80 protein-coding genes and 24 pseudogenes are annotated in these 110,866 nt (G+C 71.2%); 51 read left to right on the forward strand and 53 right to left on the reverse strand.

The annotated features are described in order from the left end of the window. From BM536_RS40750 to BM536_RS07775, 4 genes are all read left to right on the forward strand, one after another. On the forward strand, window positions 1-272 hold a 272-nt coding region (locus BM536_RS40750; RefSeq protein WP_158086511.1), incomplete at its 5' end, for a hypothetical protein. 393 nt (window positions 273-665) lie between these two features. Then, a complete protein-coding gene (locus BM536_RS07765) occupies window positions 666-1,250 on the forward strand; it encodes an NADPH-dependent FMN reductase (RefSeq protein WP_094102737.1) in 585 nt (194 codons plus the stop codon). Between the two features lie 181 nt (window positions 1,251-1,431). Beyond that, complete coding sequence (locus BM536_RS07770; RefSeq protein ID WP_245873320.1) at window positions 1,432-2,172, forward strand: alpha/beta hydrolase; 741 nt, start codon at window positions 1,432-1,434, stop codon at window positions 2,170-2,172. Next, entirely contained in the window at window positions 2,169-3,488 is a 1,320-nt protein-coding gene (locus tag BM536_RS07775) for an MFS transporter (protein WP_079275160.1), read from the forward strand. Before BM536_RS07770 ends, BM536_RS07775 begins: the two co-directional genes overlap by 4 nt. A 19-nt stretch (window positions 3,489-3,507) precedes the next feature. Here the strand turns inward: BM536_RS07775 and BM536_RS07780 are convergent, their stop codons facing one another. Then, the gene (locus BM536_RS07780; protein ID WP_073497238.1) at window positions 3,508-3,975 is read right to left on the reverse strand and encodes a nuclear transport factor 2 family protein; all 468 of its coding nucleotides are present in this window, start codon (window positions 3,973-3,975) and stop codon (window positions 3,508-3,510) included. A 285-nt stretch (window positions 3,976-4,260) separates the two neighbouring features. Here BM536_RS07780 and BM536_RS07785 point away from each other — a divergent pair, with 285 nt between their 5' ends. The 4 genes from BM536_RS07785 (at window position 4,261) to BM536_RS07800 (ending at window position 7,083) form a co-directional block, all read left to right on the forward strand. Then, entirely contained in the window at window positions 4,261-4,710 is a 450-nt protein-coding gene (locus BM536_RS07785) for a Clp protease N-terminal domain-containing protein (RefSeq protein WP_073497240.1), read from the forward strand. 122 nt (window positions 4,711-4,832) lie between these two features. After that, window positions 4,833-5,900, forward strand: coding sequence for an aromatic ring-hydroxylating dioxygenase subunit alpha (locus BM536_RS07790; protein WP_073497241.1), 1,068 nt, complete (start codon window positions 4,833-4,835; stop codon window positions 5,898-5,900). Further along, window positions 5,897-6,148, forward strand: a complete 252-nt coding sequence (locus tag BM536_RS39385) for a hypothetical protein (protein WP_073497243.1) — start codon at window positions 5,897-5,899, stop codon at window positions 6,146-6,148. The genes BM536_RS07790 and BM536_RS39385 overlap by 4 nt, the downstream gene beginning before the upstream one ends. Next, on the forward strand, window positions 6,145-7,083 hold the full coding sequence (locus BM536_RS07800) for a PDR/VanB family oxidoreductase (protein ID WP_073497246.1): 939 nt from the start codon (window positions 6,145-6,147) through the stop codon (window positions 7,081-7,083). Before BM536_RS39385 ends, BM536_RS07800 begins: the two co-directional genes overlap by 4 nt. On the opposite strand, the gene BM536_RS07805 is transcribed toward BM536_RS07800, so the two are convergent. After that, the gene (locus BM536_RS07805; protein ID WP_073497248.1) at window positions 6,998-7,861 is read right to left on the reverse strand and encodes an IclR family transcriptional regulator domain-containing protein; all 864 of its coding nucleotides are present in this window, start codon (window positions 7,859-7,861) and stop codon (window positions 6,998-7,000) included. The two genes, BM536_RS07800 and BM536_RS07805, sit on opposite strands and share 86 nt — an antisense overlap. A gap of 156 nt (window positions 7,862-8,017) precedes the next feature. On the opposite strand from BM536_RS07805, the gene BM536_RS07810 reads away from it, so the two are divergent. From BM536_RS07810 to BM536_RS07825, 4 genes are read left to right on the forward strand one after another with little or no spacing between them, the layout of a single operon-like run. After that, window positions 8,018-8,998 carry an ABC transporter substrate-binding protein gene (locus BM536_RS07810; protein WP_073497250.1) on the forward strand — a complete coding sequence of 327 codons (981 nt, stop codon included), beginning with the start codon at window positions 8,018-8,020 and terminating at the stop codon, window positions 8,996-8,998. Continuing rightward, complete coding sequence (locus BM536_RS07815) at window positions 8,995-9,768, forward strand: ABC transporter permease (protein ID WP_073497252.1); 774 nt, start codon at window positions 8,995-8,997, stop codon at window positions 9,766-9,768. Before BM536_RS07810 ends, BM536_RS07815 begins: the two co-directional genes overlap by 4 nt. Further along, the gene (locus BM536_RS07820) at window positions 9,765-10,544 is read left to right on the forward strand and encodes an ABC transporter permease (RefSeq protein WP_073497254.1); all 780 of its coding nucleotides are present in this window, start codon (window positions 9,765-9,767) and stop codon (window positions 10,542-10,544) included. The genes BM536_RS07815 and BM536_RS07820 overlap by 4 nt, the downstream gene beginning before the upstream one ends. 29 nt (window positions 10,545-10,573) lie before the next feature. After that, the gene (locus tag BM536_RS07825) at window positions 10,574-11,473 is read left to right on the forward strand and encodes an ABC transporter ATP-binding protein (RefSeq protein WP_079275161.1); all 900 of its coding nucleotides are present in this window, start codon (window positions 10,574-10,576) and stop codon (window positions 11,471-11,473) included. A gap of 39 nt (window positions 11,474-11,512) precedes the next feature. Here BM536_RS07825 and BM536_RS07830 read toward each other — a convergent pair whose 3' ends face one another. Continuing rightward, window positions 11,513-12,178 carry an MmyB family transcriptional regulator gene (locus tag BM536_RS07830; RefSeq protein WP_094102738.1) on the reverse strand — a complete coding sequence of 222 codons (666 nt, stop codon included), beginning with the start codon at window positions 12,176-12,178 and terminating at the stop codon, window positions 11,513-11,515. A 228-nt stretch (window positions 12,179-12,406) separates the two neighbouring features. On the opposite strand from BM536_RS07830, the gene BM536_RS07835 reads away from it, so the two are divergent. Beyond that, window positions 12,407-13,057: a helix-turn-helix domain-containing protein gene (locus tag BM536_RS07835; RefSeq protein WP_073497256.1), complete on the forward strand. Its 651-nt coding sequence runs from the start codon at window positions 12,407-12,409 to the stop codon at window positions 13,055-13,057. Window positions 13,058-13,098: 41 nt separating this feature from the next. Beyond that, window positions 13,099-13,629: a toxin-antitoxin system, toxin component gene (locus BM536_RS07840; RefSeq protein ID WP_073497268.1), complete on the forward strand. Its 531-nt coding sequence runs from the start codon at window positions 13,099-13,101 to the stop codon at window positions 13,627-13,629. 80 nt (window positions 13,630-13,709) lie between these two features. On the opposite strand, the gene BM536_RS07845 is transcribed toward BM536_RS07840, so the two are convergent. Then, window positions 13,710-14,735 (reverse strand): alpha/beta fold hydrolase, encoded by a 1,026-nt coding sequence (locus BM536_RS07845; protein WP_094102739.1) that lies wholly within the window; start codon window positions 14,733-14,735, stop codon window positions 13,710-13,712. A gap of 240 nt (window positions 14,736-14,975) precedes the next feature. Here BM536_RS07845 and BM536_RS07850 point away from each other — a divergent pair, with 240 nt between their 5' ends. After that, entirely contained in the window at window positions 14,976-15,215 is a 240-nt protein-coding gene (locus tag BM536_RS07850) for a hypothetical protein (protein WP_073497258.1), read from the forward strand. A gap of 245 nt (window positions 15,216-15,460) precedes the next feature. Here BM536_RS07850 and BM536_RS07855 read toward each other — a convergent pair whose 3' ends face one another. Further along, entirely contained in the window at window positions 15,461-16,150 is a 690-nt protein-coding gene (locus tag BM536_RS07855; RefSeq protein ID WP_073497260.1) for a 4'-phosphopantetheinyl transferase family protein, read from the reverse strand. Further along, a complete protein-coding gene (locus tag BM536_RS07860; protein ID WP_094102740.1) occupies window positions 16,147-17,007 on the reverse strand; it encodes a metallophosphoesterase family protein in 861 nt (286 codons plus the stop codon). The genes BM536_RS07855 and BM536_RS07860 overlap by 4 nt, the downstream gene beginning before the upstream one ends. 266 nt (window positions 17,008-17,273) lie before the next feature. Here BM536_RS07860 and BM536_RS07865 point away from each other — a divergent pair, with 266 nt between their 5' ends. Beyond that, window positions 17,274-18,404: an ATP-grasp domain-containing protein gene (locus BM536_RS07865; protein WP_073497262.1), complete on the forward strand. Its 1,131-nt coding sequence runs from the start codon at window positions 17,274-17,276 to the stop codon at window positions 18,402-18,404. A gap of 467 nt (window positions 18,405-18,871) precedes the next feature. On the opposite strand, the pseudogene BM536_RS39390 reads toward BM536_RS07865, so the two are convergent. Next, window positions 18,872-19,003: pseudogene (locus tag BM536_RS39390) on the reverse strand (alpha-L-fucosidase); the annotation flags it as partial. Between the two features lie 273 nt (window positions 19,004-19,276). Between BM536_RS39390 and BM536_RS07875 the strand changes: the two are divergent. The 6 genes and pseudogenes from BM536_RS07875 to BM536_RS07900 all read left to right on the forward strand — a co-directional run bounded on the left by BM536_RS07875 (window position 19,277) and on the right by BM536_RS07900 (window position 29,048). After that, window positions 19,277-20,563 carry an ABC transporter substrate-binding protein gene (locus BM536_RS07875; protein ID WP_094102742.1) on the forward strand — a complete coding sequence of 429 codons (1,287 nt, stop codon included), beginning with the start codon at window positions 19,277-19,279 and terminating at the stop codon, window positions 20,561-20,563. Then, complete coding sequence (locus BM536_RS07880) at window positions 20,563-21,525, forward strand: carbohydrate ABC transporter permease (RefSeq protein WP_073496148.1); 963 nt, start codon at window positions 20,563-20,565, stop codon at window positions 21,523-21,525. Before BM536_RS07875 ends, BM536_RS07880 begins: the two co-directional genes overlap by 1 nt. A gap of 14 nt (window positions 21,526-21,539) precedes the next feature. Next, window positions 21,540-22,406, forward strand: coding sequence for a carbohydrate ABC transporter permease (locus BM536_RS07885; protein ID WP_073496150.1), 867 nt, complete (start codon window positions 21,540-21,542; stop codon window positions 22,404-22,406). Next, window positions 22,403-25,429 (forward strand): glycoside hydrolase family 2 TIM barrel-domain containing protein, encoded by a 3,027-nt coding sequence (locus BM536_RS07890; protein ID WP_073496152.1) that lies wholly within the window; start codon window positions 22,403-22,405, stop codon window positions 25,427-25,429. Before BM536_RS07885 ends, BM536_RS07890 begins: the two co-directional genes overlap by 4 nt. Window positions 25,430-25,469: 40 nt before the next feature. Continuing rightward, window positions 25,470-27,296, forward strand: coding sequence for a LamG-like jellyroll fold domain-containing protein (locus BM536_RS07895; RefSeq protein WP_073496162.1), 1,827 nt, complete (start codon window positions 25,470-25,472; stop codon window positions 27,294-27,296). A gap of 80 nt (window positions 27,297-27,376) precedes the next feature. Continuing rightward, window positions 27,377-29,048 (forward strand): annotated as a pseudogene (locus BM536_RS07900) (PHP domain-containing protein). Window positions 29,049-29,265: 217 nt separating this feature from the next. On the opposite strand, the pseudogene BM536_RS07905 reads toward BM536_RS07900, so the two are convergent. The 4 genes and pseudogenes from BM536_RS07905 to BM536_RS07920 form a co-directional block, all read right to left on the reverse strand. Continuing rightward, window positions 29,266-29,720: pseudogene (locus BM536_RS07905) on the reverse strand (MaoC family dehydratase). A gap of 40 nt (window positions 29,721-29,760) precedes the next feature. After that, the gene (locus BM536_RS07910) at window positions 29,761-31,434 is read right to left on the reverse strand and encodes an acyl-CoA synthetase (RefSeq protein WP_245873321.1); all 1,674 of its coding nucleotides are present in this window, start codon (window positions 31,432-31,434) and stop codon (window positions 29,761-29,763) included. Between the two features lie 12 nt (window positions 31,435-31,446). After that, window positions 31,447-32,322 (reverse strand): amidohydrolase family protein, encoded by an 876-nt coding sequence (locus BM536_RS07915; protein WP_073496178.1) that lies wholly within the window; start codon window positions 32,320-32,322, stop codon window positions 31,447-31,449. An 11-nt stretch (window positions 32,323-32,333) separates the two neighbouring features. Further along, the gene (locus BM536_RS07920) at window positions 32,334-33,251 is read right to left on the reverse strand and encodes an SDR family NAD(P)-dependent oxidoreductase (protein WP_073496166.1); all 918 of its coding nucleotides are present in this window, start codon (window positions 33,249-33,251) and stop codon (window positions 32,334-32,336) included. 248 nt (window positions 33,252-33,499) lie between these two features. Between BM536_RS07920 and BM536_RS07925 the strand changes: the two genes are divergently transcribed. The 3 genes from BM536_RS07925 (at window position 33,500) to BM536_RS07935 (ending at window position 36,378) form a co-directional block, all read left to right on the forward strand. Continuing rightward, entirely contained in the window at window positions 33,500-33,925 is a 426-nt protein-coding gene (locus BM536_RS07925; protein WP_073496180.1) for a MarR family winged helix-turn-helix transcriptional regulator, read from the forward strand. Between the two features lie 165 nt (window positions 33,926-34,090). Further along, a complete protein-coding gene (locus BM536_RS07930; RefSeq protein ID WP_094102743.1) occupies window positions 34,091-34,837 on the forward strand; it encodes an IclR family transcriptional regulator in 747 nt (248 codons plus the stop codon). 131 nt (window positions 34,838-34,968) lie between these two features. Beyond that, window positions 34,969-36,378, forward strand: a complete 1,410-nt coding sequence (locus BM536_RS07935) for a glycoside hydrolase family 16 protein (RefSeq protein ID WP_094102744.1) — start codon at window positions 34,969-34,971, stop codon at window positions 36,376-36,378. Between the two features lie 28 nt (window positions 36,379-36,406). Here the strand turns inward: BM536_RS07935 and BM536_RS07940 are convergent. After that, window positions 36,407-37,299, reverse strand: a pseudogene (locus BM536_RS07940) (helix-turn-helix transcriptional regulator). A gap of 155 nt (window positions 37,300-37,454) precedes the next feature. Here BM536_RS07940 and tkt point away from each other — a divergent pair. From tkt to BM536_RS42560, 6 genes and pseudogenes are all read left to right on the forward strand, one after another. Further along, window positions 37,455-39,503: pseudogene (tkt, locus tag BM536_RS42550) on the forward strand (transketolase); the annotation flags it as partial. A 111-nt stretch (window positions 39,504-39,614) separates the two neighbouring features. Beyond that, window positions 39,615-40,766: pseudogene (tal, locus tag BM536_RS42555) on the forward strand (transaldolase); the annotation flags it as partial. Between the two features lie 11 nt (window positions 40,767-40,777). Beyond that, window positions 40,778-42,306 (forward strand): annotated as a pseudogene (gene zwf / locus BM536_RS07950) (glucose-6-phosphate dehydrogenase). Continuing rightward, window positions 42,303-43,238 (forward strand): glucose-6-phosphate dehydrogenase assembly protein OpcA, encoded by a 936-nt coding sequence (gene opcA / locus BM536_RS07955; RefSeq protein WP_073496174.1) that lies wholly within the window; start codon window positions 42,303-42,305, stop codon window positions 43,236-43,238. The pseudogene zwf and the gene opcA overlap by 4 nt, the downstream one beginning before the upstream one ends. Beyond that, a pseudogene (locus BM536_RS07960) lies at window positions 43,231-43,452 on the forward strand (glucose-6-phosphate isomerase); the annotation flags it as partial. The gene opcA and the pseudogene BM536_RS07960, both read left to right, overlap by 8 nt. 1 nt (window position 43,453) lies before the next feature. After that, window positions 43,454-43,549 (forward strand): annotated as a pseudogene (locus BM536_RS42560) (6-phosphogluconate dehydrogenase); the annotation flags it as partial. Window positions 43,550-43,924: 375 nt separating this feature from the next. Here BM536_RS42560 and BM536_RS07970 read toward each other — a convergent pair. Then, window positions 43,925-45,740, reverse strand: a pseudogene (locus BM536_RS07970) (bifunctional sugar phosphate isomerase/epimerase/4-hydroxyphenylpyruvate dioxygenase family protein). Window positions 45,741-45,963: 223 nt separating this feature from the next. Then, on the reverse strand, window positions 45,964-46,839 hold the full coding sequence (locus BM536_RS07975) for a shikimate dehydrogenase (RefSeq protein ID WP_094102862.1): 876 nt from the start codon (window positions 46,837-46,839) through the stop codon (window positions 45,964-45,966). Between the two features lie 208 nt (window positions 46,840-47,047). Here BM536_RS07975 and BM536_RS07980 point away from each other — a divergent pair, with 208 nt between their 5' ends. Both BM536_RS07980 and BM536_RS07985 read left to right on the forward strand, forming a co-directional pair. Continuing rightward, window positions 47,048-47,713 (forward strand): TetR/AcrR family transcriptional regulator, encoded by a 666-nt coding sequence (locus BM536_RS07980; RefSeq protein WP_073497097.1) that lies wholly within the window; start codon window positions 47,048-47,050, stop codon window positions 47,711-47,713. Between the two features lie 311 nt (window positions 47,714-48,024). Beyond that, a complete protein-coding gene (locus tag BM536_RS07985) occupies window positions 48,025-49,380 on the forward strand; it encodes an MFS transporter (protein WP_073497099.1) in 1,356 nt (451 codons plus the stop codon). Between the two features lie 223 nt (window positions 49,381-49,603). Here the strand turns inward: BM536_RS07985 and BM536_RS07990 are convergent, their stop codons facing one another. Beyond that, the gene (locus BM536_RS07990) at window positions 49,604-50,050 is read right to left on the reverse strand and encodes a TIGR03618 family F420-dependent PPOX class oxidoreductase (protein WP_073497100.1); all 447 of its coding nucleotides are present in this window, start codon (window positions 50,048-50,050) and stop codon (window positions 49,604-49,606) included. Between the two features lie 580 nt (window positions 50,051-50,630). Here BM536_RS07990 and BM536_RS07995 point away from each other — a divergent pair. Next, window positions 50,631-51,859: pseudogene (locus BM536_RS07995) on the forward strand (serine hydrolase domain-containing protein). Here BM536_RS07995 and BM536_RS08000 read toward each other — a convergent pair. From BM536_RS08000 to ribA, 4 genes and pseudogenes are all read right to left on the reverse strand, one after another. Continuing rightward, entirely contained in the window at window positions 51,849-53,018 is a 1,170-nt protein-coding gene (locus BM536_RS08000; RefSeq protein WP_094102746.1) for a saccharopine dehydrogenase family protein, read from the reverse strand. The pseudogene BM536_RS07995 and the gene BM536_RS08000 overlap by 11 nt on opposite strands. Next, window positions 53,011-54,071, reverse strand: a pseudogene (locus BM536_RS08005) (saccharopine dehydrogenase). Before BM536_RS08005 ends, BM536_RS08000 begins: the two are co-directional and overlap by 8 nt. Further along, window positions 54,068-55,216: an NAD(P)/FAD-dependent oxidoreductase gene (locus BM536_RS08010; RefSeq protein WP_073497102.1), complete on the reverse strand. Its 1,149-nt coding sequence runs from the start codon at window positions 55,214-55,216 to the stop codon at window positions 54,068-54,070. Before BM536_RS08010 ends, BM536_RS08005 begins: the two are co-directional and overlap by 4 nt. A gap of 348 nt (window positions 55,217-55,564) precedes the next feature. Continuing rightward, the gene (gene ribA / locus BM536_RS08015; RefSeq protein WP_073497104.1) at window positions 55,565-56,224 is read right to left on the reverse strand and encodes a GTP cyclohydrolase II; all 660 of its coding nucleotides are present in this window, start codon (window positions 56,222-56,224) and stop codon (window positions 55,565-55,567) included. Between the two features lie 38 nt (window positions 56,225-56,262). Here ribA and BM536_RS08020 point away from each other — a divergent pair, with 38 nt between their 5' ends. After that, entirely contained in the window at window positions 56,263-57,051 is a 789-nt protein-coding gene (locus BM536_RS08020) for a creatininase family protein (RefSeq protein ID WP_073497106.1), read from the forward strand. Between the two features lie 173 nt (window positions 57,052-57,224). On the opposite strand, the pseudogene BM536_RS44305 reads toward BM536_RS08020, so the two are convergent. From BM536_RS44305 to BM536_RS08045, 5 genes and pseudogenes are all read right to left on the reverse strand, one after another. Continuing rightward, window positions 57,225-57,965, reverse strand: a pseudogene (locus BM536_RS44305) (lysylphosphatidylglycerol synthase transmembrane domain-containing protein); the annotation flags it as partial. A 331-nt stretch (window positions 57,966-58,296) separates the two neighbouring features. Beyond that, window positions 58,297-59,331, reverse strand: coding sequence for a class I SAM-dependent methyltransferase (locus BM536_RS08030; RefSeq protein ID WP_107439565.1), 1,035 nt, complete (start codon window positions 59,329-59,331; stop codon window positions 58,297-58,299). Continuing rightward, window positions 59,328-60,512, reverse strand: coding sequence for a glycosyltransferase family 4 protein (locus BM536_RS08035; protein WP_073497111.1), 1,185 nt, complete (start codon window positions 60,510-60,512; stop codon window positions 59,328-59,330). The genes BM536_RS08030 and BM536_RS08035 overlap by 4 nt, the downstream gene beginning before the upstream one ends. After that, window positions 60,509-60,907, reverse strand: coding sequence for a 6-pyruvoyl trahydropterin synthase family protein (locus tag BM536_RS08040; protein ID WP_073497113.1), 399 nt, complete (start codon window positions 60,905-60,907; stop codon window positions 60,509-60,511). The genes BM536_RS08035 and BM536_RS08040 overlap by 4 nt, the downstream gene beginning before the upstream one ends. Window positions 60,908-61,023: 116 nt before the next feature. Further along, on the reverse strand, window positions 61,024-62,004 hold the full coding sequence (locus BM536_RS08045) for a zinc-dependent alcohol dehydrogenase (protein WP_073497115.1): 981 nt from the start codon (window positions 62,002-62,004) through the stop codon (window positions 61,024-61,026). A gap of 107 nt (window positions 62,005-62,111) precedes the next feature. Between BM536_RS08045 and BM536_RS08050 the strand changes: the two genes are divergently transcribed. After that, window positions 62,112-62,957, forward strand: coding sequence for a CDP-alcohol phosphatidyltransferase family protein (locus BM536_RS08050; RefSeq protein ID WP_079275153.1), 846 nt, complete (start codon window positions 62,112-62,114; stop codon window positions 62,955-62,957). 514 nt (window positions 62,958-63,471) lie between these two features. Here the strand turns inward: BM536_RS08050 and BM536_RS08055 are convergent. The 3 genes from BM536_RS08055 to BM536_RS08065 form a co-directional block, all read right to left on the reverse strand. Further along, entirely contained in the window at window positions 63,472-64,617 is a 1,146-nt protein-coding gene (locus BM536_RS08055; protein WP_094102748.1) for an acyl-CoA dehydrogenase family protein, read from the reverse strand. A 63-nt stretch (window positions 64,618-64,680) separates the two neighbouring features. After that, the gene (locus BM536_RS08060) at window positions 64,681-65,958 is read right to left on the reverse strand and encodes an aminotransferase class III-fold pyridoxal phosphate-dependent enzyme (RefSeq protein WP_094102749.1); all 1,278 of its coding nucleotides are present in this window, start codon (window positions 65,956-65,958) and stop codon (window positions 64,681-64,683) included. 112 nt (window positions 65,959-66,070) lie between these two features. Then, entirely contained in the window at window positions 66,071-67,060 is a 990-nt protein-coding gene (locus tag BM536_RS08065) for a 3-oxoacyl-ACP synthase III family protein (RefSeq protein WP_073492486.1), read from the reverse strand. Window positions 67,061-68,145: 1,085 nt separating this feature from the next. Here BM536_RS08065 and BM536_RS08075 point away from each other — a divergent pair. Continuing rightward, entirely contained in the window at window positions 68,146-68,709 is a 564-nt protein-coding gene (locus tag BM536_RS08075) for a leucine-rich repeat domain-containing protein (RefSeq protein WP_425444615.1), read from the forward strand. A gap of 760 nt (window positions 68,710-69,469) precedes the next feature. Here the strand turns inward: BM536_RS08075 and BM536_RS08085 are convergent. From BM536_RS08085 to BM536_RS43915, 3 genes and pseudogenes are all read right to left on the reverse strand, one after another. Next, complete coding sequence (locus tag BM536_RS08085; protein ID WP_073492484.1) at window positions 69,470-70,069, reverse strand: lysozyme family protein; 600 nt, start codon at window positions 70,067-70,069, stop codon at window positions 69,470-69,472. 604 nt (window positions 70,070-70,673) lie between these two features. After that, on the reverse strand, window positions 70,674-70,955 hold the full coding sequence (locus tag BM536_RS43910) for a hypothetical protein (RefSeq protein WP_281258560.1): 282 nt from the start codon (window positions 70,953-70,955) through the stop codon (window positions 70,674-70,676). Between the two features lie 172 nt (window positions 70,956-71,127). Next, window positions 71,128-71,520: pseudogene (locus BM536_RS43915) on the reverse strand (class I SAM-dependent methyltransferase); the annotation flags it as partial. 401 nt (window positions 71,521-71,921) lie between these two features. Here BM536_RS43915 and BM536_RS08100 point away from each other — a divergent pair. From BM536_RS08100 to BM536_RS40755, 3 genes are all read left to right on the forward strand, one after another. Next, complete coding sequence (locus BM536_RS08100) at window positions 71,922-72,110, forward strand: hypothetical protein (RefSeq protein WP_094102750.1); 189 nt, start codon at window positions 71,922-71,924, stop codon at window positions 72,108-72,110. Between the two features lie 54 nt (window positions 72,111-72,164). Continuing rightward, window positions 72,165-72,443: a hypothetical protein gene (locus tag BM536_RS08105; protein ID WP_073492482.1), complete on the forward strand. Its 279-nt coding sequence runs from the start codon at window positions 72,165-72,167 to the stop codon at window positions 72,441-72,443. Window positions 72,444-72,608: 165 nt separating this feature from the next. Further along, window positions 72,609-73,040: a DUF5958 family protein gene (locus tag BM536_RS40755; RefSeq protein WP_073492480.1), complete on the forward strand. Its 432-nt coding sequence runs from the start codon at window positions 72,609-72,611 to the stop codon at window positions 73,038-73,040. A gap of 349 nt (window positions 73,041-73,389) precedes the next feature. Here the strand turns inward: BM536_RS40755 and BM536_RS08120 are convergent, their stop codons facing one another. The 3 genes and pseudogenes from BM536_RS08120 to tpg form a co-directional block, all read right to left on the reverse strand. Beyond that, window positions 73,390-74,964: a sodium:solute symporter family transporter gene (locus BM536_RS08120; RefSeq protein WP_094102751.1), complete on the reverse strand. Its 1,575-nt coding sequence runs from the start codon at window positions 74,962-74,964 to the stop codon at window positions 73,390-73,392. Beyond that, a complete protein-coding gene (locus BM536_RS08125) occupies window positions 74,961-75,299 on the reverse strand; it encodes a DUF485 domain-containing protein (RefSeq protein ID WP_073492478.1) in 339 nt (112 codons plus the stop codon). Before BM536_RS08125 ends, BM536_RS08120 begins: the two co-directional genes overlap by 4 nt. A 236-nt stretch (window positions 75,300-75,535) precedes the next feature. Further along, a pseudogene (tpg, locus tag BM536_RS08130) lies at window positions 75,536-75,981 on the reverse strand (telomere-protecting terminal protein Tpg). 33 nt (window positions 75,982-76,014) lie between these two features. Between tpg and BM536_RS08135 the strand changes: the two are divergent. Continuing rightward, on the forward strand, window positions 76,015-76,611 hold the full coding sequence (locus BM536_RS08135) for a dienelactone hydrolase family protein (RefSeq protein WP_425444616.1): 597 nt from the start codon (window positions 76,015-76,017) through the stop codon (window positions 76,609-76,611). Window positions 76,612-76,668: 57 nt separating this feature from the next. Here BM536_RS08135 and BM536_RS08140 read toward each other — a convergent pair whose 3' ends face one another. After that, on the reverse strand, window positions 76,669-77,058 hold the full coding sequence (locus tag BM536_RS08140) for a hypothetical protein (RefSeq protein WP_073492476.1): 390 nt from the start codon (window positions 77,056-77,058) through the stop codon (window positions 76,669-76,671). A gap of 70 nt (window positions 77,059-77,128) precedes the next feature. On the opposite strand from BM536_RS08140, the gene BM536_RS08145 reads away from it, so the two are divergent. Continuing rightward, window positions 77,129-77,635 (forward strand): DNA ligase-like domain-containing protein, encoded by a 507-nt coding sequence (locus BM536_RS08145; RefSeq protein ID WP_094102752.1) that lies wholly within the window; start codon window positions 77,129-77,131, stop codon window positions 77,633-77,635. Window positions 77,636-78,113: 478 nt separating this feature from the next. Here BM536_RS08145 and BM536_RS08150 read toward each other — a convergent pair whose 3' ends face one another. Then, the gene (locus tag BM536_RS08150) at window positions 78,114-79,373 is read right to left on the reverse strand and encodes a poly(ethylene terephthalate) hydrolase family protein (RefSeq protein WP_094102753.1); all 1,260 of its coding nucleotides are present in this window, start codon (window positions 79,371-79,373) and stop codon (window positions 78,114-78,116) included. Between the two features lie 529 nt (window positions 79,374-79,902). Between BM536_RS08150 and BM536_RS08155 the strand changes: the two genes are divergently transcribed. Beyond that, entirely contained in the window at window positions 79,903-80,190 is a 288-nt protein-coding gene (locus tag BM536_RS08155) for a hypothetical protein (RefSeq protein ID WP_073492469.1), read from the forward strand. A 247-nt stretch (window positions 80,191-80,437) separates the two neighbouring features. Here the strand turns inward: BM536_RS08155 and BM536_RS42580 are convergent. Then, window positions 80,438-80,521 (reverse strand): annotated as a pseudogene (locus BM536_RS42580) (GNAT family N-acetyltransferase); the annotation flags it as partial. Between BM536_RS42580 and BM536_RS08160 the strand changes: the two are divergent. From BM536_RS08160 to BM536_RS08175, 3 genes and pseudogenes are all read left to right on the forward strand, one after another. After that, window positions 80,514-80,844, forward strand: a pseudogene (locus tag BM536_RS08160) (GNAT family N-acetyltransferase); the annotation flags it as partial. The pseudogenes BM536_RS42580 and BM536_RS08160 sit on opposite strands and share 8 nt — an antisense overlap. Window positions 80,845-81,218: 374 nt before the next feature. Continuing rightward, complete coding sequence (locus BM536_RS08170) at window positions 81,219-81,629, forward strand: RidA family protein (protein WP_073492490.1); 411 nt, start codon at window positions 81,219-81,221, stop codon at window positions 81,627-81,629. A 299-nt stretch (window positions 81,630-81,928) separates the two neighbouring features. Then, on the forward strand, window positions 81,929-83,197 hold the full coding sequence (locus BM536_RS08175) for an alpha/beta hydrolase family protein (RefSeq protein ID WP_073492467.1): 1,269 nt from the start codon (window positions 81,929-81,931) through the stop codon (window positions 83,195-83,197). Between the two features lie 139 nt (window positions 83,198-83,336). Here the strand turns inward: BM536_RS08175 and BM536_RS08180 are convergent. Next, window positions 83,337-83,672 (reverse strand): annotated as a pseudogene (locus BM536_RS08180) (IS30 family transposase); the annotation flags it as partial. Window positions 83,673-83,822: 150 nt separating this feature from the next. Beyond that, entirely contained in the window at window positions 83,823-84,503 is a 681-nt protein-coding gene (locus BM536_RS08185; protein ID WP_143650854.1) for a hypothetical protein, read from the reverse strand. A 727-nt stretch (window positions 84,504-85,230) separates the two neighbouring features. Between BM536_RS08185 and BM536_RS08190 the strand changes: the two genes are divergently transcribed. From BM536_RS08190 to BM536_RS40260, 3 genes are all read left to right on the forward strand, one after another. Then, window positions 85,231-85,791, forward strand: coding sequence for a PadR family transcriptional regulator (locus tag BM536_RS08190; protein ID WP_073492463.1), 561 nt, complete (start codon window positions 85,231-85,233; stop codon window positions 85,789-85,791). Window positions 85,792-85,861: 70 nt separating this feature from the next. Then, window positions 85,862-87,586 carry an acyl-CoA dehydrogenase family protein gene (locus tag BM536_RS08195; RefSeq protein ID WP_073492461.1) on the forward strand — a complete coding sequence of 575 codons (1,725 nt, stop codon included), beginning with the start codon at window positions 85,862-85,864 and terminating at the stop codon, window positions 87,584-87,586. A 311-nt stretch (window positions 87,587-87,897) separates the two neighbouring features. Next, on the forward strand, window positions 87,898-88,290 hold the full coding sequence (locus tag BM536_RS40260; RefSeq protein WP_143650856.1) for a hypothetical protein: 393 nt from the start codon (window positions 87,898-87,900) through the stop codon (window positions 88,288-88,290). A 136-nt stretch (window positions 88,291-88,426) separates the two neighbouring features. Here the strand turns inward: BM536_RS40260 and BM536_RS08205 are convergent, their stop codons facing one another. Beyond that, entirely contained in the window at window positions 88,427-89,161 is a 735-nt protein-coding gene (locus BM536_RS08205) for a hypothetical protein (RefSeq protein WP_073492459.1), read from the reverse strand. A gap of 274 nt (window positions 89,162-89,435) precedes the next feature. Between BM536_RS08205 and BM536_RS08210 the strand changes: the two genes are divergently transcribed. Further along, the gene (locus tag BM536_RS08210) at window positions 89,436-89,819 is read left to right on the forward strand and encodes a hypothetical protein (protein WP_245873322.1); all 384 of its coding nucleotides are present in this window, start codon (window positions 89,436-89,438) and stop codon (window positions 89,817-89,819) included. An 88-nt stretch (window positions 89,820-89,907) separates the two neighbouring features. Here BM536_RS08210 and BM536_RS08215 read toward each other — a convergent pair whose 3' ends face one another. The 8 genes and pseudogenes from BM536_RS08215 to BM536_RS08255 form a co-directional block, all read right to left on the reverse strand. Next, a complete protein-coding gene (locus BM536_RS08215) occupies window positions 89,908-90,153 on the reverse strand; it encodes a DUF2283 domain-containing protein (RefSeq protein ID WP_073492458.1) in 246 nt (81 codons plus the stop codon). Between the two features lie 53 nt (window positions 90,154-90,206). Next, a pseudogene (locus BM536_RS08220) lies at window positions 90,207-90,531 on the reverse strand (IS5/IS1182 family transposase); the annotation flags it as partial. Between the two features lie 1,570 nt (window positions 90,532-92,101). Further along, window positions 92,102-92,407 (reverse strand): hypothetical protein, encoded by a 306-nt coding sequence (locus BM536_RS08225; protein ID WP_094102755.1) that lies wholly within the window; start codon window positions 92,405-92,407, stop codon window positions 92,102-92,104. Beyond that, window positions 92,380-93,222: an AMP-binding enzyme gene (locus tag BM536_RS08230; RefSeq protein ID WP_158086512.1), complete on the reverse strand. Its 843-nt coding sequence runs from the start codon at window positions 93,220-93,222 to the stop codon at window positions 92,380-92,382. Before BM536_RS08230 ends, BM536_RS08225 begins: the two co-directional genes overlap by 28 nt. Before the next feature lie 721 nt (window positions 93,223-93,943). Next, window positions 93,944-95,299, reverse strand: a pseudogene (locus BM536_RS08240) (GH1 family beta-glucosidase). A gap of 56 nt (window positions 95,300-95,355) precedes the next feature. Further along, entirely contained in the window at window positions 95,356-96,195 is an 840-nt protein-coding gene (locus BM536_RS08245) for a carbohydrate ABC transporter permease (protein WP_073492450.1), read from the reverse strand. A 28-nt stretch (window positions 96,196-96,223) separates the two neighbouring features. Beyond that, a complete protein-coding gene (locus BM536_RS08250) occupies window positions 96,224-97,216 on the reverse strand; it encodes a carbohydrate ABC transporter permease (RefSeq protein ID WP_073492448.1) in 993 nt (330 codons plus the stop codon). Between the two features lie 16 nt (window positions 97,217-97,232). Next, window positions 97,233-98,549 carry an extracellular solute-binding protein gene (locus BM536_RS08255; protein ID WP_073492446.1) on the reverse strand — a complete coding sequence of 439 codons (1,317 nt, stop codon included), beginning with the start codon at window positions 98,547-98,549 and terminating at the stop codon, window positions 97,233-97,235. A 201-nt stretch (window positions 98,550-98,750) separates the two neighbouring features. Here BM536_RS08255 and BM536_RS08260 point away from each other — a divergent pair. After that, window positions 98,751-100,066, forward strand: a pseudogene (locus BM536_RS08260) (ROK family protein). A gap of 6 nt (window positions 100,067-100,072) precedes the next feature. On the opposite strand, the pseudogene BM536_RS08265 reads toward BM536_RS08260, so the two are convergent. From BM536_RS08265 to BM536_RS08295, 6 genes and pseudogenes are all read right to left on the reverse strand, one after another. Beyond that, window positions 100,073-102,549 (reverse strand): annotated as a pseudogene (locus BM536_RS08265) (glycoside hydrolase family 3 C-terminal domain-containing protein). Between the two features lie 88 nt (window positions 102,550-102,637). Next, complete coding sequence (locus BM536_RS08270; RefSeq protein ID WP_073492444.1) at window positions 102,638-103,714, reverse strand: DUF1996 domain-containing protein; 1,077 nt, start codon at window positions 103,712-103,714, stop codon at window positions 102,638-102,640. Window positions 103,715-103,802: 88 nt separating this feature from the next. Then, window positions 103,803-105,976: pseudogene (locus BM536_RS08275) on the reverse strand (discoidin domain-containing protein). A 258-nt stretch (window positions 105,977-106,234) separates the two neighbouring features. Then, complete coding sequence (locus BM536_RS08280; protein WP_094102758.1) at window positions 106,235-108,430, reverse strand: discoidin domain-containing protein; 2,196 nt, start codon at window positions 108,428-108,430, stop codon at window positions 106,235-106,237. 991 nt (window positions 108,431-109,421) lie between these two features. Further along, complete coding sequence (locus BM536_RS08290; protein ID WP_073492437.1) at window positions 109,422-109,724, reverse strand: hypothetical protein; 303 nt, start codon at window positions 109,722-109,724, stop codon at window positions 109,422-109,424. Window positions 109,725-109,923: 199 nt separating this feature from the next. Beyond that, window positions 109,924-110,549: pseudogene (locus BM536_RS08295) on the reverse strand (class I SAM-dependent methyltransferase). Between the last annotated feature and the right edge of the window lie 317 nt (window positions 110,550-110,866).

The following is a 110,866-nucleotide window of genomic DNA, read 5'->3' on the forward strand; positions in this document are numbered from 1 at the left end:
GCCCCGCCCCCGCCCTGCTGACGGTGCTGGTCGACACCGGCCCCGCCGTGCCGCTGGCCGTCCGGGACCAGTCGCTGATCGCGGCCGGGGGCATCGGCGTGGCCGCCCTGCTGGCCGGTGCCGCGGCCGGGGTGCGCCGGCCGGCGGGACGCGCCGCGGTGCTCGCACGGCGGCCGGTGTGGCGTTCGGCGTGGCGTCGGTCCACGTCAAGGTGGTCGTGGACGGCTGGGCGGTGTCGGCCGTCGGCGCGCAGGCGGTGGGCCTGTGCCTGACGGCGGTCATGGCCGGGACGGGACTGGCCGCGTCGCAGGCGTCGTACCGCGATGCCGGTCTCGCGGTGCCGCTGGTGACCATGACCCTGGTCAACCCGGTCGTCGCGTCCGTGATCGGTGTCGCCGTCATGAACGACGGCTTCCGCCACGGTGCGGCCGGCGTGCCGCTGGCCCTGGCTGCCGCCACCACGGCGGCCGTCGGACTGCTGGCTCTGGCCGGCCACGGGACGGATCCCGCGGGCGCCGCTCCGAGGGCCGGCGCCCCTGACCGGATGACGGCGGCGAGGACGCGGCGCCGCGCGCCTCCCGCCTGTCACGCGCTTCCCCCGGACGGCGCGTGTCGTGCCCGTCGCTTCATGGAAGAGAGAGTCCCGATGTCACGAGAGGCCAGTCATGCCGGAAGAGCCCCTGCATCTCGCAGTGATCACCAGCAGTCCACCGGAGAGCGGTTCCGGTCCCGTCGTCGCCCGATGGCTGACGGGACAGGCCGAGCAGTTCGGTGTGTTCACCGTCGACGTGATCGACGCCGTCGAGGCCGACCTGCCGATGGTGGTCTCCCCCGCGCGCGCCGCGCAGGCGCGGGACCGGCTCGATGAGGTGGCCACCCGCATCGAGGCGGCGGACGCCTACGTGGTCGTCACCGCCGAGTACAACCACGGCTGCCCCGCCGCCCTGAAGAGCGTCATCGACTGGCATCCCACCCAGTGGCGCGGCAAGCCGGTCTCCTTCGTCTCCTACGGCGGCCGCTCCCGGGGGCTGCGGGCGGTGGAGCAGTTGCGGCAGATCTTCTCCGAACTCCACGTGGCGACCCTGCGGGACGGTGTCAGCTTCGCGGACGCGCGCAGCCACTTCGACGAGGACGGCAACCCGAGGGACGCCCCGGGCCTCGACGCGGCGGTGAAGACCATGCTCGGCCAGCTGGTGTGGTGGGCCGCCGCGCTCCAACAGGCACGCGGGCGACGCCCGTACACGCTGTGAGCACGAAGGAGACGATCATGGGACGTCGGGAGAGTCCGGCCATGGAACGGGCGCAGGCCGCGAGGACGTCCGGGGTCACGGACATCACCCTCGACGCGGGTGGCATCACCCTGTCGGGACTGCACATCGAGCCGCCCGGCCCGTCGCCGCGGGCGGTCGTGGTCGCGTGCACGGCGGAGGCATGTCGGCCGGGTACTTCGACGGGCAGGCGCATCCGAGCGTGTCGCTGCTGGGGCTGGGGGCGAGCCTCGGCTTCGCCGTGCTGAGCCTGGACCGCCCCGGGTACGGCGGGTCCGCCCGCGAGGTACCGCACGGGCAGAGCCTGACCGAGCAGTCGGCCACCCTGCACGCGGCGCTCGACGACTACGCGCGGCGCTTCCCGACGGGCGCGGGATTCCTGCTGGTCGCGCACTCCTTCGGTGGCAAGGTGGCTTTGACGGCGGCCGCCGACGACGAGCGCGGCCGGATCATCGGCCTCGACATCTCCGGCTGCGGGCACCGCTACGCCACCGACTTCGGCCGGCCGCCCGGGATCCTGGCCCGCGACTCCTGGAAGTGGCACTGGGGACCGCTGCGGCTCTACCCGCCCAACAGCTTCCGCTTCAGCCGGAACCTGCTGGCGCCCATGCCGCCGGTGGAGGAGGAAGAACTGCGGCAGTGGTCGGAGTCCTTCCCCGGGGTCGCGGCCCGGGTCCGGGCGCCGGTCCGGCTCACCTTCGCGGAGTACGAGAACTGGTGGCTGCACGACGCCGACGCGCTGGCGGAGATGACCGGTCACCTGTGCGCCACCAGCGTCACGGTGCACCGCCAGCCGGACGCGGGCCACAACATCAGCCTCGGCTGGGCCGCCCGCTCCTACCACCTGCGCGTCCTGGCCTTCCTGGAGGAACTGCTCACGCGGCGCGGGCAGGCCGACGCATGAGACACCAGGAGACGGCCCGGCGGCCCGCCGGGCCGGTCCCCCGGTTCAGAGCGGTCGGCCGGTCCCTGTCGGTGCGCAACTTCCGGCTCTACTTCACCGGCCAGCTCGTGTCGGTCATGGGCACCTGGATGATGATCGTCAGCCAGGACTGGCTGGTCCTCTCCCTGACCGACGACTCGGCCACGGCCCTCGGTCTCGTCACGGCCCTGCAGTTCGCACCCATGCTCCTCCTCTCCCTGTACGGCGGCCGGCTCGCCGACCGCCACGACAAACGTGTGCTTCTCGTCGTCGCCAACCTGGTCTCGGGGGCCCTGTCGCTGGCGCTGGCTCCTCTGGTGTTCACGGGCGCCGTGCGGGTCTGGCACGTGTGCGCCCTGGCCTTCTGTCTCGGTGTCGTCAACGCGATCGAGACGCCGGCCCGGATGTCCTTCGTGCAGGAGATGGTCGGCCCCGAACTCCTCCCCAACGCCTCGGCCATGAGCGCCGCCTACTTCAATCTGGCGCGCATCCTCGGCCCGGCGGCCGGCGGTCTCGCCATCACCTGGCTCGGCATCGGACCCGTGTCGGTGATCAACGCGTTCAGCTACCTGGCCACCGTGGCCGCGCTGATGCTGATGCGCCCCGGCGAACTACGGCGGGTCAGGAGCACCGCCCGCGACGGGCGTGCCGTCGACGCCCTGCGGTACGTGGGCTCGCGCCCCGATCTGCTGCTGCCGCTCCTCCTCGTCGCGCTGGTCTCCCTGTTCGGCCTGAACTTCCAGCTGACGCTGCCGCTGCTCGCCAAGACGGTCTTCGACGCCGACGCCGGGTCGTTCGGGCTGTTCACCTCCGCCGTCGCCGCGGGGTCGCTCCTGGGCGCCCTGGCCGGCTCGGGGCGCACCGCGCGCCCCCCGGCCCTTCTGGTGGCGGGCGCGGCCGTCGCCTTCGGTACGGCGGAGGCGCTGACCGGGCTCGCGCCGGGGCAGGGCTCCGCTCTGGTGCTGCTGGCCCTCACCGGCTTCACCGCCCTGTACTTCACCCAGGCCGTCAACCACCGCCTCCAGCTCGGCTCCGACCCCGCCTACCGTGGCCGCATCCTGGCCCTCTACACGCTGCTGCTCCAGGGATCGACCCCCTTCGGCGCCCTTCTCACCGGCTGGGCCGCCGCCCGCCACGGCACGCGCGCGGCGCTCGTCGGCGGCGGTCTGATCTCCTTGGCCACCGGCCTCGCGGCCCTGGCCTTCCTCGCCCTCCGCGCTTCCCGGCCGACCACCGCCATGCCGGGGGTGGCCGGAAATGACCGGCCGCTCAAACGGGACCCGGCGTCCCGTGGGTGACGGCCGGACTCCGCTTCGGTCATTCGGCCGCCGCGGGCAGTTGCGGTGCCGTGCCGGACATCCATATCGGCCGGACGGAGGTGCGGGAGAAGCGCCAGCCGTCGGCCGTACGGCGCAGGTCCACGTCCCAGACGCCGCCCACGGTGAACAGCGGGTCGAGGCCCTCGCCGAGTTGGCCGAGTGTGGACTGGTGGTGGACGTGTGTCATCAGGGAGTTCCACGAGGCCGTGGCCTTGTCGGCGTCGGCCTCGTCGCCCTCGATGAGGATGTCCGTGTTCATGTACTGGACGACGGCCCAGTCCTCCACGGCCTGCTGCGACTGGCGCACGGCGTCGGCGCCCACCGCGGTTCCGTGCGGGCTCTCCGCCTTCACGTCGTCGGTGAAGTATTCCTTGGCCCAATCCCCTTCGAAACGACGCTCATTGAGAGTGCGGAAAAACCGGCCGATGAGTACAGTGATGGCGGAGTCATCCAGTTGAGTGGTCATACCGTGCACACTGCCACTCCCGACCGATGCACCGTCAAGTAGGTATTTGGTCAGCCAAATATCGAGGAGGGCTCGGGATCGGTAAGTCCGGCGAAGTAGTCTGTCGGTGCCGTCCGACGGCGAGACGGAGGACGGTCCGTCACATCCGTTTCGCCGCAAGGCACTTGACCGGCGCGATTACCGGCTCACGAACCGGTTTTCCGTCGGCGGACCGGCAGCCGGTCCCCCGGCCGGAAAATGCAGGACGGAAAAGACGAACAGACAGTGAAGTGAAGGGAATTCATCATGCAGGTGCAGCAGACCGACCGTATGTCGACCGCCGTGCGGGCAGCCCGCGAACTCGCCGCCTCCCAGGGCAGTCCCGAATTGTTCACCATCCACCTGCTCACCGTGCTCAGCGCGCAGAACGATTCCACGTTCTCGGCCCTGCTGGTGGCCAACGACGTCGATCTCAAGGCGTTCCACGAATTCTCCGCCAACCGCAGCCGGCAGATGATTCCGCCGACGTCCCGGAAGTCCGCCGACGCCATCCGGCCGAGCGGGGAGCACGCGTCGCTGCTCGAGGACGCGGCCGTCGAGATGGCGGAGATCGGCGACAGCCGACTCGGTACCGAGCACGTGTTGCTGGCGGCACTCAAGTACCGTCCCGGCAAGGGTGCCTGGGCCGTTTTCGGCCTCTCCTACCCTCCGGTCCGCAAGAGCCTGGACGCCATCAGGAAGAACACGGCGGTCTGACCGCGGGTATGTAGGGCGACGTGACCGGGGGTTTTCCGCCGGACGGAAGTCCTCTTGCCGGGGCGGAGGCCCCCTCGTCAAGGTGTGTGGCGACACATCGTCGACGAGGACGGGACCGGCCGATGCCCCACATGACTGCCTTCGCCAGGAACCACTGGTACGTCGCCGCCTACAGCCACGAGGTCGGGCGGGCGGAGTTGCTCGGGCGCACGGTCCTCGGGGAGCCGCTCGTCCTGTACCGGACCGAGGAGGACGGAACGCCCGTCGCTCTGCACGACCGCTGTGTCCACCGCCGTTTCCCGCTGTCCGAGAGCCGCCTGGACGGGGACCGGATCGTCTGCGGTTACCACGGTTTCACCTACGACCCGACCGGCACGTGCGTGTACGTGCCGGGGCAGAAACGCATCCCGCGCACCGCCCGCGTCGCCTCCTACCCGGTCGTCGAGCAGGACTCCCTGGTGTGGGTGTGGATCGGCGACCCGGCGCTCGCCGACCCTCGGGCCGTCCCACGCGCCCGGCACCTGGACTCCCCCGGCTGGACCACCGTCCGCGGCATGGAGCCGATCGACGCCGACTACGGGCTGCTGGTCGACAATCTGCTGGACCTGTCCCACGAGACGTATCTGCACGGCGGTTACATCGGCACGCCCGAGGTCGCGGAGACGCCGATCACCACCGAGGTGGACGAGGGCGCGGGCATCGTGCGGGTGAGCCGGCACATGGACGACGCCGAGTGCCCGCCGTTCTACGCCCGGTCGACCGGCATCCAGGGCCGCATCACCCGCTGGCAGGACATCGAGTACCACGCGCCCTGCCTGTACCTGCTGCACAGCCGCATCGCGCCCGTCGGCGTGCTGCCGGAGGCCGACGGCACCGATCCGAACGGCTTCCACACCGAGATCACCTACGCCATCACACCGTCCTCGGACGGGAAGGTGTACGACTTCTGGATGGTCTCGCGGGACTGGGCGACGGACGACGACGAGGTCACCGAGTTCCTGCGGGGCAACAACCACACGGTCGTCATGCAGGACGTCGACGCGCTCAACCTCCTTCAGCGCACGCTCGGTTCGGAGCGGTCGGGCTACCAGGAGCTGAGCATCAACATCGACACCGGCGGGCTCGCCGCCCGCCGGATCCTCGCCCGGCTGGTCGAGGAGGGCGCCAAGCCGCAGGAGACGGTCCGGTGAGCAGCCCCACCGGCGAGGTCTACCGCGTCGACTGGCTGCCGGGCACGGACGTCCTGCACGGCACCTGCCACTGCGGGGCCGAGCACGCCGCCCAGGACCCGGTGGAGATGTGGGAGTGGATGCTCGCCCACCCCGAGGGCCACCGGCCGCCGGGCCCCGGGGGAACCGGTGCAAGCACCGAGAACTCCGGAAACCCCGGAAGCAACGCAGGCGACACGGTCGACGAGGACAACGGAAGCGCCGCATGACCACGGTCCACGAAACACAGCTCGTCGTCGACGGCATACAGTCCGCGGCCGTCGGTGTACGGGCCCTCACCCTGCGCCACCCACTGGGCGAGCCCCTGCCCGCCTGGGAACCCGGCGCCCACATCGACCTCCTCCTCGGCCCGGGGCTGGAGCGCCAGTACTCGCTGTGCGGTGACCCGGCGGACCGTTCCCTCTGGCGGGTCGCGGTGCTGCGCGAGCCGCTGGGCCGCGGTGGATCGGCCCATGTGCACGAGCGGTTGAGGCCGGGCGACACGGTCCGGGTTCGCGGCCCCCGCAACCACTTCGCGCTGCGGCCGGCCACCCGCTACCGCTTCGTCGCGGGCGGCATCGGCATCACCCCCATCCTCCCGATGCTCGCGGCGGCCGAGGCCACGGGCGCCGAGTGGAGCCTCCTCTACGGCGGCCGCTCCCGCGCTTCGATGGCGTTCACCGGGGAACTGGAGCGGTACGGCGACCGGGTCACCCTCGTCCCGCAGGACGAGGCCGGGCTGCTCGACCTCGACTCCGTGCTGGACGCGCTGCCCGAGGGGACCCTGGTGTACTGCTGCGGTCCCGGTCCGCTGCTCGACGCGGTCGAGGCCCGCTGTCCGTCCGGCGCGCTGCACGTGGAGCGGTTCCGGGCGAAGGAGCGACCGGGCGGCGAGGACGGCGGGTTCGAGGTCGAGCTGGCGCGCAGCGGCCGTACGCTCACCGTCGCGCCGGGCGTGTCCGTGCTGGACACCGTGCGCGCCGCCGGGGTCGAGGTGCTGTTCTCCTGTGCCGAGGGGACCTGCGGCACCTGTGAGACCGATGTCCTCGACGGCGCCCCGGACCACCGGGACTCCGTGCTCACCGACGAGGAGCGGGAGGCCGGGGAGACGATGATGATCTGTGTGTCCCGCTGTCGGGGGAAGCGGCTCGTGCTGGACCTGTGAGCTGCGGAGCCGCGTCCAGGTCCGCCTCGATCCGGTTCACCGCCGTGAGCAGGTGCGGGAGCAGGTCGCGGCGGACGGCGGCCAGGGTGGTGCGGCCGGCGTGGACGGCGATGTTCACGCCGGCCACGACCGCGCCGTCCCGGTCGCGCACCGGGGCGCCCACCGAGCGCAGCCCCTCCTCCAACTCCTGTTCCACCAGGGCGTATCCCTGGCGCCGGACCCGTTCCAGCTCCGCCCGCAGGGCCTGCGGTGTCACCAGGGTGCGGGCGGTCAGGGGGCTCAGTGGCGTCCGGGCCAGCCGGGCGTCGAGGTCGTCCTCGGGCAGGTGGGCGAGCATCACCCGGCCCACGGAGGTGACGTGTGCCGGGAAGCGGGTGCCGGCCGTGATCGTCGCGGACATGATGCGGCGGGTCGGAACGCGGGCGACGTACACGATGTCGTCGCCGTCCAGGACGCACAGCGACGACGATTCCCGCGTCTCCGCGACGAGTTGCTCCAGGTGCGTCAGCGCGAGCTGGGGGAGCGTCAGTCCGGCGAGGTAGGCGTAGCCGAGTTCCAGGACGCGCGGGGTGAGCCGGAAGAGACGGCCGTCGCCGTGGACGTACCCGAGGTCGACGAGGGTGAGCAGCAGTCGGCGGGCGGCGGCGCGGGTCAGGTCACAGGCGCGGGCGACCTCGCTGAGGGTGCGCACCGGATGGTCGGCGTCGAAGGAGCGGATGACGGCGAGGCCCCGCTCGAAGGACCTCACGAAGTGTGGTGCGCGGGCTCCGGCGGACATCACCAACCCCTCACTGTCAACAATTCCGTCAGCCATGACGGCCGGGCCATTGACCGCCTCGATCGCGTGGCTCTCCGTTCCCTGCACGCCAGTTGAGCACTACCGTGCGGTGTGCGCACAGCCTGTCGGAACCGTTTTCTCTGCACAGGGGGAGCCATGCGTCGTCTGCTCGCCGGTCTCGCGGCCGGTACTTTCCTGCTCGCCACAGCGGCCTGCGGCTCGTCCGACGACTCCGGTTCCCCGGGTTCCTCGGGCAAGGACACGTCGTCCGGAGGTACCACCACCGTCGAACTGGGGCTGATTCCCATCGTGGACGTCGCCCCGGTCTATCTCGGCGTCGAGAAGGGCTTCTACGCCAAGCACGGGCTGGAACTGTCGATCACTACGGCGCAGGGCGGTGCGGCGATCGTTCCGGGTGTGGTCAGCGGTCAGTTCCAGTTCGGCTTCAGCAACCTGACGTCGCTGATGGTCGCCCAGTCCAACAACGTGCCCGTGAAGGCCGTTTCGAACGGCATCGCGTCGACGGGCGTGGCCGGCGAGGACTTCGGGGCCATCACGGTGAAGAAGGGCAGCGCGCTCAGGTCCGCCAAGGACCTCGAGGGCAAGAAGGTCGCCATCAACACCCTGAAGAACATCAACGAGACCGCGGTGCGCGCCTCGGTGCGCAAGGCGGGCGGCGACCCGGACAAGGTGCGGTTCGTCGAGCTGCCCTTCGACCAGATGCCGGCCGCTCTCGACGGCGGGCGGATCGACGCCGCGATGGTGGTCGAACCCGCGCTGGCGACCGTCAAGAGCCAGGGCGGACAGGAGATCGTCTCGCCCTTCATCGACATCGCGCCGAACCTCACCATCGCCATGTACTTCACCTCCACGCAGTACGCGCGGCAACACCCGGACGTGGTGCGGAAGTTCCAGGAGGCCACCGCCGAATCCCTCGCCTACGCCGACGCGCACCCCGACGAGGTCCGCCGGACCGTCACCACGTACACCAAGATCCCGGCGGCGGTGCTGGAGCAGGTGACGCTGCCGAAGTGGCCCGCCGAGGCGAACCGCTCCTCCATCGAGGCGCTGCGCCGACTCGGCTCGGACGACGGCCTGTTCAAGTCGGAGCCCGACCTGGACAAGCTGCTGCCGTGAGGGGCGAGAACGCCGTGCTCGGCGCGGCCGGGCTCGCCGCCTTCCTCGCCCTGGGCGAGGCGGCACCGCGGCTCGGCCTGGTCGAGGAGGCCTACTTCCCACCGACGAGCCGCATCGCCGAAGCCCTCGTGGACGAGCTGTCCGACGACGCCTTCTGGAGCGCGCTCGGCGACACGCTGACCGGCTGGGCCCTGGGCCTGGCCATCGCGGTCGGCGCGGGCATCGTGGCCGGGGTGGTGCTCTCCGTCGTCCCGCATCTGCGCGAGGCGACGGCGTCCACGATCGAGTTCCTGCGCCCCATCCCCTCCGTCGCCCTGATCCCCCTGGCGGTCCTGCTGTACGGCACCGAACTGCGCTCCGTCCTGCTGCTGGTCGTCTACGCCTCCTTCTGGCAGGTCCTGATCCAGGTCCTGTACGGCGTCCAGGACGTCGACCCGGTCGCGGAGGAGACGGCCCGCTCCTACGGCCTCGGCCCGTGGGCGAGGGTCCGGCACGTGCTGTGGCCGACCGCGCTGCCGTACGTCATGACGGGGGTGCGGCTCGCTGCGGCGGTCGCGCTGATCCTGGCCGTGACCGCCGAACTCGTGATCGGGGCGCCCGGGTTGGGTTCGCGGATCGCGGTCGCGCAGACCTCGCAGGCGGTGCCCGAGATGTACGCGCTGATCGTGGTCGCGGGGCTGCTCGGCCTGCTGATCAACGTCGGCGCCCGGACGGTGGAGCGGCGGGCACTGGCCTGGCACCAGTCGGTGCGCGGGGAGGTGGCGGTGTGAGGCACCTGCTGCTGCGGCTGGGGTACGCCCTCGCCCTGCCGGCCGTGCTGGTCGCCGTGTGGTGGCTGGCGTCCGACGACAGCACCGACGTGTACCGGCCTCCCCTGCGGACCATCCTGGAGACCTTCCCGGACGTGTGGACGGGCGACCGGCTGCGCTCGGACGTGCTGCCCAGCGTGCTGCGGCTCACCGGCGGCTACGCGCTGGCCGCCGTCGCCGGGATCGCGGTCGGCACGGTCATCGGCTCCCACCGGAGGGTGCGGGCGGTGTGCGAGCCGGTCCTGGAGTTCCTGCGGGCGGTGCCGCCCCCCGTGCTGGTGCCGGTCATCATGCTGTTCGCGGGCATCGGCGACACCATGAAGATCGTCGTCATCGCGACGGGCTGCGTCTGGCCGGTACTGCTCAACACGGTCGAGGGCGTACGGGCGGTGGACCCGGTGATGGCGGAGACGGCCCGCTCCTACGGCATCACGGGCGTCGCCCGGCTCCGCCACCTGGTGCTGCGCTCGGCGAGTCCACAGATCTTCGCGGGCCTGCGCCAGGCGCTGTCCGTCGGGATCATCCTCATGGTCATCAGCGAGATGTTCGCCGCCAGCAACGGACTGGGTTTCACCATCGTGCAGTTCCAGCGCGGCTTCGCCATCCCCGACATGTGGACCGGGATCCTCGTGCTCGGCCTGCTGGGCTTCTTCCTGTCGGTCCTCTTCCAGCTTCTCGAGCGGCGGGTGCTCGGCTGGTACCACGGTCGGCGCGCCTCCACCCGGCGGTCCCCGTGACGGCCTCGAGAACGGCGAAAGGGCGGGACATGCTCGACGTGCGCGGCCTGAGGAAGGTCTACGAGGGGTCCGGGCGGCGGGTGGAGGCGGTACGCGACCTCACCTTCACCGTCGGCGCCGGTGAACTGGTCTGTCTCGTCGGCCCGTCGGGCTGCGGCAAGACGACCCTGCTGAGGTGCATGGGCGGACTGCTGACGCCGACGGGCGGCGAGGTCCTGCTGGAGGGGCGGAAGGTGACCGGTCCGCCGCCCGGGACGGCCTTCGTGTTCCAGGAGTACGGGCGCAGCCTCTTCCCCTGGATGCGGGTCGCAGAGAACGTCGAACTCCCGCTGAAGCAAAAGGGGTTGGGCAAGGCGCGACGGCGGGAACTGGTGACCGACGCGCTGGAGTCGGTCGGCCTCGCGGACGCCGCGGGGGCGTATCCCTGGCAGCTCTCCGGCGGTATGCAGCAGCGGGTGGCCATCGCACGGGCCCTCGCCTACGAGCCCCGCGTGCTGCTGATGGACGAGCCGTTCGCGGCGGTGGACGCACAGACCCGCGCCGATCTGGAGGACCTGGTGCGGGGGCTGTGGCGGGAGCGCGGGATGACGATCCTGTTCGTCACCCACGACATCGACGAGGCCGTGTACCTCGGCGAGCGGGTGATCGTCCTGTCCGGGTCCCCGACGGTCGTACGGGAGCAGCTGACGGTCGACCTGCCGGCGGAGCGCGACCAGTTGCACACCCGGGTCGCCCCGCGCTTCGCCGAACTGCGCACCCATGTGTACGAGCAGATCCAGGCGGCCAAGCGCGGCATCGCGCCGCAGGACACGCCGGAGACACAGGACGCTCTCGCGAAGGCGGACGCTCCGCCGAAGCGGGACGCCCTGGTGAAGGCGGACGTGCCGGGGGATCCCGACGTGAGGACGGACCCGCCGCCGTCCCGCTGACCCGGGCGCCGTCGGCGACCTGAACGCCGACGGTGCCGGTCAGTCCTCGGGGGCGGGGACCACGCTGAGGTGTCCCGCGGTGCGGCGCGGACGCCGTGCCCGGCGGGGCGCCGGGGCGGGTGCCTCGCGCAGCACCATCGTCAGTCGCGTGTACCCCATGTCGCGCAGGGTCCGCGGGGTCTCGCAGACGATACGGCACTCGCTGGCGGCCCGGCGCGGGTCGGAGTGGAGCAGGGTGCGGACCGCGCCGTCGTGCTCGACGGCGTCCTCACCCATGGCTCGGACCCAGTGCGGCAGGCCCTGCCGGTACGCGGCCTCCATGAGGGGGTCCTGGGCGATCTCGCGGCGGATCGCCTGCAGGACGGGGTCGTGACCCTGCCGTTCGAGGGTCTCGGCGAACCGGGCGAGCATCGGCAGGCACCAGCCGGCCTCGTGGTCGCCGAGGACCGCGGCCGCGTCCGGGTGGAACAGGACGAACCGCAGGAAGTTGTCGTCCGGCAGCGCCGTCGGATGTGGGCTCACGTCCCGGAAAAGTGACGTGAAAGCGGCGTTGGCGAGGACGACGTCCCAGCGGTGGTCGAGGACGACCGAGGGAAAGGGCACGGCCTCCAGGTACGTGGCGTAGTCCCGTAGATAGGCCTGGGCCTCGGGACTCTCGGGGACGGGCCGCGGCGCCGGCCGCTGCCCACCTGCCTGATATGCCATCGGGAGGTCACCCCTCTTGCCTCTGCGGCCTTCACACGGCGTGCCGATCCTCATGCCCGGCGCTCGGTGTGTCAACTATCGTGGCATTCGGCGCTCGTTGACGGCTGAAATTGGCCACAGTTGTGGCGAGACCTGGATGTGAGTTCGAAAGACCGGTTACTCTCCGGGCAGTTCACGGCGATCGCGTGTGCCCGTGAGAGGCTCGTGAGAGACGTAGGAGACCTGTCGGTGACGGATGGCTTCGAAGTTCCGGGCGCCACGGCGACGGTGCTGCTGTCGGCCGTCGTCGCCCGTGTCACCGCTCTCGCCGACCGGCTCGGCGTGCCCCACGCGGAAGTCTTCGGTTCCGCTCGGCTGTCCGTCGCCTCCGGAGTCCCCGAGTCCGTGGTCAAGGCCCTCCTGAGCGGCCGTCCGGCCGGTGAGCCCGATGTGCAGGCCCGGTTCCTGCAACGCCTGGATCTGCTGCGCCGCACCCGGCTCAAGCCCAACGGGCGCAAGTACACCCAGCAGGAGATCGCCGACGGCGCCGGCATGTCGCGGCAGCAGGCGGGCGCTCTCATCAACGGCGACCGCCGCCCCACCATGGAGCACTGCGACGCCCTCCAGCGCTTCTTCCGCGTGCACGCCGGTTTCCTCACGGCCGAGGACCCCGAGGCCCTGGCGGGCGCCCTCCAGCACATCGAGCAGGAACTGCTCCAGAAGCTCGCCGCCCGGGAGGCCGCCGCGGCGGCCTCGGATCCGCTGGAGCGGCTGCTCCAGGACCACGGAGTGCGCGGGATCGCCTGGCGGGCCGCCCAACTCCCCACCGATCAGCACCGTGACAAGGTCGCCGAGTGGCTGGACATGCTCCTGGAGAGCGTGAAGCGGCCCGAGTCGTGAGTCGGGGGAGAACCAGGAGAACCGTGGGCATCGCCAAGGACATGCGCCGTCTGTGCGGCGAGCTGGTCGGGGAACTGACCCTGCCCGCCCCCGCCGCCCCGGCCGACCTGTACGCGGCCCTGTGCGACGGCATGAGCCGCCGCCGCGGCCGCCCGGTGACGTTCCGTACGGCCGCGTTCCCGCCCGGCACCGCCAGCGGTCTGTGGCTCGACATGGCCGACCAGGACCTCGTCGTGATCGAGGAACGCACGGCGCCCGACCACCAGTTGGTGATCCTCGGCCACGAGCTGTGGCACATGAAGGCGGGGCACTGCGGCCACCACGTGGAGGGCGCCACCGTGGCGGCCCGGCTGCTCCACGACGAGGCGGACCTGCGGGCGACGGTCCGCAAGGTCGCCGCGCGCACCCGGTTCGACCAGGCCGAGGAACGCGACGCGGAGAGCTTCGGCCTGCTCCTCGCCAGCAAGTGCCGCACCTGGCTCGCCGGTTCGTCGCCGCGCGGACGCGGGCAGCGCGATCATCTGGCGGGCCGGATCGAGGCGGCACTGGGTTACCTGGGCCCGCAGGGCTGAGCGGGCCGGGGACTCAGCGGGCCGGGGACTGAGCGGGCCGGGGGGGTGAGCAGGCCGCGCCAATCGGTGCGCGGGACCGTTCAGGTCGCGCTGCGCTCGCTGGCTTCCTTCAGGTCCCTTTCCCCGGCGGCGGATGACGTGCCCGCGCCGGGCCGGCCCTCGCGCAGCAGGCCACGCCAGCGGTCGCGGCTCCAGTCCGCCGGGGCCGTGGTCCCGGTGAACTCCTCGACCAGGGCGCGGAACCGGGCCGGGTCGGTGTGGAACGGGAAGTGCCCGGCACCCTCGAAGATCTCCAGCCGACTGCCGGGCATGGCCTCGTGCGCCCCGTACGCGTGCCGGACCGGCACCACGCTGTCCCGGTCGCCCCACAGCAGCATGGTCGGCATGCCCTCGGTCAGGTAGCAGCGGTCGAGCATGGTGACGACCTGGCCTCGCCAGTCGACGACCGCGCGCAGGGTGCGGACGAAGGCGTCGCGCGAGGTCTCGTCCGGCAGGGCGTCGACCAGGGTGAGCAACTCGGGCGCGTCCTGCCCGAGGTCGGTGTCCAGGAGCTTCATCAGCCGCACCGCGAGGCCGACCGGGAAGCGCATTCCGGGCAACCGCAGTGCGGACAGCGCCAGATGCGCGCCGGGCAGGGACACCAGCCGCAGCCCGGGGTTGACCTCACGGCCGACACCGCCCGCGCTGACGAGGACGAGGCGCTCGGTGCGCTCGGGGAACTGGTAGGCGAACTGCATGGCCACTCCCCCGCCCAGGGAGTGACCGACCAGGGTCGCCGACTCGATGCCGAGCGTGCTGAGCAGGTCCCGCACCCCGTTGGCGTAGGCGGCCACCGAGTAGTCGGCACGCGGCTTGTCGGAGGCGCCGTGGCCCAGGAGGTCGGCGGCGATCACGGTGTGCGTGCGGGCGAGGTCGGGGATCAGCTCGGCCCAGGTGGCGGAGGAGTCCCCGATCCCGTGGATGAGGACCAGCGCCGGTCCTTCCCCGGCCATCCGGAAAGCGCGCCGGTATCCGTGCAGGACACGGTGGCGTACCTGGAGTTCGCCGTCGCCGACCCGGCGCAGCCGTGGGGCCCGCGCGGGGCGGTGCTGCGGGGCGTCGACCACCTGTTCGCCTCCCGACCACCGTGGCCTCCGGCGGTCGGCCGAAAGCCCTTCCTCCCAGCGTAGGGCCCCTTTCCCCCAGGGGATTTCGACGAGGTTTCGCCTCCGCTAAGCGGGCGAACCGCTGCCGGGGAAAGCCGGATTGTCAGTGGTGGGCGGCAAGCTGGGAGGTGCGCCGCCGTACGGGGGCGTACGCGCCGCGGGGCGCGTGGGACACGACGCCGACACGGGGAGAGCCGACCGATGCCCACTGCCGTACTGACCGACCGCGAGCGCACCGCCGTTCAGGCCTACCTGCGGCTGCTGCACACCGTCCGGGCGGCGTTCGGGGACGCCGCCGGCGGTCCGCCGTACGACCGTCGGCCCCCGGTGGTCCCGCCCGCCGTCCTCGCCGAGGCGGAACAGGCCCTGGCGGCCGCGGGGCTCGCGGGCAACGAGGAGGAGTTCTTCCGGCTGCTGCACAGCTGGTTTCCGGACCGGTGAGGGCGGGGCGGAGCCGGCGGCGGTGACGGGAGCGGACCGGTGACGGAAGCGGACCGGTGACGGCGGTTCGGTACCGATGACGGGAGGTCGCCGCCGTCCGGAGCGGCGCCGACCGAGGCGGTCACGGATGCGGGGACACCGTCCGGCAGGGCGCGGACCGGCGCGGCGGCAGGGGCGCCAGCGACCCGAACCGGCACGACCGGCGCGACGACCGGGGTGACGACCGGCGCGGTGGGGCGGCGGACTCAGCCGTGCGGGACGGCGATCGCCGTCGCCACCAGTCCCCGCCCGACGGTCCAGCTGCCCTCGAAGTGCCCGAGGCGGCAGCCGTCGACCACCGGTCCCGGGACGAGGAGCCGGGCCCGCAGCGTGCCCTGGGTGCCGTCCGCGGGGCCGGCGTCGATCTCGATGTCGGCCTCGCTGAAGTCCAGCCACTTTCGGGTGAGGGGGAACCACGCCTTGTAGACGGACTCCTTCGCGCTGAACAGCAGCCGGTCCCAGTGGACCTCGGGCCGCTCCGCCGCCAGCCCGCGCAGCCGTTCCTGCTCCGCGGGCAGCGCGACGGCGGACAGGACGCCGTCCGGAAGCGGCTGGTGCGGTTCGGCGTCGATGCCGAGCGAGGCCAGGTCGGCGGCCCGCACCAGGGCGGCCGCGGCGTAGCCCTCGCAGTGGGTCATGCTGCCGGTCAGCCCGGCAGGCCACGTCGGGGCGCCGCGTTCACCGGGCAGCACCGCGTGCGGGGGCACCCCGAGCTTCTCCATGGCGCGGCGGGCGCAGGAGCGTACGAGGGTGAACTCGCGCCGGCGCTTGGCGACGGCCCGCGCCACCAGCGCCTCCTCCTCCGGGTACAGCGGGCCGCCGCCGAACTCGCGGACGCCGTCCTCGCCGTGCGCCTCCACGGCGACCACCGTCTCCGGCAGCAGCTCCTCGATCACGCGCTCTCGTCCTTCCAGGGCAGGATGCGGCGCAGCCGGCCCGGCGGCTGCGGGCGTTTGCGCCACTCGCGCGGGTAGCCCACCGACACCTCCTCGAAGCGGACGCCCTCGTGCCAGGTGGTCCGGGGGATGTGCAGATGCCCGTAGACCATGGCGGCGACGCGGAAGCGGCGGTGCCAGTCGGCGGTCAGCCGGGTGCCGCACCACATGGCGAACTCGGGGTACCACAGGACGTCGGTGGGGTGCCGGTCCAGCGGATAGTGGTTGACGAGGACGGTGGGGAGGTCCTCCGGAAGGGCGGCGAGCCGGCGCTCGGTCTCGGCGACGCGGGCCCGGCACCAGTCCTCGCGGGTCGGGTAGGGGTCGGGGTGCAGCAGGTACTCGTCGTTGCACACGACGCCCGTCCCGTGCGCGTACTCCAGGCCCTCCTCCTTGGTGGCGCAGCCGGCCGGGAGGAACGAGTAGTCGTAGAGCAGGAACAGCGGGGCGATCGCGACGGGGCCGCCGGGGCCCTCCCAGACCGGGTAGGGGTCCTCGGGGGTGATCACGTCCAGCTCACGGCACATCTCGACGAGGTGCTCGTAGCGGGCGACGCCGCGCAGGGCGACGGTGTCCTTGGGGTGGGTCCACAGTTCGTGGTTGCCGGGGGTCCAGACGACCTTGCGGAAGCGGCTCGCGAGGGTTTTCAGGGTCCAGTGGATGTCGGCCACGTTCTCCGAGACGTCACCGGCGACCAGCAGCCAGTCCTCGTCCGTCTCCGGGGCCATGCTCTCGACCAGGGCCCGGTTCTCGGGATAGCCGATGTGCAGATCACTGATGGCCAGCAACTGCCCGGCACCACCGGCCGTCGATGTCACCCTGTGCTCCCGTTCCCCGACCCGTCACCGCGCGCGCAGGATCGACACCGCGGCCCTCCCATCCTTACCTCGCTCGCGCCCCATACGAACATGATCGGAAAATCCGTAACACTCGCGTTGCACGCGGCACCTTCGGGACCCCGTATGATCGCCCCAACACCACCGCCCCGACCTCCCTTCGCGCAGGGCGGTTTGGTGTCCCTCCACTCCCCCTGCCCGGGCCGGGCCTGCTTCGCCCTGCCCGTGAACCGTGAAAGGCGGCCTGCATGGTCTCTCGCGTACGCGTCTGGCTCAACCGCACGTACGCGGAGAACGTGTTCTTCATGGATCAGCTGCGGCGAAATCCGAGCGACCGGGCCGTGGACATCCACGCCACGCACGGTGACGCCGATTCGCCCGTCCTGGCCGCCGCCGACACCGCCGATCTCGAGCCGGAGGGCCTGTCCCCCGCCGGGTACGTCGAGTACGCCCTCGACCAGTGCCGGCGCCGCGGCATCGACGTGTTCGTCCCCCGGCTGCACCAGGCCGCGATCGTGGCGCACCGCGCCGACTTCGCCGCGGCCGGTACGGCGCTGCTGGCGCCGCCGCCCGAGGCCGTCGCGGTCTTCCACGACAAGGTGATCGCCTACGAGGCCGTCCAGGCGATCGGCGTGCCCGTCCCGCCGTGGCGGCGGGTGCGGACGGCGGACGAACTCGTCTCGGCCGTCGAGGAGTTGGAGGCCGACGGGCACACCGCGTGCTTCAAGCCGGCGTCCGGCGCGGGCGGCGTGGGCTTCCGGGTGATCACGCGCACCCCCTTCTCGCTGGCGCAGCTCAGCGGCTTCCCGGCGCCGTACGTCCAGCTGGACATGGTCGTCGAGGCGCTGGAGCAGGCCGACGAGCAGGTGGACTGGCTGGTGATGCCGCGGCTGGAGCAGCCGGAGGTGTCGGTGGACTGCCTGACGGGCCCCGACAACCGGATCCGGCTGTCCATCGGCCGGACCAAGAACGGCCGGCGCCGGGGTTTCACCCTCCAGGAGCAGTGGCTGGAGCCGGCCCGGCGGATCGCCGAGGGCTTCGGGCTGCACTACCTGTCCAACATCCAGTTCCGGATGTTCGGCGACGTGCCGGTCCTGATGGACGTCAACACGCGTCCGGCCGGCGGACTTCACCAGCTGTCCCTGTGCGGCGTCAACGCCCCCTGGGCCGCGGTGCAGTTGGCGCTCGGCGAGGATCCCGGTGAGATCGTTCCGCCGTTCCTCGGCCAGGACTACGCGATCGTGTCGGGGCCGCGGCAACTGCGCGCGGTGTCGCTTCCGCAGCAGCGGGTGGAGGAGACGGAGCCCCTGCCGGCGGCCGTGCCCGCCCCGGTCGACTCCGTCGAGGTGGGCCAGGCGGCACAGGCCCTGCCGCTGTAGATCCCCGCGCGGCTCTGCAGGCTCCGCAGGCGTCACCGGTGCGGAGCCCGTCACCCGCGCGCGGCGGCACCTCCGTCCGGACCCCGTTGTCGACGGCGTACCGCCCGCCGCCGGCGTGGCCTTCACCACCCGGCGGTTCACCTCCCTCACGGCCGCTTTCACCGGCCGGCCCGGCCTCAGCGAGAGTGCCGGGGGCCGCGCCCTGCCGCCCGAATTCCCCCGGACGGGAAGTCCGGGGGAATTTTCCCTCCCCAAGGTGTATCAGGGGCCGGGGTGCGCGCTCTTAACGGTGTAACACCGAAGGCCCACGGAGGATCCACGGGGGACGACGGGGGTCATGGGGACCTCCGTGGGAGCGGAACAGCACCACGAGCACCACCGCACGGGGATCGACGGGGGATCCCCGGGCGAACGGGGGATCGGGCGCGCCGCGCTGCGGACGGGAGCGACCGGCCGGCCCGAGCACGTCAGGAGCACCCCGATCCCCGGTACAGCTCCAGCTCGCCGTCCAGCTCCACGGCGAGCACCGTCGCGTGCGGATCGAGGCCGGAACCGGCGGGGGGCTCGATCCACAGCACTCCGACGGCCCTCTGCAGTCCGCACGTTCGGGGGTGTTGGGGTGAGGGGGCGGGCGCGGCACGGGCCGCGCCCGCCGGGTGGTGGGGCGTGGGGCCTGTCGTTTGGATCACGCCGCGGACGCGGGGTCCGGCACGCGCATCCGCCGCGTTGTCGTCGGTTGCCGACGCTCCGCGTCGACGCCCTCCTCCGCCTTTCCGCCTCCCCCTCCCCCGTCCCCCAGACACCCGACACCGACTCCCCCACATGCCCCTCCCATGCGAACTCCCGAACAGATCCGAAAGGCGGTGGGAGCTGTGCGGCTCTCACGAAGAGGCCTGCTGCGCGCGGGCCTGGCCCCTGCGGCCGCCGCGGCGCTGGGCGGCCTGGCGTCCGGCTGCGCCGTCCCGACCGGCTCGACCGGCCGCAACATGGTCCTGTGGTACTGGAGCGGCGGCCTGAGCGACACCGTCGTCAAGAACGCCAGGGCCCGGTACGGCAGCACGGTGAACCTCCAGGCGATCCAGATCGGCGGCTACTACCGTTCCAAGCTGATCACCACCATGGCCGGCCGCGCCCGCATCCCCGACATCGCGGGGCTCAAGGGCGAGGACATGGCGTCCTACCTCCCCAACGCCGACCAGTTCGTCGACCTGCGGACGCTGGGGGCGGACACCTACAAGAGCCGTTACCTGTCCTGGAAATGGGACCAGGGCATCGCCGACGACGGCTCGATGATCGGCTTCCCGATCGACTGCGGGCCGGTCGCACACCTCTACCAGTACGACGTGTTCCGCAAGGCCGGACTGCCCTACGAGCCGGACGACGTGTCGAAGGAGCTGAACACCTGGGAGAGGTTCTTCGCCGCCGGAGAACAGCTCCGCAAGCGCGTTCCGGGTGCTTCTCTGCTCACCGACGTCAACGCGGTCTTCGACAACGTGGTGAACCAGGGCAGCGAGCGGTACGTCGACAGGGACCGTCACTTCATCGGCGACCAGGAGCATGTGCGCCACGCCTGGGATCTCGCCGTGGAGGCCGAGCGGCGCCGGCTCGTCTCGGATCTGGTCAACGGCACCCCGGACCAGCTGTCCGCCGTGGAGGACGGCAAGCTGCCCAGCCAACTGGGCGCCTCCTGGGCCACGTTCGACCTCAAGAACGGGGTCCCCCGGACCAAGGGCAGGTGGCGCGTCGCCGACATGCCGGTGCGGCCCGCCAACAACGGGGGTTCGTTCCTGTCGATCACCAGGGCGTGCCGGGAGCCCGAGCAGGCCTTCCGGCTGATCACCTGGATGCTCGACGCGAACAACCAGGCCCAGGGTTACGTCGACGCGGGCCTCTTCCCCTCCACCCCCGCCTCCTACGGGCTGAGACAACTGCGCGACCCCGACCCGTTCTTCGGCGGACAGGTCACCACGGATGTGTTCGGGCCCGCCGCGCAGAGGATCGCGGTCGCCTACAACAGCCCGTTCGACATCGCCCTCGGGCAGCCCGTCAAGGACGAGATCAAGAACGTCGGCGTCCTCGGCAAGGACCCGGACAAGGCCTGGAGTGACGCCATGAGCAAGTGCCGTCGCATCGCCGAGCACCTGGGGGTGAGCCACTGATGGCCACCGTCCCCGCACTGGAGAAGCCCCCGGTGGTCGTGGCGGAGATCCCCGCCGTCCAGCCTCGCAAGGGCCTGCGCAGATACTGGCACCTCTACGCCGCGATCTCCCCCTTCTACCTGCTCTTCCTCGCCTTCGGCCTGATCCCCGTGGGCTTCTCGTTCTACCTGTCCTTCCACCGGTGGGACGGGCTCGGGTCCATGGAGTGGGCGGGCCTGTCGCAGTACCGGTACCTGGTGGGCGACAGCGACTTCTGGCAGTCCATCGCCACCACCGTCGTCATCTGGGCCCTGGCCACCTTCCCCATGATCTTCCTGGCGATGGTCACGGCCGTGATGCTCAACTCGGCGGTCCGTCTGAAGAACGCCTACCGCGTCGCCTTCTTCCTGCCCAGCGTGACCTCGGTGGTCGCCGTCGCGATCGTCTTCGGTTCGGTGTTCTCCACCAACTTCGGACTCGTCAACGCCCTGTTGCAGGCGGTGGGGCTGGACCAGGTGGCCTGGCTGAACACCCCGTGGGGCATCAAGGTCGCCATCGCCACGCTGATGACCTGGCAGTGGACCGGATACAACGCGATCATCTTCCTCGCCGGCCTCCAGACCATCCCCGGCGAGCTGTATGAGGCGGCGCGCATCGACGGCGCCGGGCCGGTGCAGACCTTCTTCCGCGTCACCCTGCCACTGCTGCGGCCCACCCTGCTGTTCGTGCTCGTCGTCTCGACGGTCACCGGTCTGCAGAGCTTCTCCGAACCGCAGGTGCTGCTCCAGAACACCGCGAACGAGTCGACGTTCTCGGGCGGCCCCGGCCACTCGGGCCGGACCATGGTCCTCTACTTCTTCCAGCAGACCTTCGACAACAACGACTTCGGTTACGGCGCGGCCGTGGCCTGGGGCATCTTCCTCGTCGTCGTACTTTTCTCGATCATCAACTGGCGCCTGCTCCAGCGCCGGGACGAAGCATAGGAGGGGCCGGCACCATGGCATCCATCCACGGCCTCAAGCCGTCCCGCGCGGGTATCCGGGGGTCACGGCGCCGCGCCCTCGCCCTGCACGCCTCGCTGATCACCGGCGTACTGCTGTCGGCCTTCCCGTTCTACTGGGCCGTCATCATGTCCACGCACACGTCGAGCGAGATCTTCTCGTACCCGCCGAAGCTGCTGCCGGGCACCCACTTCCTGGAGAACGTCCGCAGCCTCTTCGACGCGATCGACTTCTTCGGGTCCATGGCGAACTCGCTGCTCGTCGCGACGACGGTGACATTCCTGGTGCTGCTCTTCGACTCGCTCGCGGCCTTCGTCTTCGCCAAGTTCGCGTTCCCCGGCAAGCGGTTGCTGTTCGGGTTGCTGATGCTCATCTTCATGGTGCCGATGCAGCTCCAGGCCATCCCCCAGTTCGTCATCATGGCCCGGCTCGGCTGGATCGGTTCGATGACGGCGCTGATCGTGCCGGCGGCGGCGAACGCCTTCGGCATCTTCTGGATGCGCCAGTACATGAGGAGCGCCATCCACGACGAACTCCTCGACGCCTCCCGCATCGACGGCGCGAACTTCCTGCGCCAGTACTGGCACGTCGCCCTCCCGGTGGTCCGGCCGGGCCTCGCCTTCCTCGCCATCTTCACCTTCATGGGCCAGTGGAACGACTACGCCTGGCCGCTGATCGCCCTCACCGACCCCGGCAACGTGACCCTCCAGGTCGCCCTCTCCCAGCTCAACGGCACCCACGGCACCACCGACTACGGAATGGTCATGACCGGGGCGCTGCTCGCCCTGGTCCCGCTGCTGATCGTGTTCGCGATCGGCGCCCGCCAGATCATCGGGGACCTCGGAAAGGGAGCGATCAAGTGAGGGACCCCCTGTCGGCGCTCCGCCCCTGGGAGGCACCGGAGGTGACCGCCTGGGGGCGGCTGCCCATGAACGCCGTCGACCGGCGCGGCGCAGCGCACTCCCTGGACGGCGACTGGCGTTTCCAGCTGTTGTCCGCTCCGGACGCTCCGGTCGGCGACGCGTGGTCGACCGCCGCCGTGCCGGGCGTGTGGACCATGCAGGACACCGCCGACCTTCCGCAGTATCTGAACATCCGTATGCCGTACACGGAATTCCCTCCGCTGTCGCCCGCGGACAATCCGACCGGTGTCCACGAACGGGACCTGGACATCCCCGCCGACTGGGCCGGGCGCCGGATCGTGCTCCAGGTCGGGGCCGCCGAGAGCGTGCTGCTGGTGCACGTGGACGGGCGGCCCGTCGGCATCTCCAAGGACTCCCACCTCGCCGCCGAGTTCGACCTGACCGACCTCGTGCACCCCGGCGCGCGGGCCGTCGTACGGCTGACCGTCGTCAAATGGTCGGACGCCTCGCACATCGAGGACCAGGACCACTGGTGGCACGGCGGGATCACCCGCTCGGTGCTGCTGTACGCGACCGACCCGCTGCACCTGGCCGACGTGACCGTACGGGCGCGCCGGGACGGCGAACTGCGGGTCGACTGCCTGGTGCGGGACGCCGGCGGGGCGCTGCCCGAGGGCTGGTACGTCAGCGGGGAACTGGACGGGGTGCCGCTGACGCGGGACACCGGGTTCGACCGGCTGAACGCGCAGGACGAACGGGTCTCCGCCTTCCTCGGCGAGGCACGACTGCACACGCGCGTGCCCGAGGTACGCACCTGGAACGCCGAGACGCCCGAGCTGTACGGCCTGACCGTGCGCCTGCACCGCGCCGACGGCACCGTCGCCGACACCTCCCGGCACCGCGTCGGTTTCCGCGACGTCGAGATCGTCGGCCGGGACCTGCTGATCAACGGCGAGCGCGTCCTCGTCCGCGGCGTCAACCGGCACGACTTCCATCCGCTGACCGGACGCACGGTGTCGTACGACGACATGCGCGCGGACCTGGTCCTGCTCAAGCGCTTCGGCTTCAACGCGATCCGCACCGCGCACTACCCGAACGACCCCACCCTGTACGACCTCGCCGACGAGATCGGCTTCTACGTGGTCGACGAGGCGGACATCGAGTCCCACGACCACGCCCATGAGATCGCCGACGACCCGCGCTATCTCAACGCCTTCGTCGACCGGGTGTCCCGCATGGTGCTGCGGGACAAGAACCATCCCTCGGTGATCATCTGGTCGCTGGGCAACGAGTCCGACTACGGCGCCAACCACGACGCGGCGGCGGGCTGGGTGCGCCGGCACGACCCGACCCGGCCGCTGCAGTATGAAGGCGCCGCCAAGCGCGGCTGGGCGGACCCTGACGTGGCCTCCGACATCGCCTGTCCCATGTACGCGCCGCTGGAGGACTGCGTGGCCCACGCGCTCTCCGGGCGCCAGACCAAGCCGCTCATCCAGTGCGAGTACTCGCACGCGATGGGCAACAGCAACGGCACGCTGGCCGACCACTGGGCCGCCATCGAGGCCACCCCGGGACTTCAGGGCGGCTTCATCTGGGAGTTCTGGGACCACGGCATCCTCCAGAGCGTGACGGACGGAAGACCGGCCGGGCGTGGGGGCGCCGGGCTCTACGACAGCGGCGTCGCCGCACCCGGGTACCGCTGGGCCTACGGCGGCGACTTCGGCGAGAGCGACCACGACGGCGCGTTCGTCGCGGACGGCGTGGTCTTCCCGGACCGCACGCCGAAGCCCGTGATGTACGAGCACCGGGAGCTGGCCGCTCCGGTGCGCCTGGACTGTTTCCGGCACGAGGGCCTGGTGCTCTCCAACCACCAGCACTTCCGCGGCCTGGACTGGCTCGCCGCCGAGTGGGAGCTGTCCCTGGCGGACGGCGGCACTCTCACCGCGCCAGCCGTGCTGCCCGAACTGCGGCCGGGCGAGACGGCGGTGGTGCCACTGCCGTTCGAGCTGCCGCCCGACGGCGGCGAGGCATGGCTGACGCTGCGTGTGACGACGGCCGAGGACCTGCCCTGGGCACCGCGCGGCACCGAGGTGTGCACACCGCAACTCCTGCTGCGGGCCGCGGAAGCCGCTGTGGAGCCGGTTCCAGGTCCGCTCCCGGAAACCGTGGTGGAACCCGTCGCCGCGCCGCTCGTGGCACCCGTTGACGCATCGGTTGCCGCGCCGCTCGTGCAACCGGTCGCGAAACGGACGGCGGCCGCCCGGGTGGAGATCGACGCGGACGGGCTGCTGGTGCACCCGCTGCTGACCGCCGCCCCCACGCTGTCGCTGTGGCGGGCGCCCACCGACAACGACGAGCTGGGTGGTACGGCGCTGCGCTGGCGGACCTGGGGCCTGGACGCGCTCGTGCGCGAACCGGTCTCGGTGCGCCGCGACGGGGTGTCGGTGACCGTCGTCGCACAGTACGCCGGCCACATCGGGGTCGTCCGCCACCGTCAGGTGCTGACGCCGGTCGAGGGGGGCCTGCGGATCGACGAGGACGCCGAGCTGCCCGACGTGTTCGACGACGTGGCGCGGGTCGGCTCGGTCTTCGAGACGGTCCCCGGGTTCGACCTGCTGGAGTGGTTCGGGCAAGGCCCCTGGGAGTCGTACCCCGACCGCAGCGCGGGAGCGCCGGTGGGTCATCACTCCCTCCCCGTCGACGCCCTGTTCACCCCCTACCTGCGGCCTCAGGAGAGCGGCGGCCGGCACGGCGTACGGCGGTTCACGCTGTCCGCGCCCGACGCCACCGGCCTCACGGTCACGCTGGACGAGCCGCGCCAGGTCTCCGTCACACGCCACCGCGCCGAGGATCTGACGGCCGCCGCCCACCACGACGAGCTAGTGCCGCGCACCGGCTGTGTGGTCCACCTCGACGCGGCGCACCGCGGGCTCGGTACGGCCTCCTGCGGTCCCGACACCTTCCCCTCCTATCTCGTCGCGCCGGGCCGGCACCGCTGGAGCTGGACCCTGCGCGTCCTCTGAACTCCCCTTTCCCTCGGCGGACTTCCCCTACGGAGCACACGTGTGTACGTCGCATGCCCATGAACAGTGCGAGGCCGCCCAGGCCGACGCCGGACGACGCGGTTTCCTGAGGGCGACCGCGCTGCTGGGCGCCGCCGCCACCGCCTCGGTCGTCCTGCCGGCCGCCGGCGCCGAGGCGACGCCGTCCGCGTGGCGCCCCGATCCCGACAGCCGCCGCTTCACTCTCGCGGTGATGCCCGACACCCAGTACCTCTTCGACGGACCGAGCATCGACAAGGCACCCGTGGAGGCGTCCCTGCGCTACCTCCTGGAGCACGGCAGGGACGAGAACATCGTCTTCCTGTCGCACCTGGGCGACCTCACGCAGAACGGCACGAAAGCCGAAGTCAGCGCGATCAGCGAGGCGTTCACGCTGCTGGACCGGCGCGGGGTCGGCTACAGCGTGCTGGCGGGCAACCACGACGTGCGGTCGTCGACGACCGACCAGCGCGGAGCGAGCCCGTACCTGGACGCCTTAGGCCCGGACCGCTTCGCGGGCCGCCCGGCCTTCGGCGGCGCCTCCCCGGACGGCTACAACACCTTCCACCTGTTCCGGGCCGCCGGCCGGGAGTGGATGGTGCTGGCACTGGACTGGCGGCTGTCGCCGCAGGGGTACGCGTGGGCCGCCGACGTGCTGGCCCGGCACCCGGGGACGCCTGTCGTCCTGACCACACACGAGCTGGTCGTGGCGGACGACGCGCTGTCGGCGTACGGGCAGCAGTTGTGGGACCGGCTGATCAGGGACCACGACCAGATCTTCCTCACCCTCAACGGCCACTACTGGCCCGCCGGACGGGTGACCCGGAGGAACGCGGCGGGGAACGACGTCCACCTGCATCTGACGAACTACCAGAACCGCTACTTCGGCGGCGCGGCGATGATCCGTCTCTACCGTTTCGACCTGGACCGGAACGTCATCGATGTGGAGACGGTCTCCCCCTGGATCCTCGGCCGGGCCGCGAAGGGCCTCAACGAGCTGGAGCGGCAGGAGATCGAGCTGAGCGGTGACGCCGACCGGTTCACCGTCGGCATCGACTTCGCGGAGCGGTTCGCCGGCTTCGCCCCCGAACCGGCGCGGCCCGCACGTCCGGTGCCGAGGATGCTGGTCCCGGGCACGGTGGCGTACTGGCGCTTCGAGTCGCCCGCGGGGGGCACCGTCCGTGACCTGTCCGGACGCGGCAACGACCTCGCCGTCGTCACCGTCGGTGGCGGGTCGCTGGGCTGGTCGGCCGACCACCACCCCGACCAGCCCGGCCACGGCAGCCTGGAGTTCCAGGGCCACAAGTCGCCGCTGAGGGGGGCGTACCTGCGGACGGTGGACGGGGCGCCGCTCAACTCGGCAACGTTCGAGAGCGGGTACACCATCGAGGCCTTCTACCGGCTGCCCGCCGACTGGGACGCCGCGCACCACGCCTGGTCGGGGCTGGTCGGCCGCACCGGAACCGGCGGGGCCGCCGGGAAGACCGGCGACGACCCCGACGAGCCGCTGGCCACACTCTCCCTCTCCAACGATCGCGAACCGCAGTGGGCGATGCGTCCGCTCAACCAGGAGGGCATCGCCACCAACTGGGGCCAGGAGACGCCGCTGGAGACCTGGTGGCACCTCGCCGTCGTCAACGACGGCCGGCACACCACGCTCTACGTCGAGGGCTGCCCGGTCGTCCGCAACCCGAAGGCGAGGTCGGTCGGCATCACCTCCGTGGGACTGCCGTGGCTGCTCGGCGGTTACGCGTACGGCGGGCAGATCGACCAGATCCTGCACGGTCGGCTCGGCGACGTCCGGATCGTCGAACGGGCGCTGCCCGTCACCTCCTTCATGAACCACTGAGCCCCACCCCGAGCCCGAGCACCACCCAGGGCCCGAGCGCCGAGCCCCGATCCCCGAGCCCCGAGCCCCGAAAGAGAGTCATGGCCGAGCAGCAGCTGCCTTCCTGGGCGGATCCGTCCGTATCCTCCGCCGATCTCGACGCACAGGGTGCGTCCAGACGCCAACTCCTGCGGGCAGCAGGCCTGTTCGGTACCGCGTTCGCGCTCGGGGCGGCGGCGGCCGGCCGGCGTCCGCCGCGGCCTCGGCCGCCTCGGCGGTGAGGACCCGCGCCTGGGCTATCTCGTCGGCGACCATCACATCCACACCGTCTACAGCCACGACGCCAAGTACACGTTCTCGCAACTGGCGGCGGCGGGCGCGGCGTACGGCCTGGACTGGATGGTCTTCACCGAGCACTCCAACCTCGGGCACGCGCGGTACGGCGCTTCGCTGGAGCACGACGAGATCGTCAAGGCCCGTGCCGAGAACCCGCGCCAGCTGATCTTCCAGGGCCTGGAGTGGTACATCCCGGCCGCCGAGCACGCCACGGTGTTCGCGGCGCCCGGTCCGCACGAGGTCGACCTGCTGACCCGTTTCGAGACCGCTTACGACGGCAAGCTCCTCGGCTACACCCAGGGGGCCGCCGGGGCCACGGACACCGCCCGCAACGAGGCCCACGCCGTCAGGGCCATCCAGTGGCTGGCGCGACAGCGCCGCACCGGCTACGTCGACGACGTCCTGGTCCTCGCCAACCACCCGATGCGCCTCGGCATCGACTCCCCGCACGAGATGCGCGACTGGCGGGACGCGGCCCCCGAAATCATGATCGGCATGGAGGGCGCACCGGGCGCCCAGGGCGCGGCCGTCCCCGGCCTGCGCGGTCCGACGTCGATCCGCGGCGAGTACGAGAACAAGCCGACGGCACAGTCCTGGACCGGGTATCCGGCGGACGCCTATCTGACGTACGGCGGTTTCGACTGGGCGACGGCGACCGTCGGCGGGCTGTGGGACGCGCTGCTCTCCGAGGGCAGGGTCTTCTCCGTCACCACCAACTCCGACGCCCACCGCATCGTCTCCGACACCTGGAGGAACGGCGACTGGGCACCGGGGCAGAACTTCGACACCACCGGCCGGCTGCCCGACCCGGTGAACACCGACACCCCGCAGCCGGGCAGCGACTTCTGGCCCGGCCAGTTCAGCCGCACCCACGTCGGCGTCACCCGGCACGGATACCGCTCGGTGATGGCCGGACTTCGGGCCGGCCGGGTCTGGCTGGACCACGGGCATCTGCTCGACGGGCTGGAGGTGCGGCTGAAGCGCGAGCACGACCACGGGCGGGGCGTCACGCTCGGCGGCCGGCTGCGGGTCCGCAAGGGTGAGAGGCTCACCCTGAACATCACCGTCACCAGCGCCTCCCGCCCCAACTCCCAGGGGGTCCTGCCGGAGTTGGCACACGTGGACGTCATCCGGGGTGCGGTACGCGGCCCGGCCGCCGACCGGGACGACTGGCGGGCACCCGACACCAAGGTCGCCTGGTCGAAGGACGTCTCCGGCCGCAAGGGGACGTACACCCTGCGTGTCCCGCTGACCGCGGGCGAGGAGTCCTTCTACGTGCGGCTGCGGGGCAGCGACGGGAACCGCCACGGAACCGGTTACCTCGGTGCCGCGGTCGACCCGCACGGGCCGGTCCCGCACACCCCGGGCGACGGCGACCCGTGGGCCGACACCTGGTTCTACTCCAACCCGGTCTTCGTCGACGTGGTGGGCCGCTGAGCGGGGTACCGACCGGGACGCTGGACGGCCGAGCGGGCGGAGAAGGCGGCCGCGGCGTCCACGCGGGCCGACCCCGCCGGCGGACGCCTCGGCGCGGCGTCCGCTCGACCCCGTGCCCGCGTCCCGATCCGGCGTGGAGACGCGGTCGCGCTCGGGACGGAACGGCTGGTGGCACGAAGCGGCCGGACCGCTCGATGCGACCGGGTGGCGAGGGCCCTCAGGCGTAGAACCGCGACAGGCTCTGCAGCACCGCGGCCGGCTTCGCGCCGCCCTCGATCTCGATCGCGCGTCGACGGCGATCTGCACCCCGCCCGGCACCCCCTCCACCTCGGTGAGCCGGGCGGTGAGGCGCAGGCGGGAACCGACCTTCACCGGCGAGGGGAAACGGACCTTGTTCAGGCCGTAGTTGACCTTCGTGGTGACGCCCTGGACGTCCAGCAGCTCGGTGAAGAGGGGGATGAAGAGGGACAGGGTGAGGTAGCCGTGGGCGATGGGGGCGCCGAAGGGGCCGTCCTTGGCGCGTTCCGGGTCCACGTGGATCCACTGGTGGTCGCCCGTGGCGTCGGCGAAGGTGTCGATGCGCTCCTGGGTGACCTCGATCCAGTCGCTGGTGCCCAGGTCGCTGCCTGCCAGCTTCTTCAGCTCGTCGAGGCCGTTGACGGTGAGGCTCATGTGGCTGTCCTACCTTTCGCCGGGGGTCGTTGCCGACCGGCTAGGAATTGGTGCCGAAGCGCTTGCGCACCCGGGACTTGAGGAGCTTCCCGGAGGCGGTGCGCGGGAGTTCGTCCGCGATGACGACCGACTTCGGGATCTTGTACTTGGCGAGCCGGCCGACGAGCGAGGCCAGGACCTCGTCGGGATCCGGCGAGACACCCTCGCGCGGCACGACCACCGCCCGCGGTACCTCACCCCACTTGTCGTCGGGCACGCCGATGACGGCGCACTCGACGATGTCGGGGTGGGTGAGGAGCAGGTCCTCGATCTCGGCGGGATAGACGTTCTCACCGCCCGAGATGATCATGTCCTTCATACGGTCGACGATGTACACGTAACCGTCCTCGTCGACGCGCGCGGCGTCCCCGCTGCGGAACCAGCCGTCGGCGAAGGAGGCGGCCGTCTCCTCGGGCAGCCCCCAGTAGCCGGGCATGACGTGCGGGCCGCGCACCATCACCTCGCCGGTCTCGCCGGTCTCGACGGGTACCAGGTCGGGACGGACCACCCGTACGTCGCTGAAGAAGTGCGGGACACCGGCCGAACCCGCCTTGGAGAGCGCGTGTTCCGCGTCGAGGAAGAGGGTGCCGGGGGCGGCCTCGGTCATGCCGTACCCCTGGAGGAAGGTCAGCCCGCGTTCCTGGTAGGCGGCGATGAGCGGGGTGGGGACCGGGGAGCCGCCGCAGGTCAGGATGCGCAGGGAGGACAGGTCGGCGTCCGGCCAGCGCGGGTGCCGGGCGATCTGGTCGAACATCGTGGGCACCCCGAACATGAAGGTGACGCGGTGGCGTTCGACGAGGTCGAAGGTGGTGTCCGGGTCGAAGGACCCGACCAGGACGCAGGTGCCGCCCTTGAGCAGGACCGGCAGGGTGAGCATGTTCAGTCCGGCCGTGTGGAACAACGGCGCGGAGACCAGCGCCCGTTCGTCGGCGATGAGGTCGGTGTCGACGAGGACGTTGAGCGCGTTCCAGGTCAGGTTGCCGTGGGTGAGCATGGCGCCCTTGGGGCGGCCGGTGGTGCCCGAGGTGTACATGATGATGCAGGTGTCGTCGGGGCCGACCGGCTCGTCGATGGGGTCCTCCGCGGCCGACGCGAGCGACTCCTCGTACTCGGCGCCGACCTCGAGGTAGGTCCGGATGCCGGTACTGCCGGGCAGTCCCGCCACCAGTCCCGCGTAGGCCGGACCGTAGACCAGGGCCTTCGCGCCGGAGTCGGTGAGCTGGTAGGCGATCTCGGGCCCGGCCAGGCGGATGTTGAGCGGCACGAAGACCGCGCCGAGGGTGCCGGCCGCGAACAGGGTCTCCAGGTAGGAGGGGTGGTTCGGACCGAGGTAGGCGACCCGGTCGCCGCGCCGGACGCCCCGGGCGCGCAGGGTGTGGGCCAGGCGCGTGGTGCGCGTGTGCAATGTGCGGTAGTCGGTCGACCGCTCACCTCGGAACGTCGGCAGATCTCCGTGGACCGTCGACAGCTCACCGTGAACCGTCGACGGACCGCTGCGGGCCTTAGGCAGATCACTGCCGACCGTAGACCGCTCACCGGCGATCGTAGACACGTCACCGTCGCCGGTCGGCCGCTCACCGCGGACCGTCGACGGGTCACCGTGGATCAGGGCCGTGCGGTGCGGGGTCTTACGGGCCCGGCGTGCGGGCCAGGATCCCAGTCCCTCGTTGCGCATCTCCACGCCCCTTCACGGTGTGGTCAGCCCGAGCAGCCGGGCGGCGTTCTCCTTGAGGATCTTCGGCCTCACCTCGTCCTTGATCGTCAGTTTGCCGAAGTCGGCGAGCCAGCGGTCGGGGGTCAGGACGGGGAAGTCGGAACCGAAGAGGACCTTGTCCTTGAGCAGTGTGTTGGCGTACTGCACCAGCTGCGGCGGAAAGTACTTGGGCGACCAGCCGGACAGGTCGATGTGCACGCCCGGCTTGTGCGTGGCGACGGCGAGGGCCTCGTCCTGCCAGGGGAACGACGGATGCGCCAGGATGATCTTCAGGTGCGGGAAGTCGGCGGCCACGTCGTCGACGTGCAGCGGGTTGGAGTACTTGAGCCGGATGCCGCCCCCGCCGGGCACGCCGGCGCCGATGCCGGTCTGGCCGGTGTGGAACAGGGCGATGGCGCCGGTCTCCTCGATCACCTCGTACAGCGCGTACGCCACGGCCCGGTCGTTGGGGAAGAACCCCTGGATGCTGGGGTGGAACTTGAAGCCCTTCACCCCGTACTCCTCGACCAGGCGGCGGGCCTGACGCACCCCCGCCTTGCCGCGGAAGGGGTCGATGGAGGCGAAGGGGATGAGGACGTCGGCGTTGGCGGCGGCCGCCTCGGCGACCTCCTCGTTGGGGACGGGGGCGGTGCCGGTCGCGGACTCGGCGTCCACCGTGAAGATCACGGCGGCCATCCTGCGCTCGCGGTAGTAGCGGGCCGTCTCCTGAAGGGTCGGCTTACGCTCGCCTTCGACCTTGAAGTAGGCGGAGGAGGCGTCGTGCAGGTCGTCGTCGAGGGAGGAGTGGCCCTGGGAGGACACCTCCGCGTGGGTGTGGACGTCGATCGCGACGAGGTCCTCGACGTTCATGGAGGGAGCCATCACGCCTCCGGGAACTGGGGCGCCGGGATGCCGACGGTCTGGAGTTCCGCGCCGACCGAGGTGGGGAAGGCGTCGGCCAGGCCGTCCGGGGTCCAGCCGCCGTCGGCGTAGGCCGTGCGGATCTCCTGCGGATGCGACCAGAGTGCCACCTTGTCGCCGCCGATGCCGATGGCCTGTCCGGTGACGGACCGGGCGGCGTCGGAGGCGAGGAAGGGGACGAGGGCCGCGCAGTCCTGGGGGGTGCCGAAGCCCTCACCCTTGCGCAGGAAGGCGGGCAGGGGCTCGCCGTCCTTCATGGCCTCGACGTAGGGGGCGAAGGCGGGGACGGTCTCGGTCATCGCGGTGGCGGCGACCGGGACGATCGCGTTGACGGTGATGTCCGCGCGGCCGAGTTCCATGGACCAGGTGCGGGCCATGGCGGCGATGCCGGCCTTGGCGGCGGCGTAGTTGGTCTGCCCGAAGTTGCCGCGCTGGCCGGCCGGGGAGCCCACCAGGATCAGCGTGCCGCCCTCGCCCTGCTCGCGCATCCGTACGGCGGCGGCGCGGGCGCAGGTGAAGGTGCCCTTCAGGTGGGTGGTGATCACCGCGTCGAAGTCGTCGTCGGTCATCTTCCACAGCACCCTGTCGCGCAGGATGCCCGCGTTGGTGACCAGGACGTCGAGCCGCCCGAACTCCTCGACGGCACGGTTCACCAGCCGGTCGGCGGCCTCGGTGGTGCCGACGGCGACCACCTCGGCGACGGCGGTGCCGCCCGCCTCGGTGATGGACTTCACGGCCTGCTCGGCGACCGCCTCGTCCATGTCGTTGACGACCACGCGGGCGCCGTGGGCGGCCAGGGCGTGCGCGTAGGCGAGGCCGAGGCCCCGGCCGCTGCCGGTGACGACGGCGACCTTGCCGGTGAGATCGATGCTGGGCACGACGGTGTCCCTTCACATGGGTCGGCCGCACCTCGACGCGGGGTGCGGCCGCATTCGGGGGTGCGGCTTCGAGATCGAAGCTAAGAGCAATAATTGTTGTCGTCAATAGTTGTTGTCGACCTTGCATGTGCGTCATGCTGGAATGCGCCATGACGAGACCGCCCTCCGGGGCCGACACCAGGGAGCCCGCCATCGCCCGCCAGGACGACACCGTGAACGCCACCCCGATCGACGCGGACGAGCCGTGGATGCGCGGACTGCACGCCGACACCGGTTACCTGCTCTACCGCCTGGGACTGCGCTCGGGGCAGTTGTTCAACACGTCCCTCCAGGAGTCGGGGCTGCGTCTGCGCCACTACGCGGTGCTGCGCTTCCTGGCGACGGCCGAGGGCGCGCTCCAGCGCGAACTGAGCACCCGCCTCGGCTACGACCCGAGCGCGATCGTCGGCCTGGTCGACGACCTGGAGAAGCTGGGCTTCGCCGAACGCCGCCCCGCCCCGGACGACCGCCGCAGCCGGATCGTCGTCCTCACCGAGGACGGCCGCGCCTTCCTGCGCGGCACCGACGCGGCCGGCCGGCGGGTGACCAACGACCTCCTCACCCCACTCGACCAGGCGGAACGCGCCACGCTCCACACCCTGCTGCTGCGCATCGCGGAGGACGGACTCGACTGATGTCGTGCGGATCGTCCACGACGACCGCACCACCGCCCGCGTTCACGGGGCGCCGGGTCCGCCGCGCCGGCGCCGGCCGCGCTGAACCCGTGGGCCGCCATGCCCGTGAAGCGGTGGTGACGACGACGTCGCCGCGCCCCGTTGAAGCCGAGGAGACCCCGTGCCATGACCGACCGCTCCGCGCCCGACCGGCTGCTGTCCGTGCTCGCCGCGTTCGACCACGCGCACCCCGCGCTGACCCTGACCGACATCAGCCGGCGGGCCGGGCTCACCCTCACCACGGCGCACCGGCTGGTGACCGCCCTGACCGGGTGGGGTGCGCTGGAGCGGGACGCGTCCGGGGTGTACCACGTCGGCCTGCGGCTGTGGGAGATCGCGGCGCTGGCCCCGCGCGGCCTGGCCCTGCGCCAGGCCGCGCTGCCGTATCTGGAGGATCTCTACGAAGCCACCCACGAGAACGTGCAGTTGGCGGTCCGGGACGGCTCCGAGGTCGTCTACACGGAGTGGCTGTCGGGGCACTCGGCGGTCGGTGTCCACATCCGGGTGGGCGCCCGCTGGCCCCTGCACGTCACCGGCGTCGGCCTCGCGCTGCTGGCCCACAGCCCGCCCGATGTGCAAGCGGCCTACTGCGAGGCGCCGTTGAAGGCCTGCACCGACCACACCCTCACCGATCCGCGGCGGTTGCGCCGGGTACTGGCCGAAGTACGGCGCATCGGGGTCGCGGTGAGCAGCCGTCAGGTCACCGACGACGCCCTGTCGGTGGCCGCGCCGGTGCGCGGTCCGGACGGCGCGGTGGTCGCGGCCGTGTCGGTCGTCGTGCCGTACGCCGACGCGCGGGTCCCGGTCCTGGTGCCGGCGGTCCGGCTCGCGGCCCGCGGAATCTCCCGGGCGCTCGGCTGGCAGCCGGACTGACCCGACCCTGACTCTTGACGGCCGGGGCGCCGAGGAGCACATTGACGGCACTTTGAGAGCGCTCTCAAACACGGGGCGCTGTCGAAGGCACCCGCGCACGAACACTCCGTACCCGAGAGGCACTCCCCACCATGAGCGAATCCTCCGGCACACCACCTCGCAGACGGCGCTCCCTGCGGCGGGCACTCGTCGCCCTCGTCGGCACACTGGGCCTCGCGGCGGCCGCCGCCACCCTCACCTCCCCGTCCGCGAACGCCTCCGCGCCCACTCCGCCGGCGGGCTGGTCACAGGTCTTCCTCGACGACTTCACCGGCGCCGCCGGCACCGGCGTCAACACCTCCAACTGGCAGTACGCCACCGGCACCTCCTATCCGGGCGGCCCCGCGAACTGGGGCACCGGCGAGGTCGAGACGATGACGAACAGCACGAGCAACGTCTCGCTCGACGGCAACGGCAACCTGCGCATCACCCCGCTGCGGGACTCCGCGGGCCGCTGGACCTCCGGCCGTATCGAGACCAACCGCACCGACTTCCAGCCCCCGTCCGGCGGCAGGATGCGGGTCGAGGCCCGGCTGCAGATGCCCAACGTGACCGGCACCGCCGCCGAGGGCTACTGGCCGGCGTTCTGGATGCTGGGCGCGCCCTACCGCGGCAACTACCACAACTGGCCCTCGGTCGGCGAGCTGGACATCATGGAGAACGTCCAGGGGCTGAACAGGGTCTGGTCGACGATGCACTGCGGGACCAATCCCGGCGGCCCCTGCAACGAGACCACCGGCATCGGCAACTCCACCCCGTGCCCCAACACCACCTGTCAGTCCGGCTTCCACACCTACACCATGGAGTGGGACCGCTCGGCGACCCCCGAGGCGCTCCGCTTCTTCGTCGACGGCGTCAACTACCACACCGTGACGGCGACTCAGGTCGACGCCACGACCTGGAACAACGCGACGAACCACGGCTTCTTCATCATCCTGAACGTGGCGATGGGCGGCGCCTTCACGGACGCGTTCGGCGGCGGTCTCGACGGTGACACCCGCTCGGGCGTGCCCATGGTCGTGGACTACGTGCAGGTCCTCCAGGCGGCGGGCGGCGGCGGGGGCGGTACGACGCCTCCCCCGACCGGCAACCGCGACGCCTACGCCGCCGTCCAGGCCGAGTCGCACGACGGTCAGTCCGGTGCGGTCACCGAGACCACCACCGACACCGGCGGCGGCCAGAACATCGGTTCCCTCGCCAACGGCGACTGGGCGCTGTACCGCGGCGTCGACTTCGGTTCCACGGCGGCCAGGCAGTTCAGCGCCCGGGTGGCGAGTGGCGTGGCCGGCGGGGCCAGCGGTCTCGTCGAGGTGCGCCTGGACAGCCGTACCTCCGCACCGGTCGGGAGTTTCGCGCTGGCCAACACGGGCGGCTGGCAGTCGTGGCGGACGGTTCCGGCGAACATCACCCCGGTGACCGGAACCCACGACGTCTATCTGACCTTCACCAGCGGCCAGCCCGCCGACTTCGTGAACGTGAACTGGTTCACCTTCGGCCACTGACCGCGGCACGCGTCGACCCGGCGGCGTTTCAGCGCAGTTCCGCGCGGAACGCCGCCGGTGTCGTGTCCGTGTGCTGGTGGAAGAACTTGGAGAAGTTCGCCGGGTCGGGGAAGCCCACCGCCGCGCCGACCCGGCCGATCGGCAGCTCGGTGTGGGCCAGGAGCCGCTTCGCCTCCAGGACGACCCGTTTGTCGATGAAGCCCTTGGGGGTCTCGCCGGTCGCGGCGCGCACCGCGCGCACCAGGGTGCGGCGGGAGTACCCGAGCGCGTCGGCGTACGCGCTGACGCTGTGGTTGACGGCGAAGTCCCGTTCCACGGCCTCGCGGAAGAGGGTGAAGGTGGTGTCGGTCCGGCGGCGGGCCGCCTCCGCGGAGCTGGCGGCGAGATGCGCGAGGCGCAGCAGAAACGCCGTCAGGGAGTGCCGGAGCACGGAGGTGTGCAGGCTCAACGGCAGGGTCTCGGTGGCGAGGTCGTCGTACTCCTGTTGCAGGTACGCCAGGGCCGCGCGCAGGCCGGCCGACTGGGCCTCGTCGGGGTGCAGCAGCGGCGGCAGGTCGTAGCGGTACAGGCCGGTGGCCTCGACCGTGGCGCGAGGCAGGAAGCCGGGTTGCATGGCCAGCACGGTTCCGCGGTACTCGCTGGTCTTCGAGAAGCGGTGGACCTGGCCCGGGCGGATCCACAGGACGTCTCCGGCCGTCGCCTCGTGCTCGGCGAAGTCGACCATGTGACGGACGGACCGTCGGTGAAGAGCAGGACGATGTGGAAGTCGATCCGGTGCACGCGCTCCAGCGGCGCGTCGGCGTGCCAGGTGCGGCCGGCGCCCATGGGGCCGACCTGCATGCCGACGCCGCCGACGCTGAGGCCGACCGGGAAGGGGAACGTTCTGATCCCGTCACCGTCTTCGACGGTTGTGTCCGCCATGTCCGTCTCGTGCCGCCTCGTTCGTGCCCGGCGCCGCCGGGGTGTCCCACTTTCACCACAGCCTGACACACGGGGACCTTCCCCCGAAAAAGTCAGACTTTTACTCTTGAACGCATCAGACCAGCCACTTCGCTCGCACCGAGGATTTCTTGAAGATGAGCACGCAGACCCCGGACAGCTTCGAATGGACCGAACTCGACCGGCGTGCCGTCGACACCGCACGCCTGTTGGCGGCGGATGCCGTGCAGAAGGTGGGCAACGGCCACCCCGGCACCGCGATGAGCCTCGCGCCCGCCGCGTACACGATCTTTCAGAAGGTGATGCGACACGACCCGGCGGACCCCGAGTGGGCCGGTCGTGACCGCTTCGTCCTCTCCCCCGGGCACACCTCGCTGACCCTGTACACGCAGTTGTACCTGGCCGGCTACGAGCTGGAGCTGGAGGACCTCAGGGCGTTCCGCACCCACGGCTCGAAGACGCCGGGCCACCCCGAGTACGGGCACACCGCCGGTGTGGAGACCACCACCGGGCCGCTCGGTCAGGGCGCCGCCAACGCCGTCGGCATGGCGATGGCCGCCCGCTACGAGCGCGGCCTGTTCGACCCCGAGGCCGCCGAGGGCACCTCGCCGTTCGACCACACCATCTGGGCGATCGTCTCCGACGGCGACCTCCAGGAAGGCGTCTCCGCCGAGGCCTCCTCGCTCGCCGGCCACCAGAGGCTCGGCAACCTGGTCTTCCTCTACGACGACAACCACATCTCCATCGAGGGCGACACCGCGACCGCCTTCTCCGAGGACGTCCTGAAGCGGTACGAGGCGTACGGCTGGCACGTGCAGCGCATCGAGCCGCTGGAGAACGGCGACGTCGACGTGCACGCCCTGTACGCCGCCCTGACCGCGGCGCGGGCCGAGACGGCACGCCCCTCGATCATCGCGATGCGCACGATCATCGCCTGGCCCGCGCCGAACGCGCGGAACACCGAGGCCTCCCACGGCTCCGCCCTCGGCGACGACGAGGTGGCCGCCACCAAGCGCCTCCTCGGCTTCGACCCGGAGAAGTCCTTCGAGGTCCCGGGCGACGTGCTCGCGCACACCCGCACCGCCCTCGACCGGGGCGCCGAGGCGCACGCCGCCTGGGACAAGCGGCTCGACTCCTGGCGCGGCGAGCGGCCGGAGCGGGCGCGACTGTTCGACCGGGTCCTCGCGGGTCAGCTCCCCGAGGGCTGGGAGGACCACCTGCCCGTCTTCGAGGAGGGCAAGGCGGTCGCCACCCGCGCGGCCTCCGGCAAGGTGCTCCAGGCGCTCGGCCCGGTCGTCCCGGAGCTGTGGGGCGGCTCGGCAGACCTGGCCGGTTCCAACAACACCACCATCGACAAGACCTCGTCCTTCCTGCCGCGGGGCAACCCGCTGCCCGAGGCCGACCCCTACGGCCGCACGGTCCACTTCGGCATCCGCGAGTTCTCGATGGCCGCCGAGATGAACGGCATCGCCCTGCACGGCAACACGCGCGTCTACGGCGGCACCTTCCTGGTGTTCTCCGACTACATGCGCAACGCCGTCCGCATGTCGGCGCTGATGCAACTCCCGGTGACGTACGTCTGGACGCACGACTCCGTCGGTCTCGGCGAGGACGGCCCCACCCACCAGCCGGTCGAGCACCTGGCCTCGCTGCGTGCCATCCCCGGCCTGAACGTCGTACGGCCCGCCGACGCCAACGAGACGGCGATCGCCTGGGCCGAGATCCTCCGCCGGCACGGCACCCGCCCGGCACCGCACGGTCTGGCCCTCACCCGTCAGGGCGTGCCCACGTACGCGCCGAACGCGGACGCGGCGAAGGGCGGTTACGTCCTCGAGGAGTCCTCGAAGGACACCCCGGACGTCGTCCTGATCGCCACCGGCTCCGAGGTGCACCTCGCGGTCGCCGCGCGGGAGACGCTGGAGGCGGAGGGGATCGGCACCCGGGTGGTGTCGATGCCGTCGGTGGAGTGGTTCGAGGAGCAGTCGCCCGCGTACCGCGACAGCGTCCTGCCGCCGTCGGTGAAGGCCCGGGTCGCCGTCGAGGCGGGCATCGGCCTCACCTGGCACCGCTTCGTGGGGGACGCGGGACGCATCGTCTCCCTGGAGCACTTCGGCGCCTCCGCCGACGCCGGGACGCTGTTCGCCGAGTTCGGCTTCACCCCCGAGAACGTCGCCGCCGCGGCCCGGCCGCCCTCGATGCGACCACGAGCGTGGCGCACGCACGTGGTTGATCCGATCGCCAGAAAGAAGATGATCACAGTGTCCGAAGCAACCGCCGCCGCGGGAGCCCTGAAGCGCCTCTCCGACGAAGGCGTCTCGATCTGGCTGGACGACCTGTCCCGCGAGCGGATCACCTCCGGCAACCTCGCCGGGGTCGTCGCCACGCGGCACGTCGTCGGCGTCACCACCAACCCGTCCATCTTTCAGGCCGCCATCGGCTCCGGCGAGGGTTACCAGGAGCAGCTCGCCGACCTGGCCGTGCGGGGCGTCACGGTCGACGAGGCCGTACGGATGATGACGACCGCCGATGTGCGTGCGGCCGCCGATGTCCTGAATCCCGTATACACGTCCACGGGTGGCCGCGACGGCCGCGTCTCCATCGAGGTCGACCCCCGGCTGGCCCACGAGACCGCGGCCACCATCGCCGAGGCCAAGCAGCTCGCCTGGCTCGTCGACCGCCCCAACGTCATGATCAAGATCCCGGCGACGAAGGCCGGTCTCCCGGCGATCACCGAGGTCATCGGCCTCGGCATCAGCGTCAACGTCACACTGATCTTCTCGCTGGAGCGCTACCGCGAGGTCATGGACGCCTACCTGGCCGGCCTGGAGAAGGCCGCCGCGCGGGGCATCGACCTGTCGACGATCCACTCCGTCGCCTCCTTCTTCGTCTCCCGCGTCGACGCCGAGATCGACAAGCGCCTCACCGTCCTCGGCACCGACGAGGCCCTCGCGCTCAGGGGCCGGGCCGCGCTCGCCAACGCACGTCTGGCGTACCAGGCGTACGAGGAGAGGTTCGGCTCCGCCGACGACACGACGCGCGGCGGAGACCGCTGGACCGCCCTCGCCGGGGCGAGGGCCAACAAGCAGCGTCCGCTGTGGGCATCCACCGGTGTGAAGGATCCTGCATACAAGGACACGCTGTACGTCGACGAACTCGTGGCGCCCGGCACCGTCAACACCATGCCGGAGGCCACGCTGAACGCCACCGCCGACCACGGCGTCATCACCGGCGACACGGTCACCGGCGGCTACGCGCAGGCCCACGCGGACCTCGCCGCCGTCGAGGCGCTCGGCATCTCCTACGAGGAGGTCGTCACCCGGTTGGAGGACGAGGGCGTCGCCAAGTTCGCGGTGGCGTGGCAGGACCTGCTGGACGCGGTCACGAAGTCCCTCGACACCAGGGAACTCGACGCAGAGGGACCCGACACCGAAGGAGCTGACGCGGAATGAGCACTGCCGGCATGGACACCGCCTGGGACAACCCGTTGCGGGATCCCCGCGACCGGCGCCTGCCCCGGATCGCCGGTCCGTCCGGGCTCGTCATCTTCGGCGTGACCGGCGACCTGTCCCGCAAGAAGCTGATGCCCGCCGTCTACGACCTGGCCAACCGAGGCCTGCTCCCGCCGGGCTTCTCGCTCGTCGGCTTCGCCCGCCGCGACTGGGAGGACCAGGACTTCGCGCAGGTCGTCCACGACGCGGTGCGCGAGCACGCGCGGACGCCGTTCCGGGAGGAGGTCTGGCAGCAGCTCGCCGAGGGCATGCGGTTCATCCCCGGTGACTTCGACGACGACTCGGCGTTCAAGCAGCTCCGCGACGCCGTCGAGGAGCTGGACCACTCCCGCGGCACCGGCGGCAACTTCGCCTTCTACCTCTCCGTACCGCCGAAGTTCTTCCCCAAGGTCGTCGAGCAGCTGAAGAAGCACGGCCTGGCGAACGCCCCCGACGGGTCGTGGCGGCGGGCGGTCATCGAGAAGCCGTTCGGGCACGACCTGTCGAGCGCGCAGGAACTCAACGCGATCGTGCACGACGTGTTCGAGCCGGACCAGGTGTTCCGCATCGACCACTACCTGGGCAAGGAGACCGTCCAGAACATCCTGGCGCTGCGCTTCGCCAACCAGATGTTCGAGCCGATCTGGAACCGGTCGTACGTCGACCACATCCAGATCACGATGGCCGAGGACATCGGCATCGGCGGCCGGGCCGGCTACTACGACGGCATCGGCTCGGCGCGCGACGTCATCCAGAACCACCTCCTCCAGCTGATGGCACTGACCGCGATGGAGAGCCCGCCTCCTTCGACGCGGCCTCGCTGCTCGCCGAGAAGCTGAAGGTCTTCAAGGCCGTGAAGCTGCCGGAGGACCTCGGCAGGCACACCGTGCGGGCGCAGTACGCGGGCGCCTGGCAGGGCGGCGAGAAGGTGCGCGGCTATCTGGAGGAGGACGGCATCGACCCGTCCTCCACGACGGACACCTACGCCGCCGTCCGGCTGAACGTCGACAACCGCCGCTGGGCGGGCGTGCCGTTCTACCTGCGCACCGGCAAGCGGCTGGGCCGCCGGGTCACCGAGATCGCGGTCGTGTTCCAGCGGGCGCCGCACTCCCCCTTCGACTCCACCGCCACCGAGGAACTCGGTGCCAACGCGATCGTCATCCGAGTCCAGCCCGACGAGGGCGTCACGGTCCGCTTCGGCTCCAAGGTGCCGGGCACGTCGATGGAGATCCGGGACGTGACGATGGACTTCGCGTACGGCGAGTCCTTCACGGAGTCCAGCCCGGAGGCGTACGAGCGCCTGATCCTGGACGTGCTGCTCGGCGACGCCAACCTGTTCCCGCGCCACCAGGAAGTGGAAGAGTCCTGGAGGATCCTCGACCCGATCGAGGAGTACTGGGCACGGCACGGCAGGCCCGCGCAGTACGCCTCGGGAAGCTGGGGACCCGAGGAAGCCGACGAGATGCTCGCACAAGACGGACGGAGCTGGCGCAGGCCATGAAGATCGACCTGACCGACACCACGGCAAGCAAGATCAACAAGGCGCTGGTGCAGGGTCGCCGCGCCATCGGCACACCGGCCGTGGGCATGGTCCTGACGATGGTGATCGTCACGGACGAGGAGAACGCCTACGACTCGATCAAGGCGGCCGAGGAGGCCTCGCACGAGCACCCCTCGCGCACCCTGGTCGTCATCAAGCGGCACGCCCGCACCCCCCGGGAGCGCACGCAGTCGCGCCTCGACGCCGAGGTCCGGGTGGGTTCCGAGGCCGGCACCGGCGAGACGGTCATCCTGCGGACGTACGGCGAGGTGTCGGAGCACGCCGACTCCGTCGTGCTGCCGCTGCTGCTGCCGGACGCCCCGGTCGTCGTGTGGTGGCCGGTGGACGCGCCGCAGTACCCGGTCAAGGACCCGCTGGGCGCGCTCGCCCAGCGCCGGATCACCGACATGTACGCCGTCGAGCGGCCCCTCCAGGCCCTGGAGGCGCGCGTGAATTCGTACGCGCCCGGCGACACCGACCTGGCGTGGACCCGGCTCACGCCGTGGCGCTCCATGCTGGCGGCGGCGCTGGACCAGGCGCGGACGCCCATCGTGTCGGCGGCCGTGGAGAGCGAGGCGGACAACCCCAGTGCGGAGTTGCTCGCGCGCTGGCTGGAGGCCCGGCTGAACGTGTCGGTCGAGCGGGTGGAGACCGCGGGCCCGGTCGTCACGGCCGTCCGGCTCGGCACCGAGAACGGCGAGGTCGTCATCGACCGCCCCGAGGGCCCGCTGGCCACGCTGTCGCTGCCCGGCCAGCCCTCGCGCAGCCTCGCGCTGAAGGTCCGCCCCACCTCCGAACTGATCGCCGAGGAGCTGCGGCGCCTCGACGCCGACGAGATGTACGCCGTCGCCCTGCGGGGCGAGGGCACCAAGGAGACCCCCTCCCATGTCTGACACACCCCTGCTCACGCGGCGGCCCGAGTGGGCCGCGCTGGAGGACCACCGCGCCCACCGGCAGGCGCATCTGCGCGAGTTGTTCGCGGCGGACCCCGGGCGCGCCGAGCGGTACGTCGTGCGCGTCGGTGACCTGCGCATCGACTATTCCAAGCATCTGATCACCGATGAGACCCTCGCGCTGTTGCGCGAGCTGGCCGCCGCCACCGGCGTGTCGGTTCGCCTCCCGCCAGGAGGACTCGCCCCAGATGAAGATGATCGCGGCGCTGCGCAACCAGTTCGGCGGCCACGCCGTCGAGTCGTCGAAGTAGGCCCGGCCAGGTTCTGCGATGGTCCCGCCCCCACGGCCTCATGGGCGTGGGGGTGGCCTCCGTCGGGCGGACGGAGGGGGAGCCTGACGGACCGGCGCACCCGCCGGACCGACCTGCCGCCCACCGCGCACGGCGAGGAACTAGCCGAGTTCCTCGCCCCACTCCTCTCCGGCCGAAACCTGTGGCCGGACGGCGCGCCAACCCGGCCCGGACGGCCATCCCGGTGAGTCGCCGCAGGCGGCCGGGGGGCGCGCGACGGGGTGCCGGGCCGGCTGCTCCTGGCCAAGACCGTCGTCGCCGGTGTGACGAGGACGGTCAGCCGCCAGTAGCCGGGCCGGTGGCCGGTGAGTGGGTGCCGGGAGGCCGGGCGTCGGGTCAGCGTGGGGTGTGCTGGGCGGCCAGCCGCACCGGCGCGTTCACGGCGCCGTAGCCCTGGTAGCCGCCGTCGCGCTGGACGAGTTCGAAGAAGACGCGGCCGACGGTGCGGGTGTAGCAGTGCCGGAAGACGCCGTGCGCGTCCCGGTCGTAGAGGATGCCCAGTTCGCGGTACGTCGCCAGCTCGCCGTCGGCGAACTCGTGGCGGGCCGCCAGGTCGTCGTAGTAGTTCGCGGGGATCGGCAGGAGGTGGCCGCCGGCCTCGGTGAAGCGGCGGGCCGCCGCGACCACGTCGGGGGTGGCCAGGGCGATGTGCCGGGCGTGGGCGGTGTCGTCGCCGGGTGCGGCGCCGACCGTGAGGGGGATGCGGACGGCGCCGTCGGCGGTGCTGACGGCACGGCTGCGCAGCAGTCCGTAGGGGTCGGCGACGTCGACGCTCTCCTGGGCGTCGAGGCCGAGGACGGCACGGTGGAAGAGGACGGCCTCGTCGAAGTGGTGCCAGGGCTGGGTGAGGGAGAGGTGGTCGATACGGACCCCGTCCCGCGGGGCGGCGACGCCCGGCAGGTCCACGAAGTCGCCGCGCCAGTCCGGCAGTCGCGGCCGGTTCGTCGCGCACAGGAAGAGTTCGGTGCCGTCGGGGGCGGCTACGGCGTCCAGCGGGGCGTCCTCGGCGCGCGGCGGCGGGGCAGGACGGGGGCGAGGAGGGCCTCGGCGCGGCGGGCGGCACCGGCCGGGTCCGGGGACTCCAGGCCGACGGCGGCCAGGCAGGTGCCGTCGACGGGGGTGCCCCCGCCCGAGCGGCGCCGGGAAGGGGGGAGGGCGGCCGAGCCGGTGTTGACCAGGACGCGGGCCTCCCCCCGCTCCCACAGCTCGACGGGTTTGCCGCGGTGGCGGGCGGTGCGGGCGAAGCCGAGCGCGCCGAGCAGGGAGGTGACGGGCTCGGCATCGGGGGTGACGAGTTCGGCGAAGGCGACACCGGTGGGCACGACCGGTGCGGGCAGGGCGCCGAGGCCCACCTCTTCCTGGAGGACGAGCAGGGAGCGGCGGGCGTCCACGGCGGTCGGGCCGGCCTCGGCCTGCCGGAACACGTCGTTGAAGACCTCCAGGGAGAGCGGGCCGTCGTAACCGGCGCGCAGCACGTGCCGCAGCAGGCCCGCCACGTCGAAGCCGCCCTGGCCGGGGAAACGGCGGTGGTGGCGGGACCACTGGAGGACGTCCATCGCCGGCAGGGGCGCGTCGGCGAGCTGGAGGAAGAAGATCTTCTCGCCGGGGATGTCCTCGATCGACTTGGGGTCGGAGCCGCGGGAGAGGATGTGGAAGCTGTCCAGGCAGGTGCCGAGCGCGGGATGTCCGGCCGCCTCCACGATGCGCCAGGCGTGGTCGTACGTGCTGACGTGCCGTCCCCAGGCGAGCGCCTCGTAGGCGACGCGGACGCCGAAGTCCTGGGCGAGGTCGGCGAGTCGGGCGAGCTGTTCGGCGGCGAGGGCGTCGTCGTCCGCGGCGAGCGGGGAGACGCTGGAGCAGACCAGGACGGTGTCGGCGCCGAGCCGGTTCATCAGGGTGAACTTGGCGCGGGCGCGGCGCAGGTTGCGGGCGAACTCGTCGGCGGGCACGGCCTCGATGTCCCGCATCGGCTGGTACAGGTCGATGGTGAGGCCCAGGTCGGCGCAGCGGGCGCGGACCTCCTCGGGGGCGAGGGGGCTGGCGAGCAGATCGTTCTCGAAGATCTCGACCCCGTCGAAGCCCGCGCGGCCGCGGCCGTGAGCTTCTCGGTGAGGGAACCGCTCAGGGAGACGGTGGCGATGGATGTACGCACCTGGTGTACCTCTTCCTTCTTCCTGGCCACGCTCGGCACAGCGATCGGGAACCGCCTTCGGCGAACGCGGTGCCGCTTGCGGGGACCGCGTTCGGTAGCCGCGTGCGTGGTACCGCTGGCGGGGACCGCGTTCGGTAGCCGCGTGCAGCAACCGCCTCACCGCGTCACCGCGTCGGGGAGCCGCTTTCAGCAGCCGCTTCGGGAACCCGTCGGACCGTCCGGGCTATTCGGGGACCGGGATCGCGCCGGCCAGTTCGGCGATGTCCGCGAGCATGCGCGGGCTGTCGGGTTCCCGGCCGGTGAAGAGCCGGAACGCGTCCACAGCCTGGAAGACGGCCATCCCGCCGCCGTCCAGAACGGCGCAGCCCTGGGCGCGGGCGGTGCGCAGCAGCTCGGTCTCCAGAGGTCGGTAGACGACCTCGGCGACCCACAGGCCGGGGTGCAGCAACTGTGCCGGGAAGGGCAGGCCGGGGTGGGCGGCCATGCCGGTAGGGGTGGCGTGGACGATGCCGTCGGCCCGCGCCAGCAGAGCGGCGAGGCGGTCCGGGGTCGCCGAGTCCGCCCGGCCCGCGCCGAAGTGCCGGTTGAGGGAGTCGGCGAGGGCGGCGGCCCGTCGGGGCAGCGCGTCCACGACGGTCACCCGGCCGGCCCCGAGGGTGAGCGTTGCGTGCGCGACGGCCGCGCCCGCGCCGCCCGCGCCGAGCTGCACCACCCGCTCCAGCGGTGCGTCGGGCAGACCGCGTGCGAAGGACGCGGCGAAACCGGTCACGTCCGTGTTGTGGCCGACGGCCCTGCCGTCCTCGAAGACGACGGTGTTGACCGCGCCCAGCGCCTCGGCCTGGGGGGCGAGCCCGTCGAGGTGCTCGATGACGAGTTGCTTGCACGGGTGCGTGATGTTCAGTCCGTCGAAACCGAGGTCGCGCGCGGCCCGTACTAGATCGCCCACCGCCTCCGGCGGCACACCGAGCACGTCGATGTCGAGCAGCCGGTACAGATAGCGCAGCCCCTGCCGGTCCGCCTCCCGCTGGTGCAGCGCCGGGCTGAGCGACGGGCCGATGCCGGAGCCGATCAGTGCGACGAGATACGAGTCCTGCGTCACGTGGGACACGTCCTTGGTCACGGCGGACCTCCTGAGCGGGCGAAGTGGGCGAAGGGAGCGAAGAGGGGATGGTTAATGTACGAACTGGTGAGTTAGTCATAACACCGAGTCGGGTCATGAGGGAAGACCTCTCGCCGTACGAGGGCACGGGGGCTTCTAGAATCACGGCACGCCGAATGGAAGCGCGCCCTACGCCCGAAGGAACCCGATGACCAGCGTCGACGAACCGGCACGACCCAACGGGCGGATCCGCGACGCCGCCCGCACCCAGGCCGAGATCCTCGACGTGGCCACCCAGGAGTTCGCCCGCGCCGGGTACGACGGCGCCCGCGTCGACGAGATCGCCGCCCGCACCCGCACCACCAAGCGCATGATCTATTACTACTTCGGCGGCAAGGAGCAACTGTTCACCGCCGTCCTGGAGCGGGCCTACGGCGTCATCCGGGACACCGAGCAGCAGCTCGACGTGGAGCACCTGGACCCGGTCGCGGCCATCCGCCGGCTGGCGGAGCTGACCTTCGACCACCACGAACAGCACCCCGACTTCATCCGTCTCGTCAGCATCGAGAACATCCACGGGGCCGAGCACATCGCCGCTTCCGAGAAGTTGGGGAAGATCGGCTCCCCCGCCCTCGACGTGATCCGCCGCATCCTGGCCTCCGGACAGGAGTCCGGCCTGTTCACAGCCGATGTCGACGCCGTCGATCTGCACGCGATGATCAGCGCGTTCTGCTTCTTCCGGGTGGCCAACCGGCACACCTTCGGCGCCCTGTTCGGGCGCGACCTGGTCGACCCGGCCCAGCGCGAGCACTACCGCGCCATGCTCGGCGACATGGTGATCGCCTACCTGACGGCGGACCGCGCGGCGGAGTGACGCCGGCGTGACGCCGGTCCGCGGCGGGCCGACGGCGGGAACGCCCCGCGCCGACCGCGCGGGCCGCGACGGGGCACGTGCCAGGTCGTACGGCGGACCCACGGCGAGCCGACCTCGTCGTGCGGGACCTCTTGACACCGGCGAAACGCGGGCGCAACATCCCTACCCAACCGCTACTAACTATCCAGTGCGTTAATTAGCCGGGTAGCGCCCGGCAGAGCCGCCCCGTCACCCCAGGGAACCGGCCCCTTCGTCCCTCCCTCGCCCTCCCTCACTCCGCGTACGTTGGAGTTTCCCCGAAGGAGCACGCCGTGTCCGTCCCCGCAGCGCCCCATGACGCCGCCCCGCCCGGCCAGCCGAAGAAGGCCGCGACCGCCGCCTGGATCGGCAGCGCCCTGGAGTACTACGACTTCTTCATCTACGGCAGCGCGGCGGCGCTGATCTTCCCGAAGGTCTTCTTCGACGAGTCCGACCCGGCCACCGCGACCCTGCTGTCACTGGCCACCTTCGGTGTCGCGTACGCGGCCCGTCCCGTCGGCGCGCTGTTCCTCGGTCACTTCGGGGACCGGGTGGGCCGTAAGAAGATCATGGTGTTCACGCTGATGCTCATGGGCGTGTCGACCTTCCTCATCGGCTGTCTGCCCACCCGCGACCAGGTCGGCACCCTCGCCCCCGTGCTCCTGGTGCTGTGCCGGGTGCTCCAGGGCATCTCCGCGGCCGGTGAGCAGGCCAGCGCCAACTCCATGACGCTGGAGCACGCACCGCCGCACCGGCGCGGCTTCTTCACCAGCTTCACCCTCAGCGGCACGCAGGGCGGTCAGCTCCTGGCCACCCTGGTCTTCCTCCCCATCGCCGCCCTGCCCGAGGAGCACCTGCTGTCCTGGGGCTGGCGGGTGCCGTTCTGGCTCAGCGTCGGGGTCGCCGTCGTCGGCTTCGTCATCCGCCGCAAGCTCGACGAGACGCCGGCCTTCGCCCAGCAGGCGAACAGCGAGGGCGTCGTCAAGCTGCCGCTGGTGGTGCTGCTGCGCGAGCACTGGGCGGACGTGCTGCGGGTCGTCGCGGGCGCGCTCGTCGCCTCCGTCTCCACGATCTTCACGGTGTGGGCGCTGGCCTACGCCACCAGCGACTCGGTGGGGATGAGCCGCTCCTCGATGCTGTGGGTGGGCGCGCTGGCCAACCTGGTCGCGCTGGCGGCGATCCCCCTGTGGGCCACGTTGTCCGACCGCATGGGCCGCCGTCCGGTGTTCCTGGTCGGCGCGGCCGGCAGCGCCGTGGCGATGTTCCTCTACCTGTGGGCGATCTCCACCGGGTCCTACCCGCTGACCATGGTCCTCGGCATCGTCGCCTTCGGCATCGTCTACAGCGCGGCCAACGGGGTGTGGCCCGCCTTCTACGGCGAGATGTTCTCCACCCGCGTGCGGTTGTCCGGTATGGCGATCGGCACCCAGATCGGCTTCGCCGTAGCCGGTTTCGCGGTGACCTTCGCCGCGCAGATCACGGGCCCCGACGGCGACGACTGGTCGGCGGTGGCCCTGTTCACGGCGGCGCTGTGCGTGCCCCCGGTGATCGCGGCCCTGTCGGCGAAGGAGACGGCGAAGCTCCCGACGGAGCAATTGGGCGAGCGCCCGCGCCGGCCGGCAGCCGAGCGGGAGACGGTCACGGCCTGACCGCTCCTGCGCTCCCCCTCGCCTCGCCCTCCTCCGCCCAGCCCCTGGACGCCGGTCACGGCTCCGGGGGCTCGGGCGGGCCGGGCGGGCCACTGGGGGGAACCGTTCGCGGGATCCGCGGCGTTGCGGACCGGTTGCCGGGTGCCTCGGGGCACCGGTTGCTCCCTTCGCGCGGGTCGGGGCGTGCACCCGGGCGCCGCCCGTCGGCTCGCGCAGCAGGCGCTCAGCCGTCGCCGGTCGCCTTGGGGATCCCGTACGCGCGCTCCACCCGGAGGCGGACCACCAGCCGGCGGTCGCGGACCATGGCGGCGCGGTAGTCCTCCCAGTCGGGGTGTTCGCCGAGGACGTCGCGGTAGAGGCGGACGAGTTCCTCGACCGTTTCGTCGTAGGGGTGGGCGGCGACGGGTGAGAGGTCGGCGGCGCCCTCGACGACGGTGTAGGCGCGGCGGTCGGGGGTGGACACGTGGTACGAGGCCCGTGGGTCGCGGCGCAGGTTGCGGGTCTTCGCCCGGTCGTCGGTGACGGAGATCCGGATGACGCCCTCGTCCGGGTAGTGGTGGTGGCTGACGTTCGACAACTGCGGTCGGCCGTCCCGTCTGAGAGTGACCAGTACCCCGTCGCGGCCGTCGGAGAGCAGTGCGAGCAGGGCGGGTTGCGTGTCCTGGGTCATCTCCTCACAACGGTGCGGGACCCGTCCGCATTCCCCGGCAGCCAACGGCGGTAGACCCTGTCCACGGCCCGCCGGTGGACAGGCTCCGGCTGGGGAGTCCTCCAACCCGCCACGGACACCGGCGGCTTCACACCGTTGTCACGGACGGCACCCGACGCGCTTCTGGGGCCGGAGGCGCCGGCCGGGGCACCGTCCGCCGACCCTGGCGGGCAGTGTCGCCGGCGCCATGGTCGCCGCCCTGGACGGCACCGTCCTCACGAGTGCCCGGCCGACACTGCAACGCGATCCGGACGGGAGGGGCCACGGGCGGCCGCGCCCGGACTTCCCGGCGCCATCCCCACCGCAGTTCCCGCCGCCGCCCCCGCCGCCATTCATTCCCGGCGCCGTTCCCGCCGCAGCTCCCCCCGTTGCTCCCGACCCCCTCGGGCGGCCGTTCCCGCCGGTAGGAGCGACGCACAGCACATCGTTGGCGCTGTCGAAAGGGGGGCTTTCGAACCGTGTCTGCGCGACGATGAGGTCTGAGGTGGTTCCGGCGGGGTATGCCGGACCGCACCTTGATCGAACGCACCGGAGGATAGCGATGGCACAGCTGCGGCAAGAGGTCGACCCCGCCGAGGTCGGGCTGGACGGGAAGGCCCTGGACCGCCTCGACCAGCATGTCGCCCACTACGTCGACGAGGGCAGGCTGCCCGGTTTCCTCGTGGCCGTCGCCCGCGGCGGCCGGATCGCGCACCTCACCACGCACGGCCACCGCGACGTCGCCGCCGGCCTCCCCGTCGAGCCGGACACCCTGTGGCGGATCTACTCGATGACCAAGCCGGTCACCTCGGTCGCCGCGCTGATGCTGACGGAGGAGGGCCGGCTCTCCCTCGACGATCCGGTGGCCGCCCACCTTCCGGCCTTCGCCGACCCGCGGGTGTACGTCGGCGGCTCCGGCCAGGACATCGAGACCCGGCCGGCCGGGCGGCCGCTGCTGGTGCGCGACCTGATGACCCACACCGCGGGCCTGACCTTCGCCTTCTACCACTGCCACCCCGTCGACGCCTTGTACCGGGAGGCCGGGCTGGAGTCGGCGGTGCTGCCCGGTTCCGACCTGGCGACGACCGTCGAGGCGTACGCGCGTCTGCCGCTCCAGTTCGAGCCGGGCACGCAGTGGAACTACTCGGTGGCCACCAACGTCCTGGGCCGGATCATCGAGGTCGTCTCCGGCCGGCCCCTCGACGCGTTCCTCGCGGAACGCGTCTTCCGCCCGCTCGGGATGAGCGACGCCGGTTTCCAGGTCACGGGCGACCAGGCGGGCCGGCTGGCCGAGCTGTACGGCGGCACCGACGACGACGGGATCGAGCCGATCCCCGGGCTGCCGCTGTTCGGGCGGCCCCGGTTCCTGTCGGGCAGCGGCGGTATGGTGGCGACCGCATACGACATACACCGCTTCATGGAGTTGTTGCGCCGCCGTGGCGAACTCGACGGGACACGGCTGCTGAAGCCCGAGACGGTGGATCTGATGACCCGCAACCATCTCCCGGGCGGCGCCGACCTGCGCGCGGTCGGCAGTCGGCCGCCCACGACGAACCCGGCAACGACGGGGTCGGCTTCGGCCTCGGCGTCTCCGTGGTGATCGACCCGGCCCGCGCCCAGGCCCCCTCCGGGCTCGGCACCTACGGCTGGAGCGGGGTGGCCACGACGACGTTCTGGGTCGACCCGAGTCGCGATCTCACCGTCCAGTTCCTCACCCAGCTACGGCCGAAGAGGTCGCTGAAGCTCTACCCCGACCTCAAGCGGCTGGTCCACGAAGCGGTCACGGACTGACCGGCGGGCCGTCGACGCGCAGGGTGAACGGAACGCCCTCCCGGGCGAGTTCGCCGAGCCACTCCCGCGACCGCTCCTCCGTCTCGGCGGCGCGGTTGAGTCCCGCCGGCAGGGAGCCGTCCAGAAGGTGCCGCACGCCGAGCGCGAGGGGCCGGGAGACACAACGCGCCATCGCGCTCTCCTCCGCGTCGCCCACCATGTCCAGCAGGCAACTCCCTGACCATGAGGTGCCGTTGCGGGCCCGAACCGCCAGGGACACGGCGAGGACGACCCGGTCGCGGTCGGTGTCCGTCATCGGGTGGGCCGCCGCCAACTCGCGGGCCAGGGAGGCGATCCGGGTGTCGTCGCCCGCCTTCAGCTCCTCGAACACCGGCTCCCAGGCTCGACGCCAGCCGCCCAGCCGCAGGGTGCCGCGCACGAAGGTCCGCGCCTGCCAGGCGGCGGGGAGCCCGTACTGCTCGACGAAGGGCACGCTGTCGCGGTTGGGGTAGACCTCGAAGACCTCCCCGTCGACGAGGTGCGCGCGGGTCGCCTCCCACGGCCGCCCGGCGGTCGTCTCGGTGCCGCCCTCCACGTAACGGGCGGGCGAGCGGAGGGCGTTGAGGACTCCTAGGGGCGCCCAGCTGAAGCGGTAGCGGAAGTCGTCGGCGACCGCCGGGATGCCGCCGCAGTACGAGGTGAAGTGGTACGACGCCGGTGTGCCGTCCCCGACCGCGGCGCGTGCGCGGGCCACCAGGGCGTGCGCGAAGAGGTGGTCGATGCCGGGGTCGAGCCCCGCCTCGGTGAGGACGACGACGCCGGCGTCGACGGCCGCGGGGACCTGCTCCAGCACCGCGTCCGAGACATAGCTGGAGCAGGCGAAGTGCGCCCGCTCCGCCACGCAGGCCGCGAGCAGCGGGGCGTGTTCGCCGGCGGGCAGCATCGACACCACGACGTCACCGGGGGCCAGTTCGGAGGTGAGCGCGCGCAGGGTGAAGGCGCGCGGTTCGGCGCGTCCGGTCAGGCCCAGCCGGCCGAGGGCGTCGGCGGCGCGTTCCTCGGTGCGGTGCCACAGCCGGACCCGGTCGGCGTGCTCGCAGAGGGCGGCCAGTCCGCTGCCCGTGGACAGGCCGGCGCCGACCCAGTGGACGGTGCCGCTCGCGGGGAGGCGGTCAGTCACGGTGCCCGCTTTCCCCGTCGGGGCCGAGTCCGGCGCGGGCCCGCCGGAAGCGGGCCATGCATCGCGACCAGGCCGGGTTCACGTCGTACTCCAGCAGGAGGGGCAGCAGGGCGCGGGAGAAGTCGGCGCTGGACTCGCGCGGCAGCAGGGAGGGCAGGTTGTCGATGGCGATCAGGTCGAGCGGGGGTTCCTTGCGCAGCCGCCGGGCGGGCTCGGTCCACTCGGTCGTCCGGTCGTAGACCGGAAGGACGTTGAGGGGGGAGCCGACGTCACAGGTGACGTCGCAGAGGGTGCGCAGCCGGCGGGCGGGGTCGTCGAGGTCCCGCTCGCGCAGGAACGGCGGGATCGGGCTGGTGGCGAGGACGGCGTTGACCATGACGTCGTGGCCGAGCAGGGCCGCACGGTCGAGGTCGCGGGTCTCCGCCAGGTCCCAGCAGGTCGGGTGGACGCCTGCCGTGCCGAACGCGGCCCGTGCGCCGCGCCCGCTGCGGCCCAGGGCGCGACGACGAGTGCGGTGAGGTCCTCGTCGCCGGGGAGCGGGCGCAGGGTTTCGTCCAGGGTGTCCTTGTCGGTGGGGCGCAGGGGTGCCGTGAGCCGGCCCCGGTGCTGGAGCACCGCGAGGGCCGCGCCCAGATAGCCGGCCCAGTACCCGAACGCGGCGAGTCGGCGGCCCTCGTCGTCGACCAGGTACTCCAGGTCGAGGAGCGCCCCGCCCCCGGCGGCGAACCTGCGCAACAGGTGGGCGGCGCCCGGCTGTTCCTTGTAGGCGTGCCCGAAGTAGACGTGGTGGTGCGTCAGTTCGACGGGCTCGTCGGGGAGTTCCTTCAGGCCGAGGACGACCGTGCCGGGCGGCGCCGACGTCCAGGAGCCCGCGGGCACGACACGGGCGCCGACCGCCTCGTACGCCGCGACCGGGAAGATGCGCTGCGGGGACTCCTCGACCGTCAGTCGCACACCGCTGTCCACGAGGCGGCGGGCGTCGTCGGGGACGAGCGGGGTGCGGCGTTCGGTGGAGCGGACCTCGTGGCGCAGCCACAGGTGGCGTTCCGTCATACGCGGTTGACCTCCGGACGCGGGGCGTCGGCGGCGAACCGGCCGGCGCCGAGGGGGCTGACGTCCACGAAGGGTACGCGGCCGAGGCAGAGGTCGCGGACGACCTCGCCGACGGCCGGTCCCTGGAGGAAGCCGTGCCCCGAGAAACCGGTCGCATACAGAAAGCGGGATACCGAAGGCGCCTCGCCGATCAGGGCGTTGTGGTCCGGGGTGACCTCGTACAGTCCCGCCCAGCCGCCCGCGCGGCGCAGGTCGAGGAGGGCGGGGGCGCGGCGTTCCATCGCGGCGACCAGGCGCGGGATCCATCGCTCGTGGGTGTCGGTGGCGAAGCCGGGCCGCTCGTCGGGGTCCGACATGCCGACCAGCAGGCCGGGACCCTCGGCGTGGAAGTAGAGGCTGCTGGTGAAGTCGATCGTCATCGGCAGGCCGGGCGGCAGACCGCCGGGGAACGGTTCGGTCACCGCTATCTGGCGGCGCAGCGGCCGTACCGGCAGATCCACGCCCACCAGGCCGGCGACGGACCGCGACCAGGCACCGGCCGCGCAGACCACGGTGTCGGTGGTGATGCGGCCGAGGGTGGTCGTCACGGCGGTGATCCTGCTGCCCCGCGTTTCGATACCGGTCACCTCGGTGTGGCGCAGGATGCGCGCGCCGCAGCGGCGGGCGGCGGCCGCGTATCCGTGGACGACGGCCTCGGGCGTGCAGTGACCGTCGTCGGGCGAGTACGCGGCGGCCCGTAATCCCTCGGTGGTGATCAGCGGGGAGAGCCGACGGGCCTCGGCCGGGTCGATCATGCGGCTGGGCACGCCCAGCGCGTTCTGGAGCCGGACCCCCGCCTCGAAGGAGGCGACCTCCTCGGGCGTCGACAGCAGGAAGAGGTAGCCGACGCGGTGCAGTCCGATGTCGTAACCGATTTCCTCCCCGAACCGGGCGAACGCCTCCAGGCTGCGCGCGCCGAGCTGGATGTTCAGCTCGTCGGAGAACTGGGCGCGTACGCCGCCCGCGGCCTTCGAGGTCGAGCCCGCGCCGAGTTCGTCCCGCTCGACCAGCAGGACGTCCCGGACGCCGGCGGCGGCCAGATGGTAGGCGATGCTCGTCCCCATCACTCCGCCGCCGATCACGACGACCGAGGCTTGCGTGTTCACGCGGGCGGCTCCTTCCGGGCGGGCTGCCCGCGTCCCGCCGTCAGGCCGGGGCCACCGGGGCTGTCCGCTGTCGTGTGCCGTGGCTGTCGCGTGGCGTGACGGTGACCGTCGTGATCCTTACCCCGCACAGCGGCCCGCAGTACGCGACTTCAGGACAGTGCGCGCCTTCCGGGCGGTGCTCGACCTCCGGGCAGCCCGCGGCTACCGGGCGGTGCTCGACCTCCGGGCAGCCCGCGGCTACCGGGCGGTGCTCGACCTCCGGGCAGCCCGCGACGTACGGGCGGTACGCCCCTTCCGGGCAGCCCGCGGCTTCCGGGCGGTGCGCCGTCGAAGGACCGGTGCCCGGCGTCAGGACCAGTGCGCCACCGCGTCCAGGTGCGGCAGGCGGTGGTCGAGCCGCTCCCGCTTGGTGCGCAGATACGTGATGTTGTTCTCGCACGGCTCTATCAGCAGCGGCACCTCCTCGGCGACCTGGATGCCGTTCTCGACCAGCGCCTCCCGCTTGCGCGGGTTGTTCGACATCAGGCGGACGGAGCGCACGCCCATGTCGCGCAGCATGTCGGCGGCCACCTTGTAGTCCCGGGCGTCCACCGGGAAGCCCAGCGCGACGTTCGCCTCGACGGTGTCCAGGCCCTCCGCCTGGAGCGCCATCGCCCGCAGCTTGCCCAGCAGCCCGATGCCCCGGCCCTCGTGCCCGCGCAGGTAGACGACGATGCCCCGGCCCTCGGCGACGACGGCCCGCAGCGCGGACTCGAGCTGATCGCCGCACTCGCAGTGCTGGGAGCCGAACGCGTCACCGGTCAGGCATTCCGAATGCAACCGGGTCAGCACGTTCTCGGAACCCGGCTCGCCGTACACCAGGGCCACCTGCTCGTCGCCGCGGTCGTGGTCGAGGTAACCGATCGCCTGGAATTTGCCGTACACGGTGGGCAGCGGTGCATTCACCACGCGTTCCACACCGGTGCGCTGGGGGGACTTCTTGCCGAGCACGCCAAATTTGTCTGTCATGATCTGGTTCCTAAGCAGAGACGAAAGGCCGGGAAAAGATGAGTGGTTCGGGAATGCGGACGGCGGCGTACGGAGGACTGGTGCCGGCGGACACCACCGAGGACGTGCGGTCGCGCGGCGCGGACGTCCCGGTCCAGGTGGCGGTGCTGCCCGTCGGAAGCTTCGAACAGCACGGACCGTACCTGCCGTTGGCGACCGACACGCTCGTCGCGTGTGCGATAGCGCGGGAGATCGCCGCCGTGCATCCGGTGCACCTCCTCCCTCCGGTGACCATCGCCTGCTCGCACGAGCACGCGGACTGGCCGGGAACCGTCAGCATCTCCGCCGTCACCCTTCACGCGGTGGTACAGGACATCGCGGCCTCACTGCGCCGCTCGGGCGTCGAGGCCCTGGTGCTGGTCAACGGACACGGCGGGAACTACGTCCTGGGCAACGCGGTCCAGGAGTCCTCCGCCCGCGGCGAGCGGATGGCCCTCTTCCCGGCCGCCGAGGACTGGGAGGCGGCACGGCAGCGGTCCGGGATGTCGACCTCTCTGCTCACCGACATGCACGCCGGGGAGATCGAGACCTCGATCCTGCTGCACGCCCATCCCGAACTCGTCCGGCCCGGTTACGAGTCGGCCGATTTCACCGCGGACGACCGTCGCCATCTACTCACGCTGGGAATGTCCGCCTATACCGATTCGGGCGTCATCGGCCGTCCCTCCCTGGGGTCCGCGGAAAAGGGGAAGGAACTCCTGTCGAGCCTGGCGGATTCCTTCGGAACGTATTTCTCGATCCTGACGACCGGGACGACCGAGGGGGATTCCGACGGCGCCGCCGTGTGACGTCCGTCGCGGGGCTCCGCGTCCGGTACGACGCTGTCGGCCGCCGCGCTCCGGTTCCCGTCCCGCAGCCCGGTGTACCAGCGGGCGACCAGGACGACGAGGCCGGGCAGCGCGGCCGCGAAGCTGAGCACCCCGTACACGACGGCGACCGCGAGTCCGGTGCTCGCGCCGAGTCCGGCCGCGCCGAACGCCCAGGCGGTGACGCCCTCGCGAGGCCCCCAGCCGCCGACGTTCAGCGGCACGCCCATCGCGAGCAGGGCGAGGACCCCCAGCGGCAGCAGCGTGAGGACCGGGGCGGCGGAGCCGGCCGCGCGGGCGGCGACCACGAACGTGGCGAGATGCCCGGCCAGCACGACCGCCGACGACAGGGCGACGCCGGGCGCGTTGCGCCGGGACAACAGCCCCGCGCGCCCCTCGGCGTACGCCGCCCGCATCCGTCCGCCCCGGCGGGAGGCCGAGGAGTTCGTCCGCAGGGCGCGGACGACGATCAGCACGCCGAGCCCGCCGACCGCGGCGAGGCCGGCCAGCGGCACGAAGTGCCGTACGTCGGCCATGACCGGGGACGGCAGCGTCAGCAGGATCGTCACTCCTGCGACGGCCAGGACGAGTTGGCCCGCCGTGCGCTCCAGGACGACGGCCCGCACGCCGCGTCCGACGTCGCCGGTGCTCTGCCCGTGGCGCACCGCGCGGTGGACGTCGCCGAGGATGCCGCCGGGCAGGGCCGCGTTCAGGAACAGCGAGCGGTAGTAGTCGGCGACGGCGGGCCCGAGGGGCAGCCGGATGTTCAGTCCGCGGGCCACCAGCGCCCATCGCCACGCGCTGAACACGGTGGTGACGGCCCCGATCCCGAGCCCGAGCAGCAGGGTGGGGGCGTCGATCCGCCGCAGCCCGTCCAGGACGGCGCCGGTGCCCATCCGCCACAGCAGGACGCCGAGGATGACGACGCCGGCGAGGGTGCCGAGGTGGGTGCGCAGCGCCGCGAACCGGGAACGGGCGGCCGGCCGCGGGGCCCGCGGCTCGGTCACGATCACGCCGGTACGGGCCTCGGAGACGGCGGGGCCGGTACGCGCCGGGAACGTCACGGCCGCCGTACGCGCCGGGAGCGCCTTGGCCGCCGTACGGGGAACGGTCACGACCGTTCCCGTCCGGGTCGCGCCGTCGCGCGGGGCCGTCGTACGGCCGTCCGCGCGCGCCGCGCCGACAGCGGCGCCGCCGGGACGCGCGCGCCCACCGTCTCCGCGCTCATCAGACGCCGCCCGTGGGCCGGGGCAGGGCGAGGAGGTCGCTGTGGTGGACGGTGACGTGGAGTTCACCGGCGGCGCAGGCCGCGAGCCGGGCCGCGAGGTACGTCTCGGCGCGGGCGGCGAGGTCGGGGCGCTCCTCGACGGCGGCGCCGACCCAGCCGCGCAGCCACTGGGCGGTGAGTGCGGCCTCGTCGGGGCCGAGCCGCCAGGCGCTCGGGTGCACCTTGACGCTCGCGCCGTGGTCGGCGAACGCCTCGCAGGCCGCCGTGACCGAGTCGGGGCCGAGGAGGCCCCCGCGGCGTTGGTGGTCGTCGAAGGCGGCGGCGATCTCCTCGTCCATCGGGTCCTCGGCACTCAGTTCGACGCGCCCGGCGACGGAGAGGGTCAGCAGGGCGGGGCAGCCGGCGCCCGCGCAGGCCGCGGCGAGGGTGTCGATCTCCTCGCGGGTGAGGACGTCGAGCAGCGCCGACGCGGTCACCAGTGAGGCGCCGACCAGGGCGTCCGGGGTCAGCCGGGCGACGTCGCCGCGGCGGGTCTCGACGGTGACCCGGCTGCCGTCCGCGGCGACCCGCGGCGAGCCGACGGCCGCGAAGTGCAGCAGGTAGGGGTCGCGGTCGTGCAGGATCCAGTGCTGGGGGCCGTCGAGGCGGGGGGCGAGCCAGCGGCCCATCGAGCCGGTGCCGCAGCCCAGGTCGTGCACGACGAGTCCGCCGGTGCGGCCGGGCAGGTTGGCCAGCCGGATCCGCAGCGGGTCCAGCAGGTCGATCGCCCGTGCCCTGGCGTCGGCGGGCTCGCGCAGCCGCAGCCACTCGGGGGCGTAGCGGGGCGGTTCCTGCGCCGCGCCGTCCTCGTCCCGCAGCCGTACGGTCGGCCGCTCGCCGGGGCGGGTCACCGGGCCCGCGCCCTCGATGACACCTGACATGACACCGGTCGCCTGCGTCTCCATGTCCGAGGACACCTCCCGAGCTCCGGGCTGCGCCGGAATCCGTCCGATCTGCCGTGCCAGGTCGGCCGGGGTCACCGTGGTCTTCCTCATGCCGCCCTCCGGGGTTCGCCGGGAAGCCGGCCGAGGACGCCGGCGAGGCGCTGGGCGGTGGTCGCCCAGCCGTTGAGGGCCGCCCGCCGGCCTCGCGCGGCTGCCTTGAGCCGGCGCCGTACGTCCGCCTCGCCGAACCAGCCGCGCAGTTCGGCGGCGAGGGCGGCCGGGTCCTCCGGCGGGACGAGGATGCCGGGGACGCCGCCGTCGGGGGCGCGGCCGACCGCCTCGGGCAGGCCGCCCACATCGGTGGCGAGGACGGGGATGCCGCGGGCGAGGGCCTCGGTGACGGCCATGCCATAGGTCTCGGCGTAGGAGGCGAGGACCATCAGGTCGGCGGAGGCGTACGCGGCGTCCAGTTGGGCGCCCGCCTTCGGTCCGGCCAGTTCCAGCCGGTCCTCGAGGCCGTACCTGCTGATGAGGCCGCGCAGATGGGCCACGTACTCCGGGTCCTGGCCCAGGCCGCCCACACAGGAGCAGGTCCACGGCAGGTCGGTCACGGTGGCCAGCGCCTCGATCAGCCGGTGCTGTCCCTTGCGGGGCGACACGGTGGCCACGCACAGCAGACGGGAGACACCGTCGGTGCCGGAGGCGAGGGGTGCGATGTCGGCGCCGGGGGCGGCGTCGTGCACCTTCTCGGGGGCGAGGCCGTGGTGGGAGACGAGGCGGCGGACCGCCCAGTCGCTGGTGGCGATCACCGCGGGGACGGCGCGCAGCACCGCCCGCTCCCTGGCGTCGAGTTCGGCTGCGAGCACCGGGTCGAGCCCCGTCTCGTCGCTGAGCGGCAGATGCACCAGGACGGCGAGCCGCAGCCGTTGCGCTTCCGGTACGACGACCTCCGGGACGCCGCAGGCCACCAGCCCGTCCATCAGGACGACGGCGCCGTCGGGCAGCTCCCGCAGTGTGCGCGCCAGTTCGGCGCGGGCGGGAGCCTGCGGGTCGGGCCAGTCACCGGCGACCCGGTGCTTCTCGACCTGCCAGCCGAAGCCGGGAAGGTCGAGGCAGACACGGCGGTCGTAGGCGTTGCCCCCGCTGGGGTTCGCCCGGTCGTCGACGCCGCCCGGCATGACGAAGTGCACGGAACGCAGAGACATGGGGATGATCCCCCCGTTCTTCTTCGGGGTCGACGGCTGCGCGGGCAGATAGGCGAGCGGGGCCTTTTCCAACGTCAGGTCGGTCACAGCGCACGCTCGTAACTCGCCCAGGCGACGTGCGACTCGTGCAGGCTGACGGAGAGGGCGGCGATGCCCCGGGCGCCCTCGCCGAGCGCGCCCTTGTGGATCCGCTCGGCGAGCCGGTCGGCGATGACCTTGGCGAGGAACTCCGTGGAGGTGTTCACCCCGGCGAAGTCGGGCTCGTTGTCGAGGTTTCTGTAGTTCAGCTCGCTGACCACGGCGCCCAGTTCCTGGGTCGCCAGGCCGATGTCGACGACGATGTTGTCTTCGTCCAGCTGCTCGCGGCGGAAGGTGGCGTCCACGAGGAACGTCGCTCCGTGCAGGCGCTGAGCGGGTCCGAAGACCTCACCGCGGAAGCTGTGGGCGATCATGATGTGATCGCGGACCGTGACACTGAACAACGGACGACCCTCCAGGTGCGGCGCGTCTGGCCCCCCGGCCATCGGCCGCCGGGGGATGCCGTGTAGTACGGCTGTTGGCTTCCCCGTGTTCAGCCGACTCTCACTCTTTTCTCAGGTCAGGCGCTTTTGTCGTAGCGCACCCGGTGACACAGGGCCGCGATCGCCCCGCTCGTGAGCCGGGGCATCACCTCCGGCAACTCGTCGAAGGCGCTCTCCCCGGTGACGAGGGCGTCGAGCGCGGGGTCGGCGAGGAGGTCCAGGGCGAGGGCGAGCCGGTCGGCGTAGCTGCGGTTCGCTCGGCGCGGGGAGACGGTGCCGACCTGACTGCTGCGGATGACCAGTCGTCGGGAGTGGAAGGCCTCGCCGAGCGGCAGGGTGACCTTGCGGTCGCCGTACCAGCTCAGTTCGAGGACCGTGCCCTCGGCGGTCAGCAGTTCCAGGGAGCGGGCGAGGCCCTGCTCGGTGGCGCTGGCGTGCACGACGAGGTCGCAGCCGCCCAGTGCCTCCTCCGGGGAGGCGAAGCCGACGCCGAGCGCCTCGGCGGTCTTCGCCCGCGCCGGATCGGCGTCCACCAACTGCACGCGCACGCCCGGGAAGCGGCTCAGCAGCGCGGCCACCGAGCAGCCGACCATTCCGCCGCCGACCACCGCGATCCGGTCGCCCACCAGCGGTGCCGCGTCCCACAGCGCGTTCACGGCCGTCTCGACCGTGCCGGCGAGGACGGCCCGCCCCGCGGGCACGGAGTCCGGTACGACGGTGACGGCGCTCGCCGGGACGACGAAACGGGTCTGGTGCGGAAACAGGGAGAAGACGGTACGCCCGACCAGTTCCTCGGGCCCCTCCTCCACCACCCCGACGTTGAGGTAGCCGTATTTCACGGGCGCCGGGAAGTCGCCCTCCTGGAACGGCGCCCGCATCACGGCGTGCTGACTCTCCGGGACCCCGCCGCGGAAGACGAGGGTCTCCGTGCCACGGCTGACCCCCGAATACAGCGAGCGGACGACGACCTCGCCCTCCGCCGGGTCCGGCAGGGTCACGTCACGGATCTCTCCATGGCCCGGCGAACCGATCCAGAACGCACGTGCGGTGCGGTTCATCGGCGTCCTCCTGAACGTTCGGGAACTTGCTCACGTACCGAGGTGTGCACAGGTCGCGCACAGTACGCGGCCTTGATCGACTCTGTCACCTGGCCGGAGGATGTGCGGTGGCCCTGAACAACACTTACGACGCAAGGCTGGTCCAGCAGGAGACCGCTGTGGGAGCGGGCGTACAGATCCTGGTACTGGCCCTGCTCGGCACGGCGATCGGCATGGGCCCGGCAGGCTGGGTGACCGGCCTCGTCTTCGCCGTCGCCACCTGGGCGGTGCTCTCACGGGCACTGCACCGCTCGGGTCTGCGCACGTTCGGCCCGGCGAACCGGGTCACCCTCGGCCGGGCCACCCTGGTCGGCGGGGTGACGGCACTGGTCGCGGACTCCTTCGTGAGCGCGCCCCCGGTGTCCCTGCTGGTCGGCCTGACGGCCGTGGCCCTGCTGCTGGACGGCGTGGACGGCAAGGTGGCCCGACGCACGGGCACCTCCACGGCACTGGGCGCACGCTTCGACATGGAGGTCGACGCGTTCCTGATCCTCGTCCTCAGCGTGTACGTCTCCATGGCGCTGGGTCCCTGGGTCCTGCTGATCGGCGCGATGCGCTACGCCTTCGTCGCGGCGGCCCGCCTGGCCCCGTGGCTCAACGCCGCGCTCCCGCCGAGCACGGCCCGCAAGACGGTCGCCGCGATGCAGGGCGTCTGCCTCCTCGTCGCCGGCGCCGACCTGCTCCCGCACGCCGGCAACCTCGCGGTGGCCCTGCTGGCCCTGGCCCTGCTGCTGTGGTCCTTCGGCCGCGATGTGCTGTGGCTGTGGCGGGAGTCGCGGGCGAACCGGGGAAGCGGAAGCGAGAACGCGGGCGCGGGACCGGCACGAGCGGAGAAGAGGCTGGCCCTGGAACTCGAACTGGAGCTGGAGCTGGAAACTGGAACTGGCGGGGCGCTGAGCCTGGCTGGGCGCTGAGCCTGGCTGGGCGCTGAGCCTGGCTGGGCGCTGAGCCTGGCTGGGCGCTGAGCCTGGCCGGAGGCTCGTCCTGGCTGGGCGTTGCATCTGGCACACGACGTCGAGGGGCCCGGTCCGCTGAACGGATCCGGGCCCTCGTCGCCTGCGGGGGGGCTTTGCGCAACCGGTTCCGGGCGGTGGTCGTGTGGGGCTGTTCTGTGGGCGGTGGTCGTGTCGGGCTGTTCTGTGGACGGTGGTCGTGCGGTGCGGACTTTCTGTGGGCAGTGGTCGCCGGCGCTGGTGTCTCGGGGAGTGGTCGCCCGGCGCGGGTCGCCCGGCACCGGTCAGCAGGCAGCAGGCAGCAGGCAGCAGGCAGATCAAACCTCGGGCCGACCAGCCCGCCGGGAGACAGCAGGCCGTGCCGGGACCCACCAGCCCGTCCGGCGACTTGAGGACGAGGCCGTTCAGGCCGAACGGGGGTCCGGGGGCGGAGCCCCTGGAACAGGTGGGGCAATGAGGGGCAGGACGGCCGAGGTCAGGAGGCCTGCGCCAGGGCCCGCATCTGGTTGAAGACGTTCTTGCGCTGCATCTCCGCGGTACCGCCGGCGATGAGGGTGCCCAGTGCGTCCTGGAGGGCGTGCGCGGCGGGACCGTCCATGTAGCCGAGGTGACCGTAGACACGCAGCGCGGTCTCGGTGCCGAGCCTGAGCGTCTCGCCGGCGTGGTACTTGGCGGTGGAGCACAGCAGCGACGCCTGCCTGTCGCCGCGCAACAGGGCGTCCAGGGCGCCGTAGGAGACGTAGCGGGTCGCCTCGATGGCGAACTTGGCGTCGGTGATGCGGCCCTGGACGTACTGGTGGTCGGCGATCGGCTGCTTGAAGGCCTGCCGCCGGCGCGCGTACGCGAGCACCTCGTCCAGGTGGGGGTCGAGGTAGGCCGCGGCCAGCACCCCGTACAGCAGGCGGTCGAGGGCGATGGTGTTGTAGATCGCCTCGATGCCCGCGCCGATCTCGCCGACCAGGTGCCGGGCGTCCACCCGCACGTTGTCGAAGGCGAGGGGTCCGGTCGGGCTGGTCTGGTTGCCGATCATGCGCTCCACGGGTCCCTGGGTGATGCCCTCGTCGTGGAGGTCGACCATGAACAGGGTGATGTCCCGAGCGCCCTGCTCGGGCACGCGGCCCAGGACCAGGGCCATGTCGGCGACGGGGCCGTTCGTGATGTGGTCCTTGTGGCCGTTGAGGCGGTAGACGTCGCCGTCGCGGGCGGCGGACGTCCTGATCCGGGTGACGTCCGAGCCGCCGGTGGTCTCCGTCAGGGCGGTGGCGCCGACCTCCCCGGACAGTAACCGGGGCAGCCAGTAGCCCTTCTGGTCGTCCGTGCCGTAGACGAGCAGGGAACGGATCAGTCCCGCCTGCGCCACCATGGACAGGGAGAAGCCGAGGTCGCGGCCCCCCGCCGCGACGCCCTCGAAGGCGGCGGTGAAGTCCCACCAGGTGCCGCCGTCGCCGCCCCATTGCCGGTCCACGGCCAGCCGCCATATTCCGGCGTCGCTGATCTCCTGCCAGGACTCGCGGTCCAGGACGCCCTGCGCCCGGCAGTCGTCGGCGCGCTTGGCGACGGAGGAGGCGGCCAGGTCTGCGTAGCGTGCGCGCAGGGCCGGGTCGGTGAAGTGCTGGAGCATGGGTGTTCGTGTTCCTTTCGGATGTGGGCGGGGTCGGTTGACGGGCCGCGCGCGGGAGCCGGTTCAGCGGGCGGCGGCGGCCAGTTCGTGGACCTGTGCGACGGGGGCCGGCGTGAGGGCGGCCAGACTGCGGTCCAGACGGACCGTCAGCTCCTCCAGCTCGGCCTCGGTGCTGTTCAGCGGGGGTGCCACCATCACGGATTCCGTCAGGGCGTTCACACCGGACGGGTACAGCAGCAGGCCGTTGTCTCGGGCCGCCCGCACCAGGTCGTGTGCGACGCCGGGCGAGCGGTCGGGGTCGGCGTGCAGGCCCAGAGCGAATTGCAGGCCCCGGCCGCGGACGTCGCGCACCACGGCGTGGCGGGCGGCGACACCGTCCAGCAGCGCGCGCAGGTGGCGGCCGGAGCGCTCCGCGCGGGCGGGGATGTCGTGCTCTTTGAGGTACTCGACGGTGGCCAGGCCCGCCGCGGCGGCGAGCGGCGCACCGGCCATCGTGTGTCCGAACAGCACGGAGCCCAGCGGCTTGTCGAAGGCGGCGGCGATCTCGTCGCGGACCAGGACGGCGGACAGCGGCGCGTATCCGGCGGTCATCCCCTTGCCGAGCACCATCACGTCGGGGACGACCCCGGCGTGGTCGCAGCCGAACCACGCGCCGGTCCTGCCGAGGCCGGTCATGACCTCGTCGGCGATCAGTAGGAAGCCGTCGCGGTCGGCGAGTTCGCGCAGCCTGCGAAGGACGGCCGGGTCGCACGGGACGGCTCCCGAGGACGCTCCGCCGACCGGCTCGACGATCACGGCGGCCAGGTTCTGCGCCCGCACCTCGTCGATGGCCCGTTCCCACTGCTCGACGTCCGCGCGCATCTCGCCGTGCCGGGGGCGCACCTTGGCGACGGTGGCCTGGTTCGCCAGCAGGGGCGTGAGGTTGTGCTTGCGCAGGGGGTGTCCGGAGGCGCCGAGCGCACCGGCGGTCATGCCGTGGTAGCTGGGCTCCTCGGTCAGCACCGTGCACTTGAAGGGCCGGTAGGCCTGCGCGTGGAACACGGTCGTCAGGCGCAGCGCCATCTCGATCGCCTCGGAGCCCGAGTTGCAGTAGAGGGGATTGCCGAGGCTGCCCGGAGCGAGGTCCGTGAGCAGCCCGGAGAGCCGCTCCAGCGGCTCGGAGGTGAACTGGGTGCGGTACGCGAAGCTGATGGCGTCGAGCTGCTGGTGCATGCGGGAGGTGATCTCGGTGAGGCCGTGCCCGAGGTTGGTGTTGATCGCTCCGGAGCAGCCGTCCAGGTACTCCCGGCCATCGGTGTCGTAGACGTGGAGGCCGTCACCGTGACTGACCGTGGGAAGCATGTGTGTCTCCTAGCTGTGCGTGGGGTTGTCTTGCGGCAGGTGACCCGCCTGTGCTGCCTGTTGCGCCTGTCTTGCTTGTCGTGTCCGTCGTGTGACCGGTCCGTGGGGGCGGTCAGTACCAGGTCATGACGGCCGCGCCGGCCGTCATGCCGCCGCCGACGGAGGCCATCAGGACGCGCTCGCCGCGGTTCAGTGGCGCGGCACGGTGGCTTTCGCTCAGGGTCAACGGGATGGAGGCGGCGGCGGTGTTGCCGTAGCGGTCCGCGGTGACGGCGACCTTGCGGGAGTCGATGCCCAGCGTGTCGGCGAGCGTGTGCACCAGTCGCAGGTTGCCCTGGTGGAAGACCGCGCGGTCGATGTCGTCGAGGTGCAGGCCGGACTCGTCCAGCGCCTGGTGCACGGCTTTGGGCACGTGCTGCACGGCCCAGTCCTTGACAGCCCGTCCATTCATCCGGAAGTGGTGGGCGGCCGGGTCCTGGAGGGTGGCGGCCGGCCGCCGCGAGCCGCCGCCCTCGACCCGGACGTGGTCGGTGGTCGTCCCGTCCGCGAGCAGGGAGGTGGCGTGGATGCCGTAGCCGTCGGGGACGCGTCCCACCAGCACGGCGCCCGCACCGTCGCCGAAGAGGCTGACCGTCCTGCGGTCCGTCCGGTCCATGATCGTCGAATAGGTGTCTGCGCCGATGACCAGGACGTTGCGCCAGTCGCGGTGGGCGCACAGCATGGCGTCGGCCACGTCCAGGGCGTACAGGAAGCCGGAGCAGACGGCGTTCAGGTCGAAGGCCGGCACGGTGCCCAGCCCGAGCTGTGCCTGCACGAAGACGGCGGTCGCCGGCTGGGGCTGGTCCGGGGTCGTGGTCGCCACGATCAGCGCGTCGATCTCGCTCGGCTCGTACGGGGCCCCGTGCGGAGGGCTCAGTAACTGGGTCGCGGCGGCCGCGGCGAGGTCGGACGTCGCCGACTCCTCGTCCACGTACCGCCGTTCACGGACGCCGGTACGCTCCTCGATCCATTCCTCGCTGGTTGCCGCCCAGGCGCCGATCCGCTGGTTGTCCACGACACGGGACGGCACGTGTCCGGCGACACGAAGTATTCCATTCGGCATGGATTCCCCTTTTGAAGCATTGATCCCGTAATGACCAATCGGTGCTGTGAGACCCGTCTACCGCAGCCCTACGGCGGTAAACAATCACCCCACCGCTTGTGATTGGTATCACTGAGTGACATTCCAGCCACCGAAGGTGATGCCGGTCGGGCCAAAATGTTCCGAGATTCGCATTATGTCCGCCTCGCGGTTCTCCTCCTGCGGGCCGAAAGGGATACTGCGCCACGGCGTACGATCGCGACACAGCCGGAGACGACGCAGGCAAGGACAGACAGCCGGGCAGTCCGGGGCGGAGCTCGGTACCGACCACCCCACACCTGCTTTGCACAGCAGTTGAACGATCCGCAAGGGGAGTCTTCAGGTCATGGCCGAAGACATTTCATCGCATGCCGTCAACCATGGACCGGAATGCCGTTACCGCTGAACCTTTTCGGCAGGCTGACATGGGGCGCCGGTCGATGTTCGGCGCCGGTCGAGGTGCTCGCGCACAGCCGACCAGCCCCCAGGCTCTGCCGTCGAGGCGCTCCTGGCTGGTGGATCACAGTCCGCCGCACGCACCCCGGGCGCCGGCCCTCGAGGTCAACAGACGGCATCCGCGCCGCCCAGGCCGACCTGCTCGACGCACTGCCCGGCATCACCTCGCTGAACCAAACCGTGATCGCGGCCGACACCACTGCAGGACGTGGGGCGGCCTTCATCTGCTCCCGTGCTCCGGCCAGGGTCCCTACCGAGCAGCGACGAGGCGATGACCGCCGCTGGTGGCTTAATTCACCAGTAGTGCCGTCGATTGTTCACGGGCTTGGGCGCTCCGGTCCATGACGCCTGGTGGGTCCAGGCCTGCAAGATCCACGGCGAGCGGGGCGGCACCCGGGAGCTGATCGAGGTCCTGCTACTGAACCGGCACCTCGCCCACGAACACGTCGTCGTGGGACTGGCCACCGCCCTGCGGCTGGCGCCCTCACTGCCGACGCTGCCGCGCTGGAAGCCCGGAAGGCTGCTCAGGCAGAGGACGAGCCGATCGTCGGTGCCTCCGTCCCAGGGCTGCACGGCGAGACGCCGGCGACCGTCACGTCGCTGCCCTGGACCTGGGCCACAACGCGCTCACGTCGATTCCCGACGAGCTGGGCAGGCTGACGGAGCTCAGCGACTGCCTCTACCTGCACGACAACCAGCTGTCACGGATTCCGGACGCCGTGGGAAAGCTGACCAGGCTGCGATACCTCAACATCGGCGAGAACACCCTCACGACCCTCCCCGAGGCCATCGGCAGGATGACGAGCCTCATCGAGCTCAGGGCACAGCACAACCGGCTGACCACGTTGCCCGACTCCATCGGCCGGCTCCGCAACCTGCGCGAGCTCTGGCTCCGAGGAAACACGATCGAGCACTTGCCGCCGTCGACTGCTGAACTGCACGAACTGCGTCACTTGGACCTGCGCGAGAACTTTGTGTCGGAGCTGCCGCCGTCGCTGGCCGGCCTGCCGCGGCTACGTCAGATCGACCTGCGGAGCAACCGCCTCAGCCACTTGCCGGACTGGCTCACTCTGCTTCCATCGATGGAGAAGCTCGATCTGCGATGGAACAACATCGATCCCTCCCTGCCGCTGCTGACCGAACTCGAGCGACGGGGATGTGTCGTCTTGACGTGAGCGAGACGACACGCGATCTCTCACAGAAGTGCCGTCCGCCCTGGACGGAACGGCCCCTACGCTGGTCGCTGCGGAGCGGATCGCGGGACTGTGCCCGTCTCTCGTGAGACACGGGCTCGTCCATGCCCCGTGACAGGGGAATCGCCGCGATATCTCACACCCATGACAGTGCACCTTCCCCGGAAACCGGCGCTGACCTGCGCCAACGCGCAGACCCTCGCTGTCTCTCATCCCACTGCCACAAACCCGAGAGATCGTACGAAGGACACCTCCGCGTACCCAGGAGACGCATCGAACGAATCGCCGTCGCCTCCAAAGACGACAGTCAGGACGGCGAGAGCGGCGGGGACCAGGAGGAACGAGAGCTCAAGCGCGCTGCATGGATCGGCAACCAGCGCTCGCGGGCCGCGGCCCTCTCCCCCGAGCGCGTGGAACAGCTCTTTGCCATCGGCATGCGCTGGACATGATGTACGGATGGGAAGCAGGGCCGGGACAGGATGAGCCGGCCAGCGCCGATGGTTCACCGCAGCCACGCATCCATGCGCTGTGCGGATCATGCGGCCAGCCCTCGCCGACGCGTAGCCGGCGGGTGTGCCAACGGCGGTCGGAGCGGTCCCTGATGCTCGCGCGGGAGCGGCGCCTCTCGTCGCCCGGTGAATCGGACAACTGCTCCTGGAGCATGCGACGACATCGTGGACGGCCGGGCGAAGCACCGGCTCGGCGAGATCAACCCATCCACGACCGTGACGACCGCGACAGCTCAATGAGCCACGGCATTGCCCGGCCTGCCGTAGTCCGCCAGAGCCTCGGCGGCCCGGCTCCGGTATGCACGGAAACGGCGCAGGTACGACCGTGCCAGAGGGCCAGGCGGGACCCCCCTGGCGAAGGCTCGCATGTTGCGTTCGCCCGCGTTGTAGCCCAAGGCGAGGAGTTCGTCGCGCGTGTAGCGGCGCACGTGCCGCCTCGGAAGGCTCCGGTCGAGGTCCTTCAGGTGCAAGGCCGCCGCGTGGATGGCGAAAGCGGGATCGTCGCGAAGGTCTTGCCACCGCTCCGACAGTCCGTGCGTTCGCCGAACCCGCTCGAACGTCGCACGGTGCATGTTGGCCACTCCGAAGGCCGCCTCGGGCTTCCACCACTGCCACAGCCGCTCCAACAGCGGATGGTGCGGCTTGTACGCCTCATTGTGGAGCACGGTCATCACGAGCAGGGGCGACACTGCGGCCTCCTCCGCGCTGCGCACGACATACGCGGCGTAGTCGGCCGGATCGTAGCCACCGGGCCGCAACGGTGGCGTCCGAACGCCACCGCGGTCCACCGGTTGCGACCGTTGCTTCGACGCCGCCGTCGACCGCTCGGCCATCCCCACTCACCTCTCCCCTGCCGCCTGCCCCCGCCTGAACAGCATGATGTCTGCCATCCAGAGGTGCGCGTGCCCGCGCTGGACCGGCCTCAATCCAGCACACCGGATCGCCGATCCGCCTCCCCCAGCCCGTGCACGCCGCCACGACATAGCGATCCGCTGTACTCACAGGTCACATTACGAAGCGCCCCGATGCCATCCGGCTTCCAGCCAACGAGTCGCTGCCCCACGCCGCAGCTTGGCCCGCGGGCGAACCCATCCGCCAACGGCACTCGAACACAGGCGCGCGCCAGCCCGCCCACCGCCATGCCCTGCCCTGCCCCAGACACAGGCAGCTTGTCCAAGCGTCGCCGCACACACGATCACCGCACCTGAACCCTGCACAACGCAGATGACACGACCCGATCCCCAACCAGCCAACTGAAGACCCACAGGCCGGCTCCCCCCACCCCAGCCCAGCTCAGCACCCACCATCCGTGAGGTCGATATTTTGGCGGGTCGCCCGCCCGTCGAATGCGGCGAAGATCCGACCAGGGAGGGACGGGCTTCGTGCCATGGTCGTACGGCGGTTGTGCGCCGTCCGGCCCGGTACCGCGACCGGGCGTCAGCCGGCCCGGCGGGCGGTGACCAGCAGGTACTCCCACTCCATGACCGTCCCGTCCCGCCCCGCCGCCAGATTCCCGTCGCGGGCCAGGGCCGCCAGGTCCCGGTCCAGTGCGGCGGCCCGATCGGGCTCGCCCGCGATGTTCTTGTAGACGGAGATGGTCGGGCCGTAGCGCTCCTTGAAATAGTCCCGGAACGCCTCGGGCGTGGGGAAGAGGTCGATCCGGACCGTCCGGCGCTCGGCGCGCACGTCCGTGACCCGGTCGCCGAGGAGGCCGCGCACATGGTCCTCGTCCCCCCACAGCGGGGGCGGCGGCGCCCCCGGCGGGGGGCGGCGGCGCGTAGGGCTTCATCGCGGCGAACATCCGGCCGATGAACCCCTGGGGCGTCCAGCTCAGCAGGCCGATGGTGCCGCCGGGGCGGCAGACCCGGACCATTTCGTCGGCGGCCTGACGATGGTGCGGGGCGAACATCACGCCGACGCAGGACAGCACGGTGTCGAACTCCGCGTCGCCGAACGGCAGGGCCTCGGCGTCGGCCTCCTGCCAGGTGAGCTGAGCGCCCTGCTCGGCGGCCACGCGCCGACCGGCCTCGAACAGTTCGGGGGTCAGGTCGGAGGCGACGACGTCCGCACCGGCGAGGGCCGCCGGGATCGCGGCATTGCCGGAGCCGGCCCCGACGTCCAGGACCCGCTGGCCGGGGCGCACGTCGCACGCCTCGACCAGGACCGCCCCCAGTTCGGGGATGACCTCGGAGGCCACGGACGGGTAGTCCCCCTGGGCCCACATCGCGCGGTGCTTGGCCTTCAGCGCACGGTCGGCGTCGGTCGTGCTGTTCTGCGTCGTCATGGCTGCGCTCCTCACCGGTCGGACGGCGGTTTCGCGCCGACGGTCTCGAGCGAGCTCCGCCTCCTCCTTACGAGCGTAGTGACGAGCCGGGAGAGTGTCTCGCCGTCTGATGCTTGGGATTCGGCGTGCCGGGCGAGCGCGTTGAGGGCATCACCGGTCAGAGGAAGCACCTGCACAAAAGCGCCGGAGGGCTTTGACGGCCAGGTAGTCGATGACGCCCTTGGCGAGCAGGAGTATGAGAGTGTCGGCTTCGGGTTGCTCACTGCTGGTGGGCATGTGCCGGCCCTCGAAGGCGATCTGGTCGGCGGGATGCCATGGCTTGTGGACCGCTAGTCCCAGAAGAGCGCCCAGGGCAGTGCTGAAGTGCTCTCGTGCGGCGAACAACCGGCGTTCCAACGGGCGTGCAAGCCCTCGCGCAGTACATCGAGCGGGAAGGCGGCCTGCCGCGGCGGGCCGTCGTCGAGCGGCTGCCCGATGGCAGCGAGCACCGCACCGGGATCTGGATCGGCAACCAGAGAGCCCGCCGCGACCGGCTCCACGCCGAACAACTCGCCTCATTCGCTGACCTCGGCGTGGAGTGGGCGCGGTAAGGAGGGGATGAAACCGCGTGGAAGTGACGGAGATCCGCTGAGAGGATCCCAGACATGGCAAGCCCCACCGCGGAAGAACTTCTCGCCAGTGTCAGCGGTCTGACCCCTGAGCGCGCGCAGCAGGTTGCTGACGACATCGATGAGTGCAGACGCCTGCTGGCGACGGGCGCCGACATGGATGCAGTACAGCAGCATCTGAAAGATCAAGGCGTCGGCATGATCCAGGCCATCCTCATCACCACCCGGCTCCTGGGCGACCACCCCAGCAGACTGCGCGCGGCACGAGAGGCCGTGGAGGGCAGCCCAGCCCGAAACGCAACACCCCCTGAGTAGGTTTCTTCCATCTCAGGCACGTGGAACGGCAGCCTGCCCGGCGAGCCAGGCCGTCGTCGAACGGCTCCCCCCCCACACACACACCAGACGGAGCACCGCCCTGGCATCCGGCACGCCGACGGCCGGGCCCCCGCCCGAACCGGCAGCGTGGAATTGCTCCAAGACATGACCGAAACGAGCAGTCGGGACAGCCGCGCCCTCCGGCGCGAGACCGACCACGTCGTCAACGAGGTCGCCCAAGGGCTCCGCACGTTGGACGACGGTGCGGCCTGGTTCTCCGACCTCTCCCCGGCAGGCCGACAGGAGGTACTGCGGGAGGTCGCCGGCTACGCGTTGCAGGCACACATCACGGCCGCAGACGGCCGCGCGGGAGTCGCGCGGTCCGGAGTCAAGCCCACAGCCAATCCTTCAGTGATGATCTGCATGGACCCGCCCCGCAGCGGGTTCGCCGGCCTCCCCGCCGATGAGCACGAGAAGGCGTTTCGTGTCCTCGTCTCCGTGTTCGCCGTCGCCGACACCCGCCGCAGGCAGAAATACTGCAGGGGCACCTGCGGACACGCATGGCACAACCTGCCCACGGCAACCAAGGAGCCGTAACAGCGGCTCTCTCGAGAGGATCATGGCCGTCTCCGACGCGGACCTGGTGGGGAGGGGTCAGCCGTACCCGTACCCGCGATTCTAAGACGCGCACGCCTTCGCGCACGGGGCGCGCTCACCAACCGCTCCCCCACCGGCCACCCACCGGCGGCGGGTAGAGGGCTCGGCCGCCTCAGCCCGGGGTGGGCTGGGGCGGCGGGGCGGCCCGGTCGGGGGCCAGCCCACCACTTGGTGATGTTCGGCTGCATCTCGGTGGTGGTGCGCATCCTGGCTTCCCAGTCGTGTCCGGCCGGGCCGCGGCTGCCCTCGCAGCCGGTGCAGCCGTCCGCGCCGTGGATGTGACCGGCTATCAAGGCGTTGACCGGACGTGCTCCGCGCCGCGCACCTCGCCGGCCGCCCGGCGTCGATCCGTGACGCTGCCCAGCCAGCCCAGCAGGAATCCGGCCGGCACCGTCACCAGGCCTGGGATCGTCACGTCCCAGACCCTGAAGTCCTGGCCGGGGAAGATCGACGCGGGTGTGCCGGACGTATACGGCGACAGCACCAGCGCCGCGATGCTCAGCACCGTGGCTCCCCACAGGCACCACAGCGCACCGCGGGCGGTGAAGCCGGGCCAGTACAGGGCGTACAGCAGGACGGGCGCGAGCGCGGCGCCGCAGACGGCGAGCCAGAGCGTCGAGACGACCACCAGGTTCCAGTCGGCGACGACGACCGCCACGAGCGCGGCCAGAGCGCCCGTCAGCGCCGCCGACCACCGCGACGCGGTTCCGTCCGCCTTCTCCGCCGGGTGGCTCCCGGCGGTCTTGCCGTACGCGCCCAGCACGTCCCGTCCCAGGGCGATGCCGGCGGCGAGGGTCACATCCACGACGGCCGCGAGCGCGGTCAGGAAGAGGACGCAGGCCAGGGCCGCGACCAGGAGGCCGCCGCCGTCGAGTGCCCGCCCCAGCATCAGCGGCGTGAAGACCTGCGCCGACGGGCCGGCCTGGCGCAGCGCCTCACCGACGAGGGCCGCGGCGCCGACGCCGACGACGGTGAGCGCGCCGTACAGCAGGGTGAGTTCGGTGAGCATCCAGCGCCCGCCGGTGCGGGCGCCGCGCGGGCTCTTCGTCGAGATCGCCCGCATGAGTACGGCGGGCATCGCCAGCGTGGCCATCGACATGCCGAAGGTCTGCCCGATCCGGTTCACGGCGCCCACCCACCCGTCACCGGTGTAGCCGCCCGGACGCAGATACGCCTCGCCCATCCGCGAGCCGTGCGCGGCGGCGTCGAGCAGCCGCCCCGGGTCCCCGCCGAAGCGGTCGAGCACCAGCACGGCAGCGACCACCAGCACGGGCAGGGCGATCGCCGACTTCGCGAGCATCACCACGCCGGTGCCCCGGATCCCGCCACTGACGGCGAGCGCCGTCATCACGCAGCCGATGACCAATATGCAGCCGGTCCGCGTACCGGGCTGCCCGATCAGCGCCGCGGCGACGTTGCCGACCACCACCAACTGCACGACCAGCAGAGGGAAGCAGACGAGCAGGGTCACCGCGCCCCACGAGACGCGCACGGCGGGCCCGCCGCTGCCGCGCGCGTCCAGCATGTCCGCGGGCGTCAACGAGGCGTGCCTGCGCAGCGGCTCGATGATCAGCACGAGGAGCAGCATGACCCCGATCAGGCTGCCCAGCATCACGCTGAGGCCGTCGAAGCCGGACGTGGCGACCATGCCCACCAGTACGGTGACCGTCGCGACCGTGGTGGTGTCGCCGCCCATCGCGATGCCCTGCTGCCAGGAGCGCAGCCTGCGCTTCTCGGACCGTACGAGAGCCCGGTCGTCCTCGTCGGCGCCAGTGACGATGCACAGCATCAGGCAGATCACGACGAACACCGAGAACACGGCGAAGACGAGGGACCGGGACGAGGGATCGAGCAGCGTGGTCACGACCACCTCCGGGCACCCGGCTGCGGCTCGAGCCGGTCGATCCGTCGCCCGTACACCACGAGCGCGTGCACACCGACGCCGAACGGCACCACGGCCAGGAGCACACCGAGGCTCACCGGCCCGGCGATCCGCGTACCGTACAAGGCCGGTACGAGGGAGGCGGGCAGCACATAGAGCAGCCAGGCCACGGCGATCCGGACGCCGAGCCGCAGCCCGACGGCCAGGCGCGCCGTCTCCTCGGCGTCGGGTCGCTCCTGCTCCGCGGGAGGTCGCCCGGCGGCTGCGAATGGGTCATGGTGCGGCGGCCCGTGCCAGGGCTGCGGTCCGAAGGACATGTGGGCGGCTCCGCTCACGTCGATCCGACACCCCGGAAGGGGTGCGAGTACGGGTGTGGGGGTGGGCGCGGAGTCAATCAGACACATGCGCGTACCCGCACGCCCCGGACGCAGGTCTGTTCGTCCGCCCAATACGGAGCCGTGTGGACGGTGAGCGGGCACTGCGTGATCGGGAGCGGCAGCAGTGGCCGGGACGCTCCTGGTACTCGGCGGCCCCGCCGGCCCGGACGCGGCTGCTAGAAGTCGAACTCGAGGTGCTCGATGTCCGTGAAGCGGACCTCCTCCAGGCTTCCGGCGCCTGGTCGGTCGACCCGACCGGTGCGGTGTAACCCATGCGGGCGCGAGCGTCGATGACGATGCCGCCCGTGCTGGCCGCCTTGGCCTTGGCCTTGGCCTTGGCCTTGGCCTTGGCCTTGGCCTTGGCCTTGGTCCGGACCTGCGGCTGCCACCGCTTTTTCACCTCGCGCTCCAGGCGCGCGGCGAGGCCCGGACGCGGCTTCTTGATCTGGTCCTTCACATACCGCTCGACGGTGCGCTGGGAGATGCGCAGCATCTGGGCGACGGCCCTGGTGCCCTTGTACTGCTTGACCAGGTACCGCATCTGCGCGCCCGCGCTCTTCGGGACCGGGCGGGTGAGCGCCTTCTGCGCCGCGGCACCCAGGCCGTCTGCGAACATGCTCATCGCCTGCTACTTCCCGCTGTCCTTGTCCGTGGCCTGCCCGTCCTTGATGTACCGGGCGAGGTTGAGCTCCGGGGCGTTGAACCGCTCGCAGACGGCGGGCGCTATTTGGGTGACCCCGAGGAGATGCTGGCCCGTTGCATGCCACTGCTTGCTGATCCCGACCGGATGCGGGGCATCGGCCATGCGGCGCTCGACGTGTTGCGCACCGAACCGCGGACCGATCCCGACCGGATCGCCGCCATCGGCTACGGCACCGGGGGCGCCGTCGGGCTGGAACTCGGGCGCGACGGCGTCAGCCTGCGCGCGATCGGGACAGTCAACGCCACTACCACGGGCCGACCGGGCGAGGCGGCGCACATTCGCTGCCCGGTGTGGGCCGGGGTGGGGTCGGAAGACCCGATCATGCCGCCCGCGCAACGGAACGCGTTCACGGCTGAGATGCAGGCCGCAGGCGTCGACTGGCGCCTCACGGTCTACGGCGGAGCCTTGCACGCCTTCCATCACCCACCGGTCGACCACCCCACGGTCCCCGGCGTCGGCCACCACCCGCAGCACGCGCAGCGAGCCTGGCGCGACGTCGTCGACCTGCTCGCCGAGTGCCTGCCCGTGACGGAGGAGACGGGGGCATGACCCAGGCGAACATGTTGGTGCCCAAGGGGTGCCTGCGGAGGGCGTGGGGTTGGGTGTTCAGGCGTGGGGGTCGACTTCGGGGTGCGTGAACCGCACGGGCTTGCCCAGCGACCGGGCGTAGGCGATTTCGGCTCGGGTGCTGTCTCCGATGTAGTCGCCGACTACGAGCACCTCATCAGCGAGCCGGATCTTCGCTCGGTGCAGATCGTCGAGTCGAACCTTCAGCGCCTCGGCCTCGACAGGATCAGACCAAAGTTCGTGCGGCGACTTCATGTCGCAACCCGGCTTGACGACAATCCTTCCGGCTTTGGTCTCCCGCAGATCGGCCTCGGTCATCTCGGTCATGAAACGAGTGGAGCCGCAGATCACGACGATACGCGGGAGGCTCAGCCGCTTCTTCGCGTCGGCGAGTTTCTCCCCGGGGGTGAGCGGTTGCGGGTATGACACTGGTTCCTCCTGGTGGGGTGTTCCAAGGGGTGCCTGCGGAGACGGGAATGTGGGTGTCCAAGATCGCCTTATGGCGAAGAACGTGGACGCCCTCGCCATGATGCGGACCGCCCGGCGACAGTACCCGGCGCACGGCCCCGCAGTGCCACCCGGCTGCCCGATGACACCGCTCTGGACGGGGAACTGGTGGTCTGGGAGGCGGACCGGCTCGCTTTCGAGCGGCTCCAGCAGCGCCTGCCCAGACACGGCCGCGGCCGCGGCGCAGTGGCCCGCCCACTTCGTCGCCTTCGGCCTCTTGCGCCTGGCCGGCACCGACATCACCGCCTGGCCCTACCACCGCCGCCGGGCCGCCCTCGAGGAACTCTTCACCAGCCTGCACCTGGAGGCACCGTGGACGCTGTCCCCGTCGACCACCGACCCGGGCACCGCACGTCAATGGCTGGACTGGATGGCCACCGGCCCGGAAGGGCTGTGCTTCGAACGACTCACCGAGCCCTACCGCCCCACCGCCCCACCGCCAGAACGTGGCACAGTTACAAGGTTCGCGAGACCCACGACGCCATCGTCGGAGCCGTGACCGGTCCGACCGGCGCGCCACGGTCGCTGCTCGGGCGCTACGGCACCACTGGGCAGCTGCAGTACATCGGCCGCACCACCACACCCTGCCCCAGACCGCCGCCCGTACCGTAGGCCGCCACCTGGCCCCGGCCGCGAACATATCCGTCCCGGTCGACGGCGCGCCGGCGTGGGCCGGGCCGGTCGTGGGGCAGTCGCCGGCGTGGACCTCGGCGGGCTCGCGGCTGGCGCCGATGCCGAAGGCGGCGGCCCACTGGGGCGGCGTGGGCCGCAGCCGACGGCTGTGCAGGATCGCATGTAGTACCGAAGGCGGGCGGCAGGACGTCACCGATACCCCGGCTGTCGCCGTTTTCGCCGTGCCCATTGCCGACGCCACCGGGTGACGGGCTCTTTCCCGGAGCAGAGGCCTGATCCGTCGCGCCGGTGAGGGGGGTGACGCTGATGGACACCGGCGGTGGCCACCAGTGCTCTTCCACTGCTCACCAGTTCTTGTACTGCGACTCGCCGAGACCGCAGAAGGTGCAGCCGGAGCGTAGGAAGTCCGGTGTCCGACGGAACTCCTCGTCGGCCAGATGCCACCGCAGCCAGGCGGTGATGATGTGCTGCCCGTTGCGGGTGGCGGCGATGTGATCGGTGCCGTTCAGGACGTTGAACCACACCGGTACGTCGGTGTTGGCGTAGTCACGCTCCACGTTGGAGGTCGCGAAGTCGTCGTCGCCGCCGATGTAGAGGGCGGGATTGCGGAGGTTGTCCGGTCCGTTGCCGTCGAAGGAGCCGCCGGCCACGTGGATCGTGGTCTCCAGCCGCGGGTCGTCCGCCACGTCGAAGGTGCCGATGGAGCCGCGGGAGTGGCCGCCGAAGGCCACCTCGGAGGTGTCTATGTCCTGGTACAGCGGACTGCTCGGGCTCACGTTCTGGCCCTCGATCCAGTCCAGGGCGTCGACCATGTAGTCACCGCTGCTGGAGGAGACCTCGCTGTAGACGACGAAGCCGTGCGAAGCCCACTGGCGCAGCATGTCCTCGTACGCGGCCGGGTCGGAACCCGCGCCGGGACCCCAGACGAGGACCGGGTGGTTCACGCTGTTCTGGCCGGCGTTCGCCGGGTACACCAGCCACCCGTCGTTGCCGGGACCGGCGGTCGTGTCGACGGTCACCGCGTACGGCCCCGGCGCGGTCACATCGGTCACCGGGGGCAGCGTTCCGCCCGGCGGATCGGTCGGTCCGCCGCCCCCGCCGCCCGCCGCCTGGACGAGGACGTCGTCGACGGTCAGCGTCTCCAGCGCGCTGCTGGCGTCCAGTGAGAAGCGCAGTCGCACGGTGCGGCCGTCGACCGACGAGGGCAGCTGGAACGACGCCGAGCCCGACGCGGTGCGCGAGGATTCGAGCGTGGTGAACGCGCCGGCGTCGACGGAGTAGGCGACGGTGAACGCCTCACCGACGTCAAGCCCGGACGCCGTCCGGGTGTACGACAGCGAGATGCCGCTGTAGCCGGTCAGGGCGATGGACGCGGAGGTGAGGGACGGGTCGGTGAGCAATGAGCCGCTCAACCGCGCCGCCCCCGTGGCCGTGCTGACGGAACCGTTGGAGACGAAGGTCCCGAGTCCGGCGGAGAAGTTCTCGCTGTAGACCTGGGTGACGGCGGAGGCGGGGCCGGATAGTGCGCCGGTGCCCCCTGTGGCGATGAGGCAGGCGGTGGCCGCGCCGAGCAGTCGCAGGCGCAGACTGACGGGAGATGGCATGACTGATCCCTTCTGGCCGCGTCGACCGCCCGCAGCGGTTGCGGCGCGTCGTCGTGCCGGGCGCACAGACATGTCCCGTGCTACCGGCGCCGGAGATCGTGCGAGTGTCGAACCATGCCGATTCAAGCGGTGCCTCCGGGAGCGCGTATCGGTGAAATCACCGGTGCCGGGCCGGCCTGACGCGGCCGTAGCGATGATCACGTCCGTCGCGGTGACAAGAGCGGCCGGGAGCCGAATTCGGACCGCTGCGCAAGATGATCCGCCTCCAGTGACACTCCGAGACGCCGCCAAGGCCTGTACAGAACCGAGAAGTGGGAACATCTACCGCGCGTGTGTGAACCGGGAGTCCATCCAGGTGCCCAGCCGTGGCAGGATGGCGTCATGTTGATCCGAAAGGGCGATGCCGCGTAGGCGCCCCCAGGCCGTCCGGGCAGAGCGGTGGCGGCCACGATGGCAGTATCCGGTCCTGAGGGTCCGCGGTGTCTCCGCGCGAACTCGTGCAGCGATCCGCCGGGTCGAAGACCAGAAGATGTGGCCCAACGCGGTCGCGCATGCGCTCTCCCGCTTCGAGTGGGCCTTCAAGCAACCTGGCCGCTACCTGAACGCCTCCGAGGCCTGCTCGCCCGGGATAGAGGTGGAAGACGCTCGCGACGATCTGGAGCAGGCGATGCTGCACCTTCCTCCCGGAGCCAGACGGGACTTGGGCCGACTGATCACACGCATCGACTTGGAATTCGAGCGCCGCACCTTGCCGGAACCCAACTACATCGAGTGGGACATGGACGGATGGTGGTGGACCAGGATGCGTGAACGCTGACCGACCCGGGCCCGTGCTCCTTCCCTGTGATCGAACAACACCGTTACCCTCCGCGACCACTCCCCAAGTTCTGTGCCAGAACCAAGCTTCGGCAGCACTTTTTCAGCGTTTCGGAAGGCACTCCAGCCAGGTCATGTTCGATGTCCACGAGAAACGCCAGCGCACGGCAGCGAGCCCGGTCGGCGCCGACGCGCGGCACCAACACCGGAGAAGTCCGTTGTCGTCCCATCGCCGCGGTCGCATGCTTCGCCAGGTAGTCCACCTCGCCCGACGCAGCGCGCGCCAGCTCTCGTTCCACGTGGCGTAGGTGGGTGGCCGAGCCGGACCACGTATGCACTCCTGTGGAGCTGCCGGTGGCGATCGGTGGCATCGACTACCAGGTCTCCAAGGAAGCCGGAACCTTCTGGCAGCTCAGTGCTCCCGACGCTGCAATCCTGCGGCTTGGGAACGCTGCTCATCCGCGCTGCCGAACAGCGGATCCGGCACCGCGGGCTCCGCAGAGCCGAACTCGCCGTGGAGAAGGACAACCCCCGGGCGCGTGCCCCGTACGAGCGCCTGGGCTACGCCGCATACGGCCGCGAACCGCAGGCCTGGGACGTGGAAGGGCCCGACGGGTCGATCCGTCGCCACGAGACGATGTGCGTTCTCATGTGAAGGTGCCGCTGAGCGCCCGTCCAGCGGCACGGTGACCGCTACCTCCACCTGGGCCATCGACTGGCAGGTCACCGGTGGCGGCGCTCAAGCAGGCCAGCTCACCAAAACATGCCAGACCCAGGTCCTGGTTCCCGTCGCCGAGCTCCAGGTCCTCAACCGACATGCGGTTGGGCTGGTGACCGGGCGCACCCCGGGTCACCAGCCCGACCGCGGCATGCCCAGAAGGGCCCGGCCAGAGACTGCCGATCCCCACCACAGGCCCGACCGCGGCAGGTCGCGCCTTAGCTTGTTCTTCAACCTCAGTCGCTGCGCAGTGCTTGCCGGTAGGGCGAATTGCGGTGCGTGCGGGCACCATACTGGGCAGACTCGCGGACATGACTCAGAAGATCACCCGTATCAACCCCGAACAGCTGCATGAGACGCCCGGCTATCACCACATCACGGTGGTGGAGGCAGGCCGGACGGCCTATCTGGCGGGGCAGTGCCCGCTTGATCGGAACGGTGACCTCGTCGGTTCCGGTTCCCTCGAGACACAGGTCGACCAGGTGGTCGCGAACGCTCTCACTGCCCTGGCAGCGGTGCGCGCCCAGCCGCAACACGTGGTGCGGTCAGTGATCTACGTCCGGAGCGACGAGAGGGATGTTCTCGGAGCCGCATGGCGTCGGCTTACCGACTCCGCCCTGGGTCCGGCGTTCACCACTGCCAGCACTCTCTTGGGCATCGCCCAGCTGGGCTTTGCCGGACAGCTCGTCGAGGTGGATCTCACTGTGGCGCTGCCTGACTGAGCGAGAGGGCAAATCCCAGGGGTCGTTGCAACACCGCGGTGAGTCGACCAAACCGCGGGCAGTTCAAGACCTCGGCCGGGGTTCCCAGCCGAGCACCTTGCGTGGACGGCTGTTGAGTTCGGAGGTGACGGCGTCGAGGTCGCTGCAGGTGTGCCGGATCAAGTTGGCGGGGAACGTCGTCGTCGGACAGCGACAGCGACAGCGACAGCGAGCGCCGAACGCCCTCTGGGGAAAACCCCCCACACGTCGGAGGGTTGGTCGGATGGTCGGCTCTGTCGGCGGATACGTACGGTCACGGCATGAAGCGAATGAGCAGGATACTGGTGGTCTCGGCGGTGTCGGTGGCGCTGATGGCGAGCGGCACGACGGCCGTGGTCGCGAATCCAGCAGAGAATCCCCGGGCCGCCGCTGTCGCGCCCGTTGCGGCGGACTTGTCGCGGGGCCCGCTCGTGTCGGTCGAGCACCTGCGCACGCTCACCGCCCGCGAGGTCGCGGCCGAGCTTGCGGGCGACAAGGCGGGTGCCTGGGACACCGGCGCCGTACGGTACGGTCTGGACACCTTCCGAATCGTGTACCGCACAGTTGACGCTCATGGTCGGCCCACGACGGCCAGCGGCCTGCTGGCCCTGCCTCGGAACGGTGAACGGCGTCTGCGGACCGTCTCCTTCACACACGGCACCGAACTGTTCAAGGGCGGCGTCGCCTCCGTCTCGACCAGCGTCTGGGACCAGGCACCCGCCCTGACCTACGCCTCCGCCGGATTCGCCACGGTGCTCCCCGACTACCTCGGGTTGGGCTTGGGCCCCGGCCCACACCCCTGGATGGACGTGCCCTCGGAGACGACGGCCGCCCTGGACATGCTGAGCGCCTCCCGCGCCGTCGCGACGGCGAAGGGCCGGGAGCTGCGGCGCGACGTACTGGTCACCGGCTTCTCGCAGGGTGCCTCGGCGGCACTGGGACTGGCCCGGTCGCTGCAGGAAGGCGCCGACGGATGGTTCCGGCTGCGCGCCGTGGCGCCCATCAGCGGCGCGTACGCTTTCCGCGACGCGGAACTGCCCGCGCTGCTGGCCGGACAGACGGAGCCGAAGGCGAGCGTGATCTACTCGGCGCTGACCCTGGTCGCCTTCAACCGCCTGCACCACCTGTACGACACGCCGGCCCAGGTGTTCCGCGCGCCGTACGACCAGACGATCGAAGGTCTGCTGGACGGCACACACACCGGTCAGGAGGTCGAGGCGGGCACCCCGGACTCCATCGACGCACTGCTCACCCCCCGAGGACGGGCGATGCTGGCCCATCCCACCGGACGGCTGGCGGCGGCCCTGCGGATTGCCGACGGCGTGTGCACCGACTGGACGCCACGCGCTCCGATCCGGCTCTACTACGCCGACGGCGACGAGCAGGCCGTCACCGCGAACACCGCCCGCTGCCACGCCGCCCTGCGCGCCCGCGGCGTCCATGCCCCGCCGATCGACCTCGGCACCCCTGGCTACGGCGGCTCACGCCACCTGGGTTCCCAGCAGGCGGGAACCGCCGCCGTGGTGCGGTGGTTCCACTCCCTGCGGTAGGCGGGCCGCCTACCGGGTGTTCCGCCGTCGGAGCCTGCACTATCACCCGCCCGGGTGCAGAACAGCTTCTCCCCGGCCCGTCCCCTCGGGTGAGGGGTCCGCTGCAGGGGGCGTTGCAACACCCGTGGTGAGTTGATCGAGCTGTGAGCAGTTTGGACAGACGCTCGGCTGGGGTTTGCCGGCCGAGCGTCTTGCGCGGGCGGCTGTTGAGCTCGGCGGCGACGGCTTGAAGGTCGTCAGGGGTGTGCGTGGACAGGTCGGTGCCCTTGGGGAAGTACTGCCGTAGCAGGCCGTTGGTGTTCTCGTTCGAGCCTCACTGCCAGGGACTGCCGGTATCGCAGAAGTAGACCGGAATGTTGGTAGCAATGCTGAAGCCGTGGTGAGCGGCCATCTCGGCGCCCTGATCCCAGGTCAGGGACCGCTTCAGCAGGGGCGACAAGGTCTCGAAGGTGGTGATGAGGGCGTCGCGCACGGCTGCGGAATCGGCGGACAGCGGTGCCGTCCTGTTCCCGGCACACTTGAGTGATGATGGGGCGCGCTGCGTCACCCTCCGGGACGCGTACACGCCGAGCAGCCGGGCGGGCTCGGCCGGCTGCAGCTGCAGCTGCAGCTGCCCAGCGGTGTCTCAGGCCTGGCTGCGCCGCAGGCCAGGGGCCTCAGGAGGCGAAGGGGTTGGTGTGGCCGGGCAACTGCTGCCCCGGGCGCAGGAACCGCTGGGCGCCCTGTTCGTCGCGCACCGCGAGGAACCCGGCGTCCGTCGCCGCTGTGCGATCTTCCCGCGGCGGATCGCGCCCACCTTGAACGCCACGGTGATGAGCAGCGCGACCGCCCCGCCGGAGGCGACCGCTTCGACCGGTGACCTGTCGATGAGCAGGAGGACGGTCAGGACCGCGCAGGCGAGGTAGCCCAGCACCTTCTGGGTCCGGTCGGCGACGTACTGGGCCATGACGTCGAAGGTGACGAGGTCCTTCAGCACGGCCACGTCACCGACCGCTTCGGGGAGCGGCTTCAGCGAGCCCTGCTCCAGCCCCGGCACTGGCCCGCCGTTGCCCGCCTGCGGATGGGTGGTGATGGTGGCCGCCTCGCGGACGCGCGCGTCGGGCCGCGGGTCCCGGTACATCCGGACCTGCACGAGCGAGTTCTTGAACCCGGTCCTGTATGCCGTGCCGTACGTGTAGCCGTACTGCTCCGCCACGTGCGCCAGGGCGGCCGCCTTCAGCGTGGAGCCCTGGGGGGCGATCTCAACGAGGTCCTGCTGACGGGCGATCTGCCGGAGCATCCCCGCTATGTGACGTTCTACGGACATCCTGTTCCTCGCCCTCTGGGACCCTGCGCCTGGGCCCGACCGGCGCATAGTAGAGCTCCGCGGAGCTGCTTGAACATCCGCGCATTTGCGTCGCGCTCCAGCGGGCGGGCTCGGTCTTGCCGGACTCGCAGCCGGACACCGTCGCCCGGCGCCTCTGCAGTGCGCCGACGGCGGCGGCACAGACTGGGACCTGACCAGCGCGTCGACCGCGTCGAACAACTCGGACACAGAACACCTCCCGAGCCCCCAGAAACCGTACGAATAGCGAACAGTTACCGTACGTATCGCGTACGATATGCGCTGGGCAGGCTCGATGGTGGAGTCTTTGCTGTGTCCCGTCCTCGCGGCATCCGGGTCCGTGCGCCTCGGGGGCCGCTGCGTGGACCAGGTGACGGGCTCCGTGCAAAGCGCCCGCCGGAACCTCGAGAGTGAGTGGTCTTCCGGGGCCTTGACGTGTTCGCGATCCCAGCCCGCGAACTGGTGCAACGCATGACCGTCTGGGCTGCTACACCACCGCGCGCCGAGGTCGACAGGGCGCTGATGCTGCCGCGGTCGGCGGTGCGGTCTGCAAGGTGATGGGCCCATTGCGGGCGGTGTCTGTCCTGGTCGAGGCCGTACCGGCCCCCAGCACGCTGCCTCGGCAGTGAGCCGCGCAACCCGCACCGGGTGAGCCGAGTCTCACGGCGACAGCGTTGCTATGCAACGAGGTGCATAGGAGGATCGTGCCATGGCGCTCGAGCACGCGATCCTCGTTTCCCTGCAGGAGAAGCCGGGCTCCGGCTACGAGCTGGCTCGTCGGTTCGAGCGGTCCATCGGATACTTCTGGACCGCCAGTCACCAGCAGATCTACCGCGTGCTCAAGCGCATGGAGAGCGACGGCTGGGTCGACGTCCGGGACGTGCAGCAGTACGGACGTCCCGACAAGAAGGAGTACTCCGTAGCCGAGCCCGGCCGGGACGCGCTCTGCGCGTGGCTCCACGAACCCACCGAACCCGAGAGCGTGCGGCACGACCTGGCAGTGAAGATCCGGGGCGCCGCCTACGGTGATCCGGCCGCCCTGATCAGTGAGGTCGAGCGGCACCGCCAGACGCACACGGACCGCCTAACCCACTACCTCGCAGGTGAAGCCCGCGACTTCGGGGAACACCCGGCTGCTGACGGTCCACTCGATGCCGAACGCGAGCTCCAGCACGTCGTCCTGCGCGGCGGTGTCGCGTACGAACGGATGATGATCGCCTGGCTCGACGACGTCCTCGCCACGCTCGCCGGCTTCAACACCGGTCACTGACCGCCGAGCAGACCCCCGGGGACCGTGCCCGGGCCCACCCCGCAACCCTCCCAGCCGAAAGGCGGCACCCATGGCCGACGCGCTCCTCTTCAACCCGCGGACGTACGACCCCGGGCACTTCGACCCGGAGACCCGCAGGTTGCTGCGCGCCACCGTCGACTGGTTCGAGGACCGCGGCAAGCGTCGGCTGATCGACGACTACCGAACCCGTGCCTGGCTCGGCGACTTCCTCGACTTCGCCGCCAAGGAAGGACTTTTCGCGACCTTCCTCACCCCTGCCTCCGCCGCCGGAGAGGGGGAGGTAGACAAGCGCTGGGACACGGCCCGCATCGCCGCTCTCAATGAGATACTCGGCTTCTACGGCCTCGACTACTGGTACGCCTGGCAGGTCACCATTCTCGGCCTCGGCCCCGTATGGCAGAGCGACAACCCCGCCGCCCGTGTCCGGGCCGCGGAACTGCTCGCCCAGGGCGAGGTGTTCGCCTTCGGCCTGTCCGAGAAGGCTCACGGAGCGGACATCTACTCCACCGACATGCTTCTGGAGCCCGACGGCACGGGCAACTTCCGGGCGACCGGCTCCAAGTACTACATCGGGAACGGTAACGCCGCCGGGCTCGTCTCCGTGTTCGGTCGCCGCACCGACGTCGAGGGTCCCGACGGCTATGTCTTCTTCGCCGCCGACAGCCGCCACCCGGCATACCACCTGGTCAAGAACGTCGTCGACTCGTCGAAGTTCGTCAGCGAGTTCCGCCTCGAGGACTATCCCGTGGCCGCGGAAGACGTTCTGCACACCGGCCGCGCCGCCTTCGACGCCGCCCTCAACACGGTCAACGTGGGCAAGTTCAACCTGTGCACCGCCTCGATCGGCATCTGCGAGCACGCGATGTACGAGGCCGTCACCCACGCGCAGAACCGCATCCTCTACGGCCGCCCCGTCACCGCCTTCCCGCACGTACGGCGCGAGTTGACCGACGCGTACGTCCGGCTCGTCGGAATGAAGCTGTTCAGCGACCGCGCCGTCGACTACTTCCGCACTGCGGGCCCCGACGACCGCCGCTACCTCCTTTTCAACCCGATGACGAAGATGAAGGTGACCACCGAGGGCGAGAAGGTCATCGACCTGATGTGGGACGTCGTCGCCGCCAAGGGCTTCGAGAAGGACAACTACTTCGCCCAGGCCGCCGTCGAGATCCGCAGCCTGCCGAAACTGGAAGGCACCGTCCACGTCAACCTGGCGCTGATCCTCAAGTTCATGCGCAACCACCTCCTCGACCCGGTCGCCTACGAGTCCGTCCCGACACGCCTCGACGCGGCCGATGACGTCTTCCTGTTCCGCCAGGGCCCGGCCCGCGGCCTCGGCTCGGTGCGTTTCCACGACTGGCGGCCGGCCTTCGACGCGTACGCCCACCTGTCCAACGTCGTCCGGTTCCGGGAACAGGCCGAGGCCCTCTGCGAATTCGTACGCACAGCCGCCCCTGACGAGGAGCAGAGCCGGGACCTCGACCTGCTCCTTGCCGTCGGGCAGCTCTTCGCGCTCGTCGTCCACGGGCAGTTGGTCCTGGAGCAGGCCGCCCTGGCGGGCCTCGATGAGGACGTGCTGGACGAGCTGTTCGCCGTCCTCGTGCGGGACTTCTCCGCGCACGCCGTCGAGCTGCACGGCAAGGACTCCGCGACCGAGGTGCAGCAGCTCTGGGCGCTCGGCGCGGTCCGGCGCCCGATCGTCGACGGGGCGCGTTCGGAGCGCGTCTGGCAGCGCGTCGAGGCCCTGTCGGGGGCGTACGAGATGATGCCCTGAGCCTCGACGCGGCCTCGGACCGCCTCGCGTGTACGGCGGCGCCGCCCTACACCGCGAGGTGCTCGCCGGCGAGCGCGACCGGGCAAGCGGGGAGTGTGATGCGAGTATCTGAGCGGGATGGCGATGGGCAGAGGTACGCCCTGACCTCGGACGCGGACGAGGCCGACTTCCGGGGCTCCGCTCGCGAGGGGAAGGGCTGTTCACGCCGCCGCCGGAGGAAGACGGAGCCCGCCGAGTGCACATGGCAGGCTGTCTCCCGCAGGTGGCCTGGCCTGCTCAAGAGACTTGACCACGTCGTCAGTCTTCGTGCCATGGCGGGCAACGCGTGGGTCGACCTCCTCGCTCGCGACGGTGCCACCGTGGCGTCCTACGTCGTCAATGACGTGACCAGCATCGACGTCGAACCCTCCGCCTGCGGAGCCCGTCGCGTCGACCTCACACTGAGCCCCAAAAACGGACTCAGTATGGGTGCCAGCGGTGTGGTGGGAGTGGCCATGGACGCCTACATCGCAAGCCCCACAATCACCGCCAAGTGGCCAGAGACGACGCGAAGCGGCCCTGCACCGCTCGTAGCAGTGCAGGGCCGGAAGGTGGAGGATCTGGCTGCCCCCGGCACGGCTGAGGCGGGCAGGTTGTCGCGCAGCGCGATCAGGAGCTGGCCGCGGCCCGAGGCGGAGAGCAACGCCGGGTCGGGGCGGATGTAGGCCACCGTGACACCGTAGGCGAAGTACTCGTTGCGGACGGGCAGGGGCCGCAGCAGTACGAGTTGTTCCAGCAGCGCGGCCGCCCGCCGGTACGCGTCTGGCCGGCCGACCTCGATGTGCGGGGTGCTGGACGGGCCTATATGTAGGGCCGGATCGCCACCGTGACGTCCATGTCGAAGGTGTTGGCCCCCGCCGGGGACGGTAGGCCCAGGGCGCGGTCGAGCGCGCGGCTCAGGGGGCCGCAGCCACTGGTGCGCGGGGCGGCGAATTCCGCGTCCTGGGCACCGAAGGCCAGGACCAGGGGGTCCTTGGATATCACCCGGGTGGGATGGGTGTCCTTGAGTACGAGGTGTACCGCGTCCTCACCGCTGCCCACCGAGCATCCCGACGATGTCATGTTCAGCGGCCCGTGCGCCAAGCCTATGGCGAACTTGATGTCGAACTCACCGCGCCGGGTGTCGTCGGACAGGAAGTCGGAATAGCCGCCGTACTGCGAAGTCAGGGTCAAGGGTGTACGTCCGACCCTGATCGGCTCAGCGGTCATCTTCCCGAAGACCTGGCGGAATTCACCGCCCACACGGCCTTCCGCGAAGGTGATCTTCAAAGGATCGGTGAGCGGCTCGTCGACGGCGCCCATGCGCAGATGCCCCGTGGCGTGCATGACCTCGCAGCGCCACGTCCCGGGCTCCGCACCCGCGGGCAGCTCGGCGACGGTCGGGCAGGCGGAGAAGTCGAACTCGGGCAGATGCGCGGCCCGGTCAGCTCCGTACGCGGGTGCGGTGCCCAGGGCTAGCCCGGTAAGCAGTGCGACAGCGACGACAGTTGTGAAGCGGCGGACTGTGCAGTTCGAGGTCGCTCGGTTCGGTGTCATGTGGACAGCATTGCAGACATTTCTCTGCAGAGAAAGCTCTGCAGAGAAATGTCGGTGATTTTGGATAGAGTGCCACCATGACGAAAGAGACGAAGGAGCAGAGAGCGGAAGCCCCAGGGCGGCGTACGGTCGACAGCCCGGAGGTACTCAAGGCCCTCTCACACCCCCTGCGCCTACGCATCCTGCGCCACCTCGGCGCGCGGGCCCGGCCACCTCGACCACGCTGGCCGCCGCCCTCGGCGAGAACACCGGGACGCTCAGCTACCACCTGCGCATGCTGGAGCGGAGCGGCCTCATCGAGGACATCCCCGAGCGCTCCACCGGGCGGGAGCGCTGGTGGCGCGGCGTGCGCGGCCTCGACATCCGCAGACCGCCGCAGGATGAGCTGACGGAGGCCGAGCGCGCCATGTCGGTCGAGCTGGACCGGATGAGGATGGAGGAGGACGTCGAGCTCGCCCGGCAGTTCACAGCCGGGCAGGCGGAGTCCGAAGGATGGATGCGGGGCTCGCGAAGCCTCATCCACCTGACGAAGGGCGAGCTCGACGCGTTCCACGACGACTATCTGGCCTTGCTCGCGCGCTATGCCCGCGGCCCCGAGGACGCTCCCGACGACGCACGGCCCGTGCTCCTCCGCTGGTTCGGCCTGCCCGCCGACTGACCACGCCGGGGTGATCGAGGTGCGCGCCTTCGCCCGAAGCCAGGGAGCCTTTTCCAACCTGCTCGCCGCGAGCATGGTGCTCGGCTGGTCATGCACCTTCGGTGTCAAGTCGCTCCGCGGATTGGAGCAGGTACTCGGGCAGTTTCGAACTGGCCGCCGACACCTCGATGCCGATGAGGCGGCCCTGCTCGTCAAAGTCGAGGTTGATCATGCCGCCGACGTCCACTGGATCGCAGGGATACATGCGCGCGGACGTCACGCGGGCCTGCGGTTCGGTGAGGTATACGTACGCTGCGTTCACGGTCTCGTCGTAGGTGACTCTGACGTCTGTCACGGTGAGCGGTCTCCCTTGCTGTCGTTGATGGTGACGCTGTCCTTGTCCATGCCTCAGGCTGCCGTGGCGAGGTGCAAGGCCAGGACGGCCTTGACGATGTCGGTGATGCGGGTGGTGCTGCAACGGAGTTTGCGCAGGAGCCGCCAACTCTTCAGGGTGATATCCCTTGTCTGCCCACGTCCGGATGTCGGCTTGGGTGAGCGCTTCGACGATGCCTCGGGTGCGGGCGGCCTTGATGTCGTGGACGGCATCCGGCGGGGCAGGTGAGGGCCGGAGCAGGTGTCCGAACGCGTCGGCGATGGGACCCGGCGTGCCCGCGTTGGGCCTGTGCGTACGGCGTGCGCTGAGGGAACAAGGTCGCTGGCGCGCTGCAGCATCGTCCCAACCGGTGTTTTGACACGGGTAGTTCACGATGGCGATGAACGTGGTGCATAACGTCGTTCGTGTCGCGGTCCGAAGAGGCTCTGGCATTCGAGCAGGGGGAAATTCTGTTCACGGCCGAGAGGGCGCCCTTCATGGCACTGGCCGGTGCGGGGCTCGTGATGGCGGCCACGGCGCTGGCCGGGGCGGCCGTCGCGACTCCGGATGCCTGCACGTCCCATGCTCCGTATGCGCAGGCCTGTGCCCTGGTTGAAGCCGACCACACGGTCGTGCACTCCAAGGGCGTGAGCGTGGGCGCGGTCACCGGCTCGGGCCACGTCTACGGCGTCGGGATCCACACCGAGGACATCGGCCTGTCCCGGGCCGAGATCCTCCACGTACGTGCCGATGTCTGCCGCCCCGGACTGAGCTGCCCTGGATGCCGATGCCAGCTGCATCGTTGCCGTTGTCAGCGGAAGGGGCCTGGGCTCCGCGGAAGCGGAACCCGTCGGCAGAGACGAGGACGTGAACGCGCTGCACCTTCGAGAGCTGTCCTGGACGACCGGCTCGGCGGCGGACTTTGACGATCCGTCACTGCTAGGTGGACGGACGCCGAGCCCTGTCGCCATTTTGCGCCCCACAGCTTCCCACGGCGGCCGATCCGCAACCCCGCGCTGCCCTCCCCGGCCCGCGATCAGAGCAGGTTCGTACAGAGGGAAGCGATCCCTCCGAGTCCGGCTCGGGCACGAATTTCGATCCTGCAGCCGGCCATGACCGGCGCTTTGCCGCCACTCGACACCCCCCGACGGACGGCGGACTCGTCGGGGTTCCGCCGTGGTGGGGCCGGCGAGGAGTGCGGACCAGCCGGCGAGCAGGGAGTCCACCGTGCCGGGTGCGTACAGGCCCTCGTCGAAGGCGCCGTCGATGCCTGCGTGCCCGAGTGGACTCGTCCACGGTGTGATCGCGAGGGGGAACTGGAGCGCGTTCGGGTGGACGTGGCGCAGGACGCAGCGGACGCCACCGAGGTCGACCTCCCGGATCTCCCTGTCGTCGAACCCGAACGTGACCGCGAGCCGGGCCTTTTCGGGGAGGACGTCGGTCACCTCGCCCGCGGATATCTGCCGGTGGGCGAGGGCGGTCGCCAGCGCCTCGCGCGTGCCGGCCACGGTGTCCGACACCGTGGTGCCGGGCCTCAACAGCAGCGGCAGCAGCCCCAGGTGGCAGCCGACGAGGGGAGAGACGCCCGGCGTGCGGCGGTCGTCACGACCCCGACGACGAACGCGTCGGGTGCCTCGGCCGCCTGCGCGGCGTGCGCGAAGGAACCCAGCGTCCTGGCGAAGGACGTCCCTTCGGGCGTGTTGTGCCGCGCGTCCAGCAGGGCGGCCGGGACGTCGAGCCGGCGCCGTACGACCTGCCCGGACGGACGGACTCGCGTCCTCGCGCTGGAGCCAGGTGAGGTGGCCCGGAGCGACGCCGGAGAGCGTTCTCCTCCAATGGTCGAGCGTGACGGCCTCGGCCGGGCGCAGCCGGGCGTCGGGCCTGGTCGTCTCCTCGGGTGCCTCGGCACCGGGGTCGCCGTACCAGCGTGTCAGGTCGTCGACGACCGTCTGCATGCTGGGCACGTCCACGGCGTGCTGGTGGAACACGAGGACCAGCCGGTCACGCTCCTCCTGCCGCAGCAGGGCCGCCCGGACCGGCAGGTCGCCCCGAGGTCGAACGGGCGGTCCACGAAGACCCGTTCCGCGGCGGCGGGCCCCCGCGGTCCCGCGCGGTGGATCTCCAGGAGGGCCTGGCGGTCGTCCAGGGTGCGGACGAGGATGCGGTCGCGGCGGCGGCGCAGGACCGTGCGCAGGGCGGGATGCCGGGCTACGGTCCGCTCCAGGGCGAGTCGCACCGGCCCGGGTCGAGAACACCCTGCGCGTCGAGGACGACGGCCACGTTGTAGGCGGCGGGTTCGCCCAGCCAGTAGTCGGCCAGCCAGATCTCCTGCTGGACGGGAGAGGCCGGGATCTCCTCGGCGGCGTCCGGCACGCGGGGCGGGTGCGGCACCTCGGGCGCGGCGTGGGCGGACCAGCCACCGGCCCGCAGGTCCGCGGCCAGCTGCTCCACCGTCGCCCCGGCGAGCACGCGGTCGATGCCGGGTGTGGCGCCGACTCCGCCGCCAGTTCGGTCATCAGACTCATCGCCTGCTAGCGATCCGCCGCCGAGCGTCAGGAGGGAGTCGGTGGCGTCCGCGCCGGCCACGCCCAGCACGCGCGCCAGGCGGGCCGCGATCCGCGCCTCGTCGCCCGTGAGGGACGGAAGCGGCCGTCCGTGGCCCGGGCCGGAGGCGGCATCGAGCGCCAGCCGCCGGCGGTCGACCTTCCCGGTGCTGGTGCGCGGGAGCCGGCCGGTCAGCACGACCCGGCTCGGCACGACGGCGGCGGGCAGCCGTTCCAAGAGGCGGGCACGGAGCGCGACCGGGTCGACGGCGGCACCGGGCGCCGGTGCGGCGAACAGGACCATGGTGCGGGGCGCGCCGGGGGTGTCGACCGCGACGGCGGCCACCTCGGCGAGCTCCGCGGCCTGTCCGGCCAGGACCTCGATCTCGCCGGGTTCCACCCGGTGCCCGCTGATCTTCACCTGGTCGTCCCCGCGCCCGCGCAGGACCAGCCGGCCGTCCTCGATCACGCCGAGATCCCCGGTGCGGTAGCCCCAGGGCTCGTCCAACGCCTCGATCGGGCCGAAGCCGGTGCGCGGTGCGTCCCGCTCGGCCGGAGATAGCCGAGGCCGACCGGCACGCCGGCCACGCAGACCTCCCCCTCCTCGCCGAGACGATCGCCGATCAAGGCCATCTGAACCCGACCCGGCCCGTCGCCCACCCGTCCGCACCGGACGGGTCACCGACGCGCGGAAAAGAAGCCGAGCCATGACCGGACCCGCTCGCCCGCACAGGCCGTACGCAGCCGGACGGTCCTGTCTGCGCCGCGCCACCCTCCCCGCACCACCGCAGCTGCCTGCCGCGGCGATGGTGCGGGGGCCTCCGCACGTCGGCCCCCTGCCGGCCGGAGTGTGGACCTGATACGGGCACGCTGTCCGCCCGTCGCCGTCGCCGCCGCCCTGCGAGGCACCGGCCAGGACGGCGACGACGACGCCCCCTTCTCCCGGGTTCGGCGGCTGGCGCGGACGGCAGCCACCGCGTCGCTGGGATGCCTGTTCGGCGTTCTCGCCCTGCGCAGCGGCCGGCCGACCGGGGTCACGCTCTGTCTCATCACTGCGGCCTTCGTTGCCGGGCTGATCAGCGTGTACGGAGCATCGCGTCGGCGGCGGGCATGCATCTCTTCCTCGGCGCGGTGATCGGCGCGGGCATCCCGGTCCCGGGCCCGTGGTGGCGTCCGCCGCTCGCTCTGCTCGGCGGCTCCGCCAGCAGGAGCATGCTTCAGGGCGCCGGTCAGGCCTGGAGGCGGCGGTGGGCGCGGATGATGTCGGCGTAGCGGTGGCCGCTTGCCTTGATGGTGCGGGTCTGGGTCGCGTAGTCGACGTGCACGAGGCCGAAGCGCTTGTCGTAGCCGTAGGCCCATTCGAAGTTGTCGAGCAGGGACCAGGCGTAGTAGCCGGCGAGGGGGGCGCCCTTGCGTACGGCGCGGGCGCAGGCGCTGATGTGCTGTTCCAGGTAGCGGGCCCGGTCGGAGTCGTCGACGGTGCCGTCGGGGGCGACGGTGTCGGGGAAGGCGGAGCCGTTCTCGGTGACGTACAGCTCGCGGACGCCGTAGTCGTCGGTCAGCCGCATGAGGAACGCTTCCAGGCCGTCGGCGTCGATCTGCCAGTCCATGCCGGTGCGGGGCACGTCCGGCAGGCGGACCTCGCGCGCGTACGGGACGGGGCCGGCCGGGTCGTCGGCGACGGTGACCGGGAAATAGTAGTTGAGGCCGTGCCAGTCGAGCGGGACGGCGATCGTCTCCAGGTCGCCCGCGCGTTCCGGCAGTTCGACGCCGTAGAGCTCGCGCATGTCGGCGGGGAATCCCCGGCCGTAGACGGGGTCGAGCCACCAGCGGTTGGTGTGGCCGTCCATGCGGGTGGCCGCCGCGACATCCTCGGGCCGGGTGGAGGCGGTCTCCACGGTCGAGTGGTTGGTGACGAGCCCGACCTGGGCGCCCGGCACCGCCGCGCGGATCGCCTGTGCGGCCAGTCCATGGCCGAGCAGCAGGTGGTAGGAGGCGTGCACGGCGGCGGTCAGGTCGGTGAGGCCCGGAGCCATCCGGCCTTCGAGGTGGCCGATCCACCCGGAGCACAGCGGTTCGTTCAGGGTGGCCCAGCGGGTGACCCGGTCGCCGAGCCGCCCGGCGACGGCGGAGGCGTAGGCGGCGAGGTGTTCGGCGGTCTCGCGGCTGGTCCAGCCGCCCCGGTCCTGGAGAGCCTGGGGCAGGTCCCAGTGGTAGAGGGTGATGTTGGGCGTGATGCCGGCGTCGAGGAGGCCGTCGACGAGGCGGTCGTAGAAGTCGAGGCCGGCCGCGTTGACGGGGCCGTCGCCGCCGGGGACGACGCGGGGCCAGGCGATGGACATCCGGTAGCGCCGGCGCCCAGTTCCTTCATGAGGGCGATGTCCTCGGGCCAGCGGTGGTAGTGGTCGCAGGCCACGTCGCCGTGGTCGTCGTTGTCGATCTTGCCCGGGGTGTGGGAGAAGGTGTCCCAGATCGACGGGGTCCGGCCGTCCTCGGCGACGGCGCCCTCGATCTGGTAGGCGGATGTGGCCGTGCCCCACACGAAGTCGGGGGGGGAAGGCGGCGAGGTCTATCGCTTCGGACACGGAGGGTGCCTCTCTGGGGTGATCGGAGGTGTGGTGAGCGGAAGGAGGGCGGGCCGCTACTTGACGGCGCCGGCGGTCAGTCCGGTGACGAGGTAGCGCTGGAGGAGCAGGAAGCCGGCGACGACCGGAAGGCTCACGACCAGGGACGCGGCCATGATCTGGTTCCAGTACACGTCGTTCTGGGTCGAGTAGCCCTGGAGGCCGACGGCGAGGGTGCGGGTGGTGTCGTTGGTCATCACGGAGGCGAAGAGGACCTCGCCCCATGCGGTCATGAACGCGTAGACGGCGACGGCGACGATGCCCGGGACCGCGGCGGGCACGATGACCCGGAAGAGGGCGCCGAGCGGCCCGCAGCCGTCCACCTTGGCTGCCTCGTCGAGGTCTCTGGGGACCGAGTCGAAGTACCCGATCAGCATCCAGATGGAGAAGGGCAGCGAGAAGGTGAGATAGGTGAGGATCAGGCCGGCGCGGGAGCCGAAGAGGGCGATTCCGGTGACGTTGCCGATGTTGACGTAGATGAGGAACAGCGGCAGCAGGAAGAGGATGCCGGGGAACATCTGCGTCGAGAGCACCGTGACCGTGAAGACACGCTTGCCGCGGAAGGTGTAGCGGCTGACCGCGTAGGCCGCGAACACGGCGATGGTGACGGAGCAGACGGTCGCCGCCCCCGCCACGATCAGCGAGTTCATGAAGTAGTCGGCCAGCGGGACCGTTTCCCAGATGTCGAAGTACGGGCGGACGGTGAGGCCCGTGGGGATCCACTGGAACTTGCCGGACACGTCCTCCAGCGGCTTGAGCGAGCTGGAGATCATCACGTACACCGGCAGCAGGACGAAGCCGGCGAGGAGCGTCAGGAAGATCCGCCGGCTCCACAGGAAGGACTGCGGGGCGGCCATCGGGGAGCGGGCCTGACGCCGGGACTGGCTAGGCATCGGAGGCCTTCCTTCCTCGGGAGGTGAGCAGGAGGTAGACGCCGGTCACCACGAGCAGGAACAGCAGCAGCAGGACCGACATGGCGGAGCCGGTGCCGAAGTTCCAGGTCTGGAACGAGGACTGGTAGATGTGCAGGGAGATGAGGTCCGCGGCCTCGGGCGCCGCCTCGCCGAAGAGGACGAAGGGGGTGTTGAAGTCGTTGAACGTCCACAGGAACAGCACCAGGACGAGGACCTGGTTGACCGGGCGCAGCGACGGCAGCGTGATGCGGCGGACCTGTTGCCAGACGCCGGCGCCGTCGAGGGCGGCGGCCTCGTAGATCTCCCGGGGGATGTTCTGCAGTCCGGCCATGATGATGAGGAAGGCGAAGGGCCAGCCCTTCCACACCGAGACGACGAGCAGGGCGACGAAGCTGTTGTCGCCGATCAGCCAGAACGGCGGGCTGTCGGTGAGGCCGAGCTGGTCGTGCACGACGTGGTTGATCAGTCCGTTGTCGCGCTGGAACATGAACGCCCAGGTGATGACGGCGGCGTAGACGGGCAGCGCGTAGGGGACGAGGAAGAGCGTGCGCAGGAAGCCGCGGCCGCGGAAGCTCTCCTGCATGAAGATGGCGGCGGCCGCTCCGAGCAGCCAGCACAGGCCGACCGACAGGACGGTGAACAGGCAGGTGGTGATGAAGGAGTTGAGCAGCGCTTCGCCCACGGGGGCGTCGAAGTCGACCGCGAGGGAGTAGTTGTCGAGGCCGGCCCAGGGCGCGGTGGTCCAGTCGCGGATGTAGAACTGGGTCAGCTCCTTGAAGCTGACGGCGATGCCGATCACCATCGGCACCAGGTGGACCAGGAGTTCGAGCAGGAGTGCGGGCAGGAGCAGGAGGTACGGCAGGCTGATGCGGCGCAGCCGCCCGGAGCGGCGCGTGCGCGGCGCTCCGGGGGAACTCTTGCGTGCCTTCCGCTCGCCTGTGTCAGGGGCAGCGGTGAGAGTCATCGTGGTAGTCCGCCACTCAGTTCTTGGGCATCTGCTGCTGGGCCTTTTCGAGCTTGGCCCGCACCGACTCGGTGGTCACCGGCCGCCCCGCGGCGGCTTCGGCGAAGAGTTCCTTGACCGCGGTGCCGACGACGGTCTCGAACTGGGACTCCTCGGGAACCTGCGGGAGCGCGGTGGCGCTGCTCGCCAGGGTCTCGCGCAGCACGGCGAGCGCGGGCGTGTTGAAGGCCGGGTCCTCCTGCGCGGCCTTGACCGGCGGGATGGAGCCGTAGGCCTTGTTGAGGATGACCTGTTCCTCCTCGCTGGTCATGAAGTTGACGAACTTCTTGGCGCCGTCGATGTTCTTGGTGTTCTTGAAGACGGCCATGTTGATGCCGGCGACCATGGAGTTGGTGGCCTTGCCCGGGCCGGGCTCGCCGGACTGCACGGGGGCGGGCGCCACTCCCCACTCGTCGTCGTTCATGCCCTGGGCCTTGAAGGTGGCCGACGCGGTCTGCCACAGCACCATGCCCGTCTTGTCCTTCGCGAAGTCGCTCAGGGACTGGTTCTGGGCGTACTCGGCGTTCCCCGGGGCGACGATCTTCTGTTCGGCCATCAGGTCGACGTACTGCTTGACCGCGGCGACCGCGCCGTCGGAGGTGAAGTCCGGCTTGCCGTCGGGGGTGAAGAAGTCGGCGCCGTGCTGCTTGCCGAGGACGAACACCTGGTGGATGTTGTTGGAGAGGTTGGAGCCCTCGGCGCCCAGGCCGTTGTGACCCTTCGCGGTGAGCTTCTTGCCGGCGGCGGCCAGCTCGTCCCAGGTGGCCGGCGGCTCGGCTATCCCGGCTTCGGCGAACAGCTTCTTGTTGTAGTAGAGCGCGTAGGCCATGGAGTACAGCGGCACGGCGGCCGGGTCCTGACCCTGGACGCCGGTGGAGCCGAGCGCGGACTCCACGAACCGGTCCCGGCCGCCGATCGTCTTGAGTTTCTCGGCGTCCCAGGGCAGCAGGGCGCCGGTGGCCTGCAGGGAGGCGGACCAGGTGTTGCCGATGTTGAGGACGTCGGGGCCCTGGCCGGAGGTGGTGGCGGTGAGAATCCGGTTCAGCAGGTCGGACCAGGGCACGACCTCCAGCTTCACCTTGATGCCGGTCTCCTTCTCGAACTTGTCGAGTTCCGGCTGGAGGACCTTCTTGTCGAACTCCAGGTTGGCGCCCTGGTTCGAAGCCCAGTAGGTGAGCGTCTTGGGCTGTTCGTTGGAGCCCTCCGAGCCGGAGGAACCCCCGCCGCAGGCAGCCGCGGTGAGGACGAGGGAGAGGGTGACGGCGCCGACGGCGGCGGCTCTGATTCTGCGCATGTCTTCAGGGGCCCTTCCGGGAAGGTTGACGGACTTCGTCTGCGGGGAGGGTGCGACACGAGTGACGTCCCGCGTTCGAGCCCGGAAGCACCCCGCCGCTTAATTCACGGTGTGAGTTAAACCTCAAGTGAAGGTCGCGTCAAGGCCCCGGTCCCATGTAAGTTGCGTCCAGGACACTGAGGACGAGGGGGCAGGGTGAAGATGCGCAGCGGCCGTACGGTGCGTGACCTGCGGCGCGAAAATCGCACTGCGGTGTTGGAACGGCTGTATTTCGACGGCCCCCTCAGCCGCTTCTCGCTCGGCCCGGTCACCGGGCTCAGCTCGGGCTCGGTGAGCAACGTGGTCTCCGAGCTGGTCGCCGAGGGCCTGGTCGAGGAGGCCGGCAGCGTGGACTCGGCCGGCGGCCGCCCCCGCACGCTGCTGCGCGTCAGCGCGCACAGCGGCTACATGATCGGCGTGGACGTCGGCGAGACGCGGGTGCGGATCGAGCTGTTCGACACGGCTCTGACCGAACTCGCGCGGGTGGAACGTCCGTTGGCGACCGAGAGTCCCCGGCGGGTGGACCGCTACGACGTCGGTGTCGTGGTCGGTCACCTCCGCAAAGGCATCCCCGAGGTTTTGGACCTGGCCGGCATCCCGGCGGAGCGGCTGCTGGGCGTCGGCATCGGAGTGCCGGGCATCGTGGCCCGGAGTGCGCAGGACGGCGCGTCGTGCACGGCCAGACCATCGGCTGGGACACCGTCCCGCTGGAGCGCCTGCTGCGCGAGTCCCGGCTGCTGCCCGAGGCCGTGCCGTACTACATCGACAACGGCGCCAAGACCCTCGGCCAGGCGGAGATGTGGTTCGGGGCCGGGCGCGGGGCGCAGAGCGCGGTGGTGGTCCTCTTCGGCTCCGGTGTCGGCGCCTGCGTCGTCACCGACGACATGCGGTCCGGCCAGGCCCTGGAGTGGGGACATCTGACCGTACGGGTGCGGGGCCGCAACTGCCGCTGCGGTGCGACGGGCTGCCTGGAGGCGTACGCCGGCGCGGAAGCGCTCCTGGAACGGTGGGCGGAGGCGGGCGGGCGGCCACCGGCCGACGCGGACGAGGAGACCGCCCTGACCGCGATGCTCGCCGCCGCCTACCCCGTCCCCGACGCCGAGGGAGCCACCGCGCCGGCCGACGCGACCGCGCTGGCCGTGCTGGAGGAGACCGCCGAGTACCTGGGCGCCGGCTTCTCCGACCTGATCAACCTGTTCCAGCCCGAACGCATCCTCGTCGGCGGCTGGGCCGGACTCCAGCTCGGCCGGCGCTTCCTCGACACGGTGCGGACGTACACCGCTTCGTACTCGCTGAAGTACCCGGGCGGGCGCGTCGACATCGATCTGGGCACCCTGGGGCCGGACGCCGTCACGGTCGGAGCGGCGATCCTGCCGCTCGCCGCGTTCTTCGCCCGCGGGGGCCGCCGCGCCGAGGCGGCCCCGGAGCAGCAGAGCCCCGCGTGGCAGACCAGCCTGCGGGAGCGGGCGGCGCAGTGAGGGGTCTCAGCCGTGGAGGGCCGGGGGCTCGACCGTGACCTCGCCCTGCCACCGCAGGTCTCCCGCCGACCTGCCCGCCATGAACCGGTAGGGCCCGGGCTCCACTGCCCAGGCATGCTCGTCCTGCGACCAGTGACGCAGGGCGCGGGGCGCCACCTCCACCTCGGCGGTCACCGTCCGGCCCGGCTCCGCGCGGACCGCCGCGTATCCGGCGAACCAGCGTACGGGCCGCTCCACGGCCGACTCCGGTCGCGCGGCGTAGATCTGGACGACCTCCCGTCCGGCACGGGTCCCCGTGTTGCGCAGGTGTACCCGCACGCTGAACGCCTCGCCCGCCGTGACCTTCGCCGGCGCCTCGACGCCTCGTACTCCCAACTGGTGTAGCCGAGTCCGTGGCCGAACCAGAAGGCGGGCGCGCGGCCGGCCCGCAGCCAGGCCCGGTGGCCGATGTGCAGGCCCTCGGCGTAGTGGAGACGGCCCTCTGCGGGTCGCGTGCGCGTCACCGGCATGTCCGTGAGAGACGCACCCCAGGTCGTCGGGAGGCGCCCGCCCGGTTCTTCGAGGCCGAACAGTACGTCGGTGAGCCCCGCGCCCGCCTCCTGCCCGGGGAACCACGCGAGCAGCAGCGCGCCCACGTCCTGGCTCCACGGCATCTCGACCGGACCGCCACTGTTGACGACGACGACCGTGCGCGGGTTGACCGCGGCCACGGCCCGCACGAGGTCGTCCTGGCGCCCGCCGAGGGAGAGGTTCCTGCGGTCGTACCCCTCGGTCTCGTCGTGCTCGTCGGTGCCGACGACCACGATCGCGGCGTCGGCCTCCCTGGCCGCCTCCACCGCGGCGGCCGTAGTGCGCTCGGCGTCTGGCTGCGGGGACGCGGCGGTGACCACGGTGGCACGACCGCTGCCGGGGAGCAGTTCGCGCCGCGCCGTCACGAGCACGGGCCGCTTCGAGGTCAGCTCCGTCGAAGCCTGCTGAACGGGCGGGTTGACGTGGACGACCGCCGGGTCGTCCGTCTCGCGGGGGAACACGCCGTCCAGGACGGTGTGTCCGTCGACGGTGAGCGTCATCCGGCCGAAGCCGCCGACGCCGAACGTCCACGTTCCCTGCTGCCGCGGTCGCAGCAGCGCGCTGATCTCCACCGTGTGGGCGCCCGGCGGCAGGTCCGGCTCCAGTTGCCGGCCCGAGAGGCGGTGCTCGGCGTGCAGTTCCCGCCCCGACTCGTCCAGGACGCGCAGCAGCACCCCGGGGGCGCCCGAGCGCGGGTCGCTGCACCCGTCGGTGCCGAGCGGTGCCGCGGCGCCGCCCGGGAGCGGGCAGGGGACATGCACCACCCGGGCCCGGCCGCGCAGACGGGACCGGATGCCGGCCAGCGGGGTCACCACGTCGGAGGGAAAGACGCCGGCGCTGCCGCCGCCCTGGGTGCGGGGTGACGCGGCATGCGCGCCGACGACCGCGACGCTGGACAGCTCCGCCGGATCGAGCGGAAGCACCCCCCGGTTGGCCAGCAGGACGGAACCGGCCGCGACCGCCCTGCGCAGCAGCGCCCTGGTCCGCTGCGAGCGCTGCACCGGCGCGCGGTGCCGAAGGTACGGGGTGAAGGCGCCCACCCGGCCGGCGAGCCGCAGCAGCCGTCTGACTTTGTCGTCCACGGCGTCCTGCGCGACCCGTCCGTCCTTCACGGCCTGGACCAGCTCCGCGCCCCAAGGGCTCTGCGGGCCGGGCATCGCCAGGTCGAGGGCCGCGCGGGCCGGCTCCTCGGTCGACCGCAGGGCACCCCAGTCGGACACGACGACTCCGTCGAACCCCCACTCCCCCTTGAGGGGGTCGTCCAGGAGAGGGTGAGCCGTCATCGTCGCGCCGTTGACGGAGTTGTAGCCCGCCATGACGAGCCACACGCCCGCCTCGACGGCCGCCTCGAAAGGCGCCAGGTACACCTCGCGCAGGGCCCGCTCGGACACGCGCACGTCGACGGTCAGCCGGTCGGTCTCGGAGTCGTTGGCGACGTAGTGCTTGGCCGTGGCGGCCACGCCATGGGCCTGGATGCCGCGGATCAACGCGGCGCCGGTACGGCCCGTCAGCTCGGGGTCCTCCGAGAAGCACTCGAAGTGCCGGCCCCCGAGCGGGGTCCAGTGGAGGTTGAGCGTCGGGGCCAGCACCACGTCCACGCCCTTGCGGACGGCCTCCGCGGCCAGCAGCCCTCCGAGCTCCTCCACCAGTTCCTCGTCCCACAGGGCTCCCAGCGCCGACGCGGAGGGCAGCAGCGCGGAGGGGCGTCGCTCGTCCCACGCCTCACCCCGCACGCCGGCCGGCCCGTCCGACAGCACCATCTCCCGCAGTCCGATGTCGGCCTCCCCCGCCGTGCGCCAGGTCGTCGCACCGGTGAGCAACCGCGCCTTCTGCTCAAGGGTCAGCCTGCCGATGTGCCGGTCGAGCGTGCTGTCGTCCACGTCCCGCCCCTCTCTCCCAGTTTGCTCGGTCATGGCCCCTGCCGGTGGTCGCCGGACAGGGCAGAGGGCCCGGCCGCCCCCGCGTGAGCGGGAACGGCCGGGCCCCGGTGAATCCGGTCGGTCAGGGCAGCCGGTAGTCCGCGTTCAGGACCGCGCCCCGCTCCGGGTGGTACAGGTCGTAGCCGCGCGCGTCGCACTGGAAGCCGCCCACGATGCAGTGGTCGACCAGCGCCTTGAGGGTGCGCTCCTCCCACGCGTTGAAGAAGTCGTAGTGGAAGGAGTAGCCGCGCCCGCTGGCCAGGCGGACCTGGCTCATGTCGCCGTTGGCCGGGAAGGCCATCTTGAACTCGATCATCGGCACGGCGACCGGGTGGGAGGCCGGGCACATGTTGTCGTTGGTGCCGGGCTTGACGACCGGGTAGGCCATGTGGCTCTTGTGGTCGGGTGTGTCGAGGTACTTGCCGTCCCAGCAACTGGGGGCCTGCATACGGATGTTGAGCTGTACGTCGGGCCGGCTCGGACAGCTCGCCGGGATATCGACGTTGAAGAAGCTGTCACCGCATTCCCAGCCCTCGACGAAGCCCCGGTGTCGGCGGAACTCGTCGGCGCTCTGCGTCGGGTCGCCCACGACGAATCGCAGCCCCTTCGGGAAGGGTCGCACGCTGGTGTAGTCGGTGACACCGGCCTTGTAGTAGATGACCTGCGGTCCCACCGGGAGGATCTTCCTGTCCCCGTCGTACAGGGACGGCATCCAGTACGCGGAGCCGTCGGCGGGTGCGAGACACCTGGTGTCGCCGCCGTATAGCGAGTTGGTGGTGCTGTGCGCGTCGGTCGAGGTGTTGCCCATGAAGGTGTGGTCGTGGGACCTGCCCGACTGCCCCGGGTACACGATCGGGTCGTCCGGCGCGGTGTGCGTGACGGAGCAGTTGGCCTGGAACTCCTTGTGGTACCGCGGCGGCGGAGTGTGCGTGGACGGTGTGACGCCGACGACCTGAGGGACGGCCGGTATGTAGCCGTCCCCGTCGGGGTCGTCGGCGGACGCCCGGGTCGACACGGCCGTCGTGTGCCCGGTGTGGCCGTCAGCCGGGGCGGAACCTCCCGGACCGGCCGCGGTGGCGACCGTGCCCAGACCGAGCAGCGAGGCGATCAGAGCGCTGCCGAGAAGGAGCGCGGAGAGCTGTTTCGAACACCATCTCATGGAGGGCCTCCAGCCCATAGGTGGGGGATGGTGACCCGGCAGGGGGCTGAGCGCTGCCCCCTGCCGGGGGCCTGGTGTGGTGCGTGCGTCAGCTGTAGACGCCGAACTCGTGCAGCGAGTAGCCCCAGCCCGTCCCCCTGGCCGTCAGGTGAAGACGGACGTGCCGTGCGGTCGCCGCGACGTCGATGGTGTCGATGTCGCCGTCGCCGGTCGTCGTGGAGTGGACCGTGCGCCAGGTGCTTCCGTCGTCGGACACCTGGACCTCGTAGGACTTCGCGTAGGCCGGGTCCCACTGCAACTGGAGCTTGCGGAGCGCGGTGGGGGCGCCGAGGTCGACGCGGATCCACTGGGGGTCGCTCCAGTCGCTGGCCCAGCGGGTGTCGGCCCTGCCGTCGGTGGCCTTGGCGGGCTCGCAGGGGCACTCGCCGTACGACGCCTGGAAGGAGGAGGCGGTGGTCGGCCTGTTCAGCGCCACGTTGGTGCCGGTGACCGGCGGGGCGACTACCTTCACCGACTTGGTCTCGATGCCGGCGTTGCCGCGTCCGTCCTCGGCCTGGATGTACACCTTCCACACGCCGAGCTTCTCGGGCGCGGTGACGGCGAAGGCGCCGTTGCCGGTGGAGCGCCAGCGGGCCTCGATGAGCCGCTTGTCGCCGCTCGCGTAGTTGCCACTGAGGAAGATCTTGTACGTGATCGGGTCGCCGTCGGGGTCGCGTACGTCGGCGTTCACGCTGAACTCGCCGCCCGCGGGGGCCGAGGAGGCGGCGCCGACGGCCATGTTGGTGATGACCGGGGGCGTGTTGTCGCCGCTGGTCGACCCGGTGTAGGCCTTCTTGACGGCGTAGTACGACAGGCGCTTGAGGCCGTCGGGCACGAGGTTGAACCAGACGCCGCCGAAGTCGTGCTCGATGCCGTAGTGGAAGAGGGTGGCGCCGAGTGCGACGCCCCGGTGGCCGGTGACGCAGTTCCACGCCTGGGTGTAGCCTTCCGCCTTCTGCACGTCGGTGGGCTCGTCGGGGACGCCGTTGGCGTCGTCCGGCACCTCCCATTCACCGGCCGGGCCGCCCTCGGTGATGATGTACGGCTTGGTGTAGCCGCCCGCCTCCCAGTCCTTCTGCACGTTGCAGATGTCGCCGTAGGAGTTCATCGAGTACAGGTCGAGGTCGGGCGCGTTGCGCTTGTAGTAGGGCCAGGCGCCGGTCCAGGCGTCGGTGGAGGTGACCGGGTGGTCCGGGTCGATCGAGTGGATCTTCTTCGCGACGTCGTTGACGAAGGAGGTGTAGGCGTTGCGCTGGGCCTCCAGCTCAGTTCCGCCGTAGCAGTTCTGCAGACCGAGCACGGATTCGTTGCCGACGTTCCACATCAGCGTGGCCGGGTGCGCCTTGTAGGTCTCCACCCACTTGGCGAACTCGGTCAGCATGTTGTTCTTGTACGTCGTGTCGGTCACGTAGTTCACGCAGCCGCCGCTGCCCGGACCGCCGCCCGGCTGGAGCCAGAAGCCGTTGATCACGCGGATGCCGTGTGCCGCCGCCGAGTCGAGCAGCGGCTTGGTGCCGCCGTCGGTGCCCCAGGTGCGGATCGTGTTGACGCCCATCGACTTCACGTCCGGCATGTACCGGGGTGCGTCGGCGATGGCCGGCCCCAGGTCAGTCCCTTCACGGTGTACGGCTGCCCGCCGACGGTGAGCTGCCAGTTTCCCTGCGAGCCCGCCACCCGGACCGCGCCTCCCGCGGGGGGCGGGGTGGTGTCGTCCGTGTTGCCGTAGACCTGGAACTCCCAGAGGGAGTAGCCGTAGCCCCCGGGCCGTTCCGTTCCCAGCATCCGCACATAGCGGCCGGTGCCCGACAGGGCGAGGTCGTCCGTGCCGCCGTCGCCGCCGGTCACGGTCCTCAGCGTCCGCCAGTCCGTGCCGTTGTCGGACGCCTGGATCTGGTAACTCCTGCCGTACGCGGCTTCCCACGTCAGGACGGCGCGGCTGAGAACGGCGCTGCGGCCCAGATCGACCTGGAGCCACTGCGGGTCGCTCCACCGGCTCGACCAGCGGGTGCCGGTGAGATTGCCGTCGACGGCCGCCGACGCGGCGTACGCGTCGCCCTCCTGCGACGAGGCGGTGGCCGGTTTGCCCTGCGACAGCAGGGTGTCGGCCGCCTGGGCGGTCGGGGCGGTGAGCGTGAGCGACGACGCCACCAGCGCGCCGAGGGCCAGCAGGGACAGGCCCGCGTGGCGACGGGTGGGGGTGGTGGAGGGGGGAGGGCTGGACACATCTGCTCCTGGCAGGTCGAGGTGCCGGGTGGGGAGCGCTCACCAGGGGGGTCCCCGGCCCCCGTACGGCGCGTGGCCGCGCTCGCGCGCCCGGTGCGGGCGGCGCGGGCGCGGGGCTTCGGGGTGGTGGTGCCGGGCGGTCAGGGTTCAGGCGCCCAGCCGTGGGGCCCTCCGTCCGGGGCGCGGGGTGTCACCCGGACCGGAGGGGAATCGGTGTCGGCCGCCGCCGGATCGTCCGGGCGGCCGGCGGACGGGGTGTCAGGGGAACGACACCAGGGTGGACGGCACGGTCGTGGTTCCTGCGGGGACCGTGGACGCTCCCGTGTCGTTGATGACGTGGTTGTAGTGGCCCATGCCGCCGAGCGACACCACCAGCAGGCTGTGGAACCTGATGCCCGGCTTGACCGGGGTCTTGAAGCCGTGGTGCTGGCGGATGGACGGGTCGACGTTGTAGTTGCAGTAGCTGCCCAGGCCCCATGCCTCGTGGGTGTCGACGGAGTCGTCGACCCGGTAGGCGGCGTAGCCCTGGGTGGAGCCGTTCTGGATGGCGGCCTGGTTGGGCGCGTCGTACGCCTTCTCGTTCTGGTAGAAGATCGTGCGTCCGCGCTCGCCGTACCACTCGACGTCGTACTTGTTGAAGTGCTCGACGAACAGGCCGGTGGCCAGCACGTCGTCGCCGTTGACGCGGACGCCGTAGTCGGCGCGGTTGGTCTCCCAGCCGACGCCCTCGCCGTGGTCGGCCCGCCACACCCAGGTATGGTCGATGATCGTGTCGTCGCTGTTGACGACCATGCTGGTGGTCGCCTTGCCCGCGCCCGCCCCGCCGATCCGGATGTAGACGTCCTGGACGGTGGTGGGGTTGGCGGCGTGGTCGGCGGAGGCTCCCTGCGGGCCGACCTCCAGCAGTGTCGGGGAGTTGACCTGACCGGCGTCGATGAGGAAGCCGGCCAGCCGCACGCCGTCGACGTCGGAGACCTTCATCGCGGTCACCCCGTTGTCCGGGATGATCGTGGCCAGGCCGAGGCCCAGCACGATGGTGTCGGCCCGGTCGACGTTGATGGTCTGGTCGACGTGGTAGACGCCCGGGGTGAACAGCAGGTGCAGGCCCTGGGCGAGTGCCTGGTTGATGGTGGCGGCGGTGGCGCCGGGCTTGACGACGTAGAACTTGCTCAGCGGGATCGACTCGCCCTGCGGGGTGCCGCTCGCCCAGGTGGTACCGCGGGCGTTGGTGCGCTTGGCCGGCGCGAACACCTTGTACTCGTTGCCGTCCAGGTAGAGGAACGGCTTCTCGCGGGAGATGGGAGTGGTGTTCAGGGTCGTGTAGCGGGGCTCGGGGAAACTGGAGGCCGGGGCGCCCTCGACGCCCGAGAAGACCTGGTTCCACACGGAGTTGGACCAGCCGCCGATGGCGCTGTCACGGGTGTACCACTGCTGCTGCGAGTAGTTGCCGACCTGGCCGTCGATCTTCGAGTCGGCGATGTAGCCGCCGCTGGCCCAGCCGTAGCCGTTCGGCGCGAGGTTCAGCCCGCCCTTGACGTGCATACGACGGAACGACGCCGCCTGGGAGACCGCCCAACGGTTGGTCCCGTTCACCGGGTTCAGCGCCAGGTTCTCGGCCGCCCGCCAGAAGTTCTGTGTGGCGTTGCCGTTGAACCAGCCCGCGTCGACCGTCACGTCACCGTTGATGGTCGTGTCGTCGGGCTTCAGCCCGAGGCCGGCGATCTGGGTGTAGAAGCCGATCTGGGCGTTGAGGTTGTTGTACGTGCCCGGCTTGAACAGGAACGCGTGCCGGCCGCTGCCGAACTGCGCCGACTCCTGCTGGCGGAACACCTCGTCCAGCTTGGCCTGAATGCCCGGCGTCGAGGGGTCGAAGACGTGCACGTTCGGGCCGAGGTCACCGCCGCCCGGCAGCTGCGGGCCTCCGGTGCCGACCTCGCCGTACACCTTGAACTCCCAGAGAGAGTAGCCGTACTGGGTGGCGCGGGCGGTGCCGTACATCCGGACGTAACGGGCCTCGCCCGACACGTTGATGGTGTCCGTGCCGCCGTCGCCGGTGGTGGTCTGGTGAGCCGTCGACCAGTCCGTGCCGTTGGTGGACAGCTCGATGCGGTAACCCTTGCCGTACGCCACCTCCCAGTCCAGGACGACCTGGCTCACCTTGGCGGTCGCGCCGAGGTCGAGGCGGATCCACTGCGGGTCGGAGTGGGCGCTGGACCAGCGGGTGCCGGAGTTGCCGTCGACGGCGTCGACGGCCGGCGTGCCGCCGTGCTCCTGGCTGGAGGCGGTGACCGGCTTGCCCTGGGACAGCAGCACGGGCGCGGCCTCCGCCTCTTGGGCGGGGGCGAAGGTGAGAAGGGTGGCGGCGAGGGCCGTGACCACCGCGCCGACGACGCCTCGGCGTGCGGATCTGCGAGGTGGCGGCAGCACCACTGACGGTATGTCAACCAGGGGCATGCGGGGGCTCCTTGGAAACGAGAACGACATGGGGAGAGCGCTCTCGGGAACCTTGCCGGTAACGAGACGGGGCGGTCAAGGATCTGTCACCACTTATCTTTCATCTTTCATTAAGTTGCAGTTGAGCGCACGTGCGCTCTGGGCACGGTCCGGTGCGGCACCGCTGGGGCCCCGGGCCCTCACCGATCAGCCGCGCCGCCGCTACGGCCGGGAAGGTTCCCGGAGGGTTACCGTCAGCAGGCGTGGCATACGGTGAACGGCGCGCTTGCGCAGGGCGAGTTGACCTTCCGCCAGTCCGGACAGGAACCCGTTCTGCCGACGCCAACGCCGTGGACGGCGATCCAGGTACCCGCTGGTCCAGCGCCCTCACCGACCCCCTCCCGGGTCGGGCTTGGTTCTCGCCGAGGAGTTGAACTCGTCCTGTCAGACGATCCGGGGCGGGTCGGCGGGGTCCGGCGGCAGCGGCACCGGGGGCTTCGGCGTTCATTGGGATGACCACGACACCGTTAGCGTCCAGCTGGACGGCGCCACCGTTTCGCCACGACGCGTAGAGGTTCACCTGGACGCGGCCACCAAGCCCCCGGCGACCGCTGTGCACCAGCAGCCGCCGGGGCTTCTCGGTTTTTGAAACCCGACACCCCCGGTCTGCGTCCTCGGCTCACCGCCCCGCAAGCCCGCCCCGGTACGGGCGCGGCCATGCCGCGCGGCCGGACAGATGGCCGGGATAACCGCGATCGTCCTACACGACCTGGGAAGCCGCCGGGAGTCCCGTGCCTGGTCGCCACCGCCGCCCGGGCCGCCGCCGAATCCGGCAACAACCGGATGCACGCCTGGGTCCTCGCCGCGAGGAAAGCAGCATATGAGCATGCCGCCCACCATCGACCAGCGGGCGACCACCGGGCGACCACCGGGCGACCACCGGGCGACCAGTTGCAGCCTGGCCCATGCCTACTGGCCGGCGATTGCTGAACCCTCGCCTGTACCCGGAACGTCAGCAGCTCGTGTTGAGCCGAAGCACGATAGTTGTCACACAGGCAGGCTTGTCGTCACCGGCGGAGCTGCGGGCCTTGTCGATTGCTCTGCCGAGCTGCTCGGCGTGTGCGTCGAGCAGCGGCTCGAGGTGGGTTCTTTGCCGCTGGAACAGCGGGTCGCAGTCTTCCTCGGTCGCCGCCGCACCTCTGCCTGCCAAACCCCGCAGGGCGCGCCGCAGCTCCACGGCGGGGTCGTGCCCGAGCGCCGACTCCACTTGCTCCCACGGCATATCGTCCAGCGCCTCAAGCGCTACGTCCGCCACTCATGCCCCGTGACCTCGGCGAATCGGCTCCCCCAAGACATTCTTGCAAGGCGCGGTTTCCCGGGTGCGTTGCTGGACGCGGCGCTTGAGTGTGATGTTCTCGGAGGTCGGACGGCGTGGACTGGTCGCCACCCACGTGTGGCTGGGGCACGTACTTCGCCGCCTGTCCCTCCACCGAAGCCAGACAGTGAACGACACATCAGGCGGTGGAACGGGCATGGACACTGACGGCGTAGCCGTCGCCTGGACGGTAAGGATCGCCGGCCCAGGTGGCGAAACGCTCCCGCAGCGTCAGTCCGGCGTCCGTGCACCAGTGGTCGAACTCCGTCAGCGCCACTGTCGGTTCCGGCAGGGGCAGGTGTTCCGCGTCCAGTCCCATGCCGGTGATCAGCAGACCACCGGGCCGCAACACGGCGGCAAGTTGCCGCACAACCTCCGGTTCGGTACCGGGGGCCAGCAAGGGGATCACGTTTCCCGCGGCGAGCGCCAGGTCGAAGCCTGTTTCCAGACCGAGGCTGTCCAGATGTGTCAAGTCACCGTGGAGCCACTCCTGCGTGGGGGCGTGGCGGCGGGCGACGGCGAGCATCGAGCGGTCGACGTCCACGCCCGTGCAGTGGTGACCCAGCTCGGCGAGTCGATCGCGATCCGCCCGGTGCCGCAGCCCGCATCGAGGACCCGAGCGGCAGGTAGCAGCAGCGCGTGGCAGAAGCTGGCCTCACCGTGGATGTCCTGGCCTGACTCTGCGAGCCGCTCGAACCGCCGGGCGTAGTCCTCACCTGCTTGTCCGCCCGTCAGTTCCGCCCAGCGGTCTCGTTGGCCACTCATGGTCTGCGCGCCTTCCGGTAGACAGGACAAGGACAGTGCCCATCGCCTCCCCCACCACCTCCGGAGCGGCGAGCAACACAACCCTAGTCACATCGACGAAGTGAGCGAGTTGATGCCACTGACGTCTCCGCCCTGGGCGATTGGCTGCACCCCCGAATGGCCCGTTCCGCGGCTCGGCACATACCAAGACCGACACCGTTGCAGTGTCTATCGGCAACGCGCTGTCGGGTGAGCCGTAGCGGACCCGCGCGTCACAGTACTGGGCGGCGTCTGCGGCCACTGTGCGCGGAAGTCGGCTGAACCCACCGCCGCCCGCG

The sequence above is a fragment of the Streptomyces phaeoluteigriseus genome (genome assembly GCF_001896135.2).
Lineage (GTDB): Bacteria > Actinomycetota > Actinomycetes > Streptomycetales > Streptomycetaceae > Streptomyces > Streptomyces phaeoluteigriseus.

Coding starts and splice junctions, on each gene's coding strand:
- BM536_RS07765 (WP_094102737.1), top strand. CDS start 666: ATGCCGGAAGAGCCCCTGCATCTCGCAGTGATCACCAGCAGTCCACCG.
- BM536_RS07770 (WP_245873320.1), top strand. CDS start 1,432: ATGTCGGCCGGGTACTTCGACGGGCAGGCGCATCCGAGCGTGTCGCTG.
- BM536_RS07775 (WP_079275160.1), top strand. CDS start 2,169: ATGAGACACCAGGAGACGGCCCGGCGGCCCGCCGGGCCGGTCCCCCGG.
- BM536_RS07780 (WP_073497238.1), bottom strand. CDS start 3,975: ATGACCACTCAACTGGATGACTCCGCCATCACTGTACTCATCGGCCGG.
- BM536_RS07785 (WP_073497240.1), top strand. CDS start 4,261: ATGCAGGTGCAGCAGACCGACCGTATGTCGACCGCCGTGCGGGCAGCC.
- BM536_RS07790 (WP_073497241.1), top strand. CDS start 4,833: ATGCCCCACATGACTGCCTTCGCCAGGAACCACTGGTACGTCGCCGCC.
- BM536_RS07800 (WP_073497246.1), top strand. CDS start 6,145: ATGACCACGGTCCACGAAACACAGCTCGTCGTCGACGGCATACAGTCC.
- BM536_RS07805 (WP_073497248.1), bottom strand. CDS start 7,861: ATGTCCGCCGGAGCCCGCGCACCACACTTCGTGAGGTCCTTCGAGCGG.
- BM536_RS07810 (WP_073497250.1), top strand. CDS start 8,018: ATGCGTCGTCTGCTCGCCGGTCTCGCGGCCGGTACTTTCCTGCTCGCC.
- BM536_RS07825 (WP_079275161.1), top strand. CDS start 10,574: ATGCTCGACGTGCGCGGCCTGAGGAAGGTCTACGAGGGGTCCGGGCGG.
- BM536_RS07830 (WP_094102738.1), bottom strand. CDS start 12,178: ATGGCATATCAGGCAGGTGGGCAGCGGCCGGCGCCGCGGCCCGTCCCC.
- BM536_RS07840 (WP_073497268.1), top strand. CDS start 13,099: ATGCGCCGTCTGTGCGGCGAGCTGGTCGGGGAACTGACCCTGCCCGCC.
- BM536_RS07850 (WP_073497258.1), top strand. CDS start 14,976: ATGCCCACTGCCGTACTGACCGACCGCGAGCGCACCGCCGTTCAGGCC.
- BM536_RS07865 (WP_073497262.1), top strand. CDS start 17,274: ATGGTCTCTCGCGTACGCGTCTGGCTCAACCGCACGTACGCGGAGAAC.
- BM536_RS07880 (WP_073496148.1), top strand. CDS start 20,563: ATGGCCACCGTCCCCGCACTGGAGAAGCCCCCGGTGGTCGTGGCGGAG.
- BM536_RS07885 (WP_073496150.1), top strand. CDS start 21,540: ATGGCATCCATCCACGGCCTCAAGCCGTCCCGCGCGGGTATCCGGGGG.
- BM536_RS07910 (WP_245873321.1), bottom strand. CDS start 31,434: ATGCGCAACGAGGGACTGGGATCCTGGCCCGCACGCCGGGCCCGTAAG.
- BM536_RS07915 (WP_073496178.1), bottom strand. CDS start 32,322: ATGAACGTCGAGGACCTCGTCGCGATCGACGTCCACACCCACGCGGAG.
- BM536_RS07925 (WP_073496180.1), top strand. CDS start 33,500: ATGCGCGGACTGCACGCCGACACCGGTTACCTGCTCTACCGCCTGGGA.
- BM536_RS07930 (WP_094102743.1), top strand. CDS start 34,091: ATGACCGACCGCTCCGCGCCCGACCGGCTGCTGTCCGTGCTCGCCGCG.
- BM536_RS07935 (WP_094102744.1), top strand. CDS start 34,969: ATGAGCGAATCCTCCGGCACACCACCTCGCAGACGGCGCTCCCTGCGG.
- opcA (WP_073496174.1), top strand. CDS start 42,303: ATGAAGATCGACCTGACCGACACCACGGCAAGCAAGATCAACAAGGCG.
- BM536_RS07980 (WP_073497097.1), top strand. CDS start 47,048: ATGACCAGCGTCGACGAACCGGCACGACCCAACGGGCGGATCCGCGAC.
- BM536_RS07990 (WP_073497100.1), bottom strand. CDS start 50,050: ATGACCCAGGACACGCAACCCGCCCTGCTCGCACTGCTCTCCGACGGC.
- ribA (WP_073497104.1), bottom strand. CDS start 56,224: ATGACAGACAAATTTGGCGTGCTCGGCAAGAAGTCCCCCCAGCGCACC.
- BM536_RS08020 (WP_073497106.1), top strand. CDS start 56,263: ATGAGTGGTTCGGGAATGCGGACGGCGGCGTACGGAGGACTGGTGCCG.
- BM536_RS08030 (WP_107439565.1), bottom strand. CDS start 59,331: ATGAGGAAGACCACGGTGACCCCGGCCGACCTGGCACGGCAGATCGGA.
- BM536_RS08045 (WP_073497115.1), bottom strand. CDS start 62,004: ATGAACCGCACCGCACGTGCGTTCTGGATCGGTTCGCCGGGCCATGGA.
- BM536_RS08055 (WP_094102748.1), bottom strand. CDS start 64,617: ATGCTCCAGCACTTCACCGACCCGGCCCTGCGCGCACGCTACGCAGAC.
- BM536_RS08060 (WP_094102749.1), bottom strand. CDS start 65,958: ATGCTTCCCACGGTCAGTCACGGTGACGGCCTCCACGTCTACGACACC.
- BM536_RS08065 (WP_073492486.1), bottom strand. CDS start 67,060: ATGCCGAATGGAATACTTCGTGTCGCCGGACACGTGCCGTCCCGTGTC.
- BM536_RS08085 (WP_073492484.1), bottom strand. CDS start 70,069: ATGGCCGAGCGGTCGACGGCGGCGTCGAAGCAACGGTCGCAACCGGTG.
- BM536_RS08105 (WP_073492482.1), top strand. CDS start 72,165: ATGGCAAGCCCCACCGCGGAAGAACTTCTCGCCAGTGTCAGCGGTCTG.
- BM536_RS40755 (WP_073492480.1), top strand. CDS start 72,609: ATGACCGAAACGAGCAGTCGGGACAGCCGCGCCCTCCGGCGCGAGACC.
- BM536_RS08125 (WP_073492478.1), bottom strand. CDS start 75,299: ATGTCCTTCGGACCGCAGCCCTGGCACGGGCCGCCGCACCATGACCCA.
- BM536_RS08145 (WP_094102752.1), top strand. CDS start 77,129: ATGGCGAAGAACGTGGACGCCCTCGCCATGATGCGGACCGCCCGGCGA.
- BM536_RS08150 (WP_094102753.1), bottom strand. CDS start 79,373: ATGCCATCTCCCGTCAGTCTGCGCCTGCGACTGCTCGGCGCGGCCACC.
- BM536_RS08155 (WP_073492469.1), top strand. CDS start 79,903: ATGTGGCCCAACGCGGTCGCGCATGCGCTCTCCCGCTTCGAGTGGGCC.
- BM536_RS08170 (WP_073492490.1), top strand. CDS start 81,219: ATGACTCAGAAGATCACCCGTATCAACCCCGAACAGCTGCATGAGACG.
- BM536_RS08175 (WP_073492467.1), top strand. CDS start 81,929: ATGAAGCGAATGAGCAGGATACTGGTGGTCTCGGCGGTGTCGGTGGCG.
- BM536_RS08185 (WP_143650854.1), bottom strand. CDS start 84,503: ATGTCCGTAGAACGTCACATAGCGGGGATGCTCCGGCAGATCGCCCGT.
- BM536_RS08190 (WP_073492463.1), top strand. CDS start 85,231: ATGGCGCTCGAGCACGCGATCCTCGTTTCCCTGCAGGAGAAGCCGGGC.
- BM536_RS08195 (WP_073492461.1), top strand. CDS start 85,862: ATGGCCGACGCGCTCCTCTTCAACCCGCGGACGTACGACCCCGGGCAC.
- BM536_RS40260 (WP_143650856.1), top strand. CDS start 87,898: ATGGCGGGCAACGCGTGGGTCGACCTCCTCGCTCGCGACGGTGCCACC.
- BM536_RS08205 (WP_073492459.1), bottom strand. CDS start 89,161: ATGACACCGAACCGAGCGACCTCGAACTGCACAGTCCGCCGCTTCACA.
- BM536_RS08210 (WP_245873322.1), top strand. CDS start 89,436: ATGCTGGAGCGGAGCGGCCTCATCGAGGACATCCCCGAGCGCTCCACC.
- BM536_RS08245 (WP_073492450.1), bottom strand. CDS start 96,195: ATGGCCGCCCCGCAGTCCTTCCTGTGGAGCCGGCGGATCTTCCTGACG.
- BM536_RS08250 (WP_073492448.1), bottom strand. CDS start 97,216: ATGACTCTCACCGCTGCCCCTGACACAGGCGAGCGGAAGGCACGCAAG.
- BM536_RS08255 (WP_073492446.1), bottom strand. CDS start 98,549: ATGCGCAGAATCAGAGCCGCCGCCGTCGGCGCCGTCACCCTCTCCCTC.
- BM536_RS08270 (WP_073492444.1), bottom strand. CDS start 103,714: ATGAGATGGTGTTCGAAACAGCTCTCCGCGCTCCTTCTCGGCAGCGCT.
- BM536_RS08280 (WP_094102758.1), bottom strand. CDS start 108,430: ATGCCCCTGGTTGACATACCGTCAGTGGTGCTGCCGCCACCTCGCAGA.